The sequence below is a fragment of the Chloroflexia bacterium SDU3-3 genome, from assembly GCA_009268125.1.
Taxonomy (GTDB): Bacteria; Chloroflexota; Chloroflexia; order Chloroflexales; family Roseiflexaceae; genus SDU3-3.
Genome location: WBOU01000006.1, coordinates 115343 through 230685, shown reverse-complemented (window position 1 = coordinate 230685; position 115343 = coordinate 115343). Strand labels below are relative to the sequence as shown.

The window sequence follows — 115343 nt, the reverse complement described above, 5'->3', positions numbered from 1 at the left end:
TTGGAGTCTTGGTGGTAAACATGTTCTGCCGAATGAGAGCGCATCGCCCTACCGTTTCACGCCCGAGAGCGCGATGCCCTCGATGAACTGGCGCTGCGCGATGAAAAACAGCAGCATCACCGGGGCGATGCTCACCAGCGCACCAGCCATCATCACCGTCCATCTCCCCGCGTACTGCGTCTGGAAAAGCGACAGCCCAACGGTGAGCGTGGTCTTCTCCAGGTTGGCGGGCAGATAGATCAGCGGGCCAAGCAGGTCGTTCCACGAGCCGAGGAAGCTGAACAGCGCCAGCGCCGCCAGCGACGGCCCGGCCAGCGGCAGGTAGACGCCCCAGAAGATCCTGGGCAGCGAGGCCCCGTCCATGCGCGCCGCCTCGGCAAGGTCGAACGGGATGGTCAGGAAGTACTGGCGCAGCAGGAAGGTGCCGAAGGCCCCGCCCCAGAACGCCGGCAGCCACAGCGGCACCTGTGTGCCGATCAGGCCCAGCCACTTGAACACGATGAAGTTGGGCACCAGCGTGATCTGCGGCGGTAGCATCAGGGTGGCCAGCAGGCACACGAACAGCGCGCGGCGGTAGGGGAAGTCGATCACCGCGAAGCAGAAGCCCGCCATCGCGCAGGTGAGCAGCTGGCCCAGCGTGGTGAGCAGCGCGATCGTGAGGCTGTTCAAGATGAGCTGGGTGAACGGCAGCTGCTGCCACAGCCGCTGGAAGTTCTCCAGGGTGGCCGGGCTGGGGATGAGCGTGCGCGTGTACTGGTCGGCGGGCAGCTTCAGCGCGGTTGCGGCCATCCACACGAAGGGGCCGACCATCACCAGCGCGCCCAGGGCCAGCAGCGCGTATACGGCCACGTTGGTTAGGATCTTGCCTTTGGCAGCGCCGCGGCGGGCCTGGGCCGCCTGCCCCTGCGCGATCGAGAGCGATTTAGTCATAGACCACCCACCGTCGTTCAAGCCAGAAGTAGCAGACCGTGAGCACCATGATGATCAGCGCCAGCACCACCGCCTGCGCGCTGGCCGTGCCCATGCGGAAGAAGTTGAAGCCGTTGCGGTAGATCGAGAACACCAGCGTGGGCGCGTTCGACGCGCCGTTGGCGCTGCGCGTGAGCATGTAGACGTACTCGAAGGCCTGGAATGAGTTGATGGTGGTGATGATAGTCTGGAAGAAGATGCTGGGCGTGATCAGCGGCAGCGTGATGTGCAGGAAGCGCCGCCAGCCGTTGGCCCTGTCGATGCTGGCGGCCTCGTAGCACTCGCGCGGGATGGACTGCAGGCCCGCCAGGAAGATCACCATGCCGGTGCCCACCGCGCCCCAGATGTTGACCAGCACCACCGAGTAGAGCGCGTTCTGCGACCCCAGCCAGCTGACTGGCGCGATGCCGATCAGGCCCAGCAGGTAGTTCAGCAGCCCGCGATCCTTGCCATAGATCCAGCTCCACACCAGGCCGATGGCCACCGCCGAGGAGACCGTGGGCATGAAGTAGAGCGTGCGGAAGAAGCCCATGCCGCGCAGCTTGCGGTTGAGCAGCAGCGCCACGGCCAGCGACAGCGCGACTGTGCCCGGCACGTACATCAGGCTGAAGGCGAAGGTGACGCCCAGCGCTTTGAGAAAGAGGTCGTCGTGGAGCAGCCCGGTGTAGTTGGAAAGCCCGGCCCAGGTGGGGGCGCTCAGCATGTCCCAGTTCATCAGGCTGATGCCTAGGGTGGCCAGCACCGAGCCAAGCGCGCCGAACAGCAGCCCGAACAAGGTTGGCAGCAGCAGCGCCAGCAGCCACACGCGCTCGTTGCCCAGAGGTTTGATTCCCGCCTGCATAGCATCGCCTGTGTCTCGCCGTGCGCCCGGCGCATACACGCTAGGCGCACGGTCGCGCTATCTACTTGTTGTTCGCCAGCACCGCATCCGCCGCTGGCACGATCTCGGCCAGCGCCGCGTCCAGCGCTTTCTCGCCGTTCCAGACCGGCACTAGGCCATCGCCCACCGCCGCCGCCCACTCCTCGTAGCCCTTGAACGAGGGCTTGGGGCGCGCGTAGCTCAGCGCGTCGAGGAAGACCTGCTCGTTGATCGCGGTGTTCTTCTTCTGCAGGAAGCTGGGGCTTTCGGCCACCGACTTCAGCACGGGGATGGCGAAGCCCAGCTCGGCCAGGCGCTTTTGGCCCGGCTCGCTGATCGCGAACTGCACGAACTGCCATGCGGCGTCGGCGTGCTTGCTGTCCTTGGCGATCACAAACCCGGCGCTGTTTACGCTGGTGGCGCGGCCCGCTGGCCCGCTGGGCATGGGTGCGACATCCCACTTGAAGCCCAGCTGTGCGTACTGCGGCACCACCCAGTGGCCGATCGTGGTCATGGCCGCCACGCCCGCCGCGAAGGGGTCGCCGCCGTACTCGGATGCCACGCTGGGGCTGGGCATCGACTGGTCGTCGACCATCATGCCCGCCAGCTGCTGCCAGGCGTCGTGGGCCTTGCCCTCGGCCAGCAGCGTCTTGCTGTAGTCGGGGCTGATCACCGCGCCGCCGTAGCCCCAGATCGCCTCGCTCCAGATCAGCTCCATGTCCCACATGTCGCTGGCCAGGCCCCACTGGTCGGTCTTGCCGTCGCCGTCGGTGTCCTTGGTCAGCTGCTTGGCCACCTCGCGCAGCTTGTCGTAAGTCCATGTGTCGTCGGGGTAGGGCACGCCAGCGGCGTCGAACATGTCTTTGTTGTAGAACAGGGTGACGGTGTTGAAATCGCGCGGCAGGCCGTAGTAGCCATCGGTGCGCTGGTAGGCGGCCAGCGTGTTGGGGTAGAGCCCGCCGAGCAGGCCGGGGGTCTTGTCGATGTAGGGCTGGAGGTTCAGCAGCACCCCGCGCGACTGCCAGTCGGGGTAGAGCGGAGCATCCATCGCGAACACGTCGGGCGGGGTGCCGCCCGCGTACAGCGTCTTGAGCTTGTTCCAGTACGACTCCCAGTCGCTCACCTCCACCTTCACGTTGATGTCGGGGTGGGCGGTGTGGAAGTCGGCGACGATCGCATTCCAGACCTCAAGCTCCTCGGGCGAGCCCCACATCATGTAGGTGATGTTGGTCGGCTCGCCGGTGCCTGGGGCGGCAGGGGCGGCGGTCGCGGCTGCCCCGCTGCCCGCCCCGCCCGCCGCCGTGGGCGAGGGGGCGCTTGCGCCGCCGCATGCGGCGAGCAGCAGCGCGGCGATCACGGTGAGCATGGGCATGGTTCGCTTCATAGTGGCCTCCCTCGTCTGGCCCCGCTGCGGGGGGAGAAGTGCGCTATGGGTGCTAGCCGCTGGTGGGCAGGGCCTCCAGCCGCACCACAGCATCCAGGTTGTGCGGTCGGTCGGGGTTCAGCCCCCGCGAGGTGGCGCGCTCGTAGGCCAGCATCTGGCCGAAGGGCAGGTACAGCGCGCCGCTGGCGGCGTCGTCCAGCGCGTCGGGGAAGGGCACGTCGCCGCCGGGGCCGATGGCCACTACGGTCGCGCCGTGGGCGCGCATCTCATCCAGCACAGCGCGCTCGTGCTGGTGGTTGCGCTGCGAGAGCAGGCCCACGATCAGCGACTCGGGGCTGGCCATGGACTGCGGGCCGTGGCGGTACTCCATGAAGTGGAACGGCTCGCTGTCGCTCAGCGACATCTCTTTCATCTTCAGGCTCAGCTCGCAGGCCAGGCCGTAGCGCCCGGCGGAGCCGAGGAAGAACACGCGCTTGAGGCCGGGGTCGCGGGCCAGCTGCCCGGCCAGGCCCAGCGAGCTGTCGAGGATGGCCTGTGCGGCCTGGGGCAGCGCGGCCAGCTGGGCCAGCACATCGGCGCGGCCCGCCCAGGTGGCGGCCACGGCGGCGCTGGCCAGGTACAGCGTGCTGAACGCGCGGGTCTGGGCTACGCTCTCCTCCTGCGCCTCGGGGAACAGCAGATTCATATCGCCCATAGTGGCCAGCGCGCGGCCAGGGTAGCACGAGAGCGTGAGCACCGCGCCGCGCTGGTGGGCGCGGAACGACTCGACCGCCCGCAGCGTCTCGGTGGTCTCGCCCGAGCGGCTGACCGCCACCAGCAGGGCCCGCTGGCCGCTCGGGAACACGCCCTCGCCGCTCAGCCAGATCTCCGACGCGGGCACGCCGCGCGCGGGCCTGCCGGTGAGCGACTGCACCAGCGCGGCGGCGGCCAGCGCCAGGTAGTAGGTCGAGCCGCAGCCCGTCACCACCACGTGGTCGCACGCGCCCTCGGCCAGCAGCGCCCGCAGCCCCTCGGCGTGCTGCTGCACCACCTCCAGCGCGCTCGGCCAGACGGCGGGCTGCGACTGGATCTCGCTCCAGGTGTGGGTTTCGTAGGTCATAGCATCCTCAATCTGCGCAGGTGCGGCGCAGCACTGCGTTGGTAAAGGCCCCCTGCGCTGGGGTGATTCGCTTATTTCTGATCGGTGTTGCTCCGATTATAGCCCATGAATCAGCAATGTCAAGCATTTTCATTCATATTCAATCATATTCGATCATAAAAATGATTGAATTTTGTCAGTATCGCTTGACATGCGCCCCCAGCAGCGCCTACAATACGCCCATCAGATGCCGATTCAATGCAGGAAAGCATAGGTGAACCGTATGGCGACACGGCTCAGTGCCGAGCGGCAGCAGCTGATCGTGGAGATCGTGCGCGAGCAGCGCACCGCCACGGTCGAGGAGCTGAGCGAGCGGCTGGGTGTCAGCGAGGCCACCATCCGCCGCGACCTGGAGAAGCTGACCAACGATGGCTCCGTCCAGCGCGCCCACGGCGGTGCGCTGGCCCCGCACGAGGCCGAGCCGGAGCCGCCGGTGCTGCGCCGCGTGGGCGACAATGCCGAGCAGAAGCGCCGCATCGGCCACGCCGCCGCCGCCCTGATCGCGGATGGCGATACCGTGTTTATCGGCTCGGGCACCACCACGGTGGAGCTGGCCCGCCACCTGGGCGGCAGGCGCGACCTGAAGGTGATCACCAACGCGCTGAATGTGGCCAACGTGCTGGCCGCCATGCCCGAGATCACCACCATCCTGGTGGGCGGCGTGCTGCGCCACTCCGAGATGTCGATGATCGGCCACCTGGCCGAGCAGGCCCTGGCCGACCTGAGCGCCACCAAAGTGGTGATGGGCATCCGCGCCCTCAGCGTCGAGCGCGGCCTCTCCAACGAGCTGGGCGTGGAGACCTCGATGGACCGCGCGATCGTGCGCTGCGCGCCCACCCTGATCGTGCTGGCCGACCACAGCAAGCTGGCCAAGGCCGCCAGCGTCACCATCGCACCGCTGGCCGCCGTCCACACCCTTGTCACCGACGCCCAGGCCCCCGCCGAGGCCGTCGAGGCCATTCAGGCCCACGGCGTGCGCGTGCTGCTGGCCTAGCGCGCCGCAGGCAGGTCACGCGCCCCCGCGCCTGATCTGCCCCTCGCGCTGGGCGGCCCGCGCCGCCAGCCGCTGCTCGTAGGTCTCGCCCCAGGCCCGCATGGCCTGCAGCGTGGGCACCAGCGTGCGGCCAAACTCGGTGAGCGAGTACTCCACGCGCGGCGGCACGCTGGCGAACACCTCGCGGCAGATCACGCCATCCTCCTCCAGCTGGCGCAGCTGCATGGTCAGCATGCGCTGGGTGATCTTGGGCAGAAAGCGCCGCAGCTCGCTAAACCGCTTGGTCCCATCGATCAGGTGAAACAAGATCACCGCCTTCCAGCGCCCCCCAACCACATCGATCGTGGCCTCGACCGCGCACCCGTAGGGTGAGCCAGAGCTTGCGCCCATCGATTTATTCCTCTCTGCTGCTGCGAGTATCACTGGCGATACTATCTATACAAAATGTGCCTTCTTGTCAATCAGCGCGTGCTGTTTATACTATACCTCAGAACATGCGTCTTTCGCGAAGAAGATGCTATCTTTTTGAGATTCGTGTATTTTCCAGAAAATATGCGGAGCTTTGTCTGCGTAAAATACCGTAAGGAGTCTATTGGTGAACTATCTGATCGTCTACGCGCACCCCGAGCCGACCTCGCTCAACGGCTTCCTGCGCGACCACGCGCTGGCCGCGCTGCGCGATGCTGGCCACCAGGTGGCGCTCTCCGACCTGTACGCGATGCGCTGGAAGGCCACCGCCGACGCGCTCGACTTCCCCGCGCGCGACCCCGAGCAGCCGCTGGACTACGGCAGGGCCTCGGGCGAGGCCTACCGAGCGGGCCAGCAGTCGCCCGAGGTGGCCGAGGAGCAGCGCAAGCTGCTGTGGGCCGACTGCGTGGTTCTGCAGTTCCCGCTCTGGTGGTATGGCATGCCCGCCATCCTGAAGGGCTGGGTCGACCGCGTGTACGCCTACGGCTTCGCCTACGGGGTGGGGCAGCACGGCGGCGGGCGCTGGGGCGACCGCTTCGGCGAGGGCGCGCTGGCGGGCCGCCGCGCCATGGTGGCTACCACGGTGGGCGGGCGGGCCGCGCACTACGGGCCGCTGGGCGTGAATGGCCAGATCGACGACATCCTCTGGCCCATCCAGCACGGCGTGCTGTTCTACCCCGGCATGGCGGTGGTGCCGCCCACGGTGTTCTACGAGGTGCGCCACATCGCCCCCGAAACCGCCCAGCAGCTGGCGCGGCACTACGCCGACCGCCTGCTGGCCATGCCCGACACCGCGCCCATCCCGTTCCGCACCCAGAACGGCGGCGACTACGACCAGCACCAGGTGCTGCGCGAGCAGCACGCGGGCGCGGCCTCGGGCCTGCAGGTGCACCAGCGCGAGCCGCGCTTTCTGGCCAACACGCTGCTGGCCGGGCCAGCCGACTTCCAGCCTACCCACCTGGCCCCCACCTCGCGCGACAGCGCCGATGCCGACTAGCCCCGCAGCGCACAAAGCGGGCGACGATCTGAAAAACAGATCGCCGCCCGTTCTGTATCATATGCCCTTAAAGCCTTGGAGCCTTGGTGGTAAAACGGTGCCCCGCTCCCCTTCGTACCCTCGCGCTTTCGTGGTATTCGTTCCCTTGGTGTCTTGGCGTCTTGGTGGTGAACGCCCTCTTCGCGCCTTCGCGGTATTCGTTCCCTTGGTGCCTTGGTGTCTTGGTGGTAAGGGGTTCTCTTAGCTCGCGGGCGTCGCCAGCTGCGCGCAGATCGCACTGGCGATGTCGAGCGCGGCGCGCGGGCGGCCTGTGCTCTGGGCCTGGCGGCGCATCGCCATGAGCTGGTCGAGGTTGCCCAGCAGCTGCGCCGTGGCGGGCGGCACCATCTCGGCCATGCGCAGCTGGATGCCTGCGCCGCAGGCCGCCACCATGTCGGCGTTCCACTCCTCCTGCCCCGGCAGCGGGTCGATGATGATCATCGGCGTGCCGCGCCCCAGGATCTCGCTCACGATCAGCCCGCCCGCCTTGGTGATCACCAGATCGCTCGCGGCCACCAGGTCGTCCACATAGTCGATCGCGCCCAGCTTCAGCAGCCGCACGTGCGGGCCGCTGGGCACATCCGCGATCGCCTCGGCCAGCTGCTCGTTGCGCCCGGACACCACGGCCAGCGTCGCGGGCGTCTCGATCCGCGCGATCTCGTCCACTATCAGCCGGATGCGCTCGGCCTCGATCCCGCCGCCGAACAGCGACACCACCGCGCCCTCGGTGGGCAGGCCGTGGCGCTCGCGCATCGCGCTCATGGTCTTCTCCTCGGCGATCGTCAGCGGCACCGGGATGCCCGTCACCGCGATCTGCTCGGCGCGCGCGCCGCGCCTGCACATCATGTCGCGGGTCAGCGCGCTGGGCACAAAGTAGCCGTCGGCCTCGGGGGCGTACCACGTGCTGTGGGCCACAAAGTCGGTGACGACCACATACAGCGGGCAGTGCAGCGCGCCCTGCTGCTTGCGGTGCGCCATCAGCTGCAGCGGCAGCTGCATGGTGCATATGATCGCGTCGGGCTGCATCGCGTCGATCATGGCGTCCATGTCGCGCAGCAGCGGCCCGCCCAGGATGCTGATCAGCCGGTTGAGGCCCAGCGCCTCGTCGAAGTCGGCGCTGTCGCTGGCCTCGTAGGCGGCCTTGTAGAGCTTGGGGCCGCGCTCGCTGCTCTGCAGGTAGGCGGTGTTCAGGGCCTTCTTCACCACGCCCGAGCAGTAGTCGAGCGCGTCTTCGGTCACCACCGTGGTCTCGGGGGCGCACTGGGCCAGCGCCTCGGCCAGGGCCAGTGCGGCGGTGCGGTGGCCGGTTCCCAGCGAGGTGTAGAGGATCAGGATGCCTGGCATAGCGCGTTCTTCCTTGCGTGTGGTCGGGCGGATGGGGCGCGCGCCCCGCCGTTGCTGCCACACGCAAGGCACGAACTGTGCCACGGGCTGGCTAGCGCATCATCGCCCGCGCCATCGACCACAGGTCGCCCGCCGCCGGTGCCACGTTGATCTGCGCCAGCTCCTGGTGGGTGGATGCGGTGCACTCCAGATCGTAGCTGCCGGCCCGCTGGTAGCGCTGGTGCAGCACCTGGCCGCCCTCTAGCTTGAACGGCCCGAACTGCACCGGCTGCGTGTCCTCGTTGCGGATGATCACCGTGTCGAGCTGGCCCATCTGCAGCTCGATCACGCTGGGCAGGGTGCGGGTGTGGCTGCCCACCGTGGGGGCGTAGGGGTCGCTGCGCGGGATGACGAAGACTACCTCGTGCTCGCTGGCGTGGGTGCGCTCGTAGACCCAGGCTGCGGCCAGCAGCAGCGCCGCGCCCACGGCCAGCCCGATGGCGATGGCCAGCGCCGCCCGCATCCAGCGGTGCGCGCGCAGCGGGCGGATGATGAACGATGGGGCTGTGGGGACAAGTCTCATGGCGTTCCTCTCTTGCTCTAGAGCAAAAGTGTAGCGTTTTTCCTTGGCTTTGCGCAACACCGCTTGGTTAGCGTTGGTTAACGCAGCCGCAACTCGCTCGTAATGATGTGTCAACCTTCACGAAGAATCGTTGGCCCCGCCCCACGCCGCGCCGGAAAACTCCTGCGCGAGGTCGCTTTATTCCACGGCCCTGGTGCTACAATAGTCCATTATCCCCACGGTTGCTTGAAGGAGTCGCGTTATGACCAATGGCTATGGCAGCGCTGCGGAGCCGATGTCGCCCGAGGCGGTGCGCGAGATTCTGACTCAGACCTTTGCGTCGCTTCCAATAGATGGTAGGCGCGTGCTGGTGATCATCCCCGACGCCACCCGCAGCGCCCCCATCCCCCTGATGTACCAGCAGCTGAACGAGCTTGTAGGCCAGCGCGCCGCCCGCGTCGATTACCTGATCGCGCTGGGCACCCACCCGCCTATGTCGCCCGCCGCGATCGACCGGCTGGTGGGCATGGCGGCCAGCGAGCGCGCGGCCCGCTTTCCCAACTCGGCGGTGTACAACCACCACTGGGAAGATCCGGCGGCCATCGTCGAGGTGGGCCTGATCGCATCCGACGAGATCGCCGCGCTGAGCGAGGGCTTGGTCTCCACGCCCACCCCCGTGCGCATCAACCGCATGATCTTCGACTACGACCATCTGGTGATCTGCGGCCCGGTCTTCCCGCACGAGGTGGTCGGTTTCTCCGGCGGGGCCAAGTACTTCTTCCCCGGCATCGCCGCAGGCGAGATCATCAACACTACCCACTGGATAGGCGCGCTGGCCACCTGCATGGCCACCATCGGCGTGAAGGATACGCCCATCCGCCGCGTCATCCACCGCGCCGCCCAGTTCGTCGACCGCCCCACCACCTGCCTGGCCATGGTGATGCAAGGCTCTACGCTGCACGGCCTGTTCACCGGCGGCTACGTGGAGGCATGGGAGCAGGCCGCCGACCTCTCGCGCACGCTGAACATCGTGGCGCTGCCCCGCCCGTTCCGCAGCGTGCTCTCCATGCCCTCCGAGCGCTACGACGACCTGTGGACGGCGGCCAAGGCGATGTATAAGACCGAGCCGATTGTGGCCGATGGCGGCGAGGTGATCATCTACGCCCCGCACATCACCGAGGTCTCGTACACCCACGGCGCGCTGATCGACGAGATCGGCTACCACGTGCGCGACTACTTCACCAAGCAGTGGGAGAAGTTTGGCAGCTACCCGGGCGGCGTGCTGGCCCATAGCACCCACGTGAAGGGCGCGGGCGGCTACGACCCAGCCACCGGCGTGGAGACCCCGCGCATCCAGGTGACGCTGGCCACATCCATCCCCGAGGAGCGCTGCCGCCGCATCAACTTGGGCTACGCCGACTACCGCAGCATCGACCCCGCCGCGTGGGCGGGCCGCGAGGCCGAGGGCCTGCTGCTGGTCGAGCACGCGGGCGAGGTGCTGTTCCGTTTGGGCTAGCTTGCCTTTACCCCCAAGACTTCAAGGCACCAAGATCAACCATGCTTGGTGCCTTTTGTGTTGTTCGGCGGCCCCGATGGGTTTTTTGCCCCGCCCACCGCTTCATCCGCTACCCTTCAGGCAGTGTTTATCCTGCCCGATCCATCGTTGGTCGGGGTGCAGCTCGGCCACAGGGCCGATTGTTTGCCCGTGGTACAATCGCCCGAGCCGAGATGTTCGGCGCTACTGCTGCGGCGATGGCAGCAACTGAAGGAGCATGCAGTGAAAGTTCTTGTGACCGGCGGTGCCGGATATATTGGCAGCGTGACATCGGCGGAGCTGCTGGCGGCGGGGCACGAGGTGGTGGTGTTCGATAATCTCTACCAGGGCCATGCTGCGGCGGTGCCCGCTGGCGCGGCTTTCGTGCAGGGCGATCTGCACAACCCCGCCGATATCGAGCGGCTGTTTGCCGAGCACAAGGGTATCGACGGTATCATGCACTTCGCGTCCTACACGCTGGTGGGCGAGAGCATGCAGAAGCCCGCTAAGTACCTGCGCGACAACCTGGTGGCGGGCGTGAATCTGCTGGATCAGGCCGTGGCCAATGGCGTGAGCCGCTTCATTCTTTCATCCACCGCCAATCTGTTTGAGAACCCCACCAAGCTGCCAATCGAGCCGGATGAGCACATCGAGCCAGGCTCGCCCTATGGCGAGTCGAAGTTTTTTCTTGAGCGCTGCCTGCACTGGTACGAGAAGATCTACGGCCTGCGCCACGCCTGCCTGCGCTACTTTAATGCCTCGGGCGACACCCCCGACCGTGGCGAGGACCACGATCCCGAGACGCACCTCATCCCGATTGTGCTGCAGGTGGCGCTCGGCCAGCGCGAGAAGATCACGATCTTCGGTGGCGACTACCCCACCCGCGATGGCTCGTGCGTGCGTGACTACGTGCACGTGGTCGACCTTGCCTCGGCCCATATTCTGGCCTTGGATGCGATCGGACGCATCGGCAGCCGCAAGTACAACCTGGGCAACGGCAGGGGCTTCAGCAATATCGAGGTGGTCGAGGCCGCCCGCAAGGTCACGGGCCACCCCATCCCCTACGACATCGGCCCGCGCCGCCCCGGCGACCCCGCCGAGCTGATCGCCAGCTCCACCAAGCTGCGCGAAGAGCTGGGCTGGCAGCCCAAATACCCCACCATCGACGATATTGTGGCCTCGGCCTGGGAGTGGCACCGCACCCACCCCCACGGCTACGCCAAGTAGCGCCTGCGCAGTCTCGTTCGTCGGGCCGGATGCGTGCTGGGGCGCGCATCCGGCATGGTGCGCCCGCCCCATGGCATGCCATGTGCAATGCGTGGATGGGTAGGCTTGCCCGCGCGGTTGGTGCGCGGGTTGAGAATCGACATAACGCATCAATGACGAGCGAGAGGAGCAACGAATGCCAGCGAATCTTTCCGGAAAGACCGTAGCTATCTTGGTGGCCGAGGGCTTTGAGCAGAGCGAGATGGTCGAGCCGCGCAAGGCGCTTGCCCAGGCCGGGGCCAAGACCCAGATCATCTCGCTGAAGCCTGGGTCGGTGCAGGGCTGGCGGCATTTTGATAAGGCCGAGAGCTTCGCGGTGGATGCCACCGTGGAGACCGCCCGCGCCGAGGACTACGACGCGCTACTGCTGCCCGGCGGCGTGGCCAACCCCGACCAGTTGCGCGTCAGCGAACCGGCGGTGGCCTTCGTGCGCGGTTTCTTTGCGGCGGGCAAGCCGGTGGCGGCGATCTGCCACGCGCCCTGGTCGCTGATCGAGGCCGATGTGGTGCGCGGGCGCAGGCTTACATCCTGGCCTTCGCTGAAGACCGACCTGCAGAACGCCGGGGCGACTTGGGTCGACGAGGAGGTGGTGACGGATAAGGGCTTGGTGACCAGCCGCAAGCCTGATGATATCCCCGCCTTCAACCAGAAGATGATCGAGGAGTTTGCCGAGGGCATCCACGCTCACTAGCATATAGCTTCAATCATTCCAGCAGCGGCCTCAGACCTATGGTCTGGGGTCGCTGCTGCATGCTAGGCCTGCACACGGAAGGTGACGAGCATGGCCAGCACAAACAGCGCTAGATAGATCCATGGGAAGGCGATCACGCCGATGGTAAGCGCCTGGCCCCAGAGGCTGTTGGCCACCCACGCCAAGATACCCGCCCCGACAAATACTACCGGCACGCCGAGCGCCGCCACCAGCAGCGCCGGTGCCCACGGCACCTGCATGTTGGCAATGCTGATCACGCTCCCTGTGGTGAGAAAGAAGCTGCCAAGCACGCCCAAGATGCAGAGGATGGTGTGGCCGATGAGGATGGCGATGTGCATGATGGGCTACCTTTGATAGATAGTGGCTTTTGCATATGAACGTGTGCCGGTGTCTTTTTTTCTCCAAGGCGTAGCAATCAGATATGTGCTGCTGTGGGTTTTTTGTGAGGTCGGGTGAACGAAGCGTTGGGTCGGGTGAACGAAGCGTTGGGTCGGGTGAACGAAGCGTTGGGTCGGGTGAACGAAGCGTTGGGTCGGGTGAACGAAGCGTTGGGTCGAGTGAACGAAGCGTTGGGTCGAGTGAACGAAGCGTTGGGTCGGGTGAACGAAGCGTTGGGTCGAGTGGATGAAGCGTTGGGTCGAGTGAACGAAGCGTTGGGTCGGGTGAACGAAGCATTGGGTCGGGTGAACGAAGCATTGGGTCGGGTGAACGAAGCGTTGGGCCGATCAGCCCATGTGCTTAGAGCCTATATGTTTTACGTAGTCTTTGTGCTACGAAAAACGCTTTGCTGATTCCCATCCCTGATCCCCATGCTCCGTGCCCCTTCGTGTCTTCGCGTCTTCGTGGTATTTGTCCCCTTGGTGTCTTGCTGCCTTTGTGGTAAAAATGTTCTGCTGAACAAGAACGCATTGGCCCTACCCATATTCTTGATCAAAGCGCCTACACTGATCATGTTGCGATTGGCTCTTACTATTACCGCAAAAATAGGCACGGGATTACGAGAGATTGATGAGTTTGATCTGTTTTCTTTTTCCTGTCGAGTTAGGAAAAGATGTGCAAGCTGCCTACAACATCCTAAAAGAATGCAAGTATTGCGCATCCCAGTGCATAAGAGATGAGCGTTCGACGATCTGAGAAAGGCAACGGTTTAACGCCAGAACTATTTGTCCTATCAATTGTTTGCTTGCAAAAAAGTTAGGTCTATGCAAGAATAGCCTACCGTTGCATGCATGAAGATGAGGGGGCTATGCAAGAACGAGCACTTTCGCCCGCCGCAGTGGTGATGCAGATGAACAACACGATTGTTCCGCATCTATTGTACGTGGTTGTAGAGCTGGGGATTGCCGATCTGCTGGCGACGAAGCCCCAGACTGCCGACGAGCTAGCCCAGGCGACGGGCGCGCACGCACCTGCGCTGTTCCGCATGCTGCGTGGGCTAGCCAGCTATGGCTTGTTTACCCTCGACAGCGAGCAGCGTTTTGGGCTGACGCCCCTTGGCGAGGTGCTGCGGGCCGATCACCCCGAGTCGCTGGCCAGCAACATCCTCTATGTGAACCACCCCGAGACCCAGCGCATGCTGGGCGACAGCCTAAACGCGATCATGACCGGGCAGCAGGCTTTCGCGCATCTGCTGGGCACCGACGCGTTTTCGTACTACCGCGATCACCCCGAGGTTGGGCATCGCTTCAACCAGTTCATGAGCGATCAGTTCAACCAAGATGTGGCCTCGGTGGTCGCATGCTACGATTTTCAGCCCTACCGCCACGTGGTGGATGTGGGCGGCGGCATCGGCAGCTTCATTGTCGCCATCCTGCGCGCCAACCCACACATGCAGGGCACGCTCTTCGACGTGCCGTATAGCGCGCTAGCCGCACAGCAGGCCCTAGGCGACGCCGAGCTTGCCGATCGCTGCCGCTTTGTGGCGGGCGATTTCTTTCAGGCCGTGCCCGCTGGCGGCGACATCTACACGCTCAAGAATGTGGTGCACGACTGGGGTGACGAGCAGGCCATCGCACTGCTGCGGGCCTGCCACGCGGCCATGCAGCCGGGCAGCACGCTGCTGCTGATCGAGAACGTGTTTCCCGACCAGGGAGTGCCGACGCCGTATCTGGCCATATTCGACCTAGTGATGCTCACGCTGTACGGCGGGCACGAGCGCACAGCCCAGCAGTACCGCGATCTGCTAGCGGCGGCGGGCTTCCAGGTCGTGCGGATCATCCCCACCCATACAGCGGTGAGCATCATCGAGGCCCAGCTTCCCTAACGAGGTTGTTTGCGCAGGTAGAGGGGTATGATAGAATAAAGCAAGCCTAGAACATCTTCTTGAATTGAAGCGCACGTTTGGACAACTGATAGATGGCTATGATGCACAAAGGTCTGTTCAGGCAAGAAGCCTGTGCGGGCCTTTCTGGCGTTCTGCCTGGCCAGGTGTGCGCTGCCATGGGTGCTGCGAGCTTGCTCTGGCGCACCTTGCTGACATCGTTTATCCAACCCACAAGCCCAGCATCGCCATGATCTGGAGAATTGTAGATAACCCGCATGACATCGCATCCCGACATTGACACTACCGGCCCGGATCAGGAGACCATCGCTATCGATCTGCGCGAGGCTGCCGCGCTGCAGCGCGCCGCCGCCGTGCTCGACGCCATCGGCGACAAGGCCTCGTACCCTATCGCGGTGATGGAGGTCGCGTCGGCCAGCCAGAACACCCTGATCTACGCCAACGCCGAGACCTACAAGATGCTGCACTCCAAGCAGCATGCGGCCAAGATCGATTTTGAGCAGAACACCCAGGCCATGATCGGGCGGCAGCTGTGGGAGTGCGTGCAGCAAGGCCAGCCGCAGCAGCTTGAGGAGCATCTGCTGGTGGCCGGGCACGATGTGTGGACGCAGTCGATCTACACGCCCATCCTGCGCGAGCCGCCGCTGCTGCCATGGGTGGTGATCTCGTCGTTCGACATCAGCGAGCGCAAGCGCCGCGAGATCGAAGAGATCCGCAACCGCGAGATCGTGATCGAGAATCAGTCGCACGCTCTAGCCGAGCTTTCCACGCCGCTGCTGGCGATCAGCGAGCACGTGGTGGTGCTGCCGCTGATCGGCACGGTGGACTCGCGCCGCGCCCAGCAGATCATGGACACGCTGCTGAGCGGCATCTCGGAGACCAGCGCACAGGTGGCCATTCTCGACATCACCGGCGTGAGCGTGGTGGACACCCAGGTGGCCAACGCGATCATCCGCGCGGCCCAGGCCACGCGGCTGCTGGGCGCGCAGATCATCATCACGGGCATTCGCCCCGAGGTGGCGCAGACCCTGATCGGCCTGGGGATCGACCTCGGGGGGATCACCACCTGCGGCACGCTGCAGGCGGGCATCGCGCAGTCGCTGCAGCGCAGCGATCTGGTGCTGCGGTAGCGCCAGAAGCTCGATCTGGCCTGGTGATACCACTGTCGGTGCGAGCGCCCGTCATTCTTTGTAAAATAACGGATCTGTGATATCGGCACGCCTTTTGCTGATTGACGATCGGCGGAGCTTTATGGTACTTTTGAACTGCACATGCTTGCCTACATCGCAAGGAGCATACACTGATGCGAGTGTATACGAAGCGCAAGGGTTCAGAGTCCCCGCTTGACTCTTCGTTCGACTTTGGTTCCCCGTCCGGTGATTCCGCAGCAGCCGTGTCCGACACCGCCAACCTTGGCCACAGCTTTGGCCGCGTGCCCATGCACGGCCAGCCCGCCACCGCCGAGGCCGACAGCGCCGCGCCCACCATCCAGCTGAAGGCCACGCCCGACGCGGGCGGCGGCGGTGCCACACCCGCGCCCGCCCCTGTGCCCGTGGCCGGGCCAGCGCCCACGCCCACCGGCACGCCCACGCCCAAGAGCGCGGCCCCCGCGCCCACGGGCACCCCGGCCCCCGCGCCCACGCCCGCCACCGGCGTGACGGCGGAGAACTGGATGACCACGCTGCCCCGCGCCTCGCGCAAGAAGGGCGAGGGCATCAGCGTGACGCTTGGCTCGAAAGAGGTGAAGACCGACGCCACCGAGGTGGGCGAGTTCGACCGCCAAGGCTCGGAGACGGTGAAGGGTAAGGATGGCAAGAAGGTCAAGCAGGACTACGTCATCCACGCGCCCTCGCTGAGCAACGAGGAGAAGGGCCTGGCCACCGCGCTTACCGCCGAGCAGCAGGCCTTTGTGGATGAGGTGGTGAAGGCCCGCGAGGGCTTCGACACCAAGACCATGAACCTAGTGAAGTATCGCGGCCAGTACGGCTGGGAGCATAACGGCAGCACATCCACCGACGCCACCCCGACCTCGGTGCAGGGCCAGGCCGACGCCAGCACCCCCGAGGGCAAGGCCAAGCAGGCCGAGCAGTGGGTGTGGGAGGAGCTGCAGCACGAGGGCAACTCGGCCTCGATCAACGCCTACGACAGCCAGATGGTGACGTGGGGGCGCGGCCTGGGCGCGCGCACTGGCGGCCTGAACCCCACCATGACCGAGCTGTTCAAGGATGCCGACATCGCCGCCGCCTTCCGGAAGATCGGCGTGAGCTTCGAGAGCAACAAGTGGCTGGCGGTCAACACCGCGACCGGCGCGGTGGAGGAGGGCAACAACGCCCTGGCGATCATCCAGGCCAACCCGCACATCCTGGCGGCCATGGTCGAGATCGGCGAGGGCGAGGCCCACAAGCAGAAGGTCGCCGACGCGCAGTGGAAGGCGATCAAGGAGCACGGTACCGCCAAGGTTCCCAAGTACGCGCTCTCGTGGTCGAAGGAGCTGATCCAGATGGTGGCGCACATCACCCACTGGGGCCCGGCCTACGGCTGGCACTCGGCCAGCGCGGGCTACGAGGCGGCGGCGGGCGACGCGCTGCAGATCGTGCAGCACTTCTTGAAGAAGGCCTCGGGCGGCGCGAACAAGAACGGCGCGTACAGCGTGGTGAAGAACGGCCCCGAGACGCTGCGCAACCTGGAGCGCTGGGGCGGCGGCATCGGCCTGACAACGATCAAGGACAACTTCACCGATACCAAGATGTCCAGCGACGACATCCAGACCAGCGCAGACTACAGCGGGGCCTATATCATCAGCCACGCCGCAGCTGAGAAGGATGGCAAGACCCCCTGCTATGTGAAGAAGTAGCGCGCACGCCTTGCGATGGGGCAAGCATGGGGCCGGGTGTCACAGCGCTGTGGCACCTGGCCTTTTTTCGCGGCCACGCACCACGCGGTGCGAAAGAACGGGCCAGGTGATCGCATCACCTGGCCCGTGGTTGTGTGCGGATGTGGCGGGCGCTCTAGCGCTCGGGCACGCCGAAGGTGCTCGCGCCGCCACGGTTGCCCGCGTCGGTGGGGGCGCTGGGGAAGAGCGAGCGCTCGGCGATGATCGGCTGGGTGGCGCGCACCGTGGCCGAGATGGCGCGCTGGCCAGGGTAGAGCTGGTGCACCGCCATGGTGTAGCGCGAGCTGCCGGGCATCACCACGCCCTGCTGGGCGGTGCTGCCATCGGCCAGCACGAAGTCCACCGTCACCCGCGCCTGGTTCTTGCTGGGGTTGTTGAACAGCAGGTACTCCTGGAAGCCATCGCTGGTGCGGCCATCGGCGAAGCGCCAGGTGTAGGATGTGGTGGTGGTGCCGGGGGTGACGGTGCCCACACTGGTGTCGCGCCAGTACATGGCGCGCTCGGCGGCCACCGGGCGGTCGCTCTCGATCACCGTGGCCACGCCCAGCTGGGGCACGAACTCGTTGACGTTGATGGCCAGCCGCGAGGTGGGCGGCACCGCGTAGCGGCGGGTCAGCGACACGCCGTCGGCGTTCGAGAAGGTGACAGCCACGTTGGCGGGCTGGGCGTTGGGGTTCAGCACCAGCACGGCCATGGTGAACGGCGGCTGGGTGGTGCCCTCGGCGAAGTACCAGCGCTGGGCCAGCTGGGCCACGCCCGGCGCGGTGTGCACGCCGCCGCTGTTGGTGGTGCTGCCCGGCCCAAAGATCATGGTGCGCTCGGCCACGATCGGCTGGCTGGCGATCACGCGCGTGCCGAAGCCCACGCCGGGCAGCACGCTGTCCACCGCCACCACGCTGCGCTGCATCGGCGGGATCTCGACCTTCTGCTCGGCGGTGGTGCCGTCGCCCTTCATATAGGTGAGCGTGGCGCTCACCTGGGTGGCCTGCGGGTTGAACAGGGCCAGGTAGGTCTTGAATGAGCCGTCGGTGGAGCCCTCGGCGAAGTACCAGACGCGCTGGAGCATCTGCACGCCCGGGCTGGTGGTGATGTCGGTCTGGAAATCCATGAAGCGCTCGGCGATGATCGGCTGGTTGGCCTCCACGATCGCGGGCACATCGGTGGTGTCGCTGAAGATGCTGTTGATCTGCAGATCGTAGCGGCCATTGCCCTGCAGCGTCACCGTGCGCTCCTCGGCGGGGCCGGGCTGGCGCAGCAGGCGGAAGCGCACGCTGGCCGTGCTGGCGCTGGTGTTCAGCACCGACAGGCGCTCTTGGTAGTTGAAGGTGTTGCCCTCGGCGAAGTACCAGCGCGAGCGCACGGTGGCGGTGTCGGCGGCCTGGCGCAGGCTGGCGATCTGGCCCGCGAGCGCCGCCGATGGATCGGCCACGCCGGGCACGGCCTCGCTATGCGCCGCCACGTTGGCGCGGGCGCTGGTGCCGCTGCCGTTGGCCACGCTGTGCTGGCCGAGCGGCGCGATCTCGAAGGCCTCGCCGAGCCAGGCGATCAGGCTGGCCAGGGCGCGCTGCTGGGCCTCGCTGGCCGCGCCGCCGCCCACCAGCGCGATGTGGATGGCATCGTCGCCGCCCGCGAAGCGCGGGATGCTGGCGGTGGGGCCGCCCGCCTGGCCCTGCAGGATGTCGCCATCTGGCCCGACCACAAAGTGGTACGACAGATCGCCCCAGCCCAGCACCTCGGCCTGGTACGAGGCCACGGCGCGCAGGAACGAGAGCGTGTTGGTCACCGCTGCTGTGCTGCCGATCTGGTGGATGATGATGCCGTGTGGGGCCTGCCGCGAGATCTGCGGGCTGGCCGCCGCACCGCTCCAGTCGGCGCGCGGGATGATCTGCGGGGCTGGGGTGAGCGTAGCGGGGCCGAAGGGGGCCGCCACCCGCGTGAGCGCGGGCGAGAGCGTGGGGCCGCTGTTGCCGTTGAGGTAGCTTAGCTCTAGCTCCTGCACCACCGGCGAGGCGTTGAGCGCCTTGGCCTTGAAGCTGGCCCGCACCTGGAGGTACTGGCTCTCCTCGGGCAGGGCGATCAGCGACTCGGTGGCGAAGGCCCCGTCGGCGCTCTGCGAGCGGGCGTCGCTGGTGGGCAGCTGCTGCCAGTCGCCCAGAGTCTCTGGGGTGGGGCCGCCGCGCGCCTCAAGGCGTAGCTCGGCCTCGGCGGGCACGCTAGCCTGCCAGACCGCGCCGAGGGCGTTGGCGGGGAAGTCGGTCTTGGTGAGACCGGAGGTGTAGGTGCCCTCGATCTTGCCGTCGGCGAGCCGGATCTCGCCGTTGTCGTTGTTGGTTATCTGGATGCCTTCGGCAAGCCCGCCCTGCCACTCAACCACCGAGCTAAAGTGGACGCTGCCACGCTGGACTTTCGCCTGGGCGGCCGCGTGGGGCGCGGGGGCGATCAGCAGGGCGGCAGCAAGGACGGATAGCAGCAACGCGCGTCGCATAGGTACTCCGTATGTCGTTCATGCTCGGGCGCGGCTGGCGCACGTGTCGCCAGCCGCGCCCGAGTCGCAAGGGCAACAAAGCGCTTTATTGGTCGGCCTTCAGCGCATCGTCGTGGTAGGCGTTCGCCGAGTTGTAGAGCATCCAGCCCATCGTCGGGTCGAAGTCCTCGGTCGCGTCGATCTGCGCGCGCACCTCTTTGGCGGTGTACTCGATCACGCGATTGCCCTGCCATGGGTCGGTGTGATCCTGCAGCCAGGGCCGGTCGAGGGCGCGCTTGCCAGCGAACTGCGGCGCGGCCTCCTTCAGGCTACCCTGGATGACCTCGTAGGGGTGGGCGGTGGGGTTGTCGAAATCGAGGAAGCCGGGCCACCACAGCGAGGGGTAGATCATCGGGCAGATGTAGTCGGCGTAGGGGGCCATGCGCTCGATGTCCTGGCCGATCGGCAGCGAGCGCTTGAGCGCCACGCGGCCAAACACATCGATCGAGAAGAACGCACCGGCCTTGTTCAGGCGCGGGTGGGCGGTCTTCAGGAACTCGGTGAGGGTGTCGTACATCTTGTCGCCATCGGTGGTCGGGTCGATCGGCTCGGAGAACTGCAGCTTCTTCGCGTAGTCGGACAGATCGCCATACCAGTCGCTGAAGCGCACATAGTCGTAGTTGACCTCGTCGAAGCCGAGCTGGGCGGCCTCCTCGCCGAGCTGGATGTTGTACTCCCACACATTCTTATTGGTGGGGTCCAGGTAGGCGTAGCGGATGCCCGGGCCGGGGTAGTCGGCGTAGACCTTGCCGGTCTCGCGGTCCTTCACGGCCCACTCGGGCTTGGCATCGGCCAGCACGTTGTCGTGCGAGAACAGCTGCACGCGTGCGATGGTGTAGATGCCGCGCTTCTTGGCCTCGGCCAGGATCTTTTTCAAGTCCATGTAGTCGCGGCCTGTGCCCAGCTCCTTGGCCATGGGGGCCTGGGTGTCGTAGTAGACCTGGCCTAGGTCGTCGCGCAGGTCGGACTTGAGGTCGATGATGATCGTGTTCAGCTCGGTCTTGTCGATCATGCTGAAGTACTCATCGAACAGATAGTCGGCGCGCGCGCCCACGGCGGCGGTCACATACCAGGCCTTGGACTGGAAGGGCTCCAGCTTGATCTCGGTGGGCAGCTTGCCAGGGGTGATCTCGACCTCGGCGCGCTTGTAGCCGGGGGCCATCACATACAGCACGCCGCGCTCGGGCAGGCCCTCAAGGGTGAAGCTGCCGTCGGCGCTGTTCTTGATCTCCACCGAGGCCACGTCATCCGCGCCGATGGCGGTGCCCGCGAACACCGTGGCGAAGGCCACCGGCTTGCCGGTGGTGCCGTTCACCAGCGTGCCCTTCAGAATGTCGGGGCGCAGCGTGGCGTTGATCACCGTCTGCTTCTCGATCGGCTGCGAGAGCTGCGAGTAGCTGTCGGCGGTGATCTCAAGCGTGGCATTCTCGGGCACATTCGTCAGGCGGTAGCTGCCGTCGGCCCCGGTAGTGGCGGTGGCGTCGCCCGCCTTCACGCTGGCGTTGGCCAGCGCCGCGCCGGTGTACTGGTCGGTCACGGTGCCGCTCAGCACATTGGGGCGCACGGCCGCGTCCAGCGTTGCGGTGCGGCTCACCTCCTGTGTGAGGGTGGCGTGGTCGGCGGCGCTCACCGTCAGGCTGAACGCCTCGGGCAGGCCCTTGAGCGTGTAGCGGCCATCGGCCCCGGTGGTGGCACTGATGGCTGCGGTGGCCTGCACCACCGCCCCGGCCAGGGGCTGCGCGGTGAAGCTGTCGGTCACGGTGCCGCTCAGGGTGTTGGGGCGGATCTGGGTGTCGAGGGTGGCGGCTGGCTGCGCGGGCGTGGCGAGCTGGGGCTGCTGGCTCAGCGCCACGGTTGCAGGCTCATACCCATCCGCGCTGATCTGCATCGTATCGTTCTGGCTCCAACTGCCGATCTGGTACTTGCCCTGGGCATCGGCGCTGGCCGTGCCCCAGCCGACCTTCACCTGGGCGGCGACCGGCTTGCCCGTGTAGGCATCGGTGATCGTGCCAGTGAGCGGAACGCCAGCGCCACAGGCGGCGAGCGCCAGCGCGGCGAGCGATAGTGTCGAGACACGGATGGATCGGGGGACACGAATGGACATGGACCTTGCGCTCCTCACACGGGTTGAATGGTGTTTCAGGCGTCAGGGCGTGCTGTGTGCGTACACGCTTCTGAAGCATCAGGCTGCATTCTAGGCATCAAACGGGGCTATCATAAACGTTTGATAATGCCGTGTCAAGGGCGCGGCGACGCGGCGCTACGGGTCTTCATAGGCGGGCGAAAAATGCTGGGGGTTTCCTAAAGATCTGGTGGGCGGCGGGTATCATGTGGCGCGGCGCAGGCGTGGTCGCGCGGGCCATCCCTATGCGCTCGGCGGCGGCGCACTGGGGCCGATTTGACAAAACCTGGACTGTGGGCTATAATCCCGACCGTCGTCACTGCCGGAGTGGCGGAATGGCAGACGCGGCGGTCTCAAAAACCGCTAAGGGCAACCTTGTGTGGGTTCGACTCCCACCTTCGGCACCAGCCAACCACGGGGTTGCACAACCAAATACACGTCGGGGCGTGGCTCAGCCTGGTAGAGCGCAGCGTTCGGGTCGCTGAGGTCGGAGGTTCGAATCCTCTCGCCCCGACCATAAAGCCGTCAAGGTACGGCACCCGGCTGCATTCGTGAGACTTGCAAGGGAACACGAATGTGGCGTTCGGCGGCCTAGTGACTAGCAATAGTTACTAGGCCGTTAGCTTTTTTTCTCGCGGCATTCCGTTGCGGCCAACCTCCCTTTGGTGTCGGGAGTCCTTCGGCGGCGGCGCGGTCTGCGAAGGCTTCCAGATCGGCATGGAGAATAACCCATGTTGGTCGATGCTGGCCTGCTCCTGTGTTGGTAGCAGGGAGATCCCCTCGCTTGATGTAGAGCTGTATCGTCTGTCTACTAACCGTCCGCCCTAGTCGCTCACTGAGCCATTCAGCGGCTTTTGATGGGTTGTACATGCCTCCTCTTTTGGGTAACAGGCGGTTGCAGGCATACTATCATCTTGTGATTATGATGTCAAGCAAAAGCCGCCCATAAGGCGGGCGGCTTGTCTATAACAAGAGGCTCAACTATGCCACGGACGCGACCCACGACAGTGCGAGCGATGACCGGCGATACGCAGCCCCTCTACCCTGAAGACCTAGTACAAAGCACGCTACCGAACTTTGAACCCGCCCCCACCCCTATCACCACGCCTACCGCGCCTGCCCCTCGGGCAACCACAGGCGCACGCCGCACAACGTCGGGCACTCGCCAGAAGACCACCACCCGCACCACCGCAGCCCGCACCACCCGCAAGGCCACCACAAAAGCCAGGAAAAGCCGCCGATTTAGGTTCTTTGGCCGCTTTCCTAAACGCCTCGTAGAAAGTCTCTTTGGTGTTAGCATTTTTCTGGTTGCGCCTCTGCTTCGTTTCCATCTTGAAAAGTGGGGGGTATCCTCGGATTATTCCCTCTTAAGTGCGATTGGGATCATATTTGTGGTTTTCGTGATCCTTGTGAACTTCTTCTAGCTACCATGCGTTCATACCTGGGATGCTGATCACCGAATCGCGCAGCTGCTCGACATCCGCGCTCACGTAGATCTCTGTCTGCTTGAGCTGCGAGTGACCAAGCGCCTTGCTCACGGCGTAGACATCGTGTGACCCGCGCAGCGCGAAGGTTGCGAAGGTGTGCCGCAGCACGTGGGCGCTGAAGGGTATACCGCAGTTGGCCGCGCACATGCGGGCGATCTTGCCTATGCGTTCGGGGACGAGCTGCTGACGGTCGAGGCTGAAGATGGGGCCATTGTGCAGATCGTGGGCTTGCTGCTCCTGCCGCCAGCGCTCCAGCTCGTATTTTAGCTCGGGGTGGATCGGTATAGCCCGCCCTCTGCCCATCTTGGAGAGCTGAATAGCGATAGCGCCTGCTTTAAGATCGACATGCCGCCAGTGCAGCGCGGCAGCCTCCATGCAGCGCAGGCCTGCATACAGCAGGGTGATCATGAGCACGCGGTCGCGCCGCTGCTTGCGGGTCTCGCGGTGCTCGTTGAGGTAGCTCAAGAGGTTTCGCACTTCTTCCATAGAAAGCGCACGGGGGAGCGGCTGCGGCTTCTTGGGAGTCTTGAAGCCGACAGCAGGCGAAAGGGCCACATACGCTTGCTCGACGCTCCAGGCGTAGAAGGTTCGCAGGGTACAGAGCATGTTCGACCGTGCGGACACGCCCACATCGCGGGCGCGTACAAACCGTTGCAGGGTGCGCCGGTCGAGCTGGTGCCATACCAAGTTGTTTTCTTCGCACCAGCGGTCGAGCCGGTTTAGCTCCTGCTCGTGTTTGTGGATGGTGCCCCGCGCTCGGCCATTTATCCGCAAATCCATGCAGAACTCGTTGATAGCGTTCGTTAGATCCATGTGAAACCTCCGTGTGGTATAAGAATACACGGAAGGGTAGAAATTTCCACACGCGAATTATGTGCTTTTATAGCATGTTGTCAAGGGGCGTTTAGTCATTCTCTGATGACTTTGAAAAAATTGATGAGATGATCTTCATTTCATCAAAACTAATATTAGTTTTTGATTCATTTGTAAGATATGTTTTTAGTGTTTTGTTTACGGTTCTTATAATCATATCTGAAGATATATTTTCTTTAGATGATTCGTACATAATACACCTTATGGTATCCTTCCAAAAATCTAGCTCCTTTGTGTAGTCTGAAATTTTAGCAAGAAGTAATAATTTCATTTTTATAAAATCATTCATATACTGCTTGCTATCTTTATTTAAATCATCGATTTTTTGTATTAATGATCTTGATTCTTCTTTTGATTTCTCTAATTCTTTTTGTATTTCACTTCTTGTTTTTTTAATTTGTGAATTTAGTAAGAGGTTTGATATAATTATAAATATAAAATACATTGATGCACTAATGATCATATTGAATATAGCTTTATCCCAAGGGTACCTTGGAGAAGAAGATCTTTCTGTTGAAAGCTTTAAATCACTATAATTTGTAACCGATATTAAATTTAATTGATCTGCTGTGATAATAGGTATTAATAGATTTGTTGTATCTTTCGGTTTTATATTGGATATTGTTATTAAATCGGTTGATAAGTTTGTTAATAGATTTGATTTTTTCTCTATATAAACGGGTGATGTTGATATTGTATTTGATATGATAGTTGAAGAAGGTATTGTAATGGAAATACCTTGTATTTCTGAGTCTGAGTAGTTTGTTATGCTTATGTTTGCGTATTTATGATTAGAAACATCTATTATTGGTCCTATCTTTACATTCCCTGTTTCTTTAAATAAGTAACCTATTAGCAGGTTAACTAGGAATATTATTATTGATGGCAAGATTGCGCCGATTAGAGTCTGTCTGATCTCGGATAGTATAGTCTCGTTTTTCATACGTACTGCTCCTTGATTATTTGTGGTTCAAGTTCTATACGATTATATGCCTTCAAGGTTTCTTTTTCTACCTGTCTAGTAAGCTCGATAACCGCCATTATCGGACATGTGAGGCCCCTAACCGCAAGGGTAGGGGCCTATACGTGTTCTAGTACCTTTGTCTTACAAGAAAAGATATGAATGACAGGCCCTTCGAGATGTGATGTACTAGGGGCATGGAAACCACACCCTACACCACCACTACTGATCTGGCCAGCGCCTGGGTTGTCCCACTTCCGAGCGGGGCGCACGGGGCCGTAATCGCCACGGCCACGTATGGCGATGTGGTGCTGGCGCTGCTGCTTGCGGCGGTGCTGGCGCTGCTGATCGTTCAGCTGTGGCGGACACGGAGAACGGCATGATTACCCTGCTGCATCCGCTTACCCAATTCCTTGTTGGCATGAGTCTGGCGCTGGGCTGTGACGCCCTGCTGACCGGCATGCAAGCGTTTTTACGCGACACACTGGAGCGGAACGATGCTCGCTGATCTTGCCTACTTCGTGGCCGCTGTGGCGGGCAATGAGCTGTGGTGGCTGCTGGCGCTCGTGGTGCTCTTCACCATGGTGCTGGCCGTGCGGGATGGGGGGCTGTAGGGTGTTGGCGTGGTATACGACAGAAAGGACACCGTACCGATGGATGCCTTGCTGGATGTGGTGGAGTTCCTGATCAAGATCATGATGCTGTTCTGGGATTTCGCGGCGGGCATGATGATCCCCAAGCTGAACGAGGCGGGCACCGCCTACGATATCACGCTGCTGCACGTGGTCATCTGGGTGCCGATCCTCTTCGGCCTGGGCAAGCTGGGTATCTCCCTGGTCAAGACGATGATCCCTGCGCGAAAGTAGCCTGCTATGCGCGAGGTCATGCGCACCCTGATCGATGGGGTGATGGCATCAAGCATGGGGCCGTGGGTGACGGCAGCCTGTGTGGCGGGCCTCGCGATCTGGCTGGTGTTTATCCTGGCAGGCTCGAAGGGCGCAGACGAGTAGGAAAGGGCGGCTATGGCGCAGGCCGTAGCCGCTTTGGTGATCTATGGAGATGTTGCCGTTTGGACAGATTGGGGATGGGCTAGCTTATCTGACCGATCTTGTCCCGCACCTGGTCGAGACTGAGGCGGGCATGCTGGTCGTGATCCCGCTGTTCATCACCATGTTTTTTGGGATGATCCGCACATGCGTTACTGCCTTTTCGCTGCCCTAATCCTGCTGCTGCTGGTGGGCCTGGTCGGCCCCGCCCGCCCGCCGGTGGCCGCTGCCGCGCCACGCGGCCAGACCACCGCGCCCTGCTACGCGGCGGCGGTGGCTGCGCTCACCAAGCGCGGGGCGATCTACAGCCAGGGCGGCGAGCTGGCGGGCGACCCCATCGACCCTGTGACGCTTACACCCTACCCGCGCACGGGGCCGAATAGCTTTGACTGCTCCGGCCTGGTGTGGTGGGCCTACGCGCAAGCGGGCGTGACCATCGGCAGTACCACCTACCAGCAGCAGAACAACGGCGCGGCGATCCCCTGTACCCTGGCCGATCTGCGCGGCGCGGCGACTACCTGTTGGGCCGTGGGCGATCTGGCGTTCTTGCGCTACACCGGCGGGCAGCACGTGGCCATCTACGTGGGCGATGGCCTGTTCATGGACTGCTACAACCATGATACGGGCTGCATCTTGCATAACCCCGCCCTGGATGACTTCTACCAAGCGCACTGGTGGCAGGCGCGGCGCATTGTGGAGGGCTGCGCGGGGCTGACCACCAACCCCGGCACGCCCAGCGACCCCGCGCCGACCGCCCCCAGCTGGGAGGAAGTGCCGCCGCTGCTGCTGCCCATCGACCTGGCGTTTCCCTGGACGTGCAGCACGGCGGGCGGCACGGGCCAGACCGTGGCCCCCTATGCAGTGCCCCCAGATCAGTGGTGGGACATCCGGCTGTGGGTGGCCTGGCTGGCCGTGCAGATCTGGAACATCGGGGCCATGCCGGTGGTGTGCTGGCTGATCGCGCTGGCCAACGCAGCCTTGGCCGTGGTCGAGGTGGTGGTCAACGGCGTGGCCATCCTGAGCATCAACAGCCTGTGGCGGCTGCTGGTGTGGGTGGTGCAGCAGCTGGCGTTCTTCTGGGTGGGGGCCTCGGCGCTGCTCGACCGCGCACGGGTTGAACTATGGTTGGCGCTCGAACCCGTGGCGCAAGGGCTGGCCCAGCTGGCCAGCCTCGGCCCGCTGCTGGCTGACCTGGCGGCGTGGCTGTGGTCGCTGATCGTGGCGCTGTGGGATCTCCTGACGGCGGTGTTTGGGGCAGTGGCGTATGGCGTGGCCGTGCTCATGGCCGTGCTGCCCGAGCTGCTCATGGGCATGCTCAACCCGCAGCCAAACGAGCACGTGATCGCGCTGCAAACCAACATCTTTTTTTTGCTGTTCCGCGATAGCTTCCAAGGCTTTCTTGATTCGCGGTTGGGGTGGGTGTGGGGGGCGATCATCGCATTGGTGTATGTACAGTGCGCCCTCTGGGTGATCGGCGTGTTTAGCGAGGCCAATACATGAAATCACGCTTGGCGCTGCTGGTGGTGGTGCTTATGGGCCTGCTGGTGGGGCTGGCCAGGCCGGTGCAGGCCGCGCCGCTGCGGGCCTTTGCCACGTTCGACCCGCTCGACGCCGCCGACGATGTGGCGCTGGCCAGCTGGTCGGCCTCCTCGGCGGTGCGGGCCGGAACGGATCGCTACCATGTCCTGCTGGGCAGCATCGTGACCGTGCCAGGGGCCGCCTATCGCATCACCGTGGCGGTGTCCTACGGCAACACCAGCTATAACAACGTGAAGTGGGGCTATGCCGACACCAGCGCCGGATGTGTGGCCGATCTCTCGAACACGGATGCGACTGCGGCGGGCATGGCATCGGTCGGCAATGGGTCGTATGTGCTCTCAGGCGTGCCGCGCCGCTTGCAGGCGCTGGACGCCGCCGCCAGCAGCTGGCCGCAGGAGGGTGCAACCCTGTGCGTGTATGGCCTGATGCCCAGCCGCAACGGCGAGACGGCCAGCGCCACGATTAGCCGGATCAGCATGCCGATCCCGGAGGGGAATGCGTGGCTGTTCGCGCTGGGATCGGCCAAAGCGGCGGGTGATGCGGATCTGTTCCCCATGTTCCTGCACTTTCCACAGGGTACGGTGCAGCTGACCACCCATTTTCTGGACAGCGGTACGCCCAGCGTCTCGCTTGCGAATATTCTGGTGCAGTTGGGGTCGACGCCAGGCAATGTGGGGACGATCCCCACGGGGAATGGGAGCTATGCGCTGGGGGAGGGGGCCGTACTCGCGCTGTCGCTGCCTGGCGCGATGCGCTGGGTATCGATCACGATCAGCGGCGCGGCGCTGCCCACGGCGATTCCCACGAGTTCGGCCATTCCCGCGCCTGGTCAATGTGAGGATTACATCATCCGAGGCAGCGGCAGCGGCTCGATCCGCGATGGCGAGGTCATCCAGACCGTCGCGGGGGCGCTCACGATCAGCGATGGCAGCAAAAGCGCGACGGTGCCCGCCTACCCAAGCGCGGCGGTGGCTCCGTTGACGCTGGGTCTCGCGGGCAGTGGGAGCTACACGTTGACCGGCAATGGCACGCTGCGGATCTGCCCTGGTGCGCTGGCCACCACCACGGCCACGGCCACGCCGGTGGGCTGGGAAGAAGGCCACTGCATCGACATCGTGGCCGGTGCGGGCTATACCTCGTTCCCGCGCAACGCCGAGATCGCGGCCTATGGCAGCTGGACGCCCGCCAGCGCGGTGATCGAGATCGTGGGCAATGACCCCACAGATCGCGAGAACAGCGCGTTTACCTTCACCTCGACCAGCAGCAGCTATAGCTCGCTGGTGCCCAACTTCGCGCCGACCAAGGCGTTTGTGTACGGCAGTTGGGTCTATTCCTACAAAGTGCGGGTCGTGTCGGGCGGCACGCTGGCCGATGTGGCGTTCTCGGCGCTGAAGCTGTGCGCGTTCGGTGCGCCGGATGTGTTCCCGACGGGCACGCCGACGCGCACGCCCACGGCCACGCCCTGGCCGACCCCGCCACCGTACCCGACGCAGATCCCCTACCCGACTTGGCCAAGCTACGCCACGCCGCCGCCGTACCCGACGCAGATCCCGTACCCGACGCAGCGGCCCTACCTGACCCCGCCGCCGTACCCGACGCAGATCCCGTATCCAACGCAGCGGCCCTACCCGACGTACCCGCCGTGGCCATCGGTGGTGGTGCAGTTCCCCACGGCCACGGCCACGCCCGAGGGCGGCACGGCGGGCACCCTGCCGGGGCCATTCCCAACCGCCTGGATGCCGCAGCCCTACAACCCTACGGCGCTGCCCAGCAGCGGCCCGCCCGCGCTGCCAGGGCTGGGCACCGCGCCCACGTGGGGGCCGCTGCCGACCTGGGCGGCGGTGATAACCTCCACCTGGTCGCTGCCAGGTCAGGGCGTGGTGATCACGGCCACCATGGTGGCGCTGTTCGGGCCGGTCAAGACCATGACGGCGTGGAGCGAAACGACCTTTGGCCCCGACCCGTGGGCCAAGGGCGGGGCTGATGCCGCGCCGATTGCGGCGGAGATCGGCGGGGCCTTCGGCTGGCTGGGCGTGCTCTCGCTCTTCGAGCCGTTCGCGCCGCTGCTGCCGCCGCTGCTGATTATCTTCTTTGTGCGCCTGGTCAAGCTGATTATTTCGGTGGTGCGCTATGTTAAACAAATTCTTCCTGTGGTTGGCTAATCTGGTTGGCGATGAGATCGTTAGGGCGTATACTGTAGCGGTCATTCCCCTGCTGGTGCGCACGCTGCTGCGGCGGCGCTGGTGGAGGTGGTGAGATGGGCCGCACGCAGCGCCGGTACAAAGTGGTGGTGCTGGGGGCCGAGCCAGGCACGCCCGCAGCGGCCAGGGCGCAGCGGCCCGCCCCGCGCCGTGTGGGGCTGCTGGGGCGGCTCTGGCGGGCCTGGCGGGCTTGGTCGTGGAAACTGCAGCTGGCCAGCGGGTGTTTCCTGCTGGGGTCGGCCATCCTCTTGCACACCTTCACACGCTAAGGAATGACACCGATGAACATGAGCATTGTGATCTCAGCCCTGATCTGTAGTAGCCCCCTGCTGTTTGGGGCGGTCGGGTTCTACCTTGGGCGGTATGGCTCGCCCATCGTGGTGCGCTTCCAGCGGCCCCGCGACCGGCGGGCGATCCCGTCCGATGACTACGATGAGCCTGACGACCCCATGGATGCGGAGTAAGTGAGGTTTCCCCATGTACGTTGCTGCGATGAGTTCCCCTAAAGGCGCAGCGGGCCATGTCCTTGCGGCGATCCGTTCGTTTGTGTCCTCCGGCAATGCGACCCCGAGCTATACCGAGCTGAGTAACTACACTGGCTATAGCATTCAGACCATTCACAAAGTGGTGCATGTGTTGGTGCGTGATCACTACATCACCATGCAACCAGGGGGCTGTAGCCGCCCCCATCGCTATACGCTGATTGCCCCCGAGCGCCAGCGGGCGCGATATGCGGCGCGGCTAGCGGGGCTAATCCAATAAGGTGTGCCATGTGGTTTTTTCGCAAACGTCACCCGCTGGAGCTGGCCGCCGAATCGGCGGCCAACGTGATCCAGCACCAGCTCACGCGGTTGAACTTGGCTTATCGGGCCAAGAGCAAGCAGCATGGCGACGTGCTGCAACAAGTGGAGTTCGTGCAGCCCTTGATTGCGACCCCGCACGAGATCCGCATCGAGGTAGATGTATTGCGGTTGCCGCGTGGGGTCTCGATCACCGACCTGCGCAAGCCGGAGGTCTGCGAGACGCTGGCGGCGGCCTGCAAGTATCCAGTGAGAACCGACCACAAGAAGGGCAAGAACGGCGGGTTTTGGTTTGTGGTCGAGCTGCAAGAGCGCAGCGCCATACCGCGCCTGGTGCGCTTCGCGGAGATGGCCCTACCGCCCAATGCGCCGCCGCTGGCCTTGCCCATCGGCGTGGGCGTGAACGGCGCACAGCAGTGGGAAGACCTGCGCGACTTGCCCCACCTGCTGATCGCGGGTGCCACCAAGCAGGGCAAGAGCGTGATGGTGAACGCGCTGCTGTGCCAGCTGGCGGCGCGGCTGCCGCCCGAGCGGCTGCGGCTCTACCTCTGCGATCTGAAGGGCGGCATGGAGCTGGCCTTTTACGAGGATCTGCCGCACGTGGCGCAGTTCGTGACCCGCGCCGACGCGCTGCCCGCGATGCTGAAGCAGCTGCAAGAGGAGATGGAGCGGCGCACCGTCCTGATGCGCAAGAAGGCCCGCGACATCGACGGGTATAACTACCAGGTGGGGAAAGAAAAGGCGCTGCCCTATCTGGTGGTGGTGGTGGATGAGATCGCCAACGCCATGTTGAGCAGCGACAAAATCCAGCTGAATGGCGAGAAGCGCAGCATCTCCAGCGCCACCGAGGCGCTGTTGGCCGACCTGGCGGCGCGGGCTAGGGCCGTGGGCATCCACCTAATCATCTCCACGCAGCGGCCATCGGTGGATGTGGTGACGGGCCTGATTAAGGCCAACTTCCCCTGCCGGATTGCCTTTGGCACGGCCAGCGAAGTGGATTCGCGGGTGATTGTAGATGACAGCAGCGCCCATGGGCTTTCCCGTGGCCGCATGCGCTTCCGGCGCAATATGGAGCTGATCGAGCTGCAAGCGCCCTTGCTCACGGACAAGGATGTACGCGACCGCGTGGCCGCGATCTGCACCGGCGCGGCCCCCGCCGAAGCCACACCCGAGAGCGCCGAGGACAAGGCGCGGCGCGAGTGCGCCCTGCTGCTCCAGGTGGCCATGGCCGACTTCGGCGGCAAGTTTCCGATTAAAGAGCTATTCCGACATCCCACGATCCAGCGTGCCAAGATCGGGATGCACCGGCTAGAAGAACTCGCGCAGCGGCTCGAAGCAGAAAAGATTCTGAGCAAGGCGATTGCCCATCGTCCGCGCCGTATCAGGGCGCTTTCTCAGCAGCAGCAAGCCATATATGGCCAACGTGGCGCGTGGCGCGTGGCGCACGAATCTGCGACGAATCCCGACCCTGCGGCCCCGATCACGGATGAAATCGACCAGCTCACCGGCGAGGAGGCCCCCGCCCTCGACCAGCTCACCGGCGAGGAGGCCCCCGCCCTCGACCAGGTCGACCAGGAACCCGCCGACCAGGCCGACCAGGCCGCGCCCACACCGGCGCGGCGCTGGCGACGGGCGAGGGCGGCATGATCGAGGTGGTGCAGCTGCTGTTCTCGATTATGCAGCTCTTTTCCTCTTGGGTGTTGGGCGTGATGGTGCCGAGCGGGGGCGATATAACGCTGCTGCATGTGGCGGTGTGGGTGCCGAGCGTGGCCACGCTGCTGGCCGGTGGCGTCAAGGTGGTACGGTTCCTCGCCCGTCCGCGCCGCGCCCCGCCAGGTGCTGGCCCCGCGCCGCGCCCTCAACTGGCCCGCCGCCAGCGGCGCAGGCATCGCCGCGCCCGCGCCGCCGCGCCGACCACGCCCCGCCAGGTGCTGGCCCCCGCCGCCCCCCGCCAGGCGAAGCCGACCACGGCCCCCAATAGCCCGCAGCGCAGCCCCGAGGAGCGCGAGCGGGCCAAGGCCGAGCGCGAGGCCCAGCAGGCCGCAGCACGCGCCCAGCGGGCCGAGGAGCGCCGCGCCGCCCTCGCCCAGGCCCGCGCCCAGCGCGAGGCCCAGCAGGCCGCAGCACGCGCCCAGCGGGCCGAGGAGCGCCGCGCCCAACAGGAGCAGGCCCGCGCCCAGCGCGAGGCCCAACGCGCCCAGGAGACCGCCCAGCGGGCCGAGGAGCGCCGCGCCCAACAGGAGCAGGCCCGCGCCCAGCGCGAGGCCCAGCGGGCAGCCGAGCGCACCGAGCGGGCCGCAGCGCGGGAGCAGGCCCAGGCCGAGCGCCGCCGCAACCGCGCCGAGCGGCCACCCCGCCCACGTAAGGCCCACAGCGCGTCGGCCAGCGCCGAGACCCGCGCCTTTGGGGCCGACCCCAACAAGGTCTACCGCTTTCGCTACCGCCTCGTTGACCTTGACCAGCTCGTGACCTCGAACACCGATACCGGCGGGATCAACCCCGCCTATGATGCCCGCTTGCAGCCGCGCATGCGCGACCGCGCTGCCAGCCAGCAGCAGATCGACCGCGTGGCCCGCGCCATCGTGCCCGAATCGCTGCTGTGGGATTTTCACGCGCTGGACAAGGGAGCGCCCATCATCGGCGCAGATCGCCAGGTGGAAAGCGGCAATGGCCGTGTGCTGGCGCTGCGCCGCGCCCGTGCGGCCTATGGCGACCAGTGGGATGCCTACCAAGCGAAGCTACGCGCCACGCTGGCCGAGCGCGGGCTGGACGCCGCCGAGCTGGAAGGCATGGCCGCGCCGGTGCTCGTGCGCGAACGGCTCGACGAGGTCGACCGCGCCGCGTTCGCCCGCGAGGCCAACGCCCCGCCAGTGCTTCAGCTCTCGACCTTGGAAACGGCGCTTGTTGATAGCCAGCGTATGACCGAAGCCAGCTTGCTACAGCTTCAGGTCAGAGAGGATCAGAGCATTGACCAGGCACTACGCACCAAGGCCAACGCGCCGTTTGTGCGGGCCTTTGCCGACACCCTGAGCGACAACGAACAGGCCATTTTAATGCGCAAAGATGGCACCCTCTCGCAGATGGGCATCTGGCGGATCAAAGCCGCCGTGTTTACCAAGGTCTTTCCCGGCGCGAGCGGCCAGCGCCTGGCGGAAACCTTCCTAGAGAGTCTTGATAGCAATATCAAGAACTATGAATCGGCCATCGCGGGCACGCTGCCCGCCCTGGCCCGCGCCCAGGCGCTGATATCCAGCGGCCAGCGCGCCGCCGATCTTGACCTGGTGGCCGACGCCAGCGCCGCGCTCGACATGCTGGCCAGGCTGCGCGAGCAGGAGCTACCACCCGCCGTCTACGTCGAGCAGGCCACCATGTTTGACCGCGAGTTGACGCCCACCCAAGAGCGGCTGTTGCTCTACTTTGATACCATGGGCCGCAGCCAAAAGAAGATCCGCGCCTTCTTTACCAGCTACGCGCAGCTGATCGAGGACGCGCCCGCCGTGGGCCAAGCCGACCTGTTCGGCCCCGTCACCCTCAGCAGAGATCAGCTGCTGGATCGGCTGATCTAGAAAGGACAAAGCGATGACCGAAAAACCACGAAAAATCCCACCCCTACGCAAGAAGCAGCATTCATGGGCTAACACCGACCCCAACTCGCTGGCCGCTGCGCTCTTCCACCAGGAGATCGCCAAGGCCAGCGAGGAGGAGAAGGGCGAAGAGGGAGAGGAGGAGAGACAGCAAGAGAAGGAATAGAAAAGAGGCCCGCCGCCCCAAGTTGGGGCGGCGGGCCTTGTTTTTGCTGGAAGAATAGGTATAAGTTAGAGGCTCATTCTATCATGTATATATACATGATGAAAAATCTCATCATCGTCAATATAACCAACAACATATGATGTGTCATCAAATTCATCATCATATTGATCAATAGCAACATTTTTTGTACTTAACTCATCATTGAACACAAAGAATATTATAGGCTTTAGGTCAACCTCAACATTGTCTACGGTATTTTTTGAAATCCTTAGATTTCTACGAAATCTAGATAAACTTATACGATAATTTCCCATGTAATTTACTAATACCGCGAAATGATTACCAGAAATATCTGAAAATATGAAATCAACTGGATCTTCAGTATTATTATTCACCCTAAAATAAACACTTTTAAGAGCATATATATTTTTAATCCAATTAACTAATGATTTATTTATAATATCTAATCTATTAACTATATTCTTTGATGTGATTTTCGTTTTAGATTCAACTACATGTGTGATTGATTCTTCATTTTTTACTTCTTCAACAACTTCTTTGCTGACGCCAAATATTTTTAGCATATTTGAGAAAGAAACGATATGGAAGCTATTGCCACCTGATTTTCGTCTGAACTCATCAACTAATTCGTATCGTGGGTATATATTTTGATTTTCACTCTTATGCCACCAATCTGGCTTTTCATCACCGGAAACAAATATAACATCTTTATTTCTGATTTCTCCTATCTTTAATATGGTGTACCAAATTAATAAGTCACCCATACCATTATCGCTTTTAGACGCGTCTTTGTATCCGGGTGGGATATTATAGTTTATCCTTCTTTCTAAATCTTTAGAGAATTCATCCTTATCTATGTCTAAGTCAAATATAACGTTGTTATTAAATACATCTGAATACATAGTTGTAACTGGGTCATTCCATGACCAAGATTTAATGGTGTTAAGTAATTCAGATATATTTTTTCTATAATCTCCTATAAGCTTAGTTAGATCGTTCTCGGTTTTCAGTAAATTTCTATAAGATTCTACCGATTCAAGTATTGCATAATTAGTTTTATTCAGTTGTATATTTTGTTTTCTACTTAACTGACTAAACAATTCTGTTAATTTAGTAGATCTGTTTCGTGAAAACTCTCTTGAAACTTGTCCTGGTATAAACAGCCTATTTTCATGTACTAATTTCTGGTATATCGTTTTTATTTGATCCAAGCTTTCTAATCCTACTGCATATGGAAGTAAGAGCGCGTTTGTATCTAGTATTACTAAACATTCATCTTTTATGTCCTGAATACTTTTTGATTTGTATAGAAATACAGAAGAAGCATCTGGATGAATATCAGTTAATATAAAAATATTATTATTGTCGTTTTTCTTGTCTGCCATTTGGAGGCTCCTTAATTAAATCAAATAGGAAGGAAAAAAGAATGAGGAAATGTTCTACTTATAGTGTTTTATTAGAATGTAGAAACTTAAAATACCCAATTGGTATACATACAATTCTCACATTGTACGCCGATGGTAATTTTTCCATTGCCTTCGTCATTGACTATAGTAACTAATGAATGATTACATATAGGACAGAATGAAGCACCTAGTTTTACATTAGCGTCATCTCGAATATTCTCCTCCTCAACTATTAATGAATTAGATGGTATTTCACCTATTTTCCTCAAGGCACTTGATATATTTTGTTCTACTGATATTAACTTTTTCCCTGTTACTTTAATGAATTCCTCTTGAAGTATATGAATGTTTTCAATATATGTTTTATCTCTTGTTACAATAATTAGATCGTCATCTATATTTTCTAATATTGATTCCCATATTACTTCGTCACCTATGGTGTATTTGTTGCTAGATGTTGGGGGATTGCCCAAAGCTTTGCGGTCTTTTGCTGCTTCAATATTAGTTTTTGTAACGGGGAATACTGAAACATTATTATTGTTGGTTAAAAGATAGAATTTATCAGCAAAGCTGTCATTCTTTATATCTAATATTGAGTCTAAGTATGAATTTACATCTGCTAATTTTCTTGAAAATGTATTTTTAATACTATTCAACTCAATAAAATCATTATTTTTATTTAATATCGAAGAACTAAATGATTTTATTTTCATATTATTATTCAGACTGTCTTTTGCTTGTTTTATGACATTTAGTCTTGTTCTGTAGAATTCATTTAAAGTTTGTTTTGTGAATATTAATGAATTAACGTGTTGATTAAGCTCGTCTAATACACTGTAATTGTCTGACATGGAATGATAAAAGCTTGCAAAAATATTGGTATCAATATATATCTTAGTCATTATGTTTCCTTTCAAATATACGGTATTAACATCTGAGATTCATTGAACTTTGATTTCCTTCTATTTACTAGTAATCAAGCTAATGTTCATGTTGATGTCTCAATCCCTATAAGCTTATTTCTGAAGTCTTTTCACCAACTTGAGTATAGTCGATCTCAATAGTGCATGCAAGATCATGTTAAACAGGCCCGCCGCCCTAGCTAGGGCGGCGGGCCTGCGCGTAGCTGCTACCCCTTCGCCTGATACATCCCCCGCCCCGCCCGCTCGACCTGGCCAGCGCTCACGGCCTCGGCCAGCAGCCGATCAAGGGTGGAATCCCCGCAGCCAAGGGCCTGTTGCAGCTCGTGGCGGGTGCGGCGCTCGCCCGTGGGCAGGTGGGCTAGCAAGTCGGCTAGGGCGTAGTAGGATATACCGACCCCACCTCGCTGGCCGCTGCGCTGTTCCACCAGGAGATAGCCAAGGCCAGCGAGGAGGAGAAGAGCGAGGAGGAGAAAGCAAAAGAAGAGACGCCAGAGGGAGCATAATATATAGCCCCGCTACCTATCAAGGGCGGCGGGACTATATATTACACATATAAGCACAATATACTACAAATTACCCTTGTATAATATCTCTACATCTTCTTATTGCATTAATCCAATCATTGCTTAAAAATACAACACTATCAGGCAATCCTAAAGCGTTTACTATGTACTTCAATAACACGGCTGAATTAGAAAACTGAAATATCAAAGGATCCTTGATATCCCAATCTGGGTTAATTATTACAAAGTCCTGTAAATCCTTTCCTGGTGGAGCAAATTGATCTTCACGCTGAAGTATTGGGAAATTATGTCTATCTACAAAATCTAAATATTCTTTAATATCTATATAAGGAGTTGTTCTCCATATATTATTCAGATATGCCTTAGCATAGAAATGCCTTAAATCCCCTTTTTCCGACATTAACCTTAAATGTTTATTTATGAATGTTAAAACTACCAATATAACTAGATTTACGTCTATAAATTTAATATACTTATGGTTTTTTAGGTTAGCTATATCTAATAAGGAACTTCCATACTCGTATTCAAGTAATCTTGCATCTTCATTGTGTCTGTATTCATTGAAATCATTCCAATCGTAGTGTCTTAATCTGAAACTTACAATACTGGAACCATCATAGAAATATTTCCAAGTCATACTCATGTTATATGGATCATTATTACCTATATATCTCGCAACAAAGCCATCTGAATCTGAAAAAAAGTTATCAAATTTAATAGAGTAGCCGTCTTCTGATCCTGACATTACATCTACGAATTTATCAAAACCAAACCCATTATTATTAAAACTATCATCTAAACCATTTAATAAGAATAAGTGCATAAATATATCATCTTCTTCACCCTTAGATATATGCGGCATTTCATCTAATCTATCTAATATAAACCGTTCACGCTTTTCGCGTTGCCTCCATAAGTCATCTAATACGACGCGATCTGTTTCCTTTTTAGGGTCTGAGGAATCAGCTATACGTCTATATATTCGACCGTCAGTTATATATGGCAGGTGAGTACCGCTCGGTATACGAACTATAATTATATATTTATCACTTTGTAATCCTAATAGATCACTAGGCCCTTGTATGACTTTGGATTCATAATATGGTGGTGGAGATATGCTATCCTTAGCAGCATTTCTTATATTTTCAATCATCTTGGACGTATCAGATTGAGATAATCCAGGAAAAGCCACAGCTACATTACCTCCTCCTTTCTCACCTTCTACACCGTAAAATATCCAACCGCCAAAGTGATTAGCAAATGCTGAGAGCGATTTAGCTATATTTTGATTCGGAACAACCTGGCTTTTATATTCTATATACCAACCCTCTGCAATACTCCTCAATTTACTCAGATCGTCTACATCTATTTCATCGATACTTTTCAAAAATGGGTTGAATGCCATAACTGACATAACTTTACTCCTGAATGTAAATAAAACTAGGGATGAATTATGTGATCATAAATAATATTGTGAAATTATTCTTGCTTGATAAGAATTGAACTTGAAGTAAAGCAAGAAACTTGATAATTGAGTATAGCCGATTCTAATACCACATGCAAGATCTCCATGTACAGGCCTGCCACCCCACTTGGGGCGGCAGGCTTGCATATAGCTGTTACCCCTTTACCTGATACATCCCCCTGCCCGCCCGTTCGACCTGGCCAGCGGTCACGGCCTCAGCCAGCAGCCGATCAAGGGTGCTTTCCCCACAGCCAAGGGCCTGTTGCAGTTCGTGGCGGGTGCGGCGCTCACCGATGGGCAGGTGAGCCACCAGGTCGGCCAGGGCGTAACGCGGGCGGCCTGGGGACAATGCCCCCGCGACCGCTTCCCCCAGCGCCTCGACGGATGCCCCCACGGAGAGCCGCGCTGTTTCCCCCAAAATGCTTTGGGATGCTTTTTGGGGCTTTTGGCCTCCGAGCTTCACGGGGCTTTGTATCAGCTCCTCAAGGGCTGTCGTCTCAACCAAGAGGCGCAGGCGGGCCAGCTCGACCCGCTGTGCGGCCCCCTCGACGGACACAACCGCCACGGGGATAAAGGCCGGAAGCAGGAAGGCAAAGAGCACATCGAGCAGCGGAAGCACGCCGGTGCGGATGGCCGCATCCAGCGCGGGGGCGTAGCGCACCACATAGGCCGCGTTGAGCAGGAAGGTGAGCAGCATGAAGAAGCCCACGCCCCAGCGGCGGCGCTGCGGCCCCAGGGCGAGCGCGGCGGTGCCCGACGCCGCCACGCAGTAGAACGCGGCGGCATCAATCGCCAGGGTGAAGGCCCCCGCCGTGGCGTGGTACAGCGCGGCGGGCAGTTGCAGCTCGCCCACCCATGTGGGCTTCACCAAGGCGATGGTATCCCAGATATGCAGGAAGGACACCGCGATCACGGCGATGAGCAGCGGGCGACCGCAGCGGGCCAGCACCCCCGCGCTGGCCAGGGCCTCGCGCTTGGCCTGCAAGAGGCCGACCTGCAAGGCCCGCTTGGCGGCGGGCGTCTCCAACAGCGCGGCGTCCAGCTGGAGCAGGTCGGCCCCGCTGGCGGCCTCCGTCGTAGGCGTGGTTTTGATGATTGACATGGGCTAGGCTCACTTTCTGTTATGATATTGGGTGGCGGGTGGCTCACTTCCCGCCACGTGGCGCGGTGCGGGGAACACCGCGCCATACTTGTTTGTTGGGGCTAGTCTTCATCCTCATCCCACCGTTCCCGCAACCCCTCAACATAGTATTGGTAGGCGGCCTCGCGGGCCTGCTCCTCGGCGATGGCCTGGCGCAAGCGCTCACGGTGCTGGTCGAGGTCTTCCAGGAAGGCCCCAAGCGAGTGGCCCAGGCGGATGGATGGCCCGATCTCGCCCGTCGGCCCCACCGCGCCCAGGCACAGCACGCCCCCGCCAAACTCCCACAGCCAGTAATCCCCGATCTGCCGCACGTGCTGGGCGTGCTTGGGGATGCCCAGCGGCCACGCGTCGGCGGTCGCGTAGGGCGTGGCGGGATGGGTCGGCACCACCGGCACGGCCACCGGCGTGCCCAGCTGCTGCGCCTGGCTGATCAGCTGCTCGGCCTCCGCGTCGTCAAGAATCGGGATTTGGTAGCGGCTGATCACCCCCGACACCAGCTCATAGCGCGCGCCGCTGGGGTGCAGCGACGGCGGGGCCAGGACATACCCGCCCGCGCCGCGCGTCTCGACCTGGATGACGCCATCCAGCGCCGCCAGGGTGGCGCGGGTCTGGTGCATGAGCTGATGCCCCGTGCAGACATACACATGGGTGCCGTGCGCGGTGTGCACCACGGGGAAGCGTTCGGTATCCAGGCCCGTGGCCGCCAGCCAGCTGGCCGCAGCGGCGCGGTGCTCGAAGTCGAACACCAGCAGATCGCCGCTGATCGGGCCGCACACAATCCCGATCTGTGCATCTCCCTCTCGGAACCATTCGCGCAGCTGCGCGGTGGTGGGGTGGCTATGCGAGAAGCGGCGTACCATGTCGCGCTCGTAGGGCTGTTTGGTGCCGGGGCGGATGGGCAGCACGCTGATGCCGGTATTCCAGTAGTACAGGGCGGCGTCGTACATCTCTTGGGGCATTGTGGTTTCTCCTTTGTCGGTATGTGGGGCATGTCCACCATGGTTTTTCGCGTTTTTCCACCGCCCCCCCCCTAGTGCTATGAAAAAGTTCATGTGACACATGTGACACTTGGCGTTTTACCCGCTCCTAGAGCGGGCGGAAGCTGTCACATGTTCATTTTTGCTTCATGTGACAGGCCATTGCAAAATGGCGTTTTAGGCCATTGGGATGCCATTTCTTTATGTGACAGCTCATGGCCATGAACATGTGACACATGCCCGTTTTTTTGCCTGTTGTCACATGTGTCACATGTTTGTCACATGAATTTTTGCCGAACATGTGACAGCTGATTGGTGATAGGGATGCGCCAAAAAGGGGTGCTGTCACATGTGTCACATGTTCTGTGAATACACCCCCTTCCGTCAGTCGAAAATATCCGCCGGAAGGTGCCAACATGTGGGCCTCGTGCCGTTGATCCGCTTGTGCATACACAGTGATGGGGCCTCCTTCGAGCATAAGAGCCCATCCTGATCGAGCAGCTGCGAGACGGCCCGCTGTGATGCCCCAAACGTGCGGCCCGCGCTGCGGTGCAGGCGCGCGATCTCGTCATAGGCCACGTTGCAGATCAGGTAGACCCCTTGCCGGTCGCGTGCGCCGAGCAGGATCTGGCTGGTGGCCATCTCCGGCTGCGCCTCGCCTTCGAGGTTGACGATGTAGCCGCGCCCGCTGGCCAGCAGCCCGCGCAGGCTTTCGAGGAACAGCTGGCTATAGCGCTCGTTGGTGGTGAGCTGGATCTGCTGCTTGGCCAGTGCCAGCAGCTCGTATTTGCATGTCTTGATCCAGCTGCTGATCTGCGTCTCGCTCCAGAGCTTGCCGCCCTTCAGAAAGCGCGTGAACATCTCCCAGGCCACAAACAGCGCGGCCACATTCCCCGCGACGCGCCCCGCGTTGGTGGCGTGCTCGGTCTGCTCCAGCGTGGCCAGGATGGCCGCACGGGTCTGCTTGAACGCCTCTTTGTTGGTTTCCACGAGGTCGGCCTGGTGCACGGCCAGCCACTGCAGGTAGCCCATGGTGATGTGGTGCAGCAGCCGCGCCTCGTGCTGCAGCGTGGTGAGCCGGTCGCGGTCGACCGACCCGCGCTGGAGCGGCACCGAGAGGATGCGGGCCAGCGTCGAGGCCTCGCCCTCGGGCTGATCCTCACCCGAGGAGATCAGCACCGCCCGGACGGGGAAGACCGCCCGCGCGTTGCTGTTGGCGTCGAGCCGCCCGCGCGCCATGCCGTCGCCGTAGTTCTGCAGCAGGAAGGTCACATGCTTGGGCTGCACGTTTGCGGCCTTGTAGTCATCCAGGATCATGGGCACATCTTTGAGATGCCAGCCAAGCTGCTGGATGCTGTTGGCCGTGCTCGTCCATGTGTCGGTGGGGTGGGCGGGCATGAAGTCGCCCCACAGCGAGAGCGCCGCACATGAGATGCTAGTCTTGTGGCAGCCCGTCGGGCCGTAGACATGCACCATGGGCGCGGCGGTCTCCAGCTGGGTGAGGATGGGCGAGAGCAGCACCGCGCCGACCAAGGGCACCATCACCGCGCTGGGCGCAAGCTGCAGCAGGTCATCAAACAGGCGCATGGCGTCCACCATGCTGGCGTCGCTGGGCGGGTTCAGGCGGTAGCGCTCGATCCGCTGCGGCAGGTGGGCGCGGTTGGGGCTGTCGCCCGCCGCGCCCTGCCAGCCCGCCGCGCTCACCGCGCCGTTTTGCAGCAGAAATTGGCCGTCGACCCAGCCGGTGTGGTTGTGGATCACCTGTTCGGTCAGGTCGGTGGAAAGGCTCTTGATCGCGTCGAGGATGTAGCGCGACTGCGCGGCGGGGTTGACCCGCGCCTTTGCCCCCAGGGAAGCGACGATCCGCCCCAGCGCGGCCTCGCCCTCGTACTCGCTGCACTCCATCTCAAGCGTGCGGGCCTTGGCCCCACAGCGCGCCGTGATGCGGTAGAACTCGGTACAGTTTTCCCCATCGTGCTGGGCGACCTCGGCCACGATCTGCGCCGTCCAGTTGGTCATCATCAGCGGCGCTTTTGGCCCGCCGTCACGGTCGGTGCGCTCCATCCACATGCCGCCCTCGTGCAGGAAGTAGGGCCAACTGGTGTTCTCCTGCTCCATCCCGCCCCAGCGCCTGCCTTGCTCCAAGAGCGCCGCAGGGCTGGGCGGCGGGCGGCTGATGCCCAGCTCCGCCGCAGCGGCCCGCACGGCCGTTTTGAGATCGCCGCCGTGGGCCAGCTGGCACCACGCGCTAAAGGGCGAGTGGCTATGCAAGCCACCGCCTGGGGCCTCGCTGTAGAGCGTGTCGGTGGGGTTGTAGTGCGTGCTGCGCCCCTCGTGAATGACCACGCTCGAACGCTCGCCGCCAGGGCGGATGAAGCGCCCGCCGCGCTCGGCCTGGTAGCCGTGGGCGGTCAGGATCTCGGCAATCGTGCGGCGCTGGTTGAAGGTGTCGATCACGCTGCGCCCGTCGCCGGTGGCCGCGCCCTGACTGTTGGGGTGCTCGGTGGTGGGGGCCAAGGCCCGCGCCGCGTCGATCAGCGCGGTGGCCTCGGCCAGCGTGAGCATGGGGATGGCGTCGGGGTCTCCGGCGCACCATTCGTAAATTGCGCCGGTGGGGTGGACAGACGGCGGGGCCAGCACATAGCCGCCCTCGCCGCGTGTCTCGGCCAAAATGGTCTTGCCGACCTTGGCCAGTTTGCGGTTGCCGATGGGGTCGGGCATGCGGAAGTACACATGCTTGCCCTTGCCGGTGGCCACCACGGGCAGCCGGTCGAGCAGATCGGCGCTCACCAGGTCGGCGGCGATCGCGCGCCACTGGTCGGCCAGGGCCACGCTTTCCAGGTCGATCACCACCAGGCCCCCGCTCACCGCGCCGCCCACGATGCCGATGCCCGCATCCGTGCCGCTAAACCAGCGCTTCAGCTCTTGGGGGTAGGCGCGGCGCTCTTGGAAGGGTTTCCATGTGGCCCTGGGCTGCTGCTTCTCGTCATCCCATTCTTTGGGCAGCAGCTCAGGATGTGGGGCCTTGGTGCCGCGCAGGATCGGGATGACACTTAACCCCGCAGCGGTATAGCCTTGGGCGATCTCATAGGTATCGAAGCTGTTCTGTCGCATGCGCTAATCCTGTTCGGGTTCCCAGAGGAGGATGAAGACCGGCTGCGGGCGGCGGGCGCGGCTGCGCGGGCGGCGGTAGCACACGCGGCGGTAGACGGCGATGAGCTGGCCGGTGGCGTGCTCCTCGACCGTGCGCGGCTGGCGGGCGCGCCGCCAGCGCTCATGCGCGCCCTTGCGGCCTAGCTCGCGCATGTACGCCGCGCCGTAGCGCTGGGCGGTGTGCAGCCCGCCCACGTGGCCGATGCCCGCCAGGTGGGCCGCGCCGCGCCGCGTGGCCAGCGCCAGCCCGCCCAGCGTGCCCGGCAGCAGCTCGCGTAGCTCATGCTGCCTAGGCTGCATGGTCGTCCTCCGGCGCGGCGGGCGTGGGCTGGGCGTCGGCAGCGGAAACCAAGCGCCACATGGCCTCTGTAGCTCGCAGGCCCTCACCGGCCTCCGGTTCGGGGCGCTCGTTTTCCTCGCTCATATGCCTGCGGGCGGCCTGTTGCAGGTAGTACCCATATTCATAATCGCTCTCACATGGGGTTTCGTTGTAGCTCTTGAGCATGCGGCGCTTATATTCGTTCAGCAGCTCCAGGGTGTATGCGTCAAGGGTGATCGTGATCGTCTTGGGGGTAGTGATGCTCATACATGCCTCATATGGTTTCAGAGTGCAGCACAGCAAGGCTACCCACGGTAGTGGGTGCTGTGCTGCAAAAGGCCGTTGGTTGGATGGGTGGTGGGCTGCTACACTATGGGCATGCGCCTAGTGAGCGGGGGCGCTGCGGCCCCTGTGCGTGGGCCGGTGGTGGGTGGCCCATGGAGGCTTGAAATAGGCAAGATTTGCGGGTATTCTGAAAGGGTGATCATAAACATGTCCTGTTGAAGCCTCAGAAAAGAGGCAACAGGCTTTATCGTTAGGGTTTGGCTTCGAATCCTCTCGCCCCGACCATCACCCGAGAAGACCCAGTACCATAAGGTGCTGGGTCTTTGTCATAACATCAATCGTGCGGTGTGGGCAACCCTCCAGCAAAATGCCAGCAAGATCTCAGCGAAAAAGGCTTGCGTTTTCATCACAAGCCTGCTATACTCACTTTGACGTTTACGTCAAGGTACAATCATGAAAGACAAGATGCGTATAGGCGAGCTGGCTGAAGTGGCCGGCGTCACGCCTCGGACGATCCGCTACTACGAATCCCTTGGCCTGCTCGGCCCCTGCGAGCGCGAGGGCCAGGGCTTCCGCTACTACTCCGACGCAGAGGTAGCGCGGCTTCATAAAATCGACATGCTCAAGCAGCTCGGGCTGCGGCTTGAGGATATCGTCGAAGTCATCCCGCTCTACTGCGAAGATTCGACCGGCATCCGCGGCAAGCGGCGTGTGCTCGAGATCCTACACGAGCACCTGGCCGAGACCGACGAGAAGCTCTACACCCTCCAGCAGTTCCGCGACGACCTGCAGGCGAGCATCACTCGCATCGAGGAGTCGATCGCTGCTATTCCGGTAAGCGACTAGTTTTTTTTACCGCAAACTTGACGTTAACGTTAAAGTTACATCTGTCAGTCGGGCGGGCCGACAACCGCCCAGCACTGGCAGGAGTCAGGAGTGAGAGATGCTGATCAAAGCGAACGACGTGAGCGCGAAGGAGGCAGCCACGAACGACAACGGCGGCAAAGGTAAGCAGGTGGCCCTGTGGATGGGCTGGACGCTGTTTGTGATCGGTTTTGCCTTCTTCCACTGGCAGATGGATCTGACGGCGGGCCGCCCCGACCCGATCATCGGCCTGATCATCCACACTATCCTCGCCGGCCTGGTCGGCCTGATCATCCTGACGGTGGTCGAGATGCGCGTCAACCCCGAGGGCTTCCTCGATCGACACGACCGCTAGTCACTAGCCCCACATCTTTATGCAAACAGTCTATCTCGCAGGCGTGGCAGCATGTGCCACGCCTGTGGTCGTTTTGCGCGCCCGCGCGGGCTAGAGCAGCAGCTGCTGCTGGGGGGCCTGCAGGTCGATCTGGGGGATGCGCCCGTGGGATGCCAGCCCGTCGGCGGCGCGGGTGGTCTCGGGCAGGCGGTACTTGGTCACGCAGCTCATCACCACATCTAGCGCGGTGGGTAGGCTGATGCGGTGGCCCACCGAGATGTACAGCGGCTTCACGCCCACCTTGCTGCGCAGCACCGCGCCGATCTGCTCGCCGCGGTGGGTGAGCGGCACCGACGCGCCGCGTTCGTCGGGCAGCGGGTCGTGGCGGCCACACAGCAGCGATTTGGCGCAGCCAATCGTGGGGATGCCCGTGAGCACGCCCAGGTGCGCGCCGATGCCCAGGCGGCGCGGGTGGGCGATGCCCTGGCCATCCACCACCAGCATGTCGGGCTTGATCGCGATCTCGTCCAGGGCGCGCAGCACCGCCGGGGCCTCGCGGAACGAGAGAAAGCCCGGGATGTAGGGGAAGGGCGCTGGCGCGTAGGCCAGCGTGTAGGCCAGCGGGCGCAGGTCGGGGTACGACAGCACCACGATCGCGGCCTTGGCCTGATCGCCCTGGTAGCCCGCATCCACCCCCGCGATCGTGCGGATCTGGCCAAAGTCGTCGCTGGCGATCACCTGGTGACGCAGCATCTGCTGGATCTGCTCAGCCTCTTCTAGCGTGGCGGGCCAGGCTTCCAGAATCTCATCGGTATTCATAGATAGTCCCTCTTCTAGCCTTTGGCTGTGCCCACTGCAGATTGCACGCCACGGCAGAACAGCCGCGCCAGGTTTTGCGGCGTGCTCTGCGGGTTGGGGATGCCGATCATGCTGCTGGGCTGGAAGTGCAGGCAGGTGACCAGGGCGTAGAAGGCGCGCATGATCGTGGGCGTGTCGAAGCGCGGGTCGATCTCGCCCATGTCGAGCGCGGCCTGGATGAGCGTGCTCATACGCTCTTCCAGCTTGCTGAAGGCATCCATCATCTCGGGGTGATCGTAGATCAGTCGATTCATCTCGGGGAACCAGATGCGCGTGGGCTGCCGCTGGTCGTTGATCTGCTTCTGCACAATCATCTCAAGGATGCGCCCCAGCTCTTGCAGCGGGGTGCCGACACAGTCTTTCGGGTCGGTGATGGCGAGGATGCGGTGGATCTCGCGCGCGATCAGGGCGGCGATCACCTCATCTTTGCCGCTGGGGAAGTGGTTGTAGAGCGTGGGCTTGGAGATGCCCGCCAGCGTGGCCAGCTCGTCCATCACCACGGCGGCCATGCCGTTCTGATCGAGCAGGGTACGGGCCGCATCGAGGATCTCGTCGCGTAGCTGCTGCTTTCGTCGCTCGCGGAGTGAGTGTCTCATGTGTTTTGCCTTATGCTGAGCCCCCGCTATTGGTTGCATGCTGAAGGGTGCGCTTGGTCGCTTGATCGGGTGTAGCCGGGGTAGTAGGATCTCTTGCTGAAAAGTAAACGAATACGACCAAATAGCTACTTGCGTGTTAGAATAGTTTACTCTATAGTTAAGCTTGTTACAAGATCTTGAAGGATGATTTTCTGAGGTAGATGATGGCGAAACCCGCACGGAACGACGGGCTGGATGGCAATATCATTGCCGATACCTCAATCCGCCAGCCAGTATTCATCACCATGCTGATGCTGCTGGCGGTGGTGACGGGCCTGATAGCGTACAGCGCGCTGCCAGTGAACCTGCTGCCCGATTTCAACATCCCCATTGTTGCGGTGACCGTGCCCTACACCGGCGCTGGCCCGCAGAGCGTGGCCGATCAGGTTGCCGAGCCGATCGAGGATCGCATCAACACGATCAACGGCGTCAAGCACATCACCTCAACCTCCAGCGAGGGCACCGCCACAATTGTGGTCGAGTTCCAGGCCGGTGTGGATGTCGACCGGGCCGAGCAGGATGTGCGCGAGAAGGTTAACGCGCTGCTGCCGCGCCTGCCCAGCGATGTGGGCGACCCGACCTACCTGAAGTTCGACCCGAACGATCAGGCCATCCTCACGGTGGCGGTCGCCTCCGACGGCAGCCGCTCGCCGCTGGAGCTGCGCAAGCTGGTGGATGACGACATCGTGCCGCGCCTGCAGCGCATCCCCGGCGTGGGCGCGGTGGATGTGAACGGCGGCCAGAAGCGCCAGCTGAACGTGCAGATGAACCTGGATCAGCTGAAGACGCGGCAGATCCTGCCGTCGCAGATCATCAGCTCGCTCCAGGCGGCCAACACCAACTATGGCCTTGGCTCGATCGGCGATGGCGAGCGCGACATCAGCCTGCGCGCGCCCAGCATGATCCAGGAGCCGAAGGACATCGAGCGCATCCAGATCACCGGCACAGCGTTTCGGGTGGGCGATGTGGCGCGGGTGGTGGATGGCATCGCCGAGCAGAAGAGCTACGCGCGCCTGAATGGCCAGGATGCGATCAGCCTAGCGGTGCGCAAGCAGTCGGGCACCAACACGGTGTCGGTGGCCGAGGCGGTGAAGGCCGAGCTGACCGCGATCTTCGCCAATCGCACCGACCTGAAGTACTACATCCCCAACGACCAGTCGGATGCCGTGCGCAGCTCGGTCGAGAGCGCGATCGAGGAGCTGCTGATCGCGGCGGTGTCGGCCATGCTGATCGTGCTGATCTTCTTCCGCGACATCCGCAACACCCTGGTCACTATCTCCGGCCTGCCGGTGATCATGATCGGCACGTTTGTGGCGCTGCAGGCCTTTGGGCTGTCGATCAACCTGATCACGCTGCTGGCGCTCTCGCTCTCGGTGGGCCTGGTGATCGACGACGCGATCGTGGTGCGCGAGAACATCTTCCGCCACATGGAGCGCGGCGAGACCCCGCGTGTGGCCTCCAGCCGCGGCACCGCCGAGGTGGCGCTGTCGGTGCTGGCCATGACGCTCACGATCATCTCGGTGTTCCTGCCGGTCACGTTCACATCGGGCATCACCGGCATCATCTTCAAGTCGTTTGGCCTTACGGTGGCCTCGGCCATGGCGCTCTCGCTGATCGAGGCGTTCACGCTGGCCCCCATGCTCTCGGCCTATCTGTTCAAGCAGCGCCTGCCCCACGGCTCGCTGGCCGAGATCGCGGCCCGCAAGCTGAAGGGCCAGCCGCAGGCCGAGTCGACCCGCGCCGAGACGGTGCCGCCCACGGCGGATGCCGAGGCCGACCACGCCATGCTGGAGGCCGAGGACGACCCCGGCGCGCTGGGCCGCTTCTACGGGCGGGTGCTGGGCTGGGCGCTCTTGCACCGTGGGCTGGTGGTGGTGATCGCCGTGGTGGTGCTGCTGCTGAGCGGCTGGGTCGCCACCCACCTCAAGTTCTCGTTCTTCCCCGGCCAGGAGAGCAGCTCGTTCACCATGCAGTTCGAGCTGGAGCCAGGCACCGCGCTGGCCCAGACCGATAAGCTGGCCCGCCAGGCCGAGCAGGTGCTGCTGAACGATCCGCGTGTGGATGCGGTGATCTCGACGGTGGGCTTCACCGGCAACGCCGAGCGCGCCAGCTTCTTTGTGAAGCTGAAGCCGGGCACGCCCACGGTCGAGACCCAGGATGAGCTGCGCCCCCAGCTGGGCTTCCTGCGCAAGCTGGCCTTCGCGCAGCCCTCCTACCAGGGCGGCAGCAGCGCCGATGTGACCAGCCGCACCATCCAGATGAGCGTGCAGACCACCAAGCAGGTCGAGGAGATCGCGCCGGTGCTGCTGAAGCTGCAGGGCGAGGCCAACAGCATCCCGGGCCTGGTGGATGTCGATACCTCGTACAAGCCGGGCAAGCCCGAGCTACAGTTCCACGCCGACCCGGCCAAGACCGGCAATCTGGGCATCACTAACCAGAGCATCGCTATCTCGGTGCGGGCGCTGATCAACGGCGACACCGCCACCGTCTTCCGCCAGAACGGCGATGATGTGGATGTGTTTGTGCAGCTGCAGCCCGGCGACCGCGCCTCGACCGACGACCTGCGCGGCATCGCTGTGCCGACGGCGGCGGGCAGCGTGCCGCTGAGCGCGCTTGTCACCGCCGAGGGCGGGGCCAGCCCCACCAGCATCCGCCGCTACGACCGCATGAACCAGGTGCTGATCGGCGCAAACGTGGTCGGGCGCACATCCGCCGAGGTGCAGAAGGACATCCAGGCGCGTGTTGATGCGGTCAAGAGTTCGCTGCCGCCGGATATCTCGGGCGACCTGATCTTCAGCTTTGTAGGCACCGCGCAGATGCAGTCCGAGGGCTTCTCGACGCTATTTATCGCCATGGGCCTCTCGGTGCTGTTTGTGTATATGGTGCTTGCCTCGCAGTTCGGCTCGTTCACGCAGCCGCTGGTGATCATGCTGGCCATGCCGTTCAGCTTCATCGGCGCGTTTATCTCGCTGATCCTCACCGGCATCGAGATGGACATCACCGGCATGATCGGCCTGATCATGCTGCTGGGTCTGGTGACGAAAAACTCGATTCTGCTGGTCGATTTCACCAACCGCCTGCGTAAGGCCGGGATGCCCAAGCACATGGCGATCGAGCGCTCTGGCTCGGTGCGCCTGCGCCCCATTCTGATGACCACGCTGGCGATCGTGGCCGGCTCGCTGCCCACCGCGCTCAGCATCCACCTGTTCTCCAGCGGCCAGGGCACCGAGTTCCGGCGTGGCCTGGCGGTGGTGCTGATCGGTGGCCTGATCACATCGATGTTCCTGACGCTGCTGGTGGTGCCGGTGGCTTACTCGCTGCTCGACTCGATCACCACGCGATTCACGCGCATGTTTCGGCGCGAGCGCGCAACCGCCGCCGTGGGCGCGTCGCCCGAGGTGCGCGGCTCTGCCGACTAGCGCGGCGGCCTCTTCCCGCATATTGCAGCATGTCACGAAGGAGAAATAGACCCGTGGAACGGATAGTTGTTACAGGTGTTGCTATTTTGGCGCTGGCTGGGGCGGCCACCGGCCTGAGCGGCTGCGGCGAGACATCGCACGCGCCCACCGCCGCGCCGCTGGCCCAGGCCACCGCTGGAGGCGCTGCCGCCGCGCCCTCGCCCACCCCGCTGTCGCTGGAGAGCGCGACCGCCCAGGCTGGCAGCATGACCATTGACTTTGGCGTGAGCGGCGTGGGCGAGGTGAAAGCCGCCCGCGATGCCGATCTGGTGTTCCTGGTGCAGGGGCCGGTGGCCCAGGTGCTGGTGAAAGAGGGCGACCGCGTGAAGCAGGGCGACACGCTGGTGGTGCTCGATACCAGCACCTTTGATCAGCAGGTGGCCCAGGCCGAGGCCGCGCTGACCATCGCTAGGGCGCAGGAGAGCGCGCTGACCGAGGCCCCCAAGTCCGCCGATGTCTCCGCCGCCCGCGCCGCCGTGGCCCAGGCCGAGGCCGCGCTGAACCGCGTGAGGCAGGGCGCGAAGGCGCAGGATCGCCAGTCGGCCCAGGCCGCGCTTGAGGCGGCCAAGGCCAACCTGCAGTCCACCAAGGACAAGCTGTCGCTGGCCAAGACTCAGGCGGAGTCGCAGCTGGAGCAGGCGGTGCAGGCGCTGACGGCGGCCCAGGCTAGGTATGCCCAGGCCAAGTACAACTGGGACTACGTGCAGGAGACTGGGAATGACCCGATCACGCCAAACGTGACCTCCAGCGCTGGCAAGAAGTCGCCCAACAAACTCTCCGAGGGCGGGCGGCAGAACTACGCGGCCCAGTTCCAGCAGGCCGAGGCCGCGCTGAAGCAGGCCGAGGAGAATGTGGCCGTGGCCCAGGCCGCCGCCGAGACCGCGCGGCAGTCCGAGGTCACGGGCGTGCAGGCCGCCGACCAGCAGGTGGTGCAGGCCCAGGCCGCCACCGACAAGGTCAACGCCGACGCCGATGTCGCCGATCTGGCCTCGGCCCAGGCAGCGCTGGCCCAGGCCAAGGCTAACCAGGCCAAGCTGCAGCCCTCGCCCAACAACTCGCAGAAGGCCCAGGCGGGCGGCGCGGTGGCCCAGGCCACGGCGGCGCTGGAGCTAGCCAAGATCAGCCGCTCGCGCGCCGAGCTGCGCGCCCCCTTCGATGGCGTGGTCTCGGTGGTGAATGTGGACCCGGGCGACTCCAGCACGGTCAGCGGCGGGCCGGTGGTGCGCGTGGTGGACACCAGCTCGATGCACGTGGATGTGCAGATCAGCGATGTGGATATCGGCAAGGTGAAGGAGGGCCAGCAGGCCGAGCTGCGCCTAGATGCCCTGCCCGATCAGGTGATCACCGGCACCGTCAGCTATATCGCCCCCGCCGCCTCGGTGCAGGGCACGCTGCGCACCTACCTGGTGCGCGTGACGGTCGACACGATCGAGGGCATGCGCGCAGGCATGAGCGCGCGGGTGGATATCATCACATCCAGCAAGAAGTAGCCACCCTCGGGCAGCAGAAAGCGGCGGTCGCACCGTGCGACCGCCGCTTTCTGCTGCCCTGAACAGGCCCTAGATCAGCTTGCGAACCTTGCGGATCAGGTCGTCGTACTCGAAGGGCTTGGTCAGCACATCCGAGCAGCCCACGCTGCTGGCGTGCTGGATGTCGGCGGGCGTCACGTGGCCGGTCACAGCGATGATCGGCGTGTGGGCGATCGCTGGCTCGGCCTTGATCGTGCGGGTGGCAGTCCAGCCATCCACCTCGGGCATGGAAAGATCCATGAACACCAGCGAGGGCCGCTGGGCGCTCACCTGCTCGATGGCCTCGCGGCCATTGCGGGCGTAGATCACCTTGAACCCGTTGACCTCAAGCATCTGGCCGATGATATAGCGGTTGTCGTGGTTGTCATCCGCAACCAGGACGGTTTTTGTGCTCATAAGTGCTACCCTTGTGTTGACGTAAGATTACTAGGCGGTCGCGAGCATCAGCGATGAACCGGCCTGCGCCTCGCCCTCGGGGCCGATGGTGAGCGGCAGGGTGAGCGTGAAGGCCGAGCCGACCCCCGGCGTGCTGGCCACGGCGATCTCGCCGCCCAGCATCCGCGCTAGCTGTCGGCTGAGCGCCAGGCCGAGGCCGGTGCCGCCGTAGCGGCGCGTCACCGAGGCATCGGCCTGCGTGAACGGCTGGAAGAGCTTGGCGATCTGCTCGGCGCTCATCCCTATCCCGGTATCCTCCACGGTGAACACCACGCACGGCTGAGCGCTCTGGGTCGCACGCGCGATGCTGATGCGGATCGTCCCATCCTTGGTGAATTTTATGGCGTTGTTGGTCAGGTTGAAGAGAATCTGGCGGATCTTCGAGCTGTCCGACGACATGGCGATCTCCTCGGCAGGCAGGCTCGCGATCAGGCGGTTGCCCTGGTCGCCCGCCAGCGGCTCGGTGATCCCCACGATCTCCTGCACCAGCTGGCTGACCGAGAAGCTGGTAATGTCCAGATCCATGCGGCCCTGCTCGATCTTCGAGAAGTCGAGGATGTTGCTAATGATGGTGAGCAGGTGCTTGCCCGCGCCGCGTAGCCGATCCAGCTCGGGCACCATGTCGGGCTGCTTGATCGAGGCGCGCATGTGCAGCAGCTGGGCGTAGCCCAGGATGGCCGTGAGCGGCGTGCGCAGCTCGTGGCTCATGGTGGCCAGGAACATGCTTTTGGCTTGGCTGGCGGCCTCGGCGGCGGTGCGGGCGCGGGTGGCCTCCTCCTCGGCCTGCTTGCCCCGGATCAGGTCCTCGGTCAGCTGCTGCTGGCGGCGCAGGCTCTCGGCGATCTCGGCGTTGCGCTGCTCCAGCGCGGCCCGCTGGCTGCGCAGGCTGTCCACCATCTGGTTGAAGTTCTTGGCCAGCACGCCCAGCTCGTCGCGGGTGGCCACCTCGACGCTGCGGTCGAGGTCGCCCGCCGCCACCGCCACGGTGGCCGTGGTGATCCGCCGCACGCGGCTGGCGATCCGGGTTGAGAGCATCAGGCCGATCACCGCCGAGAGCACCAGGGTCACGATGGTGTCGGCCAGCACCACCATGCGCGAGGTCTGGTAGCCCTGCTGCACATCGCCCAGGGCCTCGGTGGCCTCGCGCTGGTTTTCCTGGCCCAGCTGCTGCGCGGCGCTGACCACGGCCTGGTACAGCGGGTTGAGCCGGTTCAGGGCGGGCTGCACCGACCCGGTGTTGCTCTGCCGCGCCGAGGGCAGGAAGCGCTGGTGGGTGGCCTCCACAAAGGCATCCCAGGCGGCCTTGGCCGTGCCGAGCGAGGGCGTGCCGCCGCGCGCGCCCTCGATCTGCTGGTAGCTGGCGAACTGCTGGCTCATCTGGCCCTCCAGGTCGCTTAGCTCCTGCTCGATCCGTGTCTTGTCGGCGCTGCTGTTGTTGATGATGTATTCTAGCTGGAGGCCGTGGTACTTGGTGATGATGAAGTTGATGTTGTCGGCGATGTCGAGCGATGGGATGGTGGTGGTCTCGACAAACGAGGCCTTCTCGTTCATCTCGCTCATCTGGTGCAGCCCGAAGAAACCGAGGCTCACCATCAGCAGCAGATCGAGCGCGAAGGCGGCGAGCAGTTTGGTGCGTATGGAGAAGATCATGGGTGTGTGCGATGATGTGTGGCCTCGGGCGTGGAGGCTCATCTGTTCTCCTCAAGGTTGAGCAGCTGCTCAATGGAGACGCCGATCTGGAGCTTGCCGCCAAACACCGAGCCTGTCTTCTGCTGTTGGGCGCGGGCGCGTACCAGCGCGGCCACGTTTGGCGTCAGCGGCACATATTTCACATTGGCCACGGCCTGGCTCGCGTGGGCCAGGTAGGTTTCCACAAAGGTGCTGACCTCGGGCCGCGCCAGCGCATCCTTTCGTACGTAGATGAACAGCGGGCGCGCGAGCGGCTGGTAGCTGCCGTCGGCGATCGTCTGCTCGTTGGGCTTTACGCAGCCGTGCCCGGCGTCGATGGCCAGCACCTTGAGCTGATCTTGAAACTCGCGGTAGTAGGCGTAGCCGAAGAAGCCCAGCGCATAGCGGTTGCTGATGATATCCTGCACGATCAGGTAGTCATCCTCGCTGCCGGTGTAGTCGCTGCGGCTCAGGTGCTCGGTTCCCACCACGGCGCTGGTGAAGTAGTCGTAGGTGCCCGAGTCGACGCCGGGGCCTTCGAGCTTCAGCTCTTCGTCGGGCCAGCCAGGGCGGATCTGCTTCCAGCGTGTGATCGTCTTCTCGGCGGCTGGCTCCCACATGCGCTTCAGCTCGTCGGTGGTGACGCACTCGACCCAGGTGTTGCTATTGTTGACCACCACCGAGATGCCATCGAAGGCGACCGGAAGCTCGATAAACTCGATCGTATTTGCCGCGCACTGCTGGATCTCCTCGCTGCTGATCGGGCGCGATGCGTCGGCGATGGTCAGCTCGCCCAGGCAGAACTTTTTGAACCCCGCGCCGCTGCCGCTGACGCCCAGCTGCACATGCACATTGGGGGCCTGCTGCTGAAACTGGCTGGTGATCGCCTCGGTGATCGGGAAGACCGTGCTCGACCCGTCGATCACGATCGTGCCCACCAGCGACGCGTCGGCGGGGATGGTGGCCGCCGACACCGATGGTGCCGCTGGTGCGGTGGCTGCCGGGATCGTGGCAATATCGGTTGACGATGCGACCGCATTCGGATCACTGCACGCCGTCATGCTGCCGAAGATCGCGATCAGGAGTAGTCCGCGTAGGCGACGTTCCACGGTTGTTCCTTATAGCACTGGACGCTGGTATGGCTATAGCCTACGGGAGAATAATTAAATCTGTGTTAACGCAGCGGCAAGCCTTGGTTAATTGTTGGGGGTGCGAGCGGGGATCGTATGGGGCGGGCGCACCATAGCGGTGCGCCCATGTGGTTAGGAAAGCTGTGTTTTGCCTAACTTGCGGCCAGCGCCAGCCAGAGCAGGGCGCGCATACCCTGGCCCACCCTGGTGGTCTCGATATACTCGTCGAGCCGGTGGGCGTTGGCCCCATCGGTCACGCCGATGCACACGGCGGGGATGCCCATGCTCAGCGGGATATTGGCGTCGGTGCTGCCCACGCCGGATGAGGTGGTGGTGCCCACGGCCTTGTAGGCCGCCTGGGCCAGCCGCACCAGCGGGTGGTCGTGGCCGATCCGGCCTGCGGGGCGGTCGCCCACCACCTCGGCGCTGATCGTCACCTGCGGCTCGGCGGCCTGGGCCGTGGCCACGATGCGCTCGGCCTGGCGGATGAGGTGGCCAAGCGCGTCGGACTCGACCGAGCGCAGGTCGAGCAGCAGCGAGGCGTGCTCGGCGATCGCGTTGATGCTGGTGCCGCCCTCGATCACACCGATGTTGTAGCTGCTGTGGGCCTTGGGAAGCTCCAGGTGGGTGAGGCGCTCGGCCAGACGCACCAGGCTGTGGATAGCGCTCGGCGCGCCGAAGTTCTGCCACGAGTGGCCGCCAGGGGCCTTGGCCGTGATCCGGTAGCGCCGCACCCCGATGGCCTCGTGCACGATCCGGTCGTGGCCGGTGCCCTCCAGGGCGATCGCGCGACGGATGCTGCCGCGCAGCCGCCCCACCGCCGCGCGCATGCCGCGCAGGTCGCCCAGGCCCTCCTCGCCCACATCGGCTACCAGCCACAGGTCGTGGGCGGGCACGATCTGCTGCGCGATCAGCGCCTTGCCTAGGTGCAGCAGCGCGGCCACGCCCAGGCTGTTATCGCCCAGTCCGGGGCCGTAGATCCGCTGGCCCTCGCGGCGGATGGCTAGGTCGGTGGCTGCGGGGAACACTGTGTCCATATGCGCGGCGATCAGCAGGCCTCCCTGCGGCTCGCGGCCCGGCACGCGCCCGTATACGTTGCCGATCGCATCCACATCCACATCGGCCAGCCCATACTCCAGCATCAGCTGGCGCACGGCCTCGGCGCGCGCCCCCTCGCTGAAGGTGGGCGCGGCGATCTGCTGGATGCGGATGGCGGTCTCGATCACGTCGGCGCTGTGGTCGAGCTGCTCGGCGGCTCGCTGGGCGAGGGGGCTGCTGATCCAGGGGCTCAGGGTGGCGGTTGTGTCGTAGATCATCGAGCTTTCACTTTTCATCGTGCGGCGCTGCGCACCTAACTATATCGTTGGGTTGGCAAAGGTGTGGAGCACCCACGCCTCCTCATCTGCGCGGCTGGAGACCAGCCCATCGAGCTTGGCCGCGCGCAGCTCGGCGAGCATCTGGCCGATGCGCGGCCCAGGCGGGAAGCCCAGCTGCTGCAGATCGCGCCCGTTCAGCGCGATGCGGGTGGGCCGTAGGGCCTGGATGTAGCGGCGGATCTGGGCGGCAGCCGCGCCGCCCTCGGCGCAGGCGGCGGTGTGCAGGGCCGCTGCGCCAATCCCGTTCAGCAGCCGATCCAGTGCGCTGTCGGCCAGGGCGGCATTATGGATCTGGCCCATAGCGCGCCGGACCGCGCCCACATCCTCGGCCAGCCGCACGATGTTCGCGGGCGGCTGGTAGCGGGCGAGCAGCTCGGCGCGGTCAGCATCTGCAAGCGGGTAGATCAGCAGCCCCAGCACCACCAGTGCGTATGGCGTCTCGCCCAGCGCCGCCGCGCGGGCGGCCTGGGCCTGGCGGCTCTGCGCCGCGCCCCAGCCTAGCGTCGGGTAGATGGCCTGCAGCGCGCCCAGCTCGTCCAGTAGCTCCAGGGCCAGCGGGGGCTGCGGCTCGTGCAGCACCAGGCTCAGCTCGTTGAAGAGGCGCTGGGGCGAGATCACGCCCAGCAGGCCGCGATCCAGCGCGTCGCCGATCAGGGCGCGGGTGTGCGGCTCGATAGTGAAGCCCAGCCGCGCGGCGAAGCGGGCGGCGCGCAGGATGCGGGTCGGGTCGTCAATGAAGCTCAGGCTGTGCAGCACGCGGATCTGCTTGGTTTCCAGATCGCGCTCGCCGCCGTGCAGGTCGTAGCGCCAGCCGTAGCGCGAGGCGTTGAGGCAGATCGCCAGCGTATTGATAGTGAAATCGCGCCGCCGCAGGTCGTGGCGCAGCCCCGCAGGCTCGATCTGCGGCAGCGCGCCCGGTGCGGCGTAGAACTCGCTGCGGGCGGTCACAAAGTCGAGCGAGCGCGTGTCGATCTGCGGGTCATCCAGCGCCAGCGTGGCCGTGCCGAACTGGCGGTAGCTGGTCGCCTGGCCACCCAGCCGGTTGGCCAGCGCCTCGGCCAGGCGGATGGCGTTGCCCTCAACCAGCAGGTCGAGGTCGCCCTGCGCCCGCCCCAGCAGCATGTCGCGTACGGTGCCGCCCACCAGGTAGAGCCAGCAGCCCTGCTGCTCGGCCTGCTCGGCGGCGGTGCGCAGTAGCTCCAGCAGCCGTGGGGCCAAAAAGTGCTCTAGCTCCTCCGCATCGTTGGGGTGGTATGTATCGGCATCATCCACCGGCAGATCGGCCCGCGTGATGATGCCCATCAGCCGCCCGCCCATGTCGGTCACCAGCAGCTTGCCATGGGGGCTGCCCTGGCGGTCGGCCAGCAGTCGTCGCACCTCGCCAATCATGGTGTGCGGGGCCACGGTCGGCGGGCATGGCCACATAAACGCGCTGACCGCCGCGCCGCCCAGGCCGTGGCGCATGGCCGTGTCGGCATCTTGGCGCGTCAGGATGCCGCGCGGGGCCTGCTGGGCATCCACCAGCGGCAGCGCGCTATGCCCGCTGCGCTCCAGCGCGGCGCTGGCCTCGGCCATGGTGGCGGTGGTGGGCAGGCAGCGCACCACGCGCGACATCAGCTGCTCGGCAGCGGTGCTGGGCCGCAGCATGCGCCGGATGGCCCGCTCAAGGTCGGCCTGCACCGACTCGCAGCCCTGCCCGCGCACAAACGCCGCCGCCGCCGCCGCGTGCCCGCCGCCGCCGAAGCCCCGCGCGATCGCCCCGGCGTCGATCGCATCGGTGGCGGCGCGCAGGATGATCTGCGTGCCGTGGTGGTTGGTGCTGATCGCTAGGCCGATCACCGATGGCGCGTAGAGGTCGGCCAGCTTCTCGGCCAGCACCGCCAGCTGGGGAGCGTCGCCCTGGATGGCCGCCGAGGCCAGCAGGATGCTCCAGCCGTCGATCGTCAGGATCTGCATGCGCGACTCGATCTGGCGGAAGATCCGCTCCTGCTCGGCGGTGAGTGGGCGGTGCAGGAACTCGCCGACGGCCTCGATCTGCGCACCCTGGCCCAGCAGCCATGCGGCGGCGGCCACATCCTCTTGGCGGGTGGTGGGGTAGGAAAGGTGGCCGGTGTCCTCGTAGATGCCCAGCAGCATCAGGGTGGCCTCGGTGGCGCTCAGCCCGCAGCCGCGCTCGATCAGGCGGGCCACCAGCAGCGATGTGGTCGCGCCCAGCTCGGCGTGGATCAGCTCCTCGTGGGGGCGCGGCGGCTGGCTGCGCGGGTGGTGGTCGATGATCAGCGTGGGGATCTGCTCATCGTCCAGGCCGGGCAGCGATGGCGCGCTGGGCGTGTCTACCACGATCAGTCGGCTGACCGGGCGCTCGGGCAGATCCTCTTCGCGCACGAAGGGGAGGTGCTGGTGGTGCAGCGACTCGAACTCGGCCACGTTGTCGCGCAGGCGGTGGTTGAGCACCGCGATCGCGCGTGGGTAGAGCTTCTGGGCCGCCAGCTGCGCCGCGAGGCCGTCGAAGTCGGTGTTGCTGTGTGTTACAATCAGTTCCATGCTTCGCCTGACGTGGTATCCGATGGGTTGCATTATAACAAGGAATGGCGCGAAAGGCGCGTTGTTCAAGAAAAGCGCGCCGAATTATAGCACTTTGTGCGCGTTTGCTGCCTTACGGCTGTGGCTGCATGCTAGACATCGATCAGCTTTTTAAACACTACGGTCAGATCGCCGCGCTACGAGGCGTGAGCCTAACCGCCGAGCAGGGACATGTGGTCTGCCTGCTTGGCCCATCGGGCTGCGGAAAATCGACCCTGCTGCGGCTCGTGGCCGGGCTAGAGCAGCAGGATGCTGGCGCTATCCGCTTTGCTGGCCAGGCGGTGGATGCCACCCCCACGCACCAGCGCGGCTTCGGCCTGATGTTTCAAGACTACGCGCTGTTTCCGCACCGCACGGTGGCCGAGAATGTGGCTTTTGGCCTGCAGATGCGCCGCGCCGCCAGGGATGAGACCCAGCGCCGCGTGGCCGAGCTGCTGGATCTGGTGGGGCTGGCTGGCTACGGCCCGCGCCGGGTGGATGCGCTCTCGGGCGGCGAGCGGCAGCGCGTGGCCCTGGCCCGCAGCCTTGCGCCCGCCCCGCGCCTGCTGATGCTCGACGAGCCGCTGGGGGCGCTCGACCGCGCATTGCGAGAGCGCCTGCTCGACGATCTGGCGGGTATCCTGCGGCGGCTTGGCCAGACCAGCCTGTATGTCACACACGATCAGGCCGAGGCCTTTGCGATCGCCGATCGGGTCGTGCTGATGAACGCCGGCCAGATCGAGCAGGTTGGCACGCCCGAGCAGGTCTACCGCCAGCCGCGCACGCTGTTTGTGGCGCGCTTTCTCGGCTTCTCGAATGTGCTTGCGGCCACGGTGGGCGGGCAGGAGGCTGATCTGGTGCGGGTCGACACTGCGCTTGGGGTGTTGTATGCAAAAGGTTCAGCCGCCGAAACCCTAACGTCTATTGTCATCCGCCCCGAGGCTGCCCAGCTGGCCCACCCCAGCAGCGCCGGGCCGAATCTGCTGGCCTGCACGGTGATCGATCGGCTGTTTCGCGGCGGTAGCTCGCGCATCCAGGTGCAGCCAGCCGCTGGCCCCGTGCTCACCTTCGAGCTGGATGCAGCCGACCTGCCCGCATCAGGCCAGCCGATCACGCTCCAGCTGCGCCCCGACGCCATAAGCCTGCTTGCGCCCTAGCCCCAGCGCACATCCAGCCGCACCCCGATGTGATCCGACAGGAAGCCCATACCTCGTCCCAGCTGCACTCGCTCGCCAAAGCACAGGTCGCTCTGCACCGCCAGCCCCGGCAGCGCGGGCGCGCGCACAAAGGTGTAGTCGATCGGCAGCGCAAACCGCGCGGGGATGCCCGGCAGCGGGCGGTAGCTTGGCCGCTGGTCGTGGGCCAGCGGGTCGAGCGCGCCGCTGGCCTGCACAAACTCGTCGTACAGGGCCGTGCCGCGCGGCACGTTGAAATCGCCGCAGGCCACCACCAGGGCATCCTCGGGCTGGTGCCGCATCACCTCGGCCAGCTGTTCCAGCTGGCGGCGCTCGGTCTGCAGGTAGGGGTTTTCGCTCTGCCAGTCGCCGCGGTAGTTGGCGCTCAGGTGGGTGTTCAGCACCACCACGCGCTGCGCGCCGCACCAGTGCTCGGTGCGCAGTATGCCTTTGGAAAGCGCCACATCGGCCAGCGCCGGGCTGTACCACAGGCCACGGTCGCGGTAGGGTATAAAGCTGTGGCCGCCGATCGGCTGCTGGGCGAGGCTGAGCAGCCCGCCGCGCGGGGCGTGGATGTGCGGCGCGGATGCGCTGTGCGGGAAGTGCGGGGCGCACGCGGCCCGCAGCAGCCGGTGGTATGGCCAGACCTGCACCTCCTGCAGGCAGACCACGTCGGGCCCTACCGCATCGAGCTGCTGCGCCAGCGCGCGCAGCCGCAGGTGGGTCACCGGGCCGGGCACGCCAAAGCAGTTGAATGTGATCAGTGAAAATGTGCTCATGCTGGCCAACAAGCACATGTGGTGCCAGCGGCACGCGGGTTGCATCGGCAGGGGCAGAACACCCGATAGCAGAAAGGCCCGCCATGAACCTGCCCGATCTTGCCCGCTACGCGCTGCTGGCCGGGGTCGCCGCCACCGCCGAGGCCAACCGCCGCCACTACCGTATGCGCACCACCTGGCTCCCCCACCTGGCGCTGAACGCCGCCGCCCTGCTGCTGCCCGATCTGCTGCGCCGTGCCCTTCCCAGCGCCTCCCAGGGCCAGGGTGGCCTGCCATCTGCCTTGGCCGCCACCGCCCGCGAAATCGCCTGTGAGCGGCCTGCCTACGCCGCCTACGCCGCGCCGCTGGCGGCGGGCTACATGCTCTCGCACCCGCAGTTCAACATCTACAAGGGCGCGTGGGGCGAGATGCGGCTGGCGGGGCTTGGCTTCGATGCGCTGCCCCACGCCGCCGCCGGTTTTGCGCTCAGCGCCACCGCCATGGATGCGGCCAGCGCGCTTGATCGGCACCTCGCGCCTAGCGCGGTGGCGGCGGGTGTGGCGGGCTGGGCCGCTCGGCATCGTGCGCTGACCGCCCTGGCCGGGCTGGCGGTGGTCACGGCCCTGTGGGAGCTGGCCGAGTACCGGACCCACCGCTACGAGCTGGCCAAGCGCGGCGATGTGAGCGCGATCAATATGCAGTGGAGCGTCGAGGATACCGTGGGCGATGTGCTGGCCAACCTGCTGGGCTGGCTAGCAGCGGCCCTTTGGCGGGGCAGAAGGCGAACTGCGCCGCAATAAGCGGGGCTGAAAGCGCAATTCTCTGGTATAAACATCGTGAAATATATGATACCATACCGGCATCGGCAAATGTGCGGAAGATGATTGCGTCGTTGTCTGACGCAAGCTGTTGATGAGGTTTGGTAATGCCAGCTGTCTCCGATCCACAAACGTTAGGAAAGCTACCACTTTTTCATAACCTTGGGCTTGAGCAGCTTCAACACCTCAACACCATTCTCCGCCGCCGCCAGGTGTCGGCGGGCACCGATATCGCCACCGCCGAGCAGCCCGGCGAGGTGGTCTACATCATCCTCTCAGGCACGGTCAAGATCCACGCCGAGCAGGTTGATGGCAGCAGCGTGATCCTGGCCATCCTCGGGCCAGGCGAGCTGGTGGGCGAGATGAGCGTGCTCGAGAACATCGGGCGCTCGGCCACCGTCGAGACCCTCGAAGACTCGCAGGTGCTGTGGATGGATGGCCGCAGCTTCGAGCAAAGTATCCAGCGCATCCCCGAGATGAACTCTAATCTCGTGCGCATCTTCTCGCGGCGGCTGCGCCTGGCCAATGCCCAAATTCAGGCCCTGGCGACGTTAGATGTATTTGGGAGGGTCGCGCGCCAGCTGCTGGCCTTCGCCAACGAGTACGGCCAGCCCCAGCAGCTGGGTGTGCTCATCCCCCTGCGGCTCAGCCAGACCGATCTGGCCGGCATGGTCGGCGCATCGCGCGTGCGGGTCAACCAGGTGCTGGCCTTCTACCGCCAGCAGGGCTACGTGGCGGTCGACCAAGATTCTCGCATCACGGTGCTCAACCAGGATGCCCTCGCCCAGCGCTGCCAGTAATTAACCGGGTGTTCCTCATCTGTTTTTAAGTTAACAGCTCCCCTGTAAAGTATTTAACTGCGTATCCTTCATCGGTCGGGTAGAGTAGAGCTACGAAATAGTTCTGACTAGTACTGATCCCCGCCAGCCGCGGGTGCAGAGGAGATAGCGCAGATGTATATGCACCAGACCACCACTGTTTCCCGCCACACCGCCGAGCCGATGTTCGCGAGCGAGACCCCCCTTCTGGCGCAGATGGATCTGTCAATCCTCATCCAGCGCTGCGCCGCCGAGAGCGAGCGCTTCTACCGCGGCCAGGTCAACGACACATCCTACGCCTACGAGCTGTTCCGCCGCGCCCTGGTCGACGAGTGCGAGATCGCCTGGGAGTATATGTACCAGCACTACTCGCCACTGGTCGAGAGCTGGGTTCGCCGCTGCGGCGCGTTCTCGCAGACAGGCGAGAGCAGCGAGTTTTTTGTGGTGTCGGCCTTCACCAAGTTCTGGAAGGCTATGCGCTCGAAATCCTTCGAGTCGTTCCCTAGCCTAGCGGCCCTGCTGCACTACCTGCAGCTCTGCACCAACTGCGTGGTGATCGACAGTGTGCGCGCCCAGTCGTGGGCCGAGGTGCTGCCCGAGGAGGCGCTGGCCACCGCCCAGGATGATCAGGCCTCGCCTGACGAGATGGTGCTCGACCGCGCGCACCGCGAGGAGATCTGGTCGTGCATCACCACCCTGCTGAACGACCCCTCCGAGCGCATCATCCTCTACGAGTCCTTCGTGCTTGGCATGAAGCCCGGCGACATTTTCTCTCGTCACAGCGACCTATTTGCCACCGTCAGCGTGGTCTACAACCTCAAGCGCAACCTGCTTGAGCGGCTTGGCCGCAACCAGCAGCTGCGCCGCCTTGTCGGCATTTGACAAATACTGAGACCCGTGCTAATATGCACCCCGTCGCGAGCGAGTAGAAACGCCGAAGCGAAACAGCGCAGAAGGCATCAGAAAGCTCGTGAACCACTTGCCGAAGTGGCGGAACTGGCAGACGCGCTACGTTCAGGGCGTAGTGAGGGTGACCTCGTGTGGGTTCAAATCCCACTTTCGGCACCAACAAGTCCTTTGGCTATGGCTTGTAGGTATTGGGGAATAGTTTAACGGTAGAACGCTGGATTCTGGCTCCAGTAGTTGGGGTTCGAGTCCCTGTTCCCCAGCCAACTGCGTAGCGGCAACGCTTGTTACCGCTACGCGAAATACCCACCGCGCGGGGCGCGGGCACATTGACAATTTGCCGAAGTGGCGGAACTGGCAGACGCGCTACGTTCAGGGCGTAGTGAGGGTGACCTCGTGTGGGTTCAAATCCCACCTTCGGCACCAACAAGCTTTGGCTTGTGGTGTATTGGGGAATAGTTTAACGGTAGAACGCTGGATTCTGGCTCCAGTAGTTGGGGTTCGAGTCCCTGTTCCCCAGCCAGCCGAGACGCCGCCTTGGATAACCCAAGGCGGCGTCTTTGTATTTTCTCTACGACATCCCCGTTTAAATCTGGCGATTGTGCACATTTTTGGCCCTGCTGATCCTTGCTGCACGAAACGCTTTCTGCTACACTATACCTGCAAAATAGCATTCCATACGCATTTCTGCATCATATGCGATGCACCGTATGCGCCATGCCGCCCTTCCCTTGCCACTGTCTTGCGCTGCGCTCTGCGATCGAGGGGCATGCCTATGAAACCTACCCACGAGGTGACAGGTGAGCAACCAATGCCCACATCAGCCTGCGCTTGCTGATACCTCTGTCTTTCTCTCCTACCGATGGCTCACCTGGCTGCTGGCCGGGGCTGCGGTTGTCTGGCAAGGGGTCACCCAGCAGTACATCCTGCCGCTGATGGCCGCCGCGCTGCTGAATCTGCTCGCCGCCGTGCTCTCGCGCCAGTACGCCCAGGTTTCCCAGCGCTACCCCGCGATCCTCAGCCTCGATATTGTCTACTGTGTGGCCATGCTGATGGTGACCGGCGGCTGGGCCGGGCCGCTCAGCTTCTATGCCTTGAGCGGCGTGGTGCTGCCTGCGCTGCTGTTTGGCTGGCGCGGCGGGTTTATGGCCGGGCTGCTCACCGTCTCGCTCACGCTGGCGCTCTACCTGCGCAATGGCCAGCAGCCCACGCTGCTGGTCGCCCAAGAGCGCAATGTGGAGCTGCTGGCCATGCTGCTGCTGGCCCCGTGCTTTGGCCTGTGCTTTCCCGTGGCGGTCGAGTATCTGCGCCACCGCAGCGCGCGCCGCGCCGCGCCGCGCCGCGCCCCGCGCTCCTACTTCGACGAGCCGAGCGGCGGCGAGCGCGGCGATATCGGCGGTATCCGGCGGGGCGGTGGGCCGGCCCGTACCGCCGACCGTAGCCTGGCGCTGGGCGGCCATCCGCAGGGCGGCGCTGGCCCCGCCATCCGCACCGCCGCCGAGCCGCATGTCGAGGATCTGCGGCGGATGCTCTACGCGCCCATGCCCCAGCTCGATATGGATTTTCAGCGCTGGATGCAGATCTGCATCACCCGCTTTAGCGACTATACCGGTGCCACCGCCCGTGTGACGGTGCTTGGCCGCCCTCACGCGCTCCGCTACCCTCACCAGGTTGTGCTGCAGCGCCTGCTGCAGGAGTCGCTGCTGAACATCCACCAGCACGCGCACGCCACCAAAGTCGATGTGACCCTCCGCTACGATCCGCTCTCGATCGCGCTGCTGATCCAGGATAATGGGATCGGTCTGCTTGATGGCAGCTTTGAGCGCCCACGGCTGCATGCGCTGCGCGCCATGCAGTATCGCTTTGCCGAGCTGGGCGGACGGCTCGATGTGTTCGAGACCGAGGGCAGCGGCGTGACGGTGCGTGCCACCGCGCCGCTTGAGCCGTAGCGCGCCTTCGGGCTGCCGCCTGTTTCCACCGCCAGGCTCGCACATGCTGGGCGCTGCCCGGCGCGGCCCCTTGCTCGTTGGTATGCCCCGCCAATAAGTTGTGGTAGGATGTGCTGCCAGATGTGGTCGCCTCGCGCAGGGGCGATCGCTAGTGGTCGTTGTACACAGCACCCCAGCGCTGCCGAGCGCCTGAGCCATAGCTTAAGGTTGAAAGATACATGAAACGCTCTGTTCGACATCCAAAAGCAGCATTTGCCCGCAAGCGCGGCGGCACGGTCGATCTCTCCTCGCGTCGGCAGACGGTGACCGTACGCCAGGCGGTGAGCATCGCATCCATGATCGGCGCGGCCCTGCTGCTGATCTACGGCATGCTCCAGCCGGTGGAGCAGGACTCGCGCTGGATCCTGTCGCTGTGGCTGGCCGCGCCCCTGCTGCTGCTGACAATTCGCTTCTCGCTGCCGAAGGCGCCGCACGGTGTCGCGCGCAGCATCCAGAACCTGGCGATTGTGGTGGCGGTGGGCTTCTCGCTGCTCAGCTTCGAGCTGCTGCGGCAGCAGTTTGTCCGCTCGCATGAGATCTACAACTTCATCTATACCGATGACCAGACTGGCCAGTCGACCAGCAATGTGCGCCCGATTATTGATGCCGAGCGCGTGCAGCGCGGCAAGATCGTGGATAGCACCGGGCGGGTGCTGGCCAGCAGCCGGGTGACCAACGGCTTCGCCACGCGCACCTACCCGATCGAGCAGGAGTTCGACCCCACCTCCTTTGGCAATGTGCTGGGCTATTTCAGCAGCCGCTTCGGCCAGAGTGGGCTAGAGCTGACCTATAGCGACTACCTCAGCGGCGAGCACGACGCCTGGAGCCGCTGGCAGGATTGGATGCTGGGCAACCCGCGTGTGGGCAGCGACCTGCATCTGACGCTCAGCGCGCCGCTGCAGGCGGCGGCGGGCCAGATCTTGGCGGGCCGCACCGGGTCGATCGTGGTGCTGAACCCCAAGACGGGCGCGGTGCTGGCCATGGCCAGCGGCCCGAACTTTGACCCGCGCGGGCTGGCCACCAACAACGACGCCGAGGATAGCGCCGCCGATAATAGCCGGGTGGGGGCCTACTGGAATGAGATCACCAGCGATGCCTCGGGCCAGCCGCTGATCAACCGTCCGGTGCAGGGCCGCTACCCGCCGGGATCGACCTATAAGACCGTGACGGCCATCGGCGCGCTGGAGAACCCGCAGCTTGGCCGCCCGGATGAGATCGACTGCCCGAACGAGCGCTACACCGACGAGGGCGCGCCGCCGGTGGTGAATGCGGTCAACGACCTGTTTACGCGCACCGGCAACCCATCGAATCTGGAGCATGTCTACGCCTTCTCGTGCAACACCGCGTTTGCAGAATATGCCATGCGGCTGGGACAGGAGAAAGAGGTGGAGATCGCCGAGCGCTTCGATATCTACCGCCCGCAGGATACGCCCGACAGCTACAGCGGCTTTACCGACCTGCCCACGCGGGCCAGCCAGATCTACGTCGACCCGGGCTTTCTGAACACCAAGGCGGCGGTGGCCGACACCGGCTACGGCCAGGGCCAGCTGCTGGTGACGCCGCTGCAGATGGCGATGGTGGCGGCCTCGGTCGCGAACGATGGCGTGATGATGCGCCCCTATCTGGTTGACCATATCACGCGGCCCGACGGCGCGACGATCTACACCCACGGCCCCAGCGCCATCCGCCGCGTGATGTCCTCGGAGACGGCGGCCAAGATGCGGGTGAACATGCGGGCTGGCGTCGAGTACGGCTTTGGCAAGGCGGCGCAGCAGGTCGACCCATCGGTGGCGCTGGTGGGCGGCAAGTCGGGCACCGCCGAGAATGTGCCCGGCGCAACCCCGCACGCGTGGTTTATCGCCATCGCGCCGGTGGACAACCCGCGCTACGCGGTGGCGGTGATGATCGAGAATGGCGGCGAGGGTTCGAGCGTCGGGGCGCGGGCGGCGGGCGAGGTGCTGGCCGCCGCATTTAGCCTGGAGCAGTAGAGGGTGCGCTACCGTCGACATCTTGTGATGCTCAGGCGCTCGGTGCGCCTTGGCCTGGTCGCTGGGGCGCTGGCGGGCTGCGCGCCCCAGCTGGCCCACGAGCCGCAGCCCATGCTGGCCCAGCCTGCGCTGAGCGAGACGGCGCTGGCCACCCCCACCCGCTTCCCCACGCCCACGCCGCTGCCCACCATCACCCCCGAGCCGACGCCGCTGCCCGCCAGCGCGGCCCCGCCCACCAGCGTGCAGCCGACGCCGCTGAGCGCCACGCTGCGTCGCCAGGTCTACGATAAGGTCTGGGAGCTGGTGGATGAGAAGTACCTCTACCCCGATTTCAACGGGCTGAACTGGGCCAATATCTACGACGAGTACCTGCCCAGGATCGAGCAGGCCCAGTCGAACGATGACTTCTACGCCGATCTCTCCGAGATGATCGCGCTGCTGGATGACCACCACTCGCGCTTTCTGCCGCCCGCCGCCGCACAGAGCCAGGACACATCCAACACGGGCGTGGAGACCACGGTGGGCATCGGCATCATCGCATCCTACGAGCGTGACAGCGGCTATATCAGCACGGTGTTCCCCGATAGCCCGGCGGCGCTGGCCGACATCCGCCCGCGCGACCGGATCATCGCGGTAGATGGTCACCCCTACACCCAGGACGACGGCGACCTGCAGGGGCTGGCGGGCACGACGGTGCGCCTGAACATCCAGCGGCCAGGCGAGAAGCCCTACGATGTGGTGGTGGTGCGCCAGGAGGTGCAGGGGCGGGTTGTGCCGACCTACAAGCGTATGCACGGCGACATCGGCTATCTGAGCATCCCGACGCTGTGGGTGGAGGATATGGATGCGCAGGTGAGCGGCGCGATCACCGAGCTGGTGGCGGCTGGGCCCATGAGCGGCATGATCGTGGATCTGCGCGGCAATGGCGGCGGCTGGGAGCATGTGCTGGCGGGCATCCTGGGGCACTTTGTGCGCGGCCCGGTCGGCACGTTCTACGACCAGCGCTCGTCGCGCACGCTGAACGTCACATCCTCGGCGGGGCCGGATGTGCGCCGCATCCCGCTGATCATCCTGATCGATGGCGACACGCAGTCCTACGCCGAGGTGCTGGCGGCGGTGCTTCAGGAGGGCGGGGCCAAGGTGGTGGGCGTGCCCTCGGCGGGCAACACCGAGTCGATCTATGTCTACTCGCTGCGCGACGGCTCGCGGCTGTGGCTGGCCCAGGAGAACTTCAAGCTGCGCAGCGGTGCGAACCTGGAGGGCCGCGGCGTGCAGCCAGACTCGCTGGTGGATGTGGACTGGAAGCGCTATAGCGAAGAGGACGACCCGCAGATTCTTGAGGCGCTGCGCCTGCTGGGCGCTGGCCCAAAGTAGGCGATTGAATGGAGAGCTTGGGAACCATGACACGCACTGGGACGATCACCCGCACGACGGGCGAGACGGCGATCACGCTGACCTTTTCGATCGATGGCACGGGCCATGCGGATGTTGCGACGGGCGTGGGCTTTCTTGACCATATGCTGACGCTGTTTGCCAAGCACGGCCTGTTCGACCTGGCGGTGAGGGCCGATGGCGACCTGCATATCGACGAGCACCACACCGCCGAGGATGTGTGCATCTGCCTGGGCAAGGCGCTCGACCAGGCGCTGGGCGAGCGGCGCGGGATCGTGCGCACCGCCCACAGCTATGTGCCCATGGATGAGGCGCTGGCCCTAGTGGCGGTCGATCTGGGCGGGCGACCCTACTGCGTGTTTAACGCCGCGTTTGATACGCCGCGCATCGGCCAGCTGGGCACCGATCTGATCTTTCACCTGTTCGAGAGCATCGCGTTTAACGCGCGCATGAACCTGCACGCCCGTGTCGAGTATGGACGCAACGACCACCATAAGGTGGAGGGCCTGTTTAAGGCATTTGGGCGCGCCCTGGATGCGGCCACGCGCATCGACCCGCGCCTCGATGGGGCGGTGCCGAGCACGAAGGGCACGCTCTAGATCGGCGCGGCCTGCCCGCTTTTGAATGTAAAGGAACTGCCTGTGGCGATGAGTCAACCGCCCTCTCTTGACCCACCGCAGGGCGGGGAGCCAACCCCGCCTTTTCTGCCCGCCGCGCCGCCCGAGCTGGTCCAGCCAGCCCCGCTCGCCGCTCCCAGCCTGCCCTCGGCTGGGCGGCTGGCCCAGTGGCTGCTAGTGGCGCTGGTGCTGTATGGCATCGGCTGGCTGCTCTGGCAGTCGTTCGCGGCGCTGACGCCCTTTATCATGGGGCTGGTGCTGGCCTATATCCTCACGCCCTTTGTGAACCGGCTGGACCGCAAGATGCCGCGCTGGCTGGCCATCCTCACCGTGTATGTGGCCATGATCGTGATGCTGGTGATCAGCTTCGCCTATGTGGTGCCGCCGGTGGTCCAGCAGATCGATCAGCTGGCCGACAGCGTGCCATCCATCTCCGAGCTGGAGCAGCGGCTCAGCTCGCTGAACACACTGTATCGCGAGCGCGTGCCGCCCCAGCTGCAGGCCCAGATCGATCCGGCGATCGCTAGCTCGCTGCAGAGCCTGCGCACCGCCATCGGCTCGAACATCCAGCAGATCACCACCTTTTTGTTTACCCAGATCAGCACAATCGTCAGCACGATCACCTTCTTGGTCGGCTTCCTGATCATTCCGATCTGGCTGTTCTATGTGTTAAATGATCAGCGCAAGGGCCAGGATTTTGTCGATCGCATGCTGCATCGCCGCATCCGTGCAGATTTTTGGAACGTCTGGACGATGATCGACAAGGTGTTTAGCGACTACATACGTGGCCAGATCATCCTCTGCTTTGCCGTTGGGCTTGCGGTGGGCATCGGCCTGCTGATCCTGGAGCTGCTGCACATCAAGGTGAGCTATATTTTGCTGCTGGCGATTGTGGCGGGTATTACCGAGTTTATCCCGGTGCTGGGGCCGGTGATCGGCGCGATCCCGGGCATTCTGGTGGCGCTGATCAGCGCGGGGCCGCAGGGCGCGCTGGCCGCCCTGGTGGTGTACGTGGTGGTGCAGCAGCTGGAAAATAACATCCTGGTGCCGCGCATCGTGGGCGATAGCGTGGGCGTGCACCCGGCCATTCTCACGGTGGTGCTGATCGCGATGGGGCAGGTGTTCGGCCTGCTGGGCGTGATCCTCTCGGCCCCGCTGACGGCGATCGCCCGCGACCTGTTTGTGTACACCTACGCGCGGCTGGGCGGGGCCACGCCCGAGGCGGCGATCGATCGGGCGCATAGCCGCGCTGCCCCCGAGCCGCCTGTGCCGCCCGCCGCCCCGCCGCCGCTGGCGGCGCAGTAGCGCGGGCGGGGCTGGTCGAGGCCGCGCTTGTTGCCAGTGTATTGAGCGCATAAGGAAAGCCCAGCGAGCAAACGCTGGGCTTTTTTCATGCCTTCAGTGGCTATAGTGATCGATGTTGGCTAGGCTGCGACCTTGCGGGAGAAGATCCGCCGCCGTGGCTTGGCGCTGTAGTAGGGGTCGCTCTCCATCAGCTCGCGCCGCACCCGTATGCTCTTGCCGCTGATCAGCCCCGCCACGAACTGCTTCATGTCGCCCAGCGATGCGGCCTTGTCGGCCAGCACCAGCACCCAGGCCTCGCGCGAGGTGGGGGCCGGGCCGAACGGGTACATGTGGCTGACGATCGCCTCGCACACTTCGTCGCACTCGCCCTGCGCCGCCGCCCAGCGCGCCGCCACGCCGCCGTGGCTGGTGAGCGTGCCCTCGCGCGAGTCGATGTCGTGGATGAGCGCGGCGCGGACACAGACGCGGGTGTCGGCCTTCATCCAGCGCGAGAGGCGGTAGGAGAATTTTACCGAGCGCAGCAGGTGATCGTGCTTGGGGATGCTGTGGTGCATGTGCTGGCGGGTCTCAAGAACCTTGGGGTGGTGGAGTAGGTCTTCGATCAGGTCGTCCACAGAAAAACCTCCGGACATGGGTGGTGTCACTGTTGTGGCGCTGGCGCGTGAGGCAGCGCTCGTTGGACTTTGTTATAGCACGCGGCGGTATGGCGGGCCATACCCTATCGGTCCTGTTCTGTTGTAGGAGAATATTATACTTTGCGAATTACCAGATGGGGGAAGAAATGATAAGAGTTCTGTTATAGTTTGATTCTTTTTTGGGAAGGGGGCATGTGGGGCGGGATGCGGCCCGCCCCGGCATGGGTCTAGCGCTCATCTAGCAGCGCCAGCGCGGCGGTGTAGGGGTCGGCGCTGCGGTCGGCGATCTGGGCCAGCAGCGCGTCCCAGCGGGCGCGGTCGGCGGTGGCGCGGGCCAGGGCCAGCTCCTGCACGCTGTGGGCTAGGGCGCGGTCGGCGCGGCGCTGGTTGAGCGCGGCCATGTGCCCGTCCTGGCTCAGGTGGGCGCGGTGGCGCTCGACGGCGGCGGCGATCTCGGCGATGCCCTGGCCCTGCTGGGCCACGGCGGGCAGCACGGGCGGCTGCCATGCCCCGGGCTTGCGCTCGCCTAGGTTCAGCATGGCGCGCAGCTGGCGCATCACCACCTCGGCGCCCTCGCGGTCGGCCTTGTTCACCACGTAGAGGTCGGCGATCTCCAGGATGCCAGCCTTGATGCTCTGCACATCGTCGCCCGCGCCCGGCGTCTCCACCACGATGGTGGTGTGGGCCACGCCGTGCACCTCGATCTCGCTCTGGCCCGCGCCCACAGTCTCCACGATCACCATGTCGAAGCCTGCGGCGTCGAGCAGGGCTAGGCTGTCGTCGGTGGCGCGGGCGATGCCGCCCAGCCGTCCTCGGCTGGCCATGCTGCGCACGAACACGCCCGCGTCGCCGCCCAGGGGCTGCATGCGGATACGGTCGCCCAGGATGGCCCCGCCGGTGAAGGGCGAGGTCGGGTCGACAGCCACGATGCCCACAGTCTTGCCCGCGCGCCGCCAGTGCTGGGCTAGGGCGTTGACCAGGGTGGATTTGCCCGCACCGGGCGAGCCGGTGACGCCCAGGATGTGGGCGCGGCCCGTGCTGGGGTAGATGGCCCCCATCAGCTCGCGCGCGGCGGGGCCGCCGGTCTCCACCAGGGTGATGGCGCGGGCCAGGGCGCGGCGGTTGCCGGACAGCAGCTGGCTGGCCAGGGTCGGCTGTTCTGCCATGGGCTGCCTCACAGTTCTCGCGATGCGGCGACGTGGGTCTGGATGAAGTCCACCACATCGTGGGTGGGCGAGCCGGGGCCATATACGGCGGCGATGCCGTGGTCGCGCACCAGCGTGGCGGCGTCGGCGTCGGAGATGATGCCGCCCGCCACCACCAGCACGTCGTCGGCCCCCTGTTCGCGCAGCAGGCTGGTGATCTTGGGCAGCAGGGTCATATGTGCGCCGGAGAGAATGGAGAGGCCGATGGCGTCCACATCTTCTTGGATGGCGGCCTCGACGATCATGGATGGGGTCTGCTGGAGGCCGGTGTAGATCACCTCCATCCCGGCGTCGCGCAGGGCGCGGGCCACCACCTTCGCGCCACGGTCGTGGCCGTCGAGGCCGGGCTTGGCCACCAGAACGCGGATCTTTCGCTCCATGGGGTTGCTCCTTGTCGTTAGGGCGTGCGGATGCTAGCGCTGCTCGCGCTTTTTGGTACCAAGGCCCAGCAGCCCGCGCCGCTCCACCGGCGGGCTGAGCGAGACAAAGTCATCCTCGCCGGGGCGGCCTGGCTTGGTGCCCACCCACTGGTCGCGGGCGGCCTTGGCCTGCTGGAAGGTGGCCAGCAGCGCCTGCTGATCTTCGCTGGCGATCTGCTCGCGCAGAGCGCCGAGCCAGGCGCTGGCCTCGTCGATCCAGCGCAGCAGCGCCTCGCGGTTGGTGAGGCAGATGTCGCGGTGCATGGCCACATCGCCCGAGGCCAGGCGGCTGATGTCGCGGTAGCCGCTGGCCGCGAGGGTGGCCATCTCGCGCCAGCTGGGGCTGGCGGTGGTGGTCTGCACCAGCGCGGTGGAGAGCAGGAAGGGCAGGTGCGAGACCCCCGCCACGTAGCTGTCGTGCTCGGCGGGGTCGAGGTAGTAGGGCTTCGCGCCCGCCTGGCGCACCATCGCATCCAGCACCTGCACCGCCTCGGGGCGGGCCTTGGCGGTGGGCGTCAGGCAGTAGATGGCATCCTTGAAGAGGTCGGGGCTGGCCGCGTGCGCGCCCGACTGCTCGCTGCCCGCCATGGGGTGCCCGCCCACAAAGGTGGCGGTGCTAGGCAGCAGCTCGGCGGCCCAGGCCGCAATCTGGGCCTTGGTGCTGGTCACGTCGGTGACGATCGCGCCATGGCGCAGCAGCGGGGCGATCTCGGTGAAGACCGCGCGGGCGGCCAGCGCGGGAACGGCCACCACCACCAGATCGGCCTCGCGCACCGCCTCCTCCAGGGTGCGGGCCTGGCGGTCGATCGCCAGCCGCCCGCGCGCGTCGGCGGTGGCCTTGGGGTTGCTGTCGTAGCCGATGATCGCCGTGGCACCGAGCGGCGCGGCCTGCTCTGGCGCCGAGCGGAGCGCCATCCCAAGCGATGTGCCGATCAGTCCCATTCCAAGGATGGAGATATGAAGCATGGCGCGATCCTTTCCGACGTGCGCGTCAGAGCACGTACTACTGCGGTCTATTGTACAAGATGTTTCTGCCGGTTCGACCGGGCGTGCTGTAGGGCTATCCCCATCATATGGTAGGGTCTATGCGCTCTCAACAGAGCACCAATTTTTCACCACCAAGGCACCAAAGGAAAAGGGGGCAATAACCACCAAGGCTCGAAGATTCGAAGGAAAAAGATACAAGCCTTCGAGCCGTCGCGTCTTCGTGGTAAAGAGGCTTAGGTGAATCAAGAACGCATCGGCCCTGGCCGCTAGGCTGGGGGCTTGACATAGGCGAGGAACAGAATCTCGCTCACCACCGCGATCAGCAGCACCACCACCGCCGAGAGCGGGTTGAGCACCCGCAGCCCGGCCAGCGCACCGCAGGCCGCCAGCGCCGCGCCGAACTCGTGGGCCTGCCGCCAGGCGCGCCGCGTGTCGTACTTTTTGGCGCGGTAGTGGAAGATCTTGGTGCCGATCAGGTAGGCCGCAGGCAGCGCCAGCGCCGAGCCGAGCGCAAACAGCCCGCCGAGGAAGATTAGGTACACTGGCAGATCGGGCAGGAAGTAGATCGGGCCGGTGGGCGGGGGGATGAACGCCAGCGCGTAGAGCAGCACCAGGCTGCCGCAGGCCCCCTGGAACGCCACCCCCGGCGTGCGCATGGCCATCTGCACCGGCACGAAGGTGAGCAGCGCCGCCGCCAGCACCAGCGCGTAGAAGATCACGCGCAGCGGTGCGAAGGGCGGCAGCGTGCCCAGGTTGGGCGAGATCAGGATGGCCAACACCGAGGCCCAGCACAGGCCGGCGGCGGTGGCCAGCAGCAGCATGGGGCGGCGGATGGTGATGCCCCGCAGGCCGCTGGGCCTGGTGGGCGGGCTATCGGGTATCATAGGTCTCCTGGCGCTTCGGGGCGAGATGTGTAGTAGATGCCCATGTAGGGCCGCGCCTTGGCCCCTGGGAAGGGCGCGAGCGTGATATCGAGCGATATCTCGCTGTCGTCGCGGATGATCTGCAGGCTCACGCTGTCGCCGGGGTGGAAGATCTTGATCCGCTCGGCCAGATCCTGCCCATCCTGCACCGAGCTGCGGTTGACCGCCACGATCACATCGCCGCGCCGCACGCCCGAGCTGGCCGCCGGGCCGCTGCGGTCGAGCCTCGTGACTAGCACGCCCAGGTCGGGCAGCTGCATCGCGCGCGCTACGGCGGTGGCCAGCTCGATCTTACCCTGGTAGCGCGCGGCGCTCTGCCCCACCGCCCAGCCCGCCAGCGCGCTGCCCGCCACACACCACACGAATACCAGCCCGCCGATCATATACCAGGCCTGCCGCGGCAGCCGACGAAGCCAGCCCATGGAATGCTCCCGATTGTTTTGTGACATAGCGCGGATTCTACCCCCCACGATACCTAGCGTCAAGCCTGCGACCTGCGTCCGATATCCTTTATCATGCGGAAGAATGAGCCGCCGCGCTCCCGGCGATCGCCGCGAACGTGGTATACTTCATGCGCTTTTGATACCGAGCGTATGATTGAGAATGATACGAACATAGGAGCGTTGCATGAGCGACACGACAGATCCGACAGAGCTAGACCTGCTGGTTGGTTCGATCTTTACCACCCGACCAGAGGAGGATCGCGAGCTTTTTGAAGAGGAGCGCGAGTGGCTCTCCGACATTCAGGATCTGCTTCGCGAAGAGGGCGTCGAGGTTGACCTGCTGGCCCAGCCCGGCGTGGAGATCTGGGAGGGCGGCATCAGCCGCTTCATGGATCTCTACCAGCTGCGGCTGTTCGCGGCCTACCTGGAGCAGGGCAAGGGCATCGCCTCGGTGCTGACCCTGCCCGAGGAGCTGGACGCCGAGCCGGATGACGCGCTGACGTCGATCTGGGAGGGCGAGGCCAGCACCCGCTTCCCGCACCTGATCAACCACCAGGCCGACGGCGGCTACTACCTGCCGGTCGACTTCGCCGAGCCGGTGTGGCTGGAGGTGGATGAGGAGAGCGAGGAGCACCACCACGACCACGATCACGACCACGATGAGTACGAGGAAGAGGACAGCGTGGTCAGCTTCGGCTCCTCGGTGGCGCTGCAGCGCGAGCTGGTGGAGCTGGAGGGCCTGCTGAAGGGTGCGAGCGTGCCCAGCAGCCACCCGGCCTACCGCTGCCTCAGCGTGCTGCGCACCGCCGCCGACCAGAGCGTGGCCAACAACCTGCCGATCGTCGTCTGGTAGGTTTTCCTCACTCAGAAGAACGTGTGCCGAGTGCGCTGGCACACGTTCTTTATTGATCTCGGCCCACCGCACCTCCCCGCAGCGCGGGGAGGTGCTGGCCCCTTCGGAAACCGGCGCGCAGCCGCGCCGCGCTCCCGCGATCTCCCCCGGCATAGCAGTGCTTGCGCGGGGCATTCAGATGCGCTATAATGCGCGGCTGCTATCTAAAACCCAGGAATGGAACGATGCCAGATCTCACGCTGATGCCTTTTGAGGCCTTCCAGAACACGGCTCCGGCGACATCGCGCGATACCACGCCCCGCGAGCGCCGCTACTACGTCTGGACGGTCGGATGTCAGATGAATATCTCCGACTCCGAGCGCCTTGAGTCGGCCCTCCAGGGGGTCGGCTACGCACCCGCCGAGCGGCCCGAGGAGGCCAGCTTTATCGTGCTGAACTCGTGCAGCGTGCGCGCTTCTGCCGAGGAGCGCATCATCGGCAAGCTGGGCGAGCTGCAGCGCGTTAAGCGCGAGCAGCCCGATACCCGCATCGTCCTCTGGGGCTGCATGGTGGGGCCGAACAACCAGTCGATCTTCCGCCAGAAGCTGCCGGTGGTCGACCACTTCGTCTCGCCCTCGGCGGTGGATGAGGTGCTGGCGCTCGCGCCGAACCCGGTCTACCAGCTTGAAGACCCCGCGCTGCCGGTGGCCAGCTGGGAGCACCCGCCCGTGTCGGTGCACGTGCCCATCCAGTACGGCTGCAACATGAACTGCGCCTTCTGCGTCATCCCATCTCGCCGTGGCCGCGAGCGCAGCCGCCCGCTGGAGGAGATCGTGGATGAGGTGGCGCGGATCGTGGCGCGCGGCGCGAAGGAGATCGTGCTGCTGGGCCAGATCGTCGACTCGTGGGGGCACGACCTGCCGGGCCGCCCGACCCTGGCCGACCTGCTGCGGGCGGTGCACGAGGTTCCCGGCCTGGTGCGGCTGCGCTTCCTCACATCGCACCCCGCGTGGATGACCGACAAGCTCATCCAGACTGTGGCCGAGCTACCCCGCTGCATGCCCGAGATCAACCTGCCGGTGCAGGCTGGCCACGACGAGATTCTGAAGATCATGCGGCGCGGCTACACCGTACAGCGCTACCGCGACCTGATCGGGCGCATCCGCGCGGCCATCCCCCACGTGTCGATGACCACCGATATCATCGTGGGCCACCCCGCCGAGCAGCGCCACCACTTCGAGGGCACCGTGGATCTGGTGCGCGAGATTGGCTTTGGCAAGGTGCACATCGCCGCCTACTCGTGGCGGCCCGGCACCCGCGCCGGCGACATGGAGCAGGACCCGGCCTTCGCCGTGCCCGAGGAGGAGAAGCAGGCCCGACGCGTCGAGCTTGAGCGCCTGCAGGAGGAGATCTCGGCCCAGCAGAACACCGCCTACCTTGGCCAGACCGTCGAGGTGCTGGTGGAGGGCGAGAGCAAGGGCAAGTGGCGCGGTCGCTCGCCGCAGAACAAGCTGGTGTTCTTCAGCGATGCCCAGGATTGGACCGGGCGGCTGGCGCTGGTGCGCGTGCGCCACACGGGCGCGTGGTCGCTGCAGGGCGACCTTGTAGGCGAAGGAACCCCGGCCTAATGACAGACAATGCTGCAGAGATCGCTGCCCCAGCCCCGCGCGGGCGCTGGCCGCTGGCGGTGGTGGTGTGGATCGATCTGGCGATCGTGGTGGCGCTGGTGCTGCTCACCTCGGCGCTGGTGCAAGGTCTGGGGCTAGGCATCGCTGCGCGCGCGCAGGGCCTGACCCCCGATCAGCTGCGCGGCATGGATGAGTCTGGCCTGCTGAGGCTGCTGGGCATCCGCTGGATCTTTATCTCCACCCTGCTGCAGAACCTGATCTTTATCGCGGTGCCGCTGGTGCGCGTGCGCCTGCTGCGCCGCAGCCCGCTGGCCAGCATCGGCATCGGCTTGCCCGCCTGGCCTATTCTGATCGGCGCGAGCGTGGGGATGGGCATCCTGGCGCTGTTGATGAATGTTGGGCTGGGGCTGTTTTTTAGCCAGGTGCTGCATATCGAGCAGAACCAGTCGGCGCAGTTTGGCGCGCTGATCAGCCGGGGCGACTACTTCGGCCAGCTGCTGTTTGCGATCATGGCCGTGGTGATCGCGCCGCTGGGCGAGGAGACGCTCTTCCGCGGCTATCTGTTCCACGCGCTGCGGGGCAGCGATCGGCCATGGCAGCTGGGGCTGGCCATGGCGTTCAGCGCGGGCCTGTTCTCGGCAGTGCACCTCTTTAATGTCACCCAGGGCCAGATAGCGCTGGTTGTGCCGATCTTTCTGCTGGGGCTGGTGTTTGTTGGCGGGGCCTACCTGACCAAGAGCATCTTGCCCGGCATTATCGCCCATATGATGTTTAACAGTTTAGGGGTGCTGGGCCTGCTGGTGTGCGTGAACGTACCGGCGCTCGGCTGCCCCATCTAGCGGCGGCTACTGTACCACCTTCGCGGCGGGCCAGCGCGGCAGGAAGCCCCGCGCCCCGCATAGCCCTATGGATAAAAGGAGCGAGAGTTGACCAAGCAGGATGAAAAATTGCGCCAGCGGCGGCGGCTCCAGGATCGTGCGATCGAGATGGCCTCGCGCAACAGCTGGACCGAGGCAGTGGATGTGAACCGCCAGATTATCGAGCTTGGCGAGGATGCCGATGCGTACAACCGCCTTGGCAAGGCCTATTTCGAGCTTGGCCAGTTCGATGAGGCCCACAAGGCCTATGGCTCGGCGCTGCGGATCATGCCCACCAACATCATCGCCCGCAAGAACTACGACCGGCTGGAGAGCCTGATCGCCCGCGCGGTGACGCCCCAGGTGGTCGATCGGTCGAGCCGCGAGCTGGTCGACCTGCGCCTGTTCATTACCGAGACCGGCAAGACCGCCGTCACCCCGCTGGTGGACATCCAGCGCGGGCCGATGGTGGATGCCGTGGTCACGGGCGAGAAGGTCGATGTGGTGGTCGAAGGCCGCAACGTGGTGGTGCTGGACGCCACCGGTAACGTGCTGGGCCGCATCGAGCCGAAGCTAGCCCAGCGCCTGATGGAGCTGATGAACGGCGGCAACCGCTATATCGCGGCGGTGGTGCAGATCGACTCAAAGCAGCTGCGCATTCTCATCCGCGAGATCTACCAGGATCCCTCGCAGCGCGGCCGCATCTCGTTCCCCGGCAAGTTCGGCGAGGGCTCGCTGCGCGGCTATGTGGCTACCGGCACCTACGAGGATCTGGATGGCGATATGCTGGAGGACGACGACTCGAACGACGATGTCGAGATCGAGGAGGACGACACCTTCGGCGGCGATGACGAGGAGCTGGGCCTGGACGATATCGAGCAGGATATCGGCGAGGACGACGATATCAACGAAGAGTAGCTGTTTCCCCGCGTCGGCTGGGCGGCCCCGCGCCCCCAGCCGACACCCCGGGCTGGTAACGATACCGTGAGAGACTAGCTCTCTTGTACTATTGCCATCCAAGCCCTCGGACCGTATACTAGAGCCGAGCGATATCGTATCGCTTGGCGTTTTTGTATGGTCTGTTCCTGTCGAGCCTCGGGGTCTCTTGTCTCGCCACCACATGGCGCACGGGGCCGAGGAAACCTGTGGGAGGTGAGATGGAACCGCATGCGGACGACACGGGCACGTATTCTCCCCCGCCAACAGACTCGGGCGCGATTCGGGTCTTTATTCGCACCCCCGAGCATGTTATCATTGGCAGCATCCATACTGGCCCCGATCAGTGGCTGAAAGATGTGATCGATGCCAACCGCGCCTCGTTCCTCACCATTATCGATGCACATGTCTATAGCGCATCCGAGGAAACCCTGATCTACCACAGCGCGCAGATGCTTGTCGCCGCTGCGCATATTGTGCTTCTCAGCCCGCTGAGCGACCATATTTTCATCCGCGATGTGCCCTGGCTGGCAGATCGCCCTATCCCACAGATACCACTATGAGCTTTCAACTACGCGAGTTTACGAGTGCATCCAACCAGGGCCCGACCGCTGGTTCTGGCGGCGGTGGCGGCGGCCCGGTCGTTCCGATCCCCCCCGAGCCGACCTCGATCAGCGAGACGGGCCTGGGCATGGGCTTCATCAACGATCTGGTGCTGAAGATCGTCTACTTCAACGGCAGCATCACCGGCCAGCAGATCGAAGACGAGACCAAGCTGCCCTTCCTGGGCGTGATCGACAAGGCGCTGGAGTTCCTCAAGCTTGAGGAGTATGTTGATATCACCGGCGCGCAGGGCGGCTTCAACGAGCGCGCCTTCCAGTATGTGATCGCCAACAAGGGTCGCCTGAAGATCAACGAGGTGCTGGCGCGCTCGCAGTATGCAGGCCCGGCCCCGGTGCCGCTGGCGGTGTACATCGATATCGTGCAGCGCCAGTCGGTGGGCAATATGGTGGTGGATGGCCGCGTGGTCAATGATGCCTTCAGCCACCTGGTGGTGAACCAGACCATGCTCGACAAGATCGGCCCCGCCGCCAACTCGGCCCGGTCGCTCTTCCTGTATGGCCCGCCCGGCAACGGCAAGACCACGATCGCCGAGGGCATCGCCAACATGATGGGCGGCCAGATCCTCATCCCCTACGCGGTGGAGATCGACGGTCAGGTGATCAAGGTCTTCGACCCGCTGAACCACAAGCCCATCCCGCAGCCCCCGGTGACGCGCAGCGAGCCAAACGCGGCGTTTGGCGGCGCCCCCCAGCATCACGAGTTCGTGCCCGACCGCCGCTGGGTGGTGTGCAAGCGACCGCAGGTGGTGGTCGGCGGCGAGCTGATCATGGAGCAGCTGGAGCTGATCTTCGACCCGATCTCGAAGGTGTACGAGGCCCCCTACCAGCTGAAGGCTAACGGCGGGCTGTTCCTGATCGACGACTTCGGGCGGCAGAAGATCCGCCCGCAGGATCTGCTGAACCGCTGGATCGTGCCGCTGGAGAAGAAGATCGACTATCTGGCGCTGCAGACCGGCAAGAAGCTGCAGGTGCCCTTCGATGTGCTGATCGTGTTCTCAACCAATCTCTCGCCGAAAGATCTGGTCGATGATGCCTTCCTGCGGCGCATCCGCCACAAGATCGAGGTGCCCAATCCCACGCCCGATGAGTACCGCGAGATCTTCCGGCGCGTGGCCAAGGCCAAGGGCGTGCCCTACTCGGATGATGGGCTGCGCTACCTGATCCAGGAGCACTATATGAAGGTGCGGCGCGACCTGCGCTCCTGCCACCCGCGCGACCTGTGCGACCAGATCTTGGATGAGTCGCGCTACCGCGGCGCAACGCCCACCATGTCGAAAGAGCTGATCGACCGCGCCTGCGAGGCGTACTTTGTGAAGTTTAACTAGGCACACCGTTTCTAACCCATGAGCTTGCCTCCTGAGAGGAGATCTGCACAATGTCGCTTCTGAAGCGTATTGGAAACACCCCACAGCCTGCCGAGAATGCGGCCCCTGCCCCACAGCCCGCCCCGCCCGCCGAGCCGCGCGGCTCGCAGCTGGGCACCGCAGTGCCACCGCCACCGCCGAACGCCGCGCCTGCGCCCCAGCGCTCGGCCCTGGAGGAGCGCGTGTCGAGCGCGACGGTCGGAGCCGGCGGCGCTGTTTCATACGGCACGAGCGACACCGCAACACAGCAGAAGATCATCGAGCTGTCGCTCTGGATCGTCGACCGCATCCAAGGCTCGCTGAACAACCAAGAGCTGAAGCGCACCCCCGAGTCCGAGCGCATGCTGCAGGAGCGCTTTGGCAACTACTACCGCCAGAGCAACACCAGCCTGAGCGAGCCGCAGGTGCGCCAGCTCTACGACATGGTGCTCGATGAGCTGTTCGGCTTCGGGCCGATGGAGCCGCTGCTGCGCGATGAGACGGTGAGCGAGGTCATGGTCAATGGCCCCAAGCAAGTCTACATCGAGCAGAAGGGCAAGCTGATCATGACGCCCGTGCAGTTTGCCAACGACGAGCACGTGCTGAAGGTGATTGACCGCATCATCCGCCCGCTGGGCCGCCGCGTCGACCGCAAATGGCCGATGGTGGATGCCCGCCTGCCTGATGGCAGCCGCGTCAATGCCATCATCCCGCCCTGCGCGATCGATGGCCCCTCGATCACCATCCGTAAGTTTTCCAAGAACAAGCTGCAGATCGAGGATCTCGTGCGGTTTGGCTCGGTCACGAACGAGATGGCCGAGTTCCTGCGCGCCTGTGTGGTGAGCCGCCTGAACGTGGTGGTGTCCGGTGGCACTGGCTCTGGTAAGACTACGCTGCTCAACGTGCTCTCCAACTTCATCCCGCAGGATGAGCGAATCGTGACGATCGAGGACAGCGCCGAGCTGAAGCTGGGCCAGGATCACGTGGTGCGGCTTGAGTCGAAGCCCGCCGAGATCGATGGCTCGGGCCGCGTGAGCATTCGCGACCTGGTGATTAACTCGCTGCGTATGCGCCCCGAGCGCGTGGTGATCGGCGAGTGCCGCGGCGGCGAGACGATGGACATGCTCCAGGCCATGAACACCGGTCACGACGGCTCGCTCACCACACTGCACGCCAACACCCCGCGCGATGCTATCTCGCGTATGGAGACAATGGCGATGATGGCCGGTATGGATATGCCGCTCAAGGTTATCCGCGAGCAGATCGCCTCGGCTATCGACCTGATTGTGCAGCAGACCCGCCTCGACGATGGCCAGCGCAAGGTGGCCTATATCACCGAGGTGCAGGGCATGGAGGGCGACACCGTGGTGCTACAGGATATCTTCATCCTAGACATCAAGGGTAAGACGCCCGAGGGTAAGATCATATGCGATCTGAAGCCGACGGGTACGCGCCCGCGCTTCACCAGTAAGCTGGAGGCCCATGGCTTCAAGCTGCCGCCTAGCATCTTCGGTGCGACAGTGCCGGGCCAGAGCGGGCGCTGGTAGCTGCTGGCTGCCGCAGGTGGGGCGCGCTGGGGAAACCCGGCGCGCCCTTTTTTGCGCCCTAGCGGATGCTGCGGGCCAGCGCGAGGCCATAGACCTCGCGGCTGCCCGCCTCACGCAGCGCTATGGCGCAGGCGCTCATGGTCGCGCCGGTGGTGAGCACATCGTCGACTAGCAGAATTCGTGCGGGTGGCGGTGCAGCGGCCTGCCAGGCAAACACGCCGCGCATGTTTGCTTGGCGCTGCTGGGCGTTGAGGTGGGCCTGCTGGCTGGTGGCGCGAGTGCGCACCAGCCCCGCGGCAACGCATGGCAGCCCAGCCCCGCGCGCCGCCGCGCTGGCCAGCAGCTCGGCCTGGTTGAAGCCACGCTCGGCGAGGCGGCTGGCGTGCATTGGCACCGGCATGACCGCGTCGATGTCGGGGGCGTGGGGGCGGGCTAGCTCGGCCAGCAGCTGCCCAAGGGGCTGGGCCACGCGCCTGCGGCGGCGGTACTTGAGCTGGTGGATGGCCTCGCGGATGGGCCGCTGGTAGATGTAGCCGATGCTGATGGCATCGAGCGCGGGGATGCCGCGCACATGGTCGGGGTAGATGTCCAGGGCGCTGCGGCAGCGCTCGCAGAGCGGCTCGCCCAGGGCGCCGCAGCCCGCGCAGCGCTCGGGGAACAGCAGGGCGAGGAGTGACTCGATAAGCTGTGCGATCATAGGCGTGGGTGGTGGTAGCTGCGGTATCGATGCATACCGCGCTCAGTATAGCCGCGCGCGCGGCCTCGCTGTATGCCCCAGCGGTCCCATGCCCGCTGCCCGTTTGGGCTAGAACGGGAAGATCTCGTCGACGGGGATGAGCCGGAGCGCCCCGGTCGGGCAGCCCTCGACGCAGGCGAGGTCGCTGTGGCCGTGGCAGAGATCGCATTTGTCGGGGCTCTGGGCCGGGCGCACAGGGTCGAGCGCGATCTCGCCATTGCGGCGGATGAGGCGCTGCCAGAGCTTTTGCAGCTGGGGCTGCGGGGTGAAGGGGTGGTCGATCATCGTGATGGCATCGTAGGGGCAGGCCGGGGCACATTTGCCACACCCATCGCAGCTGCCGGTGATGATCAGCGCGCCGTTGGGAGCGCGCTGGATGGCATCGTGCGGGCAGGCGGCTACGCACTCGGGCTGGCTGCTGCACTGGCGGCACGCGTCCATCAGGTCGAGGTGCTTGTAGGCCACGCCGTTTGGCCGCAGGCGCGGCTGGCCGTGCCGCTCGGCGCAGGCCTGGGTGCAGAGCGAGCAGCCATCGGGGCAGCGCGTGGTGTCGCGCACCAGCAGGTGCGAGCCGCGCAGCAGCCCGTGCGGTATGGCGCTGCCCACCAGCGCCAGGTGGCCATCGTGGCTCTGGGATGACTGCGCCTGCAGCCGCTGCTCGACGAGGTGGTGGAGCTGCTGGGACAGCTCGGCGTGGCGCTCGATCAGATCGAGGAAGGTGGAGCGCGGCAGCTCAAGCACAGTGGTGGGCGTGATGGCGTGGACGTCGGCGGTGTGTCTGCTGCCGGTCAGCAGCGAGATCTCGCCGAAGAATGCGCCATCTTCCAGCTGGGCGATCAGCGCGCCGTCGCGGCTGATCACGCACTGGCCCGACTCGATCAGGTAGAGCGCCGACCCCGGCTCGCCGAGGGCGATGATCTGCTGGCCGTGCTCGTAGGTGTGCGGCGTGAGCATCTGGGCGATCTGGTCGCGCTCGGCGGGGGCGAGCGACTGGAAGAGCTGGGTGCGGCTGAGCGCGTGGGCGGCCAGGTGGTGTCGGTAGACCTCGCGCAGGTTGGCCGCCAGCGCGGGGCTGGCCGCGCTGGCGGTGCGCACGGCCTCGATCGAGATTTGCAGCAGCGAGCATAGCTCGCTGGATTCGGCGTAGACCCCCCGGAAGATCGCGCCGAACAGCGGCCCCTCGCCAAAGCACGCGCCCCGGCTATAGGTTCCGATCTCCACAGTGCGGTGGTGCTGGTCGATCAGGGCCAGGTCGGCTTGGCCCTGCAGCACGATGTAGAGGCTTGGCTGGCGGCCCTGCTCAAGGCTTGGCCCGCCCGGCGTGAGGATGCGCAGGGTGCAGTGCGGGGCGAGCCCCTGCAGCACCGCGGTGGGCACGCCCTGGAAGCACGCGAGCGTGGCCAGCTCGGCGATCTGCCGCCGCTGAAGCTCGGCGCGCTGCTCGGCCATCTTGCGGGCGTGCTGTTGGGTTGGGGATGCGGCGTTGCGCTGCTCGGCGGTGGGCTTCATAGGGCTGGCCTTGGGGCTACGGGTATGTGCCTAGTGGCCGTATTCTACCATGCCGCGATTGCCGTTGGGGGCTGGGCTAGGTGGCCATTGGTCACCTAGCCCCCGCTCGATCAGTCCCACTCGCACAGGCCCTCGACATAGGCCGCCGTGCCGTCGCGCAGCCAGCCGTCGAGCTGGGCCTGATCCTTCAGCTGCTGGCCGCGCGGGCGGGGCACCGCCACGAACACGCTGCGCAGGTCGGCCAGCGCGGTCATATCGCCCCACAGCTTTTCAAACTGCGCCACCGGGAATATGTCCTCCTGGCCGTGGCCCCAGCGCTTCTTTACATCCTTCAGGGTGATGTAGGTGGGCAGCCGCGCGCCCAGCGCCCGCACCGCCGCCGTGACCTTTTCCTCATCGGCCAGATCCTCGCGGCGCAGCCCGAAGGCGTCGAGCAGCTGGTCGATGCTGATCCAGGTGGTGAGCGTGTTGTAGTACGAGAGCGTGAACTCGTCCTCCTCGCGCGGCATCGCCAGGCCCTCCAGCAGGCGCAGCTGGCCATCCACGCGGGCGAGGCCGCCGCCGCGATCCTCGATCCGGCGGGTGATCACCTCGAAGGTCAGCGCGCCGCCGCGCTGGATGTGCAGGCCCAGCAGCGCCGGGTCGAGGTCGGCCCCGAGCGTGTCGATGTTGTGCAGCATCAGGTAGCGCAGCTGGGGGCGCTCAGCCAGCAGCCGCGCCAGCGTGCCGTTGCGCAGCATGTTGGGCAGCTCGAACCAGTGGCCGGTGGGGTGCAGGCACTGGCTGGGCATGTTGTCGGTGTAGTCGCTGCCCTCGCCAGTGCCCAGCGCCCAGCCGATCAGGGCCGAGTGCAGGCTGTCGCGCATCTTCTGGGCCTGTGCGTCCAGGATCTGCTGGGCGGTCTCCTCCCAGGCGAAGCGCAGGTCGCGGGCCATGGGCACCAGCCGCAGGCCCACCGAGCGCCCCGGCGAGAGCAACAGAGGCCCCTGGTAGCCGTAGTTGGCCTCGCTGCGCAGGTAGGCCTCGGTGGGGCCGTGGGTCAGGTAGCTGGTGGTGAAGATGTGCGGCACCGGCGTTCCGGCCAGCCTGCTGGCGCGGCGGCTCTTGGCCAGGTGGGTCTCGATGAAGGTGCGGTGCCTGCCGCCTAGCTTGGCGAAGGGGTGGAGCGCCTTCACCACGCCTGCGCCCTGGGTCCAGCGGCTGCCTGCGCCCGCCGCCAGCGACACCACGGCCACCTCGCCGCGCTGGAGCGCTGCCGCGCCGAGGGCGCGCAGCTCGTCGGGCAGGCCGCCGGTGGCGTCCACCACATCGCCCTGCTCCACGTCGCGGATGTCGGTGGTGGGCGCGAGCCGGTTCTGCAGTAGCCCGATGCGCCCGGCGCGCAGGTCGGCGCGGATCTGCTCGTGCTGGAGCCGGTCGAAGCCATTCTGCTCAAGCAGGGCCTGGAGCGTCTGCGCGCCGCCGCCGTCCTCCTGGGCGCGCGGCAGCAGCAGGTCGAACAGCTTGGGCACCATGGTGGAGAGCTGGGGCTGGGTGCGCACCGCCATCCCGAAGCGCTCTAGCTCGGCGCGGCGCGAGGGCGCGAGGCTGCGCGGGTCGGCCCGCAGCATCTGCGGCACCGTTAGGGCGTAGTAGCCGGGCGGCATCAGCGCGCTGTCGCCCTCCAGCAGGTCGGCGTAGGTGCCGCGCTCGTTGATCGCGAAGTCGTAGACCACCGGGTCCATGGCGAAGGGCAGCGCGTTTTCCAGCCGCCGCTTGGTCTCGCGCATCATGGTCTGCAGGTACTCTTGGGCCTCGGCCTTACGGTGGGGCGCGAAGATAAAGCCCATGCCGCCGCCCGACATGCCGCCGAGCATCCAGAAGCCCCAGAAGTCTTGGCCGAAGCGCTCGCGGGCCTGGGCGATCAGCTGCTCGGTGTAGAGGTTGGATGCCCAGGGGATGATCGTCTGGATCGGGCCGAAGAAGTTGCGGGTGGTCAGCTCGCCGATGGCGGCGATGTCGCCATCGCGCAGGGCGGCCAGGATGTGCTCAAGGATGCTAATCGCGTCCTGGCGGCCAACCCACTCGGCATCGCTGCGCAGCAGGTACTTCTCCGTCACCATCTCCAAGATCGGCCCGACGTTCTGGGCCATGCCGCCGTGCACCAGCACCAGGCTATCCTGCAGGGCCTGGCGTGTGGCGTCGGATGCCTGGTCGCGGGTGAGGATGTGGTGGCTTGGCAGCAGCCGCCCCCGGCTAATGCCGTGCTCGGGGTCGCCCTCGGTGGCCAGCGTGCCCTGGATGTGCTTGATCCCCGGCCAGACGCCGCCTGAATCCTGCCAGCCGCCGCCCGAGCCGCCCAGCCACTCGCCCAGGATGGCGCGGGCGGCCACCAGCCGCCGCTCGTCCTCGCGCAGCTGGCCGGTGAGCGATGTGGCCTGCCCGGTGGCGCGCATGCACGCCGCGATCAGCGCGGCCAGCAGGTTGGTGGAAACGGCCAGCCGCGAGCCTTTGGGGATGTCGTTGACCTGGCTCACCAGCTCGATGCCGCGCCCCTGGCCGACCATCCGCGCCAGCAGATCCGAGAGCTTCTGGCCCGACCCCTCGATCCCGGGCGGCACCACGCCTGCCGCGATCAGGGCGGCCTTGAGCAGGCCCAGGTAGTCGCGGGCGAAGTCGAAGACCTCGGACAGGTCGGTGATGTCGGCGGTGGTGGCCAGGTCGATGCTGGTGAGCCGCAGCACCGGCTGGTCGATCACGCGGAAGTAGGCCTCGACCGGCGGCCTGGGGGCGGCGTCGCGCCCGTGCACGCCCAGGTCGATCGAGACGTTCAGCACCTGCGCGCCCTCGGGGAAATCCATGCCCAGGAAGAAGATGTCGCTCCAGCCGCTGTGGGTCAGATCCATGCGCACCGGCGTGGTCTCGCGCAGCACGGGGAAGGCGTAGCCGTGCGCATCCAGCGGGCGCAGCAGCTCGGGCCGCACCCGCAGCGGCTGGTCGAACGGGTGGCCGACGCGGAACATCCACTGGTTGCCGCGCACCGAGCGCACCGAGCGGCGCACCTGGTCGGCCAGGGTCTGGAAGGCCAGCCGGTGGTAGGCGTTGGCCAGCGCGCTGCACAGCGCGTCGGTCGGCCCCTCGGCCTGGGCGGCCTCGCTGAAGACCGTGATCGCCTCCTCGAAGCGGCGGTTGAGCAGGTGCTCGTAGCCCTCGAAGGGGATGAGGCCACGGCACGAGGCCTGGGCGTGGCGCGGTAGATAGAATCGGTAGATCGCGTAGAGAAAGAACAGCGCGCGCACCCGATGGTAGAGGTTGTCGCTGGATCGGCGCAGCGCATCCAGCTCGGCGCACTCGCGCAGCAGCGCATCCACCGTGGCGTCGCGGCAGAAGGCGTCGAGCGAGCGGTCGCGCTCCTCGGGGGTGGGCGAGGTGATGATCGTGGTGAGAACAGACACGGCGTGCTCCTGGGTCACGGCGGGTGCGTGGGGCACCAGCTACTGGGCGGACTCGATCGTGCGGGTGGCCAGCAGCTCGACGAGCATGGCCAGCACCTCGTCGCGGGCGCTGCCGCCCAGGGCCAGGGCCAGCTGGGCGGTGAGCAGGCCGTACTTCACGCCCACATCGTAGCGGCGGCCCAGGTTGGCCAGGGCCAGGTAGCGCTCGTGCTTGGCCAGCGCATCTAGCGCGGGCGAGAGCTGGATGGGCGCGCCGCCCGCCTCGGCCAGCTGCCGGTCGAGGATGTCCATCACCTGCGGCGTCAGCACGTGCATCCCGAAGAAGCACAGGTAGTGGCCCACGCGCAGCCCGGGCACGTTCAGCCGCTGCTCGGCCTCGGTGGGCGTGGGCTTCTCGGCCACCTGATCCACTAGGTAGAGGTTCTGCTGGCCAGCCACCAGGTGCCCGCCGACCACGCCGTAGTAGGGCAGCAGGCTCTCGCGCGAGGGCTGCACCGCCGAGACCGCGCAGCTCTCGGCGCGGGCCAGCTCGACCAGCTGCTGGGCGCAGCCCTTGGCGGTGTGGCTCATATACAGGTGGTCGCCCACCAGGTGCAGGAAGGGCTGGTCGCCCACGAAGGGGCGGGCGCACAGCACCGCGTGGCCGTAGCCCAGCGGCTCGGCCTGCTCGATAAAGCGCAGCCTGCTGCGGTACTCGCCCGCAGCCTCGGCAAACGAGGATGTATCGCCAGGGGCGACCACCACGCCGATCTCGTCGATCTCGGCGCTGATCGCTTCCTCTACAATGATCTGGAGCACCGTCTTGGCGGCCCCGTCGCGGTCGACGAGGCGCTGGAGCGGCAGGGTGCGCTGGTTAGGCGCGGCGCTGGTGATAACAGCTTTTGTTACGTTCACAGTAGCTCTCCACTTCTGGCACACTTGGCCAAATAGTACCATATTGCGGCAAGAGGGATAGAACTTGGGCCAAAAAACGGTATACTCAGTAGTACGCGGCGCAGCAAGCTTGTGGCTCGGGCCTTTTCCAGGGCGTACTGCCGACTGGCCTGTGTGCATGGCCTTGTAGCGCGGCGCTCGCTGGCTGGCCCATGGGCGGGGCGCGCAGCTGGGCAGCGCAGGCTCCCGCTCACGGGTGTCACTCGGCGAGGCCCGCTGGAGACATGCGGCAACCTGTACGATCGATTCGCAACCTAATGGTACGGAATCCGCTATAGAGCAAAGGGATGGCTTATAGCAGCATCTCGTGAGAGCTATGATGCGCCCTACATCATTGGCTGCTACCGTTCCTGTAGGGCCACGCGATCGCGGCGTACAGACAGACGTGTGAAAGAAGTACCACTATGACCCTGATACTTTCACTACCCGGACAGCGTGCTCGTGTGACGACACCATATCAGATGATCTATCCCAACCCGCTGACTCTCTGCGCGGGCGAGGTTGTGACGGTGGTGGCCAACGATGCCCAGTGGCCCGCCTATGTGTGGTGCACCAACGGCCAGGGCCTGGGCGGCTGGGTGCCCGAGAGCTACCTAGAGATCCGCGGCGACGCGGGGCAGGCGCGGCGCGACTACGACGCCCGCGAGCTGACGGTCGATATGGGCGAGATCTTGGTGCTGCTCGATGAGGAGGGCGGTTGGTACTGGGCCGAGAATGGCTGCGGCGAGCGGGGCTGGGTGCCCAAGAATCACCTGGAGCTGATCGCAATGACGGGCTAGAATCGCGCCAAGGCGGCGTGCTGTGCGGCGGGCGCACCCACCAGCTGGGTGCGCCCGCCGCGTGTGTGTGGGGCGCTAGCCCTGCGCGCTGGCCGCGAGCATGCGCTCCAGCCGCTCGTGGGCGCGGCCCCCATCGACGCTGGCGGTGGCCAGGGCCAGCGCCTCGGGCAGGCTGGCGGCTAGGTCGGCGGCGTAGATAGCGGCGGCGGCGTTCAGCAGCACGATGTCGCGCTTGGGGCCGCGCACCTCGCCCGAGAGGATGCCGCGCACCAGCGCCACGTTCTCGGCCACGCTGCCGCCCAGCACGGCTTCGCGCGGGGCCGCCTGCAGCCCCAGGTCGGTGGGGGCCAGCGGCTCCCACTGGCTCACCTGGCCGTTGCGCACCTCGTAGATCAGGTTGGGGCCGGTCAGGGCCAGCTCATCCAGCCCGCCGTTGCCGTGGATCACTAGGGCGTGGGCGCTGCCCAGCCGCGCCAGGGCGTGGGCCAGCTTCTCGGCCAGGGCCACGCTGGCCACGCCCAGCACCTGGTGGCGGGCGCGGGCTGGGTTTGTCAGCGGCCCCAGCACGTTGAACACGGTGCGGATGCCGATCTCGCGCCGCACTGGGCCGACGTAGCGCATGGCCGGGTGGAACTTCTGGGCGAACATGAAGCCGATCCCGGCCTGGCGCAGGCAGCGCGCCACCCCGTCGGCGTCCAGCTCGATGTTCACGCCCAGGCCCTCCAGCACATCGGCGGAGCCGCACGTGCTAGACATGGCGCGGTTGCCGTGCTTGGCCACCGTGGCCCCCGCCCCGGCGGCGATGAACGAGGCCGTGGTGGAGATGTTGAAGGTGCCCGACGAGTCGCCGCCGGTGCCGCATGTGTCGAGCACAGGGCCGTCGAAGGCGACGGGCACGGCCTTGGCCCGCATCACCTCGGCCATGCCTGCGATCTCGGCCTCGGTCTCGCCCTTCAGGTGCAGCGCGGTGAGGAACGCGGCCACCTGGGCGGGCGTGGCCACGCCGGTCATGATCTCTTCCATAACGTCGGCGGCCTGCTCTTGGGTCAGGTGGGTGCCGCGTGCGACGGCGATGATAGAGTCGCGGATGGGCATAGGGAAACTCCGGTCGTTTCAGGGGCGCGGGCCTACGCCTTGGCGGCGTGGCTGTTCTGCGCGAGGAAGTTGGACAGCAGCTGCTTGCCGGCCTCGGTCATGATCGACTCGGGGTGGAACTGCAGGCCCTCCACCGGCAGGTCGCGGTGGCGCAGGCCCATGATCAGGCCATCCTCGGTCCAGGCGGTGATCTCTAGGCAGTCGGGCAGATCGTCGCGGCGCACGATCAGCGAGTGGTAGCGGGTGGCGGGGAAGGCCTTGGGCAGCCCGGCGAAGATGCCCTTGCCCTCGTTGTGGATCTGCGAGATCTTGCCGTGCATCACGTGGGGGGCGCGCACCACCGCGCCGCCGTAGGCCTGGCCGATCGACTGGTGGCCCAGGCACACGCCCAGGATGGGGAACTGGTCGCCCAGCTCGCGGATGATCGGCACGCTGATCCCGGCCTCGGTGGGCGTGCACGGGCCGGGCGAGATCACGATCTTCTCGGGCTGCAGCGCGGCCACCTCGGCCACAGTCAGCTCGTCGTTGCGCTTGACCACCACCTCGGCCCCAAGCTCGCAGAGGTACTGGTACAGGTTGTAGGTGAAGCTGTCATAGTTGTCGAGCAGTAGAATCATGGTTTTCTCCTTTGCCGCGCGGCTTGTAGGTGCGGCCTGTGTATTGCCCAGCAGATTCTGTTTCCGTTCTGTCATCTACGATATCGCGCCGTGGGTGGATACGGGCGACAGGCTAGTACCTTTGCTCACCTTTCGTCTTCCTGCACCTAGCCCGTTGGGCGTGCGCGGTGTGGACTAATGCCTTGTTGTACTATCGTTTGGCGTAGGACTAGAGTTATCGCTATGAGATCGCCGGATCTCGTAACAACTTTTCGCAAAGAGGATATCCCACCATGAACGTCTCATCCTTCCTCAACATCCGCTGGGTGCTCGGTGCGCTGTTTGCGCTTATCCTCGCAGGTACGGCCTACGGCTTCGCGGCCAGCAACACGGTGCCCACCAGCGGCGCTGGCGATGGCGCGGGCGCGATCAGCGGCTACACTGTGGGCGGCATCACCTATGTGCTGAATGCCACCGACCCCTCGCTGATCGATACGGTGGACTTCACGATCACCCCGGCTGGAACGAACTCGCAGCCGACCACGGTGAAAGTTCAGGTGATCGCCGGTGGCACCTGGTACACCGCCACCCACGGCAGCGGCACGGCCTGGTCGCTCGACCTCAGCTCGGCCAATGTTACGGCGCTCTCGGTCGACTCGCTGCGCGTGGTCGCGGCCCAGTAGCCTCCGCTCTCTATCGCGGCGGTGCGGGAATGCCCGTACCGCCGCACTGGTGTCGCCATGGCCACCCTGCTGCCACGCTCGCTCCGCTCTAGCCTGATCACGCTGGCGCTGCTGGCCGCCGCCTGGCTGCTGCTTGCGCCGACCCAGCTGGGCGGGCAGGTGTCGTGGCTGGTGGTGAACGGCAACAGCATGGAGCCGCTGTACCACCGTGGCGACCTAGTGCTGCTGCGGGCCGAGCCGCAGTACCAAGTGGGCCAGGTGCTGGCCTACCGCCACCCCGAGATCGGCCCGGTCATCCACCGCGCGATCGGCAGGGATGGCGCGCTCTGGGTGTTCCAGGGCGACCACAACACCTTTATCGATCCGTATCGGCCACACACCTCCGATCTGATAGGCCGCGCCGTGCTCTGGGTTCCGGCGCTGGGCAGCCCGCTGATCTGGCTGCGCACCCCGGCGGTCGCGGCGGCGCTAGCATTTGGTATGGGGCTTCTTATGGTACAGATCCACAGCACCCGCAGGCCGGGCCGGGCGCGGCCCACCCCCGCCGCCGCCCGCATCCCCGCGCAGGCTGGGCTGGTGGTGACGGCGGCTGGCCTTCTGCTCTCGCTGGCGCTGGGCGTGGCGGCGCTGGTGCGCCCGGCCCAGCGGGCCACCAGCGTCGAGCTGCCCTACCAGCAGGCCGGGCGCTTCAGCTACACCGCCGCCGCGCCCCCCGGCATCTACGATGGCGGTGCGGCCGCCACCGGCGAGCCGGTGTTCTGGAAGCTCTCCGATACGCTGGATGTGGCCTTCGCCTACACGCTCACGTCCGACGCCCCCGCCGACATCCGTGGGACGGCCCGCCTAGATGCCGAGCTTGGCAGCGCCGATGGCTGGCACCGCACCCTCGCGCTCAGCCCGGCGCGCTCGTTCGCTGGCGGCGCGGTCGAGTTGCGCGGCCAGGTTGATCTGGCCTCGGTCAAGGCCATGGTCGCCGAGCTGGAGCGCCAGGCCGAGCTGCCCAAGCGCGAGTACACCCTGCGCATCCGCCCCACCGTCACGGTCGACGGTGCGCTGGGCGGGCAGCCCCTCCACGAGAGCTTCGCGCCTGCGCTCACCTTCCAGAGCGACGAGTACCAGCTGCGCATGGTGCGCGACCCCGAGCGCGACGCGCTGGCCCCGGCCAAGGCGGGTGCGCTCACCCGCACATCCATCGGCAACGAGCAGATCTTCCCCGGGGTGCCGCTGGGCGTGGTGCCCGCCCGCTGGCTGGCCGCGCTGGGCCTGCTGATCTCGGGCGGGGCGCTGGCGGCGCTGGCTGGCCCGCTGCTGCGGCGGCTGCGGGGCGACCCCGCCGCGCAGATCCGGCTGCGCTACGGCGGCCAGATCTGCGATGTGGCCGCCCCCGCCCGCTCGCTCGCCCAGGCCATCGAGCTGGGCAGCATCGAGGCGCTGGCCCGGCTGGCCGAGCGCTCCGGCGCGCCGCTGCTGCACGAGCAGGGCCCAGGGCAGCACCGCTACTTCACGATCGTCGGCGAGCAGACCTACGTCTACCTTGCCGACGACCCGGCCCCGCCCACGTTTTCCCAGCCGGTCGCGGCAGAGCCAGCCGCCGTGGTGTTTCCATCCTGGCAGGATGTGTTCCTCTCCACCCTTGAGCAGAGCGGCCTGGCATCCGAGGCCAGCCGCGCCGCCGGGGTGAGCCTGGTGGCCGCCTACCGCCAGCGCGAGACCGATCGGCGCTTTGCCAGCGCGTGGGATGCCGCCCGCACCCGCGCACTCGCGCAGCTGAGGTGATACCTATGCCACGCCCGCTCTCCACTCTGCTCTGCTTTGTTGCCGCGCTGGTGCTGCTGGGGCTGGCCTCGGCCCAGGCCGCCTCGCTGACCGTGCCCAGCTCGGGGCTGGACATGGACAGCCGCGCGGTCACGGCCAGCAGCCTGCGCCCGCCGCAGTGCGCCGCGCTCGGCCTCACCTCGCTGGTGGCGGGCGATGGCACGATCACCGGCACGCCGGGCAGCGACCTCATCCTCGGCAGCGCTGGCATCGACATAATCGACGGCGGCGGCGGCGACGACTGCATTCTCGGCGGCGGCGGGGCCGACAGCATCGACGGCGGCCTGGGCGATGATGTCTGCCTGGGCGGCGGCGGCGAGGATGCGATCACCTGCGAGGACGCGCGGCCCTAGCGCCCCAGCGACTCGGCCAGCTCGATGGCGCGCAGCAGCGCCGCCGCCTTGTTGCAGCTCTCCTGGTACTCGGCGGTGGGGTTGCTATCGGCCACCACGCCGCCGCCCGCCTGCACGTAGGCCACGCCATCCTTCACCACCATAGTCCGCAGCGCGATGCAGGTGTCCAGGTCGCCGTTGAAGCCCACATGGCCCACCGCGCCCGAGTAGACCCCGCGCTGCGTGCCCTCCAGCTCGGCGATGATCTCCATCGCGCGGATCTTGGGCGCGCCGCTCACTGTCCCGGCGGGGAAGGTGGCCCGCAGCGCATCCAGGGCGCTCATGTCGTCGCGCAGCCTGCCGGTCACGTGGCTCACCAAGTGCATCACGTGGCTGAACTTCTCCACGAACATAAAGTCGGGCACGCGCACCGTGCCGGGGGCCGAGACGCGCCCGATGTCGTTGCGGCCCAGATCCACCAGCATCAGGTGCTCGGCGCGCTCCTTCTCGTCGGCGATCAGCTCCTCGGCCAGGGCGCGGTCCTCGTCCTCATCTTTGCCGCGCGGCCTGGTGCCTGCGATCGGGTGGGTGGAGACCAGCCCCTCCTCGACGCGCACCAGCAGTTCGGGCGACGCGCCCACCAGCTCGCCCTCGGGGGTGCGGATGTAGAACATATAGGGCGAGGGGTTGATCGTGCGCAGCGCGCGGTAGATCGTGAAGGCGTCCACGCTGATCGGGCGGCTGAAGCGCTGCGATGGTACCACCTGGAAGATGTCGCCAGCGGCGATGTACTCCTGGGCGGCGCGCACCCGCCGCTCATACTCGGGCTGGGGCACGTTGGATGTCGGCGGGGTCGGCGTCTCGCCGCTCTGCGGGCGGATCTTCAGGTTCTGGCCATCCAGCGGGGCCGCTAGGCGCTCGGCCAGCGCCTGGATCTTGGCCACCGCGCGCTGGTACTCGGCCTCTAGGTCGTCGGCGTCCAGGTGCACATGCGTGATCACATTGATCTTGTGGGTCAGGTGGTCGAAGGCCAGCAGCGTGTCGACAAACTGCCACATGCCCAGCGGCATCTCGTAGCCGCGTGGCTGGGGGATGGGCAGCCGCTCGAAGCAGGCCACCGTCTCGTAGCCGAAGTAGCCCACCGCGCCGCCCAGGAACAGCGGCAGGTCGGGCAGGCGCACCGGGCGGTAGTCGCGCAGGTACGAGCCGAGCACCGTCAGCGGGTCGGTGTAGGCCATGGTCTGCTTGTAGCCGCCCTGCACGGCGTGGGCCGTACCGCCGTCGAAGCGCAGCGTCAGGTAGGGGTCGGTGCCGATGAACGAGTAGCGCCCGATGTTGCGCCCGCCCTCGACCGATTCGAGCAAAAAGGCCCATGGCCCCCGCGCCACCTTCAGGAAGGCCGAGACCGGGGTCTCAAGATCGGCGAGGATCTCGCCGTAGATCGGGCAGAGGTTCCCCTGCTCGCGGAGGGCGCGGACATCATCCAGTGTAGGCTTGATCTTCATAAAAGTTGCTCCAGCTGTGGGAGTCGGGGGAGCGCGCTCCCGGTTGGCGTGTGATCAGTCTGCCTGTGGTCGCGTGGCGTGGTGCTGCGTCGGTGTGCGGTGGTGCGCCGGGCGGGCGCGCTCGGGCGGGCCGCCCGAGCGAGCGCGGCTGGCTGCCTAGCGGTAGTAGGTCATGCCCATCGCGTCCTCCATCATCCGCACGGTCTCGGCGGCGATGGCGCGCATCTTGGCGTTGCCGCCCTCCACGATCTCGTCCACCAGGCCGGGCTTGGCCTCGTAGGCGGCGCGGCGCTCGCGGAACGGGTCGAGGAAGGCGTTGATCGCGGCGGCCAGCTTGCGCTTCACCTCCACGTCGCCCACCTTGCCCGCGCGGTAGCGCTCCTTCAGGTCGTTTACCTCGTCGATATTCGGGTTGAACATGTCGTGGTACACGAACACTGGGTTGCCCTCGACCTTGCCGGGGATGTCGGCGCGGATGCGGTTGGGGTCGGTGTACATCCCGCGCACCTTCTGCTCCACGGTCTTGGCGTCATCCGAGAGCATGATCGCGTTGCCCGCGCTCTTCGACATCTTGCCCTGGCCATCGGTGCCCGGCAGCGTGCCCACATCCGGCACCAGCACATCCGGCTCGGGGAAGACCTCGCCGTACAGGCCGTTGAAGCGGCGGGCGATCTCGCGGGCGATCTCCACGTGGGCCTCGTTGTCCTTGCCCACCGGCACCAGGTGCGCGCGCGGCATCAGGATGTCGGCGGCCTGCAGCACGGGGTAGCCCAGCAGCCCGAAGGGCATCTGCTCGTCGTCGATGTGGGCGTTGCGCGCCATCTCCTTCAGGCTGGGCATGCGCGAGAGCCGCGGCACCGTCACCATCATCTCGAAGATCAGGTTGATCTGGTAGATCTCGCGCACGCTCGACTGCACATAGAACGTGGCCTTCTCGGGGTCGATGCCCACCGACAGGTGGTCGAGCACCAGGCTGCGGATGTGCTCTTTCACCTGGGCGATCTCCTCCTTGCTGGGCTTGGTGGTGAGCGTGTGCAGGTCGGCGATGATGAAGAAGCACTCGTACTGGTCCTGCAGCTTCACGCGGTTCACTAGCGAGCCGACGTAGTGCCCCAGGTGCAGCTTGCCCGTCGGGCGGTCGCCGGTCAATATCCGTTTCTGAGCCATGGTTGCTATTCCTTTATCTGGTGCGGCGGGTGCGCCGCTATACGAGCGTCACGGTGTATCCGAGCGAAAGCTCATCGCCGGGCTGGCCGCGGATGCCCCAGTTCTCGCGCGGCGTCTCGGTGATGGTGATCTCCACATCCTGCGGGGCCAGCGCGCAGTCGCGCCAGAGCCGATCGAACAGCGCGCGGATGAAGCGCTTCTTGACGTTGGCCGAGCGGCCCTCGAACATGCTCACCTCGATGATGGTGTAGCGCGCCGAGCGGTCGGGTGGGTAGATGAAATCCTCGGCGTCCAGCAGCAGGAAGCGGTGGAAGCGCTTCTCCTCCGGCAGCCCCAGCGCCTCCACCGCGCAGGCGTGGATAGCGTCCGAGATGGCGGCGCGCAGCGGGCCGAGCTGATCGCGCAGGCCGTAGATCTTGATCTGAGCCATAGCTCACCTTTCAGCACAGCAAAAAGCCCCCGTCCCAAAAAGGGACGAGAGCCGAAAAAGCATCTCGCGATACCACCCTTGTTCGCGCGCCCTCGCGGGCTTCGCGCACTCACCAGGTACGTGGCCCATAGGATGGGGCCGAATACCCTGCGCCCAGGTAACGGTGGCGTCTCCGGCAGGTGCTACTGCGCCGTGCGGCGGTTCGCGCTGCGACTCGCGGGCCCATTCTGCGAAGCGACTCTTGTCGGCTTTTCACCAGACCGCCGACTCTCTGCTTGGTGCGCTACCGCGTACTCTTCCCGTTCAATGTCTTTGCTGCTCTGAACTTCGCACCGAGTATAGCAGCATGTCCCGGCGCTGTCAACACCGCCCAGAGCGCCGTTTTCACCACCAAGGCGCGCGAAAATGGGTGAGGAGCCAGCCCTACCCACCTGGCCCATGCGGCGAAGATGCCGCTCGCGCAAACTGGCCATATGCACGAACACCAGCAGCCAGCCGAGAGCATCGGAACGCCGAACATTGGAGGTTTCGAAGGGGGTACACCCCCAGGCGGGGTTTCTAGGGGCTGGCCCCTAGTCGCCGCCCGCGCAGGGCATCCACCCACCAGCCGAGCAGAGCCGCTTTCATATGCGAAGGGAAGAAGCGTGGCTGCCCCACCCCATCAAAACCACCAGCATCGCTGATTGGCCCGCCCCGCGCGGCGCGCCCAGGCCCTGTATAATAGCGGCAGCACTGTATGCGTGAGGGAGAGAAGCTATGCCAAGCGGGCTTGTGATCTTATTTGTCGGGGTGGCGCTGGTCATCCTCGCCGTGATCGTGGCGCTGTGGCGCTACTGGGACTCGATCTCGCAGCGCTCGCCCGAGGACGAGGCCTTCGACCGGCGGCTGGCCGCCCTGAACGAGCGCCAGTCCAACCGCATGAGCGACCGCTTCATCCGCGCCGACATGGACCAGGAGACCGCCTGGCAGATCATGGTCGAGCGCGGGCGGCGGGCGGCCCAGGGGCGCGAGCGCTACGGCGGCGAGCTAGAGCGCCGCACCCGCGAGCGGCGCGCCGAGCGCCCCGGCGAGCTGGATCGCCGCACCCGCGAGCGCCCTGGCGAGCTGGATCGCCGCACCCGCGAGCGGCGCGCCGAGCGCCCCGGCGAGCGCCGCACCAAGCGGCCCTAGCAACACAAAGCGGCAGGGACGGGCCACAGCGCCCGTCCCTGCCGCTTCGCCGCACCCGCTACACCCCGTGGGCCAGCTCCTCCAGCACCCGCAGGTTCAGCAGGCGGATGGTCGAGCGGTCGATCTCCAGCAGGTGGTCGGCGCGGAACTGGTTGATCACCTTCGTCACCGTCTCGCGGTAGGCGTTCACCATCTCGGCCAGCTGGCGGTGCGACTGGCGCGGGAACTGCAGCGAGTGCGCCCCGTGGCGGTTGGCCAGGTCGAGCAGCAGCGTGGCCAGCCGCGCCGGCACCGACTTGAACGCCACCTCGTCGAGCATGCGGCTCACGCCCAGGCGGTGCTCGCCCAGGTCATCCAGCAGCTCCAGCCCCAGCTCTGGCTCCTGCTGCACCAGCTGGGCCAGCTGCTCGCGGCCCACGCGGTACACGCGGGCGGGCGACTGGGCCTCGGCGAAGGTGTCGTAGCTGCCCGGCTCGCCCACGGCCATATGCCCGAAGATCTGGCCCGGCTGCACCACCCGCACCATCAGCGTCCGGCCCTCGGGGGCCTGCAGGTACAGCCCTACCTCGCCGTCGGTCAGCAGCAGCAGATCCTCGGCCCGCTGATCTGGGGAGTAGATCAGCGCGCCCTTGGGCAGCCGCTCGGGGGCGCGGCCCTGGAACAGCCTGCGCCACGCGCCAAAAATTTCGTTCACCGGTTGCGGTCGCCTTCCCATAGCCTTCTCCCCCATCTAGCTCGCTGTGTGCAATCATTGTACCATAGGGTACGTGAAAACCGCCGCTAGGCAATAGGAAGCCAGTCCCCTTCCGCGCTAGGGCCGCGCGCCGCCTTGCAGCGCCCTTGTGCCAGGCTAGAGCGCCCGGCTGAACACCCAGGCCATGGCCAGCCGCCCCACGCTGGAGATCACGAACAGCACCGCGTAGTGCCCGATCTCCAGCCCGCCCAGGTGCAGCACGGTGCCGCTGAGCGCGGTGGCCAGCACGCCGCCCAGCAGCGAGGCCGCGAAGGTGCCCGCGCCGTTCACCGCGCCGAAGGCCGCCACGTAGGCCCCCCGCCCCTCGGCGGGCGCGCGGTCCATCAGCAGGTTCATCAGCCCCTGGTTGATGCCCGGCCAGAACACCCCCGAGAAGATCGAGGTGAGCCAGACCGGCAGCAGGAAGTCGGGGGTGGAGAAGACCCAGCCCCACGGCAGCGCCACCGTGCCCAGCACCGAGATGATCAGCACCGTCTTGTCGCCAAACTTGTCCTGCAGCTGGCCGATGTAGGGCTGGGTGAACAGGTTGACCGCGCTGGTGGCGATGCCGAACAGCGCCAGGGTCTGGTATGACACATGCAGGTTCTGCAGGCCGTAGGCGTTGAAGAACGACGAGGCCACGCCGGTGGCCACCGCCCAGCCGGTGGCGGCCAGCGTGAACGAGCGGAAGCGCGCGTGGCGCAGCGGCGCGCTGAACAGGTTGCCCACGCGCAGCTGCTCGGCGCGCCGCTGCATGGGCGGCTCGGGCTGCAGCGTCAGCACGCAGCCCGCGATGATCGCGAAGACCACCGCCACGCTGAAGATCACGGTGTAGCCCAGCGGCTCGCTGCCCGCGCCCCGGAAGTGGTCGAGCGCCATGCCCGCCAGCCATGTGCTCAGCATCACGCTCACCGCCGCCACGGTGTTGCGCACGCCGAAGTAGCGCCCGCGCTCGCGCGGCGGCACTAGGTCGCTCATCCAGCTGGTCCAGGCGTTCGAGCTGATGCCCATCACGGCCTGCGAGGCCCCCAGCACCACCAGGAAGGCCAGCAGCTGCCCCGCGCCCAGCCAGCGCATGAACGGCAGCGCGGCGATGATCGCCCACAGGCAGCGGCTCACCAGCGCGCTGTAGAGCACCATCTGCTTGCGGGTGCCCCAGCGCTCCTCCAGGTACGCGCCGATGAACTGGAACAGCTGGCCCAGGAAGGGCAGCGCGCCCATCACGCCCAGCTCGAAGTCGCGCGCGCCCAGCAGCAGGGCGAAGCCGGTGACGAACGCGCCGGTGGTGATGCTGATGTGCACGTTGGCCAGCGCGCCCTCGATGGTGGAGCAGCGCAGGCCGCGCCGCACCTCGGCGGGGCTGAGCGGGGGCCGTTCGGCGGGGGATGGTGGGGCGGGCGGGCGGGGGCGGGCGGGGCGGGGGCGTGCAGGAAACCGCATATGACCTCGTTGTGCTGCTTCATGGCAGAAGAAACGGCGTTGGCAGCCGACAAATGTGGCACCATCTTACCCGTAGCGGCCACATTTGCAAGCGGCCTGGGTATGAGATTCTGCTGATGGCGCGCTGACCCTCGCCCAGGGCCGCTGTGCTCTGGTTCGGTAGTATGGTTCTACCGCCAGGGCATCAAGACACCAAGGGGCAAAACGACCCCATGTGCCACGAAGCCGCTGCTTCCTGCGTGCTTCTCTTTCATTGCTGGCGGTGGTGCTTGTGCTATGAGTGGATGCCCTGCGTGGGCGGCGGAACCTCCGCAAGGGGGCCGCGCCCCTCACATGGTGTCGCTTTTCCCGTCGGCGCTGGGCTTTTTTCCATGAGCGATGGCGGTGGTAGATGTTTGTTGGGTGGATGCCCTGCGCGGGCAGCGCCTAGGGGCCAGCCCCTAGGAACCCCGCGAGGGGGTGTCACCCCCTTCGAAACCCCCAATATTCGGCGTTCCTATGCTGTTTCTTGGTGGCTGGCCTTCGTGCATATGGCCATCAAAACCCGAGCGGCACCTTCGCCGTATGGGCCGGGTGGGTAGGGCTGGCTCACCATCCTCTTTCATGGCCTTTCCTTCCCTTCGCGCCTTCGTGCCTTCGTGGTGTTCGTTCCCGTGTTCCCTTCGCGTCTTCGCGTCTTCGTGGTGAAACGGTTCTTTTGTTGCCTTGGTGCCTTCGCGCCTTCGTGGTGAAAATGGCCCCCGCGCCGCGCCAGATTGCCAAGATCGCCAAGCTGTGGTAGACTGTGCCCCGCTGGCCCGGTAGCTCAGTGGATTAGAGCATTGGTCTTCGGAACCAAGTGTCGGGGGTTCGAATCCCTCCCGGGTCACCAGAAAAAAACACCCATTCGGTGCTGCTGTTCGTTTATTCTTCTACATGGATGCATTAATTCTTCTACATGGAAGAAATTAATTCTTCTACATCGAGAAACGCCCATCCCACAAGCTTGTGGGATGGGCATTTTTTGTAGGCACGGATCTACCAGAGACGCTTCTGCCAGCGATTCCGCACTCGTTGCCAAGTACTATGAGTGAATTGACGTGGAGTGGTACCGATTTGTGGGCCGAGTTCTTGATCGATAAGAGGGATGAGCTGTTTTGCTAATAAACGCCAATCTCCTTGTGTCCATTCTGCTGCTTCTTGGATGACCATATCATGATCAATATCATTTGCAAAGACGGCCTGGAGGTTTCTCCGAATGAAGATGAGGAGAACCTCTTGAAATTCGGGCGCATCCATGAAATCAATTACCATGTGGTCGCTCCAAAAGCGGCGTAGCTCCTTGATCTCATTAACCATTTTCCCAAACTTATTCTCTTCCAGCGATTCAGGATTAGCAGTTACTGAAATGACAAGTGCTCTACGAGGCAGGTGGGGACGCCCCCGTTGAAATGGGTTTCGCAACTCAAGGAGATACAGGAGGGCACGTTTATCAAGATATTCCCCATTGAGCAGGACAATAGCTTTTGGATCTATTTGATTCGCTAGTGGGTGAACATGGTCATACACCAGAGATAATGCCTGTTGTTCTGTGTACCAAGAGCGAATCTTCGTAGCGGGTTGGTGATAGTTATTTCGTCTCTCTCGTTCTCGTTCGCGAAGCCCATGCCATATTTTGCTGAAGGCAACGCACGTTGGTGGAACGGATCTACTCGGCGGTGGAACAAGGCTTCCGAAGATGATATCTTCGGGGGAAATGCGCTGCGTGGCATCAAGAGATACATGAGCACATCCTTCTTGCCACCACCAGTCCAAGAAACGATCTTTTCCTGACCCGCTAGGCGCAAGGATAAATAGTATTCCCTGCTCGTGGATTGCCTGATTGATTTTACGGATACGTGAAATCATAGCAGCACTAACAACAAATGCATCCCGTTGCATTTTTATTCCTGCTCCTGATGGAGTTCACCTTCAATACGTTTGAGCGTCTCCTGCGCCTTAGGTGCGCGGCTCCAATCAAACTTTCGTTTAGCGGGTTCTGGTCCCTTCCTCTCAGGTGCTTTCCGAATCGACACATTTGAAGGAGCTACTTTTGGTTGAGGTATTACCGATGTGTTAGAAGTATGCTCCACCGCAGACTCTGGTTTGTCGTCCGTGGCTGGAAGCATCTCCATATTTGAAGACAATGTATTCACGATAATAGGTTGTCTTGTGATCTGGTGTTTGAATACTTGTCCATTACTGATCTTCTGGACTGCTATCTTTGCCCCTTCAACGAAATCTGAATGTTCGTCATTCATGCGTTTGAGGACCCGACTGAGCATAGGCGGGAAATCTTGTTGCGAAAGATATCGTGTTGTTTTTAAGATGCCTTCAGCCCAATAATTCGCTTCTCGATCAAGGCATATATCGCATTCCCATCCCTGGTCCAGCTCTGCGGCGCGGAGAGGGACTTTTTCTTTGCGAGCACTTGCTACGGCCCATTGATAGAGATCTTCCTCCGATTTAAGACGTGGCTCATATTCTTCATTCGCAAGCTGAAACTTCCAATAATCGATAGCTGTATCACGTGTAATACGGTTCGGAACAAGCCGCATAAGGTCGCGTATAGGCGGTGCTTTTTGGATGTTTTCTGAAGCTGACCATAGTTCGGCTCGTGTTTGTTTTTCTCCACGACGACGTGGCTCTTCACGGAGAAACTTGATAAACTCATCACATCGTATCTGAAAGTCTTCAAGCGAAATATGAACCAGTGCATCATGACCGCGTTCTACTAGATCAAATAGGCTCTCTTTCCCAGTTACCTTTAGAGTGTTACCGTAAATGTTACATATAAGCTCGTCAAATCGCTTCAGCATGTTCTCGATTTTACCTCGACCTCGAGGACGACGAGGGATGCTCTTTGCCATTCGTATAACCGCAAGATTTTGTTCCGACATGTCGCCAAGAAAATCTTCCATAGCAATAAGTTGACTTCCATGATCATTATAGAGAACAGAGGGGCATATACCACTGTAATAAATCGCACTCGCAAGCAAGATGCCAACATCTGCTGCGGTGAAATCAGATTTTCTTGGAATTCCTTCCTCGTCACGTATTTTGCGAGGAATAAGCCTTGCACGAATAGGATATTGAGAAAGATCATCAATAATAAGTAATAGCGTAACAGTGCATTTAATACCATCATGTATAATATAAATTGGTAGTGGTCGAGCATCAATCTGCCAACGCTCATTAACATAGGCAGCATCATTACGACGTGCTGGAAGAATCTTAGAAGCAACATGCCTCTCACCATGACGAGCGAACTCACTCATCAAAGCCTTATCTTTGTCTAATATTCTTATGAATCGTCTTATTGAAGCATAGCTATGATATGGTAGGGGTAATAAGATATCCAATACACTCTTTATATATATCGTATCTTCAAGCCCTTCAAGAATAATCTTTTCATTATCAGATGTAATAATATACTTTTGACGATTGAGATAGAACCAAGATATTACCTGCTGTTGTTCTAATGTGAACGTGTCTCCAATATTCCTACCTCGCTTCTTATCGATAAATGCATCAATGCTTGGATTCTCCTTATACCTTTTTATATAATTATCAATTGTCCATACTGATACATTCAGTTTTTCCGCCGCAGCTTTTCTTGCTCCTGTACCTCGAAGATTGCCACCATTCTGTTTTTCTAAAACGATTAGCTCCTCAATAGTTTTCATTATAAGCATTAGTCTAGGTAATCCCTTATTCCTCTCTTCTAGCTTTTTCATCTCATCTTCTGTCAATGTGTGAATACTCTTAGTGGTGCGAGAAGTAGTATACGTTGAGAGAATAGATTTGCATTCATTGGTTGAAATGTTTTCTTGATCTGCCTTCATGGGATTCTCCTTTTCTTAATTCGCGTTATATACTCGCATTATCTAGACATAGTAAGATAAAGCACGCCCGTCATATATTCGATAAATATCCCTTCTCTATATTTAATTCGTAAAGGCAAGCATCGAATATGCGTATCTATACCTGGTTCAATCGCAATAGCAGTACTCGTATAAAATCTTTGGTCGAATTCGACGCCATCGCGGATGGTCACAGCGTGCTCTACCTCGACGGGGAGCAGCCAGCCCGCCGCAGGTGTGTCATAGCCAGGGAGCGCGAACCCTTCTGCTCGTAGGCTTGCGATTACCGGCTCGATCCGATGGTCTGGGAAGCAGGTCTCGATCAGCGTGGCGCGCAGCTCATCCTCCAGTTGCTGGATGGTCATCTGGCGGTTGGGGGCGTAGCGGTGACTCGTGAGTTTACGTGACTGATACTGCTCCTGGAGCCTAGCAATGAACTGCTTTGCCTCAGGGATCCTGTTGAGGATATTCGGTAGTTCATCGGTGGTGCCGAGCTGTGCGATGAGGTATGTTGCTGCATGTTTGATGTGAGCGCTGTTTTTCGCGCAGCTGGTGGGGATGAGAATCTGCTCTGGGATGCCGCGCAGCGGCCAACCGAGCGCCTGTGGGTGAAAGATGGCATCGTAGAGTGCTAGACCCACGTCGTTCCCATCGGGCGCGTGGGGACTAAGCCAGAAGCCCATAGGTTTCTGGCTGCTGACATCGAGAACGAGCAGCAGCGTGCATGCTTTGCTCATAGGGTGAAGCGCAGTGTTGACGAGGCTGACCATAAGTTTGATCGGTACGACGATCCACTGCTCGTGGAGGCGCATGATGCCTGCGAGCTTGAGCGATTTTCGCAGCGGTACGCCCGCGATGCCTCTGCCATCACCGCTGTTGTAGTAGGATGGCTTGGGGAAATGATGGTAAATGCCGACCGCCAGCAGGCGCGGCAGCGGCTCGATACCAAGCATGGTCGCATAGCGGTTGACATGCGTGACGACGTTTTCCTCGCTCAGTGTGCCTTCGAGCCTGCCGAGCTTCATCAGGTGGAGGTATGACCACAGGTGAGGGTGGATAGCGGCTTTCCACTCCCGTTTACTCAGCATCCCCAGCGGCCCGTAGATGGTGAAGTTGGTTATGAGGCTGGTGCTGCTTGTTTTGATTTGCGTTTGTGCTGCAAATGCCTCGGCGAGGCCTGGAGGGATGTCTCGATGCTGTTGTTTCCGGCGAAACCTGCTAGAGAATGACTCGGTGATGAGCTTGAGGATGGGGAAGTAGCTGTCGATCTGTCTGGCGGCTTGGTGGAGCGCCAGCATGCGTGCCAGGATGATGTCCCGTGATGCGGGCGCAACTGCCCTGAGGAGCGGTAGCGCCGCCTGCTGAATGCGCTGTTCTGCGATGCTGTCTTGCGCAAGGTGGCCATGGAGCGTGCTCATTGCCGGGATGCCTCCTGCGAGGAAGGCGCTGAGCGTCGCATCGGCCTCTGCCGGGCTGCACTGGCGCTGCTGCGCGAGGATGGGCAGGATGATAGGCTTTAATGGCGCGATGTCGGCCTGGGCCTTTTGGCGTTCCTGAGACTGCGGTGGCTGGACCAAAAGGCTCTGGTTCCATGCGCGTCGCTTTTCTCCATAGTGCTTGCGATATGCCTGCTGCACCTGAGGGCTATGCATCGTCTGGTAGATGGCGATGATATCCGCTAGGATCTGCCCGATGAGCTGCTGTGGCTCTGGCTGGCCTTGGACAATGGTTGGCCTCAGCTGCTCAAGCTGGATCAGCTCGTCGGTGTTGGGGTATTCCGAGGAGCTGAGGAGGCCGATATCTCCGAATTGCGCCCACATCCTGAGCATCTCGCGGGCTTGGCTGCTGGCGTGCCAGGGGATGCGGTCAAGCTCCGATGCGATGTGCCATGCCGCATGCTCGTCGCGGCTGATCTGCTGCTGGATGAGCTGTGCCGCCCAGGTTCGTGCGCTTCCGGGAGCGGCTGCGTGTATTGAGGCGAGGTGCTGGGTGATATCGGCGAGGAAGCGCGGGCGCTGTTCAGTCGGTGTGCGTGAGTAGTTGGGCCAGCGGTCGGGGTTGAGCATCTGGGTGCGCCACAGGCGCAGGTAGAGCCGCTGGCGCACACGATCAACGAACCCGAGCTGCTGCGCCAGCGCGAGGTATTCTGCCTCGCTCACGGCGGTGGTACTGAGCCGCTGGCGCAGGGCATCGCTGTCTGCCTGCGTTGGCGTCCCACCAAGCTGTGCCTCGGTAATAGGCGTGAAGAATTGGGTGAGAATCTCATACCGATGGCCAATGATCTGAAGTGCCTGAGGATCTAAGCCGTCTATGTCGATCATGCTTATACCAGCTCTGTTTGCAGATCAGGATGTTTTGTTTTTGGGATGGGTTCATTATATGAGCGAAAGTTATAACTGCAAGAGGATTCTTCCGTTCTGTTGTGCTACCTGTCCCTACGGTTACTGCTACTCGTAGGCATTGAGCCGCGTGTGTTCGACTCGTTCTGCAAGGTCCTCGTTGGATGGTTGGACATAGATGCGCGTTGTCTCAAGGGTGCTATGCCCGAGCAGCGCAGCGAGGCCGACAAGATCGCCAGGATGATCTTTGAGGTAGTTTGTGGCAAACGTATGGCGGAGCGTGTGGGCGCTTACTCCCTGCGGAAGCAGATCGCGCAGAGCAAGCCCTTCAACGATGTGCTCAATCATGGTTGCAATGGCACGCACAGAGAGGGCACCTCGTTTTTGGCTCTGCCATAGCGGCTGCTCAAGCGCTGTTCCTCTCGGCCACGCCAGCCCGATGCTCCTGATGCTTGTGTCTACGCCCCATAGCGGCCCCAGGTACAGGGCGAGCGCTTGGCGGATTGAGGCGTTGAGCGGCACGGTGCGAGCCTTATTGCCTTTTCCTGCGCGGATCAGCACCTCGCCCTGCCGCTCCCCAAGGCGGATATCTGCGAGGCGGAGATTGCTGCACTCGGCAATGCGGATGCCGGTCTGGATCAGCATCTGGATGATGGCATAGTCGCGGGCTGGGTGGCGGGTCTGCTGGGCGGCGCGGAGCATGGCGTTGATGTGTCTGGGCGCAAGGGCCAGGGGGGCGAGGGTTGCCTGGCGCGCTACGGCACGTAGCCGTGCGGCGGGGTTGCTGTTGATCTGGCCGGTGCTGAGGAGCCACTGGCAAAATGCCCGCAGGCTGGCTATGTGGAGGTTGACCGATGCCGCAGAGCGGGACTGCTGGAGCATGGTGCGGTAGCCAACCAGATCGATCGGAGTGAGCGCGCTGGGTGTAAATCGCTCATGGTTTTGCCGCTCGTACCATGCGATAAACGATGCCACCGCATGGAGATAGGCCCGCCGCGTGTGCTGCGCGTGATCATGGTCAATAAGCTCTTTCTCCCAGAGTGCGACAAGATCCTGTTCTACCATGGCTATCTCCAGGCTTGCAAGAAGGTGCTGATTGTGAGTATAGCTGGCCGATAATCGAGCGTCAATATTATCAGCTGTTTTTTCTGCTAGATAGAGCGGCCAGCATAAAGCGCACACATGCACCGCAATCAAGTGCGATTTTCGACTGAATTGTAGAAACAGCCGATAATATGTATTATCAGCTGTTTCTACACAGATCAACATGACGGAAAAATCCTCTTGCGGGTTGCGACGGAAGGAGTACACTGGGATCACTCATATATACCTCCGTGAGTATGCTTAGCTAACGATATGGGTTGGTTGAAGCAGAACATCATGTAAAGCCCAGGGTCTGTGACCGGGCCACCACGTACATGAGGCCATTTCGCAACTTGATAGGGTTTCCGAGCAAAAAACGATTTTCGAGAAATGTGATACTCATGCTCTAAAAATAAGGCTTCCCAGAGCCTTATTTTCTAGGGTTGCAGTGGCTAAATGCGCATGGTGATGAGTGGAGGTTCCCACGCAAACCGCCGACATCACCCAGCATGCGAAGTTGCAGTGGCTAAATGCGCATGGTGATGAGTGGAGGAGCCCTCGTCGCCCGTGGCCGGGATGAGGTGGAAGGTTGCAGTGGCTAAATGCGCATGGTGATGAGTGGAGGTTCCCACGCAAACCGCCGACATCACCCAGCATGCGAAGTTGCAGTGGCTAAATGCGCATGGTGATGAGTGGAGGAGCCCTCGTCGCCCGTGGCCGGGATGAGGTGGAAGGTTGCAGTGGCTAAATGCGCATGGTGATGAGTGGAGGCGGATGATGCGCTTTGATAGGAGGGGTTCATGTCATGGTTGCAGTGGCTAAATGCGCATGGTGATGAGTGGAGGAGGCATACCGAGTGTTCTGTGTATCACCACAGACAAGTTGCAGTGGCTAAATGCGCATGGTGATGAGTGGAGGTATCCCACCCAGACGGGGACACCGTTGTTTGGGTGTTGCAGTGGCTAAATGCGCATGGTGATGAGTGGAGGAACGCGGTCGCCTTCACCGCCAGCGACGCGCCGCCGGGTTGCAGTGGCCAAATGCGCATGGTGATGAGTGGAGGACGAGGAGATTATTGCGCACCTCGCCGAGTTCAACGTTGCAGTGGCCAAATGCGCATGGTGATGGGGGAGGCAAGTCATCAGCGACGCGATCCGGGCGGCTCTTCGGTTGCAGTGGCCAAATGCGGATGGTGATGAGTGGAGGTAGGTGTGACGGTTGCCTAGCTCGTTGTGGTGCGATGCGTAGCGTCATCATGACGCATGAGCGCTGCTTTGTGTTGTGTTCCTTGTAACCATAGGGACAGGTAGTTTTATCGCAGGGGTGTTTTGTGTGGATGCTTGACCACAGGCCCGTGCATATGATACGATGCTCCCAAATCTGCTACCTGTCCCTGTGTTGTAGTGCCTTTTGGGTTCTATGGCACCCGGACCAGCGCACAAGAGCGGTGCGCTCCGATTGTGGAAACGCTAAAGAAAGCCAGGCGCGGTGTCGGCGTCAGCTGCGAACCGGCTAAGCTCGGCAGCCAGGAACACTCGCCCCGTGAGGGGAAGGACAACCCACCAGCAATGGTGGCTGACAGCGCTGAGCATATGCGGCCCATAATCATGTCCTAGACGCAACCTTTACCTCCTTCGGGAGAGTGGGCCTCGTTCTGAGGCTCATGCATCTTCGCCTCAATGTTGGCATGTGCATCACATGCTCATCTCTCTATGCGCCATCTTGCGCTGATGCTGTTAGCGCCAAGAGCATATCCGTCGTCACGCCAAAGATTTCTGCGCAGCGCACCAGGGTTTCTACCGATGGGGCTTTCTGCCCATTTTCCAGCAGGCTGATATAGGCCTGCGAGAATGGCTGGAGCTGGTCGGCGAGCTGCGTCTGCGACCAGCCCTGCTGGGTGCGCAGGTGCCGTAGCTGCTCGCCAAAGCGCCGTGGGATATCCGCTTCGTCAGGTGCGGCAGTGGACTGCGGGATGGGCGGGTGGATTGGGATGCTATCGCGGAGCAGGTAGTCCACTGTGACACCGAGGGCGCTGGCGACACGTGCGGCCAGCGTGATCGAGGGGGCGCTCTTCCCAGACTCAAGATAGCTGAGATGTGATTGGGTTGCCAGCCCGAGCTGCTGGGCGAGCTGGGCCTGGGTCAGCTGATGCTGCATACGTCGTTCGCGTAGCTTTTTACCAAAGAGGTGCGGCATAGTCCCACAGTGGGGAGCCGCTTGACAGTCCAAACATGGGTACACTATAATATGAATGCTGGTTATATTCCGGCGGGCGACATCGAACCCTTCCATCGGCTTGGCTCCCCAGCGCAGACGGTGGGAGGGTTCGTGCTGTTGCCCCTGCCCGCACATTGTAGCACGCCTCTTTCTTCCGCCAATACGGGCACGATCTTGTAGCGCCAGCGCCCACCTCCTTCAGGAGAGCACGCCTCTTTCCGAGGCTGGATGAATCTTTGCCACCATTGGGGGCGTTCATGTCCAGCCCGGTTTTTGTACAAGATTGTCGGGGGGTACCGCTCATGCCGACCTCCGCCGCGTATGCGCGCCGCCTGCTCAAGCAGCGAAAAGCGCGCTGGCTTCCCCATCACGCCTTTTCCGCTATCCAGCTGACGCACGCGATTGTGCAGCCAGCTTTCCGTCCGATCCTGCTCGGCATCTCTATTCACCTCAATACCGCCGAGCTTTATCTCATTGCGCGTGGCGACCATGCGCCAATCCCACTGGTGCATTGCGTCGTCGATCTGCGGACGGATTTGCCCATTCGGCTCCGCCGCCGCGCCGCCCACCGCAAGCGCCGCCGCAGTCGCTGCCGCTATCGGAAGATGCGCCAGCACGGGCGGCCCTTCAAGCTGCGACGCCCAAGCATGGCCAAGGCGCGGTGGGCGCAGTCGCTGTTTGCGCATCGCGCCTACCGGCGGGTACGGGGCGTCTCGCCAACGATGCAGTGGCGTGCCCAGGCTATCACGCGCGTGATCCGTGCACTCCAGGCGCTGATGCCGATAAGCCATGTGTGCCTGCTCCACCCGACCGAGTCCTACCAGCCCCACCACATACGAAGCCTCTCTCGCCTCCGCCAGCAGCTCATCGACACCTACGGCGCGCTGGAGCCAGATGGATCGCGTTTGGCCAGGTGCGCCTACTGCGGCACGACACAGGGGCGGATCGAGATTGAGCATATGCTGCCCGTGAGCCGTGGGGGCACGGATAGCTGGTCAAATGTTGTGCTCGCCTGCGCGGCCTGTAATGCGCAGAAAGGAGGCATGACCCCAGCCGAGGCAGGGATGCCGCTGCATACGCCGCTTCGCCGTGCGCCAGCGGTGCCAAATCGTGCGGGGAGCTATGCGCGAGCCACCGCACGCCTGCTGATCCTGGCCTTCCCTGCGCTTGGTCTCGCCTATCACGAGCCTCAACAGCTGGGCCAGGAGCCGACGGTGCTGGATCTTGCGTCCGCGCTGGCCGTGCTGCTCCCACATTGGCCAACCCGGCTGATGATCGCAAAGCCCATCGCACGCCCAGCCAAGCAGGTGTTCACCAGCCGTCACTATCCACTTTCCACTAAGCTGCGCGCAGGCATGGTTCGCTTTCCCCACACTATCCGTCGGCGTGTGCGGGTCAATCAGGCGATCGTGGTCGAGGTCAGGCGGTCGCGCCGCGTGGTGCGTGCGGTTGGCATAGGCGAGCTGCTCCCGCCTGCGGCATCGCAGGTGATCCGCCTGGGCATGCTGTGCGCGGGCATGCGGAATGAACAGCGGGTGGTAGGGATTGTTTCGGCTCTCCACTCTTCGGGGCGGGTGACGTTGCTTGTCCCACATCAGGCGGATTCCTTTGGGGTTGCCTGGGATCGCGTGGTGGTCAGCCCGCGCCAAGATATTGGCATTCTGAGCACCGACTCGATCATTTTCCTGAAAGCTCCTATCGCTGTCCCGAGCGGCTGATAGAGCTGATAGCGATGCGGCTTCATGCCGCAGTTGCCCGAGATCCGGATGGCTTTTTGCCAGTGATTGATCCTTAAAGGGGGATTTCATGAGCGCCAACACGCTATGGTCGCCGCCGTCTCTGGAGCAGATTATGGCCGGGTTTGCTGTCGTGCGGAAGACACACCCGGTCACGGTCACCCGCACGATCACGCTGAAGCTACGGACAACCCGATTCAAGGAGAATATGCTGCGTATCGCCCAGCAGCGGGTGACGATGATGACCGCAGAAGTGCTTACCTTGTTCCAGCAGGACCTGGCGCAGGTGAGCTGCGGCCAGGCGGGCGCGCAGCTACCCGCCGCCCTTGCGTCGCTGCTGGATATGGGTGGGCGCTCACTCTCGCCATCGGAGCACCATGAGCTAGAGCAGTTTATCGCCGCATCAGCGTGCACCATTGACCCACAACATGCGCCGCGTGCGCTGATGAGCGCCCTGGCCGAGGCTTCCGCTCACGCTGGGACTGCGGTGGAGCATGTGCGAGCCTACCTTGATGATTGGGACGCGGCGCATGGCGATCTCAATCTGAAGAACACGCTTGAGCGCGTGGCCACTATGAAAAACCGCGATGGAACTCCTCGGTATAGTCTGCGGCAGCTTGACCAGATAAGGTATGCGATCCTGCTGCGCAAGGCGATGGCCGAAGCCCACGCCGTGCAGGTGCGGGCCGCCCGTATGGCGGCCCTGGCCGAGCAGGCCGAGCAGCAGCGGAAGGACGAGGAGCGCGTGCGGCTGATTGAGAGCGACCTACGCCGTCGAGGTGCTGGGAAGTCCTCCGCCCAGCTCATCACGGTGCTCTGCGCTATAGCTAGGCGCTATGGCGACCCGCAGGTAGCAGATATGCAGCCGTCGCTGCTGGCTGAGCTTCAGCGCCTAGCGAAAGAGGGGAATAAGAAGGCGCACGCCCCACAGCTACCGTTTATCCGCACGGTCATCCATCGGCTGGCGGCAAGCGATGAAGCCTCGGGAGCTGGCGAGGGCATGGGGTGGCTACGTCGCCAGGTCGAATACTGGTATGCGCACCTGCCCCTCGACCAGCAACGCGAGATCTTTGGCGATGCCTATGTGAGCGTGGATGGTGCCCTCCGCTATGCGGCGCTGCTGCATGCGCTGTTGCAACAGTTCAGTATGGTATCGACCGCAACCCTCTTGCTGCTAGAGCTGACCGAGGCAGAGATTCGCCAGCTTGGGGATGGCCATGAGCAGTTTGTGGCGCTCCTCTCGCGTTGCTATAGTGAGCACTGCTCGCTGCACAAATACCCGCTCTCAGGGCCGCTGCGGCAGGCGATCTTTGCCTCATGTGGCCAGTCGGTGCTCGCTTGGGCGCAGAAGTTAATCGATCACCATCAGAAAGCGCAGGAGCGCCACATCACGCTTAAGGCTCCGAAGCTGGATGGTGCGCCGTCGTTTCAGTCTGTCAATCTTTTCTACCGAAAGCGGCTGATCTATCTTCCTTTGATCTACCAGATCTGGTCGGCCTCGATGGACGCCTATGATCTGGCGGCGTCCACGACCGTCCCATTTGGGCCGGACAGCGGCAAGACCTTGGGTCTCACGCGGCGGCAGCGCCAGCAGCGCCGCATGCGGGGGAACCAGCGCAAAAGTGTGCTGGGCGACCGCTTTGTCGGGAAGCGCGGCGCGCGGCGGCTCAAGCGATGGATGCTTGCCCCCAAGGTGGTCAGCGAGATCCTGGAGCACCTTGAGGTGCTGGAGTACCCCGATATCCCTGGTGTGAGCGAGCAGCAGCGGATTGCCGCGAAGGCTGCGGTGCACCCATACTGGG

General features: G+C 63.7%; 95 protein-coding genes, 7 tRNA genes, 1 pseudogene and 1 CRISPR repeat array (1 of these 104 cut by a window edge). Of the genes and pseudogenes, 51 read left to right on the top strand and 52 right to left on the bottom strand.

What is annotated here, in order from left to right:
- Positions 1–48: 48 nt before the first annotated feature.
- The 4 genes from F8S13_12135 to F8S13_12120 all read right to left on the bottom strand — a co-directional run bounded on the left by F8S13_12135 (position 49) and on the right by F8S13_12120 (position 4311).
- On the bottom strand, positions 49–930 hold the full coding sequence (locus tag F8S13_12135) for a carbohydrate ABC transporter permease (GenBank protein KAB8142983.1): 882 nt from the start codon (positions 928–930) through the stop codon (positions 49–51).
- Complete coding sequence (locus F8S13_12130) at positions 923–1810, bottom strand: sugar ABC transporter permease (GenBank protein KAB8142982.1); 888 nt, start codon at positions 1808–1810, stop codon at positions 923–925. Before F8S13_12130 ends, F8S13_12135 begins: the two co-directional genes overlap by 8 nt.
- A gap of 61 nt (positions 1811–1871) precedes the next feature.
- A complete protein-coding gene (locus F8S13_12125) occupies positions 1872–3305 on the bottom strand; it encodes a sugar ABC transporter substrate-binding protein (GenBank protein ID KAB8142981.1) in 1434 nt (477 codons plus the stop codon).
- The gene (locus F8S13_12120; GenBank protein ID KAB8142980.1) at positions 3265–4311 is read right to left on the bottom strand and encodes an SIS domain-containing protein; all 1047 of its coding nucleotides are present in this window, start codon (positions 4309–4311) and stop codon (positions 3265–3267) included. Before F8S13_12120 ends, F8S13_12125 begins: the two co-directional genes overlap by 41 nt.
- 262 nt (positions 4312–4573) lie before the next feature.
- Here F8S13_12120 and F8S13_12115 point away from each other — a divergent pair, with 262 nt between their 5' ends.
- Complete coding sequence (locus F8S13_12115; protein ID KAB8142979.1) at positions 4574–5344, top strand: DeoR/GlpR transcriptional regulator; 771 nt, start codon at positions 4574–4576, stop codon at positions 5342–5344.
- Positions 5345–5359: 15 nt separating this feature from the next.
- Here the strand turns inward: F8S13_12115 and F8S13_12110 are convergent, their stop codons facing one another.
- Positions 5360–5734: a helix-turn-helix transcriptional regulator gene (locus F8S13_12110; GenBank protein ID KAB8142978.1), complete on the bottom strand. Its 375-nt coding sequence runs from the start codon at positions 5732–5734 to the stop codon at positions 5360–5362.
- Positions 5735–5939: 205 nt separating this feature from the next.
- On the opposite strand from F8S13_12110, the gene F8S13_12105 reads away from it, so the two are divergent.
- On the top strand, positions 5940–6809 hold the full coding sequence (locus F8S13_12105) for an NAD(P)H-dependent oxidoreductase (GenBank protein ID KAB8142977.1): 870 nt from the start codon (positions 5940–5942) through the stop codon (positions 6807–6809).
- Positions 6810–7049: 240 nt separating this feature from the next.
- On the opposite strand, the gene F8S13_12100 is transcribed toward F8S13_12105, so the two are convergent.
- Positions 7050–8192, bottom strand: coding sequence for a UDP-N-acetylglucosamine--LPS N-acetylglucosamine transferase (locus tag F8S13_12100; protein KAB8142976.1), 1143 nt, complete (start codon positions 8190–8192; stop codon positions 7050–7052).
- Between the two features lie 91 nt (positions 8193–8283).
- The gene (locus F8S13_12095) at positions 8284–8754 is read right to left on the bottom strand and encodes a hypothetical protein (protein KAB8142975.1); all 471 of its coding nucleotides are present in this window, start codon (positions 8752–8754) and stop codon (positions 8284–8286) included.
- 241 nt (positions 8755–8995) lie between these two features.
- On the opposite strand from F8S13_12095, the gene F8S13_12090 reads away from it, so the two are divergent.
- The 3 genes from F8S13_12090 (at position 8996) to F8S13_12080 (ending at position 12224) form a co-directional block, all read left to right on the top strand.
- Entirely contained in the window at positions 8996–10249 is a 1254-nt protein-coding gene (locus F8S13_12090) for a DUF2088 domain-containing protein (GenBank protein KAB8142974.1), read from the top strand.
- 261 nt (positions 10250–10510) lie between these two features.
- Positions 10511–11494, top strand: coding sequence for a UDP-glucose 4-epimerase GalE (gene galE, locus F8S13_12085; protein ID KAB8142973.1), 984 nt, complete (start codon positions 10511–10513; stop codon positions 11492–11494).
- A 175-nt stretch (positions 11495–11669) separates the two neighbouring features.
- Positions 11670–12224: a type 1 glutamine amidotransferase gene (locus tag F8S13_12080; protein KAB8142972.1), complete on the top strand. Its 555-nt coding sequence runs from the start codon at positions 11670–11672 to the stop codon at positions 12222–12224.
- A gap of 62 nt (positions 12225–12286) precedes the next feature.
- Here F8S13_12080 and F8S13_12075 read toward each other — a convergent pair whose 3' ends face one another.
- Complete coding sequence (locus F8S13_12075; protein KAB8142971.1) at positions 12287–12583, bottom strand: hypothetical protein; 297 nt, start codon at positions 12581–12583, stop codon at positions 12287–12289.
- Between the two features lie 83 nt (positions 12584–12666).
- Between F8S13_12075 and F8S13_12070 the strand changes: the two genes are divergently transcribed.
- From F8S13_12070 to F8S13_12055, 4 genes and pseudogenes are all read left to right on the top strand, one after another.
- The gene (locus tag F8S13_12070; protein ID KAB8142970.1) at positions 12667–12873 is read left to right on the top strand and encodes a hypothetical protein; all 207 of its coding nucleotides are present in this window, start codon (positions 12667–12669) and stop codon (positions 12871–12873) included.
- A 597-nt stretch (positions 12874–13470) separates the two neighbouring features.
- Positions 13471–14508: a methyltransferase gene (locus tag F8S13_12065; protein KAB8142969.1), complete on the top strand. Its 1038-nt coding sequence runs from the start codon at positions 13471–13473 to the stop codon at positions 14506–14508.
- A gap of 275 nt (positions 14509–14783) precedes the next feature.
- Positions 14784–15656, top strand: a complete 873-nt coding sequence (locus tag F8S13_12060) for an STAS domain-containing protein (GenBank protein KAB8142968.1) — start codon at positions 14784–14786, stop codon at positions 15654–15656.
- A 431-nt stretch (positions 15657–16087) separates the two neighbouring features.
- Positions 16088–16171, top strand: a pseudogene (locus F8S13_12055) (energy transducer TonB).
- Positions 16172–17534: 1363 nt separating this feature from the next.
- Here F8S13_12055 and F8S13_12050 read toward each other — a convergent pair.
- Complete coding sequence (locus F8S13_12050) at positions 17535–19904, bottom strand: N-acetylmuramoyl-L-alanine amidase (protein ID KAB8142967.1); 2370 nt, start codon at positions 19902–19904, stop codon at positions 17535–17537.
- Positions 19905–19989: 85 nt separating this feature from the next.
- Positions 19990–22047, bottom strand: coding sequence for a hypothetical protein (locus tag F8S13_12045; protein KAB8142966.1), 2058 nt, complete (start codon positions 22045–22047; stop codon positions 19990–19992).
- Positions 22048–22386: 339 nt separating this feature from the next.
- Between F8S13_12045 and F8S13_12040 the strand changes: the two genes are divergently transcribed.
- Together F8S13_12040 and F8S13_12035 are read left to right on the top strand one after the other, a co-directional pair.
- Positions 22387–22472, top strand: a tRNA-Leu gene (locus F8S13_12040).
- Between the two features lie 33 nt (positions 22473–22505).
- Positions 22506–22582, top strand: a tRNA-Pro gene (locus F8S13_12035).
- Between the two features lie 74 nt (positions 22583–22656).
- On the opposite strand, the gene F8S13_12030 is transcribed toward F8S13_12035, so the two are convergent.
- From F8S13_12030 to F8S13_12020, 3 genes are all read right to left on the bottom strand, one after another.
- The gene (locus F8S13_12030; GenBank protein ID KAB8142965.1) at positions 22657–22935 is read right to left on the bottom strand and encodes a helix-turn-helix domain-containing protein; all 279 of its coding nucleotides are present in this window, start codon (positions 22933–22935) and stop codon (positions 22657–22659) included.
- Between the two features lie 554 nt (positions 22936–23489).
- The gene (locus tag F8S13_12025; protein KAB8142964.1) at positions 23490–24365 is read right to left on the bottom strand and encodes a tyrosine-type recombinase/integrase; all 876 of its coding nucleotides are present in this window, start codon (positions 24363–24365) and stop codon (positions 23490–23492) included.
- A 91-nt stretch (positions 24366–24456) separates the two neighbouring features.
- Positions 24457–25368 carry a hypothetical protein gene (locus F8S13_12020; protein ID KAB8142963.1) on the bottom strand — a complete coding sequence of 304 codons (912 nt, stop codon included), beginning with the start codon at positions 25366–25368 and terminating at the stop codon, positions 24457–24459.
- Between the two features lie 215 nt (positions 25369–25583).
- Between F8S13_12020 and F8S13_12015 the strand changes: the two genes are divergently transcribed.
- The 8 genes from F8S13_12015 to F8S13_11980 all read left to right on the top strand — a co-directional run bounded on the left by F8S13_12015 (position 25584) and on the right by F8S13_11980 (position 34538).
- A complete protein-coding gene (locus tag F8S13_12015) occupies positions 25584–25769 on the top strand; it encodes a hypothetical protein (protein KAB8142962.1) in 186 nt (61 codons plus the stop codon).
- A gap of 270 nt (positions 25770–26039) precedes the next feature.
- Positions 26040–26252, top strand: a complete 213-nt coding sequence (locus tag F8S13_12010; GenBank protein ID KAB8142961.1) for a hypothetical protein — start codon at positions 26040–26042, stop codon at positions 26250–26252.
- Between the two features lie 327 nt (positions 26253–26579).
- Positions 26580–27932 (top strand): NlpC/P60 family protein, encoded by a 1353-nt coding sequence (locus tag F8S13_12005; GenBank protein KAB8142960.1) that lies wholly within the window; start codon positions 26580–26582, stop codon positions 27930–27932.
- Positions 27929–30133, top strand: a complete 2205-nt coding sequence (locus F8S13_12000) for a hypothetical protein (GenBank protein ID KAB8142959.1) — start codon at positions 27929–27931, stop codon at positions 30131–30133. Before F8S13_12005 ends, F8S13_12000 begins: the two co-directional genes overlap by 4 nt.
- Positions 30134–30228: 95 nt before the next feature.
- Positions 30229–30441 (top strand): hypothetical protein, encoded by a 213-nt coding sequence (locus F8S13_11995; protein ID KAB8142958.1) that lies wholly within the window; start codon positions 30229–30231, stop codon positions 30439–30441.
- Positions 30442–30453: 12 nt separating this feature from the next.
- Entirely contained in the window at positions 30454–30636 is a 183-nt protein-coding gene (locus F8S13_11990) for a hypothetical protein (GenBank protein KAB8142957.1), read from the top strand.
- A 306-nt stretch (positions 30637–30942) separates the two neighbouring features.
- Positions 30943–32619, top strand: a complete 1677-nt coding sequence (locus F8S13_11985) for a DNA translocase FtsK (protein KAB8142956.1) — start codon at positions 30943–30945, stop codon at positions 32617–32619.
- Complete coding sequence (locus tag F8S13_11980) at positions 32616–34538, top strand: hypothetical protein (protein KAB8142955.1); 1923 nt, start codon at positions 32616–32618, stop codon at positions 34536–34538. The genes F8S13_11985 and F8S13_11980 overlap by 4 nt, the downstream gene beginning before the upstream one ends.
- A gap of 249 nt (positions 34539–34787) precedes the next feature.
- Here F8S13_11980 and F8S13_11975 read toward each other — a convergent pair whose 3' ends face one another.
- From F8S13_11975 to F8S13_11935, 9 genes are all read right to left on the bottom strand, one after another.
- On the bottom strand, positions 34788–36128 hold the full coding sequence (locus F8S13_11975) for a hypothetical protein (protein KAB8142954.1): 1341 nt from the start codon (positions 36126–36128) through the stop codon (positions 34788–34790).
- 86 nt (positions 36129–36214) lie between these two features.
- Positions 36215–37051 carry a hypothetical protein gene (locus F8S13_11970; protein KAB8142953.1) on the bottom strand — a complete coding sequence of 279 codons (837 nt, stop codon included), beginning with the start codon at positions 37049–37051 and terminating at the stop codon, positions 36215–36217.
- Between the two features lie 227 nt (positions 37052–37278).
- Positions 37279–37497, bottom strand: coding sequence for a hypothetical protein (locus tag F8S13_11965; protein ID KAB8142952.1), 219 nt, complete (start codon positions 37495–37497; stop codon positions 37279–37281).
- Between the two features lie 148 nt (positions 37498–37645).
- Positions 37646–39010, bottom strand: a complete 1365-nt coding sequence (locus tag F8S13_11960; GenBank protein KAB8142951.1) for an ATP-binding protein — start codon at positions 39008–39010, stop codon at positions 37646–37648.
- Positions 39011–39215: 205 nt separating this feature from the next.
- Entirely contained in the window at positions 39216–40163 is a 948-nt protein-coding gene (locus tag F8S13_11955; GenBank protein KAB8142950.1) for a hypothetical protein, read from the bottom strand.
- Between the two features lie 101 nt (positions 40164–40264).
- Positions 40265–41263 carry a bifunctional DNA primase/polymerase gene (locus tag F8S13_11950; GenBank protein KAB8142949.1) on the bottom strand — a complete coding sequence of 333 codons (999 nt, stop codon included), beginning with the start codon at positions 41261–41263 and terminating at the stop codon, positions 40265–40267.
- A gap of 300 nt (positions 41264–41563) precedes the next feature.
- A complete protein-coding gene (locus tag F8S13_11945; GenBank protein KAB8142948.1) occupies positions 41564–44293 on the bottom strand; it encodes a DUF927 domain-containing protein in 2730 nt (909 codons plus the stop codon).
- A 3-nt stretch (positions 44294–44296) separates the two neighbouring features.
- Positions 44297–44632 (bottom strand): hypothetical protein, encoded by a 336-nt coding sequence (locus F8S13_11940; GenBank protein ID KAB8142947.1) that lies wholly within the window; start codon positions 44630–44632, stop codon positions 44297–44299.
- A complete protein-coding gene (locus tag F8S13_11935; protein ID KAB8142946.1) occupies positions 44622–44918 on the bottom strand; it encodes a hypothetical protein in 297 nt (98 codons plus the stop codon). Before F8S13_11935 ends, F8S13_11940 begins: the two co-directional genes overlap by 11 nt.
- 483 nt (positions 44919–45401) lie before the next feature.
- On the opposite strand from F8S13_11935, the gene F8S13_11930 reads away from it, so the two are divergent.
- Together F8S13_11930 and F8S13_11925 are read left to right on the top strand one after the other, a co-directional pair.
- Entirely contained in the window at positions 45402–45782 is a 381-nt protein-coding gene (locus F8S13_11930) for a MerR family transcriptional regulator (protein ID KAB8142945.1), read from the top strand.
- Positions 45783–45879: 97 nt separating this feature from the next.
- Complete coding sequence (locus F8S13_11925) at positions 45880–46155, top strand: hypothetical protein (GenBank protein ID KAB8142944.1); 276 nt, start codon at positions 45880–45882, stop codon at positions 46153–46155.
- A 90-nt stretch (positions 46156–46245) separates the two neighbouring features.
- Here F8S13_11925 and F8S13_11920 read toward each other — a convergent pair whose 3' ends face one another.
- Positions 46246–46953 carry a deoxyribonuclease V gene (locus F8S13_11920; GenBank protein ID KAB8142943.1) on the bottom strand — a complete coding sequence of 236 codons (708 nt, stop codon included), beginning with the start codon at positions 46951–46953 and terminating at the stop codon, positions 46246–46248.
- A 14-nt stretch (positions 46954–46967) separates the two neighbouring features.
- Entirely contained in the window at positions 46968–47627 is a 660-nt protein-coding gene (locus F8S13_11915) for a TetR/AcrR family transcriptional regulator (protein ID KAB8142942.1), read from the bottom strand.
- 164 nt (positions 47628–47791) lie between these two features.
- Between F8S13_11915 and F8S13_11910 the strand changes: the two genes are divergently transcribed.
- Positions 47792–51046, top strand: coding sequence for an efflux RND transporter permease subunit (locus F8S13_11910; GenBank protein ID KAB8142941.1), 3255 nt, complete (start codon positions 47792–47794; stop codon positions 51044–51046).
- Between the two features lie 29 nt (positions 51047–51075).
- The gene (locus tag F8S13_11905) at positions 51076–52575 is read left to right on the top strand and encodes an HlyD family efflux transporter periplasmic adaptor subunit (protein ID KAB8142940.1); all 1500 of its coding nucleotides are present in this window, start codon (positions 51076–51078) and stop codon (positions 52573–52575) included.
- 69 nt (positions 52576–52644) lie between these two features.
- On the opposite strand, the gene F8S13_11900 is transcribed toward F8S13_11905, so the two are convergent.
- From F8S13_11900 to F8S13_11880, 5 genes are all read right to left on the bottom strand, one after another.
- Positions 52645–53010, bottom strand: a complete 366-nt coding sequence (locus F8S13_11900) for a response regulator (GenBank protein KAB8142939.1) — start codon at positions 53008–53010, stop codon at positions 52645–52647.
- Positions 53011–53040: 30 nt separating this feature from the next.
- Positions 53041–54699 (bottom strand): HAMP domain-containing protein, encoded by a 1659-nt coding sequence (locus F8S13_11895; protein ID KAB8143148.1) that lies wholly within the window; start codon positions 54697–54699, stop codon positions 53041–53043.
- A 38-nt stretch (positions 54700–54737) separates the two neighbouring features.
- Positions 54738–55778 carry a PstS family phosphate ABC transporter substrate-binding protein gene (locus F8S13_11890; protein KAB8143147.1) on the bottom strand — a complete coding sequence of 347 codons (1041 nt, stop codon included), beginning with the start codon at positions 55776–55778 and terminating at the stop codon, positions 54738–54740.
- 221 nt (positions 55779–55999) lie between these two features.
- Positions 56000–57181 (bottom strand): M20/M25/M40 family metallo-hydrolase, encoded by a 1182-nt coding sequence (locus F8S13_11885; protein KAB8142938.1) that lies wholly within the window; start codon positions 57179–57181, stop codon positions 56000–56002.
- A gap of 21 nt (positions 57182–57202) precedes the next feature.
- Positions 57203–59767, bottom strand: a complete 2565-nt coding sequence (locus F8S13_11880) for a CBS domain-containing protein (protein ID KAB8142937.1) — start codon at positions 59765–59767, stop codon at positions 57203–57205.
- A gap of 128 nt (positions 59768–59895) precedes the next feature.
- Between F8S13_11880 and F8S13_11875 the strand changes: the two genes are divergently transcribed.
- Positions 59896–60942: an ABC transporter ATP-binding protein gene (locus F8S13_11875; GenBank protein KAB8142936.1), complete on the top strand. Its 1047-nt coding sequence runs from the start codon at positions 59896–59898 to the stop codon at positions 60940–60942.
- On the opposite strand, the gene F8S13_11870 is transcribed toward F8S13_11875, so the two are convergent.
- Positions 60939–61784 carry an endonuclease/exonuclease/phosphatase family protein gene (locus F8S13_11870; GenBank protein KAB8142935.1) on the bottom strand — a complete coding sequence of 282 codons (846 nt, stop codon included), beginning with the start codon at positions 61782–61784 and terminating at the stop codon, positions 60939–60941. The genes F8S13_11875 and F8S13_11870 overlap by 4 nt on opposite strands.
- Before the next feature lie 38 nt (positions 61785–61822).
- Between F8S13_11870 and F8S13_11865 the strand changes: the two genes are divergently transcribed.
- The 12 genes from F8S13_11865 (at position 61823) to F8S13_11810 (ending at position 71550) form a co-directional block, all read left to right on the top strand.
- On the top strand, positions 61823–62518 hold the full coding sequence (locus F8S13_11865; protein ID KAB8142934.1) for a hypothetical protein: 696 nt from the start codon (positions 61823–61825) through the stop codon (positions 62516–62518).
- A 125-nt stretch (positions 62519–62643) separates the two neighbouring features.
- Complete coding sequence (locus tag F8S13_11860) at positions 62644–63336, top strand: Crp/Fnr family transcriptional regulator (GenBank protein ID KAB8142933.1); 693 nt, start codon at positions 62644–62646, stop codon at positions 63334–63336.
- A 153-nt stretch (positions 63337–63489) separates the two neighbouring features.
- Positions 63490–64236, top strand: a complete 747-nt coding sequence (locus F8S13_11855; protein ID KAB8142932.1) for a sigma-70 family RNA polymerase sigma factor — start codon at positions 63490–63492, stop codon at positions 64234–64236.
- Between the two features lie 99 nt (positions 64237–64335).
- A tRNA-Leu gene (locus F8S13_11850) sits at positions 64336–64422 on the top strand.
- 30 nt (positions 64423–64452) lie between these two features.
- Positions 64453–64526: transfer RNA gene (locus F8S13_11845), tRNA-Gln, on the top strand.
- A 73-nt stretch (positions 64527–64599) separates the two neighbouring features.
- Positions 64600–64686, top strand: a tRNA-Leu gene (locus F8S13_11840).
- A gap of 23 nt (positions 64687–64709) precedes the next feature.
- Positions 64710–64783, top strand: a tRNA-Gln gene (locus F8S13_11835).
- Between the two features lie 277 nt (positions 64784–65060).
- Positions 65061–66209, top strand: a complete 1149-nt coding sequence (locus tag F8S13_11830) for a histidine kinase (protein KAB8142931.1) — start codon at positions 65061–65063, stop codon at positions 66207–66209.
- 335 nt (positions 66210–66544) lie between these two features.
- Entirely contained in the window at positions 66545–68236 is a 1692-nt protein-coding gene (locus tag F8S13_11825) for a penicillin-binding protein 2 (protein KAB8143146.1), read from the top strand.
- Between the two features lie 111 nt (positions 68237–68347).
- Complete coding sequence (locus F8S13_11820; GenBank protein KAB8143145.1) at positions 68348–69610, top strand: PDZ domain-containing protein; 1263 nt, start codon at positions 68348–68350, stop codon at positions 69608–69610.
- Positions 69611–69618: 8 nt separating this feature from the next.
- Positions 69619–70227 (top strand): imidazoleglycerol-phosphate dehydratase HisB, encoded by a 609-nt coding sequence (gene hisB / locus F8S13_11815; protein ID KAB8142930.1) that lies wholly within the window; start codon positions 69619–69621, stop codon positions 70225–70227.
- Positions 70228–70275: 48 nt separating this feature from the next.
- Positions 70276–71550: an AI-2E family transporter gene (locus F8S13_11810; protein KAB8142929.1), complete on the top strand. Its 1275-nt coding sequence runs from the start codon at positions 70276–70278 to the stop codon at positions 71548–71550.
- Positions 71551–71669: 119 nt separating this feature from the next.
- On the opposite strand, the gene F8S13_11805 is transcribed toward F8S13_11810, so the two are convergent.
- The 6 genes from F8S13_11805 to F8S13_11780 form a co-directional block, all read right to left on the bottom strand.
- Positions 71670–72182 carry an HD domain-containing protein gene (locus F8S13_11805; protein ID KAB8142928.1) on the bottom strand — a complete coding sequence of 171 codons (513 nt, stop codon included), beginning with the start codon at positions 72180–72182 and terminating at the stop codon, positions 71670–71672.
- Between the two features lie 230 nt (positions 72183–72412).
- On the bottom strand, positions 72413–73351 hold the full coding sequence (meaB, locus tag F8S13_11800; protein ID KAB8142927.1) for a methylmalonyl Co-A mutase-associated GTPase MeaB: 939 nt from the start codon (positions 73349–73351) through the stop codon (positions 72413–72415).
- Between the two features lie 8 nt (positions 73352–73359).
- Positions 73360–73770, bottom strand: coding sequence for a cobalamin B12-binding domain-containing protein (locus tag F8S13_11795; GenBank protein ID KAB8142926.1), 411 nt, complete (start codon positions 73768–73770; stop codon positions 73360–73362).
- A 33-nt stretch (positions 73771–73803) separates the two neighbouring features.
- The gene (locus F8S13_11790; GenBank protein KAB8142925.1) at positions 73804–74775 is read right to left on the bottom strand and encodes a prephenate dehydrogenase/arogenate dehydrogenase family protein; all 972 of its coding nucleotides are present in this window, start codon (positions 74773–74775) and stop codon (positions 73804–73806) included.
- Positions 74776–75062: 287 nt separating this feature from the next.
- A complete protein-coding gene (locus F8S13_11785) occupies positions 75063–75680 on the bottom strand; it encodes a hypothetical protein (protein KAB8142924.1) in 618 nt (205 codons plus the stop codon).
- Entirely contained in the window at positions 75677–76168 is a 492-nt protein-coding gene (locus tag F8S13_11780; protein ID KAB8142923.1) for a PDZ domain-containing protein, read from the bottom strand. The genes F8S13_11785 and F8S13_11780 overlap by 4 nt, the downstream gene beginning before the upstream one ends.
- Before the next feature lie 178 nt (positions 76169–76346).
- Between F8S13_11780 and F8S13_11775 the strand changes: the two genes are divergently transcribed.
- The 7 genes from F8S13_11775 to F8S13_11745 all read left to right on the top strand — a co-directional run bounded on the left by F8S13_11775 (position 76347) and on the right by F8S13_11745 (position 83928).
- Positions 76347–77015, top strand: coding sequence for a hypothetical protein (locus tag F8S13_11775; GenBank protein ID KAB8142922.1), 669 nt, complete (start codon positions 76347–76349; stop codon positions 77013–77015).
- Between the two features lie 242 nt (positions 77016–77257).
- Entirely contained in the window at positions 77258–78622 is a 1365-nt protein-coding gene (miaB, locus tag F8S13_11770) for a tRNA (N6-isopentenyl adenosine(37)-C2)-methylthiotransferase MiaB (GenBank protein ID KAB8143144.1), read from the top strand.
- Positions 78622–79461 carry a CPBP family intramembrane metalloprotease gene (locus F8S13_11765; GenBank protein ID KAB8142921.1) on the top strand — a complete coding sequence of 280 codons (840 nt, stop codon included), beginning with the start codon at positions 78622–78624 and terminating at the stop codon, positions 79459–79461. Before miaB ends, F8S13_11765 begins: the two co-directional genes overlap by 1 nt.
- Before the next feature lie 147 nt (positions 79462–79608).
- Complete coding sequence (locus tag F8S13_11760) at positions 79609–80397, top strand: tetratricopeptide repeat protein (protein ID KAB8143143.1); 789 nt, start codon at positions 79609–79611, stop codon at positions 80395–80397.
- A 227-nt stretch (positions 80398–80624) separates the two neighbouring features.
- Positions 80625–80978, top strand: coding sequence for a hypothetical protein (locus F8S13_11755; GenBank protein ID KAB8142920.1), 354 nt, complete (start codon positions 80625–80627; stop codon positions 80976–80978).
- Positions 80975–82363, top strand: coding sequence for an AAA family ATPase (locus F8S13_11750; protein KAB8142919.1), 1389 nt, complete (start codon positions 80975–80977; stop codon positions 82361–82363). The genes F8S13_11755 and F8S13_11750 overlap by 4 nt, the downstream gene beginning before the upstream one ends.
- 50 nt (positions 82364–82413) lie before the next feature.
- On the top strand, positions 82414–83928 hold the full coding sequence (locus F8S13_11745) for a CpaF family protein (protein ID KAB8142918.1): 1515 nt from the start codon (positions 82414–82416) through the stop codon (positions 83926–83928).
- Positions 83929–83986: 58 nt separating this feature from the next.
- Here F8S13_11745 and F8S13_11740 read toward each other — a convergent pair whose 3' ends face one another.
- From F8S13_11740 to F8S13_11725, 4 genes are all read right to left on the bottom strand, one after another.
- On the bottom strand, positions 83987–84625 hold the full coding sequence (locus tag F8S13_11740; GenBank protein ID KAB8142917.1) for a ComF family protein: 639 nt from the start codon (positions 84623–84625) through the stop codon (positions 83987–83989).
- 108 nt (positions 84626–84733) lie between these two features.
- The gene (locus tag F8S13_11735) at positions 84734–86173 is read right to left on the bottom strand and encodes a cyclic nucleotide-binding domain-containing protein (protein KAB8142916.1); all 1440 of its coding nucleotides are present in this window, start codon (positions 86171–86173) and stop codon (positions 84734–84736) included.
- A 110-nt stretch (positions 86174–86283) separates the two neighbouring features.
- Positions 86284–89625 carry a UTP--glucose-1-phosphate uridylyltransferase gene (locus tag F8S13_11730; GenBank protein ID KAB8143142.1) on the bottom strand — a complete coding sequence of 1114 codons (3342 nt, stop codon included), beginning with the start codon at positions 89623–89625 and terminating at the stop codon, positions 86284–86286.
- Between the two features lie 21 nt (positions 89626–89646).
- Positions 89647–90501 carry a UTP--glucose-1-phosphate uridylyltransferase gene (locus F8S13_11725; protein ID KAB8142915.1) on the bottom strand — a complete coding sequence of 285 codons (855 nt, stop codon included), beginning with the start codon at positions 90499–90501 and terminating at the stop codon, positions 89647–89649.
- Positions 90502–90944: 443 nt separating this feature from the next.
- On the opposite strand from F8S13_11725, the gene F8S13_11720 reads away from it, so the two are divergent.
- On the top strand, positions 90945–91319 hold the full coding sequence (locus F8S13_11720) for a peptide-binding protein (GenBank protein KAB8142914.1): 375 nt from the start codon (positions 90945–90947) through the stop codon (positions 91317–91319).
- Positions 91320–91394: 75 nt separating this feature from the next.
- Here the strand turns inward: F8S13_11720 and trpD are convergent, their stop codons facing one another.
- Both trpD and F8S13_11710 read right to left on the bottom strand, forming a co-directional pair.
- A complete protein-coding gene (gene trpD, locus F8S13_11715) occupies positions 91395–92414 on the bottom strand; it encodes an anthranilate phosphoribosyltransferase (protein KAB8142913.1) in 1020 nt (339 codons plus the stop codon).
- A gap of 32 nt (positions 92415–92446) precedes the next feature.
- Entirely contained in the window at positions 92447–93031 is a 585-nt protein-coding gene (locus tag F8S13_11710; protein ID KAB8142912.1) for an aminodeoxychorismate/anthranilate synthase component II, read from the bottom strand.
- Between the two features lie 272 nt (positions 93032–93303).
- Between F8S13_11710 and F8S13_11705 the strand changes: the two genes are divergently transcribed.
- From F8S13_11705 to F8S13_11695, 3 genes are read left to right on the top strand one after another with little or no spacing between them, the layout of a single operon-like run.
- On the top strand, positions 93304–93693 hold the full coding sequence (locus tag F8S13_11705) for a hypothetical protein (protein KAB8142911.1): 390 nt from the start codon (positions 93304–93306) through the stop codon (positions 93691–93693).
- A 57-nt stretch (positions 93694–93750) separates the two neighbouring features.
- A complete protein-coding gene (locus tag F8S13_11700) occupies positions 93751–95469 on the top strand; it encodes a signal peptidase I (GenBank protein ID KAB8142910.1) in 1719 nt (572 codons plus the stop codon).
- A 5-nt stretch (positions 95470–95474) separates the two neighbouring features.
- Positions 95475–95861 carry a hypothetical protein gene (locus F8S13_11695; protein KAB8142909.1) on the top strand — a complete coding sequence of 129 codons (387 nt, stop codon included), beginning with the start codon at positions 95475–95477 and terminating at the stop codon, positions 95859–95861.
- Here the strand turns inward: F8S13_11695 and trpE are convergent.
- The 3 genes from trpE to F8S13_11680 form a co-directional block, all read right to left on the bottom strand.
- On the bottom strand, positions 95858–97345 hold the full coding sequence (trpE, locus tag F8S13_11690; protein ID KAB8142908.1) for an anthranilate synthase component I: 1488 nt from the start codon (positions 97343–97345) through the stop codon (positions 95858–95860). The two genes, F8S13_11695 and trpE, sit on opposite strands and share 4 nt — an antisense overlap.
- A gap of 156 nt (positions 97346–97501) precedes the next feature.
- On the bottom strand, positions 97502–98512 hold the full coding sequence (trpS, locus tag F8S13_11685; GenBank protein ID KAB8142907.1) for a tryptophan--tRNA ligase: 1011 nt from the start codon (positions 98510–98512) through the stop codon (positions 97502–97504).
- A gap of 37 nt (positions 98513–98549) precedes the next feature.
- A complete protein-coding gene (locus F8S13_11680; protein KAB8142906.1) occupies positions 98550–98942 on the bottom strand; it encodes a tautomerase family protein in 393 nt (130 codons plus the stop codon).
- Positions 98943–99698: 756 nt separating this feature from the next.
- Here F8S13_11680 and F8S13_11675 point away from each other — a divergent pair.
- Positions 99699–100112, top strand: coding sequence for a hypothetical protein (locus F8S13_11675; GenBank protein ID KAB8142905.1), 414 nt, complete (start codon positions 99699–99701; stop codon positions 100110–100112).
- 58 nt (positions 100113–100170) lie between these two features.
- On the opposite strand, the gene F8S13_11670 is transcribed toward F8S13_11675, so the two are convergent.
- Together F8S13_11670 and F8S13_11665 are read right to left on the bottom strand one after the other, a co-directional pair.
- A complete protein-coding gene (locus F8S13_11670) occupies positions 100171–100827 on the bottom strand; it encodes a Crp/Fnr family transcriptional regulator (protein KAB8142904.1) in 657 nt (218 codons plus the stop codon).
- A 135-nt stretch (positions 100828–100962) separates the two neighbouring features.
- Positions 100963–102285, bottom strand: coding sequence for an MFS transporter (locus F8S13_11665; GenBank protein KAB8142903.1), 1323 nt, complete (start codon positions 102283–102285; stop codon positions 100963–100965).
- 794 nt (positions 102286–103079) lie between these two features.
- Here F8S13_11665 and F8S13_11660 point away from each other — a divergent pair.
- A tRNA-Arg gene (locus tag F8S13_11660) sits at positions 103080–103156 on the top strand.
- 146 nt (positions 103157–103302) lie between these two features.
- Here F8S13_11660 and F8S13_11655 read toward each other — a convergent pair.
- The 5 genes from F8S13_11655 to F8S13_11635 all read right to left on the bottom strand — a co-directional run bounded on the left by F8S13_11655 (position 103303) and on the right by F8S13_11635 (position 111940).
- Positions 103303–104205: a hypothetical protein gene (locus F8S13_11655; GenBank protein KAB8142902.1), complete on the bottom strand. Its 903-nt coding sequence runs from the start codon at positions 104203–104205 to the stop codon at positions 103303–103305.
- Positions 104206–104207: 2 nt separating this feature from the next.
- A complete protein-coding gene (locus F8S13_11650; protein KAB8142901.1) occupies positions 104208–106148 on the bottom strand; it encodes a hypothetical protein in 1941 nt (646 codons plus the stop codon).
- A gap of 38 nt (positions 106149–106186) precedes the next feature.
- Positions 106187–108487 carry a hypothetical protein gene (locus F8S13_11645; protein ID KAB8142900.1) on the bottom strand — a complete coding sequence of 767 codons (2301 nt, stop codon included), beginning with the start codon at positions 108485–108487 and terminating at the stop codon, positions 106187–106189.
- 126 nt (positions 108488–108613) lie between these two features.
- Positions 108614–109825: a tyrosine-type recombinase/integrase gene (locus F8S13_11640; GenBank protein ID KAB8142899.1), complete on the bottom strand. Its 1212-nt coding sequence runs from the start codon at positions 109823–109825 to the stop codon at positions 108614–108616.
- Positions 109826–110030: 205 nt separating this feature from the next.
- Positions 110031–110794: a CRISPR direct-repeat array (repeat unit 25 nt; unit sequence AAATGCGCATGGTGATGAGTGGAGG).
- A 504-nt stretch (positions 110795–111298) separates the two neighbouring features.
- Complete coding sequence (locus F8S13_11635; protein KAB8142898.1) at positions 111299–111940, bottom strand: helix-turn-helix transcriptional regulator; 642 nt, start codon at positions 111938–111940, stop codon at positions 111299–111301.
- A 122-nt stretch (positions 111941–112062) separates the two neighbouring features.
- Here F8S13_11635 and F8S13_11630 point away from each other — a divergent pair, with 122 nt between their 5' ends.
- Together F8S13_11630 and F8S13_11625 are read left to right on the top strand one after the other, a co-directional pair.
- The gene (locus tag F8S13_11630; GenBank protein KAB8142897.1) at positions 112063–113523 is read left to right on the top strand and encodes a hypothetical protein; all 1461 of its coding nucleotides are present in this window, start codon (positions 112063–112065) and stop codon (positions 113521–113523) included.
- Between the two features lie 88 nt (positions 113524–113611).
- Positions 113612–115343 carry the 5' portion of a hypothetical protein gene (locus F8S13_11625; protein ID KAB8142896.1) on the top strand. Its footprint extends 1649 nt past the window's final position, so only the first 1732 of its 3381 coding nucleotides appear in the window; its start codon is at positions 113612–113614; its stop codon lies off the right edge, out of view.

Bases quoted from the DNA above. Each gene is read 5' to 3' on its own strand.
- F8S13_12135 (KAB8142983.1), bottom strand. From the start codon at position 930: ATGACTAAATCGCTCTCGATCGCGCAGGGGCAGGCGGCCCAGGCCCGC.
- F8S13_12130 (KAB8142982.1), bottom strand. From the start codon at position 1,810: ATGCAGGCGGGAATCAAACCTCTGGGCAACGAGCGCGTGTGGCTGCTG.
- F8S13_12125 (KAB8142981.1), bottom strand. From the start codon at position 3,305: ATGCTGTGGTGCGGCTGGAGGCCCTGCCCACCAGCGGCTAGCACCCAT.
- F8S13_12120 (KAB8142980.1), bottom strand. From the start codon at position 4,311: ATGACCTACGAAACCCACACCTGGAGCGAGATCCAGTCGCAGCCCGCC.
- F8S13_12115 (KAB8142979.1), top strand. From the start codon at position 4,574: ATGGCGACACGGCTCAGTGCCGAGCGGCAGCAGCTGATCGTGGAGATC.
- F8S13_12110 (KAB8142978.1), bottom strand. From the start codon at position 5,734: ATGGGCGCAAGCTCTGGCTCACCCTACGGGTGCGCGGTCGAGGCCACG.
- F8S13_12100 (KAB8142976.1), bottom strand. From the start codon at position 8,192: ATGCCAGGCATCCTGATCCTCTACACCTCGCTGGGAACCGGCCACCGC.
- F8S13_12095 (KAB8142975.1), bottom strand. From the start codon at position 8,754: ATGAGACTTGTCCCCACAGCCCCATCGTTCATCATCCGCCCGCTGCGC.
- F8S13_12090 (KAB8142974.1), top strand. From the start codon at position 8,996: ATGACCAATGGCTATGGCAGCGCTGCGGAGCCGATGTCGCCCGAGGCG.
- F8S13_12080 (KAB8142972.1), top strand. From the start codon at position 11,670: ATGCCAGCGAATCTTTCCGGAAAGACCGTAGCTATCTTGGTGGCCGAG.
- F8S13_12075 (KAB8142971.1), bottom strand. From the start codon at position 12,583: ATGCACATCGCCATCCTCATCGGCCACACCATCCTCTGCATCTTGGGC.
- F8S13_12070 (KAB8142970.1), top strand. From the start codon at position 12,667: ATGTGCTGCTGTGGGTTTTTTGTGAGGTCGGGTGAACGAAGCGTTGGG.
- F8S13_12065 (KAB8142969.1), top strand. From the start codon at position 13,471: ATGCATGAAGATGAGGGGGCTATGCAAGAACGAGCACTTTCGCCCGCC.
- F8S13_12060 (KAB8142968.1), top strand. From the start codon at position 14,784: ATGACATCGCATCCCGACATTGACACTACCGGCCCGGATCAGGAGACC.
- F8S13_12050 (KAB8142967.1), bottom strand. From the start codon at position 19,904: ATGCGACGCGCGTTGCTGCTATCCGTCCTTGCTGCCGCCCTGCTGATC.
- F8S13_12045 (KAB8142966.1), bottom strand. From the start codon at position 22,047: ATGTCCATTCGTGTCCCCCGATCCATCCGTGTCTCGACACTATCGCTC.
- F8S13_12030 (KAB8142965.1), bottom strand. From the start codon at position 22,935: ATGTACAACCCATCAAAAGCCGCTGAATGGCTCAGTGAGCGACTAGGG.
- F8S13_12025 (KAB8142964.1), bottom strand. From the start codon at position 24,365: ATGGATCTAACGAACGCTATCAACGAGTTCTGCATGGATTTGCGGATA.
- F8S13_12020 (KAB8142963.1), bottom strand. From the start codon at position 25,368: ATGAAAAACGAGACTATACTATCCGAGATCAGACAGACTCTAATCGGC.
- F8S13_12015 (KAB8142962.1), top strand. From the start codon at position 25,584: ATGGAAACCACACCCTACACCACCACTACTGATCTGGCCAGCGCCTGG.
- F8S13_12010 (KAB8142961.1), top strand. From the start codon at position 26,040: ATGGATGCCTTGCTGGATGTGGTGGAGTTCCTGATCAAGATCATGATG.
- F8S13_12005 (KAB8142960.1), top strand. From the start codon at position 26,580: ATGCGTTACTGCCTTTTCGCTGCCCTAATCCTGCTGCTGCTGGTGGGC.
- F8S13_12000 (KAB8142959.1), top strand. From the start codon at position 27,929: ATGAAATCACGCTTGGCGCTGCTGGTGGTGGTGCTTATGGGCCTGCTG.
- F8S13_11995 (KAB8142958.1), top strand. From the start codon at position 30,229: ATGGGCCGCACGCAGCGCCGGTACAAAGTGGTGGTGCTGGGGGCCGAG.
- F8S13_11990 (KAB8142957.1), top strand. From the start codon at position 30,454: ATGAACATGAGCATTGTGATCTCAGCCCTGATCTGTAGTAGCCCCCTG.
- F8S13_11985 (KAB8142956.1), top strand. From the start codon at position 30,943: ATGTGGTTTTTTCGCAAACGTCACCCGCTGGAGCTGGCCGCCGAATCG.
- F8S13_11980 (KAB8142955.1), top strand. From the start codon at position 32,616: ATGATCGAGGTGGTGCAGCTGCTGTTCTCGATTATGCAGCTCTTTTCC.
- F8S13_11975 (KAB8142954.1), bottom strand. From the start codon at position 36,128: ATGGCAGACAAGAAAAACGACAATAATAATATTTTTATATTAACTGAT.
- F8S13_11970 (KAB8142953.1), bottom strand. From the start codon at position 37,051: ATGACTAAGATATATATTGATACCAATATTTTTGCAAGCTTTTATCAT.
- F8S13_11960 (KAB8142951.1), bottom strand. From the start codon at position 39,010: ATGTCAGTTATGGCATTCAACCCATTTTTGAAAAGTATCGATGAAATA.
- F8S13_11955 (KAB8142950.1), bottom strand. From the start codon at position 40,163: ATGTCAATCATCAAAACCACGCCTACGACGGAGGCCGCCAGCGGGGCC.
- F8S13_11950 (KAB8142949.1), bottom strand. From the start codon at position 41,263: ATGTGTCACATGAACTTTTTCATAGCACTAGGGGGGGGGCGGTGGAAA.
- F8S13_11945 (KAB8142948.1), bottom strand. From the start codon at position 44,293: ATGCGACAGAACAGCTTCGATACCTATGAGATCGCCCAAGGCTATACC.
- F8S13_11940 (KAB8142947.1), bottom strand. From the start codon at position 44,632: ATGCAGCCTAGGCAGCATGAGCTACGCGAGCTGCTGCCGGGCACGCTG.
- F8S13_11935 (KAB8142946.1), bottom strand. From the start codon at position 44,918: ATGAGCATCACTACCCCCAAGACGATCACGATCACCCTTGACGCATAC.
- F8S13_11930 (KAB8142945.1), top strand. From the start codon at position 45,402: ATGCGTATAGGCGAGCTGGCTGAAGTGGCCGGCGTCACGCCTCGGACG.
- F8S13_11925 (KAB8142944.1), top strand. From the start codon at position 45,880: ATGCTGATCAAAGCGAACGACGTGAGCGCGAAGGAGGCAGCCACGAAC.
- F8S13_11920 (KAB8142943.1), bottom strand. From the start codon at position 46,953: ATGAATACCGATGAGATTCTGGAAGCCTGGCCCGCCACGCTAGAAGAG.
- F8S13_11915 (KAB8142942.1), bottom strand. From the start codon at position 47,627: ATGCAACCAATAGCGGGGGCTCAGCATAAGGCAAAACACATGAGACAC.
- F8S13_11910 (KAB8142941.1), top strand. From the start codon at position 47,792: ATGGCGAAACCCGCACGGAACGACGGGCTGGATGGCAATATCATTGCC.
- F8S13_11905 (KAB8142940.1), top strand. From the start codon at position 51,076: ATGTCACGAAGGAGAAATAGACCCGTGGAACGGATAGTTGTTACAGGT.
- F8S13_11900 (KAB8142939.1), bottom strand. From the start codon at position 53,010: ATGAGCACAAAAACCGTCCTGGTTGCGGATGACAACCACGACAACCGC.
- F8S13_11895 (KAB8143148.1), bottom strand. From the start codon at position 54,699: ATGATCTTCTCCATACGCACCAAACTGCTCGCCGCCTTCGCGCTCGAT.
- F8S13_11890 (KAB8143147.1), bottom strand. From the start codon at position 55,778: ATGACGGCGTGCAGTGATCCGAATGCGGTCGCATCGTCAACCGATATT.
- F8S13_11885 (KAB8142938.1), bottom strand. From the start codon at position 57,181: ATGAAAAGTGAAAGCTCGATGATCTACGACACAACCGCCACCCTGAGC.
- F8S13_11880 (KAB8142937.1), bottom strand. From the start codon at position 59,767: ATGGAACTGATTGTAACACACAGCAACACCGACTTCGACGGCCTCGCG.
- F8S13_11875 (KAB8142936.1), top strand. From the start codon at position 59,896: ATGCTAGACATCGATCAGCTTTTTAAACACTACGGTCAGATCGCCGCG.
- F8S13_11870 (KAB8142935.1), bottom strand. From the start codon at position 61,784: ATGCAACCCGCGTGCCGCTGGCACCACATGTGCTTGTTGGCCAGCATG.
- F8S13_11865 (KAB8142934.1), top strand. From the start codon at position 61,823: ATGAACCTGCCCGATCTTGCCCGCTACGCGCTGCTGGCCGGGGTCGCC.
- F8S13_11860 (KAB8142933.1), top strand. From the start codon at position 62,644: ATGCCAGCTGTCTCCGATCCACAAACGTTAGGAAAGCTACCACTTTTT.
- F8S13_11855 (KAB8142932.1), top strand. From the start codon at position 63,490: ATGTATATGCACCAGACCACCACTGTTTCCCGCCACACCGCCGAGCCG.
- F8S13_11825 (KAB8143146.1), top strand. From the start codon at position 66,545: ATGATCGGCGCGGCCCTGCTGCTGATCTACGGCATGCTCCAGCCGGTG.
- F8S13_11820 (KAB8143145.1), top strand. From the start codon at position 68,348: ATGCTGGCCCAGCCTGCGCTGAGCGAGACGGCGCTGGCCACCCCCACC.
- hisB (KAB8142930.1), top strand. From the start codon at position 69,619: ATGGAGAGCTTGGGAACCATGACACGCACTGGGACGATCACCCGCACG.
- F8S13_11810 (KAB8142929.1), top strand. From the start codon at position 70,276: ATGAGTCAACCGCCCTCTCTTGACCCACCGCAGGGCGGGGAGCCAACC.
- F8S13_11805 (KAB8142928.1), bottom strand. From the start codon at position 72,182: ATGTCCGGAGGTTTTTCTGTGGACGACCTGATCGAAGACCTACTCCAC.
- meaB (KAB8142927.1), bottom strand. From the start codon at position 73,351: ATGGCAGAACAGCCGACCCTGGCCAGCCAGCTGCTGTCCGGCAACCGC.
- F8S13_11795 (KAB8142926.1), bottom strand. From the start codon at position 73,770: ATGGAGCGAAAGATCCGCGTTCTGGTGGCCAAGCCCGGCCTCGACGGC.
- F8S13_11790 (KAB8142925.1), bottom strand. From the start codon at position 74,775: ATGCTTCATATCTCCATCCTTGGAATGGGACTGATCGGCACATCGCTT.
- F8S13_11785 (KAB8142924.1), bottom strand. From the start codon at position 75,680: ATGATACCCGATAGCCCGCCCACCAGGCCCAGCGGCCTGCGGGGCATC.
- F8S13_11780 (KAB8142923.1), bottom strand. From the start codon at position 76,168: ATGTCACAAAACAATCGGGAGCATTCCATGGGCTGGCTTCGTCGGCTG.
- F8S13_11775 (KAB8142922.1), top strand. From the start codon at position 76,347: ATGAGCGACACGACAGATCCGACAGAGCTAGACCTGCTGGTTGGTTCG.
- miaB (KAB8143144.1), top strand. From the start codon at position 77,258: ATGCCTTTTGAGGCCTTCCAGAACACGGCTCCGGCGACATCGCGCGAT.
- F8S13_11765 (KAB8142921.1), top strand. From the start codon at position 78,622: ATGACAGACAATGCTGCAGAGATCGCTGCCCCAGCCCCGCGCGGGCGC.
- F8S13_11760 (KAB8143143.1), top strand. From the start codon at position 79,609: ATGGCCTCGCGCAACAGCTGGACCGAGGCAGTGGATGTGAACCGCCAG.
- F8S13_11750 (KAB8142919.1), top strand. From the start codon at position 80,975: ATGAGCTTTCAACTACGCGAGTTTACGAGTGCATCCAACCAGGGCCCG.
- F8S13_11745 (KAB8142918.1), top strand. From the start codon at position 82,414: ATGTCGCTTCTGAAGCGTATTGGAAACACCCCACAGCCTGCCGAGAAT.
- F8S13_11740 (KAB8142917.1), bottom strand. From the start codon at position 84,625: ATGATCGCACAGCTTATCGAGTCACTCCTCGCCCTGCTGTTCCCCGAG.
- F8S13_11735 (KAB8142916.1), bottom strand. From the start codon at position 86,173: ATGAAGCCCACCGCCGAGCAGCGCAACGCCGCATCCCCAACCCAACAG.
- F8S13_11720 (KAB8142914.1), top strand. From the start codon at position 90,945: ATGACCCTGATACTTTCACTACCCGGACAGCGTGCTCGTGTGACGACA.
- trpD (KAB8142913.1), bottom strand. From the start codon at position 92,414: ATGCCCATCCGCGACTCTATCATCGCCGTCGCACGCGGCACCCACCTG.
- F8S13_11710 (KAB8142912.1), bottom strand. From the start codon at position 93,031: ATGATTCTACTGCTCGACAACTATGACAGCTTCACCTACAACCTGTAC.
- F8S13_11705 (KAB8142911.1), top strand. From the start codon at position 93,304: ATGAACGTCTCATCCTTCCTCAACATCCGCTGGGTGCTCGGTGCGCTG.
- F8S13_11700 (KAB8142910.1), top strand. From the start codon at position 93,751: ATGGCCACCCTGCTGCCACGCTCGCTCCGCTCTAGCCTGATCACGCTG.
- F8S13_11695 (KAB8142909.1), top strand. From the start codon at position 95,475: ATGCCACGCCCGCTCTCCACTCTGCTCTGCTTTGTTGCCGCGCTGGTG.
- trpE (KAB8142908.1), bottom strand. From the start codon at position 97,345: ATGAAGATCAAGCCTACACTGGATGATGTCCGCGCCCTCCGCGAGCAG.
- trpS (KAB8142907.1), bottom strand. From the start codon at position 98,512: ATGGCTCAGAAACGGATATTGACCGGCGACCGCCCGACGGGCAAGCTG.
- F8S13_11680 (KAB8142906.1), bottom strand. From the start codon at position 98,942: ATGGCTCAGATCAAGATCTACGGCCTGCGCGATCAGCTCGGCCCGCTG.
- F8S13_11675 (KAB8142905.1), top strand. From the start codon at position 99,699: ATGCCAAGCGGGCTTGTGATCTTATTTGTCGGGGTGGCGCTGGTCATC.
- F8S13_11670 (KAB8142904.1), bottom strand. From the start codon at position 100,827: ATGGGAAGGCGACCGCAACCGGTGAACGAAATTTTTGGCGCGTGGCGC.
- F8S13_11665 (KAB8142903.1), bottom strand. From the start codon at position 102,285: ATGCGGTTTCCTGCACGCCCCCGCCCCGCCCGCCCCCGCCCGCCCGCC.
- F8S13_11655 (KAB8142902.1), bottom strand. From the start codon at position 104,205: ATGCAACGGGATGCATTTGTTGTTAGTGCTGCTATGATTTCACGTATC.
- F8S13_11650 (KAB8142901.1), bottom strand. From the start codon at position 106,148: ATGAAGGCAGATCAAGAAAACATTTCAACCAATGAATGCAAATCTATT.
- F8S13_11645 (KAB8142900.1), bottom strand. From the start codon at position 108,487: ATGATCGACATAGACGGCTTAGATCCTCAGGCACTTCAGATCATTGGC.
- F8S13_11635 (KAB8142898.1), bottom strand. From the start codon at position 111,940: ATGTGCGGGCAGGGGCAACAGCACGAACCCTCCCACCGTCTGCGCTGG.
- F8S13_11630 (KAB8142897.1), top strand. From the start codon at position 112,063: ATGTCCAGCCCGGTTTTTGTACAAGATTGTCGGGGGGTACCGCTCATG.